This window comes from Neobacillus sp. B4I6 (assembly GCF_050434045.1).
Classification (GTDB): domain Bacteria; phylum Bacillota; class Bacilli; order Bacillales; family Cytobacillaceae; genus Neobacillus.
In genome coordinates this window covers 5618430-5722500 of record NZ_JBNPWB010000002.1, presented here as the reverse complement: position 1 = coordinate 5722500, position 104071 = coordinate 5618430, and the positions used below count along the sequence as shown (strand labels likewise).

Genomic DNA, 104071 nt, shown 5'->3' with positions numbered 1-104071 from the left:
GAGATTCTCACTCATCTTTCGCTACTCATACCGGCATTCTCACTTCTAAGCGCTCCACCAGTCCTTACGGTCTAGCTTCAACGCCCTTAGAACGCTCTCCTACCACTGACATCAGAGATGTCAATCCACAGCTTCGGTGATACGTTTAGCCCCGGTACATTTTCGGCGCAGAGTCATTCGACCAGTGAGCTATTACGCACTCTTTAAATGGTGGCTGCTTCTAAGCCAACATCCTGGTTGTCTAAACAACTCCACATCCTTTTCCACTTAACGTATACTTTGGGACCTTAGCTGGTGGTCTGGGCTGTTTCCCTTTTGACTACGGATCTTATCACTCGCAGTCTGACTCCCACGGATAAGTCTTTGGCATTCGGAGTTTGTCTGAATTCGGTAACCCGATGAGGGCCCCTAGTCCAAACAGTGCTCTACCTCCAAGACTCTTACTACGTGAGGCTAGCCCTAAAGCTATTTCGGAGAGAACCAGCTATCTCCAAGTTCGATTGGAATTTCTCCGCTACCCACACCTCATCCCCGCACTTTTCAACGTGCGTGGGTTCGGGCCTCCATCCAGTGTTACCTGGACTTCACCCTGGACATGGGTAGATCACCTGGTTTCGGGTCTACGACCACATACTCATACGCCCTATTCAGACTCGCTTTCGCTGCGGCTCCGTCTCTTCAACTTAACCTTGCATGGGATCGTAACTCGCCGGTTCATTCTACAAAAGGCACGCTATCACCCATTAACGGGCTCTAACTACTTGTAGGCACACGGTTTCAGGAACTATTTCACTCCCCTTCCGGGGTGCTTTTCACCTTTCCCTCACGGTACTGGTTCACTATCGGTCACTAGGGAGTATTTAGCCTTGGGAGATGGTCCTCCCTGCTTCCGACCGGATTTCTCGTGTCCGGCCGTACTCAGGATCCACTCAGGAGGGAACGAAGTTTCGACTACAGGGTTTTTACCTTCTATGACGGACCTTTCCAGGTCGCTTCATCTACCCCGTTCCTTTGTAACTCCATGTTGAGTGTCCTACAACCCCAAGAGGCAAGCCTCTTGGTTTGGGCTATGTCCCGTTTCGCTCGCCGCTACTCAGGGAATCGCGTTTGCTTTCTCTTCCTCCGGGTACTTAGATGTTTCAGTTCCCCGGGTATGCCTTCCATACCCTATGTATTCAGGTAAAGATACTGTTCCATTACGAACAGTGGGTTCCCCCATTCGGAAATCTCCGGATCAAAGCTTACTTACAGCTCCCCGAAGCATATCGGTGTTAGTCCCGTCCTTCATCGGCTCCTAGTGCCAAGGCATTCACCGTGCGCCCTTTCTAACTTAACCTAAAAGGTTATTCTCTTACTTACATAAGAGAGAAAACTAAAATGGCATTGACTCGGTTCTTACATTGACTTCTTCATTACGATTATCTAGTTTTCAAAGAACGAAAGTGTCTTGAGAGAATTGCACTCTCAAAACTAAACAAACAAGAAACGTCAATCAAACAAACTGTTTTGTCTGGCTCATATGTCCAGCTTTATCCTTAGAAAGGAGGTGATCCAGCCGCACCTTCCGATACGGCTACCTTGTTACGACTTCACCCCAATCATCTGTCCCACCTTAGGCGGCTGGCTCCTTACGGTTACCCCACCGACTTCGGGTGTTACAAACTCTCGTGGTGTGACGGGCGGTGTGTACAAGGCCCGGGAACGTATTCACCGCGGCATGCTGATCCGCGATTACTAGCGATTCCGGCTTCATGCAGGCGAGTTGCAGCCTGCAATCCGAACTGAGAATGGTTTTATGGGATTGGCTAAACCTCGCGGTCTTGCAGCCCTTTGTACCATCCATTGTAGCACGTGTGTAGCCCAGGTCATAAGGGGCATGATGATTTGACGTCATCCCCACCTTCCTCCGGTTTGTCACCGGCAGTCACCTTAGAGTGCCCAACTAAATGCTGGCAACTAAGATCAAGGGTTGCGCTCGTTGCGGGACTTAACCCAACATCTCACGACACGAGCTGACGACAACCATGCACCACCTGTCACTCTGTCCCCCGAAGGGGAAATTCCTATCTCTAGGAGTGTCAGAGGATGTCAAGACCTGGTAAGGTTCTTCGCGTTGCTTCGAATTAAACCACATGCTCCACCGCTTGTGCGGGCCCCCGTCAATTCCTTTGAGTTTCAGCCTTGCGGCCGTACTCCCCAGGCGGAGTGCTTAATGCGTTAGCTGCAGCACTAAGGGGCGGAAACCCCCTAACACTTAGCACTCATCGTTTACGGCGTGGACTACCAGGGTATCTAATCCTGTTTGCTCCCCACGCTTTCGCGCCTCAGCGTCAGTTACAGACCAGAAAGCCGCCTTCGCCACTGGTGTTCCTCCACATCTCTACGCATTTCACCGCTACACGTGGAATTCCGCTTTCCTCTTCTGCACTCAAGTCCCCCAGTTTCCAATGACCCTCCACGGTTGAGCCGTGGGCTTTCACATCAGACTTAAAGGACCGCCTGCGCGCGCTTTACGCCCAATAATTCCGGACAACGCTTGCCACCTACGTATTACCGCGGCTGCTGGCACGTAGTTAGCCGTGGCTTTCTGGTTAGGTACCGTCAAGGTACCGGCAGTTACTCCGGTACTTGTTCTTCCCTAACAACAGAGCTTTACGACCCGAAGGCCTTCATCGCTCACGCGGCGTTGCTCCATCAGACTTTCGTCCATTGTGGAAGATTCCCTACTGCTGCCTCCCGTAGGAGTCTGGGCCGTGTCTCAGTCCCAGTGTGGCCGATCACCCTCTCAGGTCGGCTACGCATCGTCGCCTTGGTGAGCCGTTACCTCACCAACTAGCTAATGCGCCGCGGGCCCATCTGTAAGTGTCAGCCGAAACCGACTTTCAGCTTTTCCTCATGAGAGGAAAAGGATTATCCGGTATTAGCACCGGTTTCCCGGTGTTATCCCAGTCTTACAGGCAGGTTGCCCACGTGTTACTCACCCGTCCGCCGCTAACCAACAGGAGCAAGCTCCTATTGATTCGCTCGACTTGCATGTATTAGGCACGCCGCCAGCGTTCGTCCTGAGCCAGGATCAAACTCTCCAAGAAAGTTGATTAGCTCATTTTGTTACGTTGGCTCATGTTCTCCATATTAATAGAAGAAACACGATATTTTTTGTTTGTTTGAACGTTTTTGTTTGTTTAGTTTTCAAAGAACAATCTATCATGTCAGAAGCGACATTTATTATTATATCGAATCTCAATTACTATGTCAATATAATAATATAACTTTTTTGTTTTCACTTTTAACTATTAAAACCGCCGTTAAAAGCAACTTAGCTATCATAACATCTCCAATTTACAAATGCAACAGAAAGTTTTTCTTTTTTTAGGGAAGTTCACTTCCTTAAAACTATTTCTTGAGATAACAATATCTTATCTTTTTAAATCAACAACCAAAACCCTGGCCACTTGCAGTCTTCAACAAATATCATGGCCTAACAGGCACTGGAAATAGGGTAGGATTTTAGCGTATACTAGTTTAAGTAAATATAAATATATAAAATCTAAATCTATGAATTTGATTGCTTTCTATCTGGAGATGATTATCATATGAGAATTGTAACAAAAGTTAAAAATGAAGAACTAGAAATTATAAAAATCTATATAAGCCTGGGATTTACGATCACTGTAGAAATATTCACAGTTCCAGAGGGCTACAAAAGCTTAGCGAATAATTCCTTCCCTCAACACGATGAATTATTAGGAACTGGAGTGCATGAAAATAAAAAAGAGAGTGTAAAACTAGCCATCAAAGATTTACGGGAATTGATGGAAGCGTTCGAGGAATAATACTCCGAACCATAGTCTAAAAACCATGCTGGTAAAAAGCAGCATGGTTTTTATATCTTTATCGCTCAGCGACTGGCACCTGAATTAAGAAAGCACCTTTTCATAGCTAAGCAGCAGAAATAATGCTTCAGGAAGTTTCAATGTCCTCAGCGATGGTTCCCACAACCTCCAAGAACCGACCTCGGGTCTTTATGAACTGACAAATCTCCCCCTTTTCTCCCAAGTTTCCTAACTAATCAAACGTTTGATTAAAATCGCCTAAATCCTTGATATATATCGAAGCATCCTTCCCAATTCATATAATTAATGTTGAAAAATGTAAGAAAAAAAGGGGGGGAAAATAGCGATCAAACCGCTAGCGTCACGAAACGACACTCTTTCAACTAAATACCCTATAAGCTATACTAATTAAACGTTTGATTGAAATAGCTGGAAGTACTGAAATAAAAGAATTTCCTTACAACTCTTGCATGTAGATTGTCGAGATGCGTTTGAACATTCCGCAGGAAATAACCCACCTTTCTACAAAAACAGATCAGTTTCTCCCAAACCTCCATGATTCTATGAAAATCACGGCTTTTTGATACTATCCAAACGTTTAATTAAAAGTAGCCTCAGACCGCTCCATTACTAGATTTAGTACTCCAAATGCCTGTGAAGAATGTCGAAAACTGTCCTCAACATGACACTTTTAAAAAGGAGCCATGATTAATTGCTGAACCAGGAATCGTGGCTATACCTATTACTGCGGCGGTATAAGTCACCAAAAATAGGTAGTAAATATCTTCTGCCTTAAACGAATTACCAATTTTTATCCAGCAAATGTCGTAAGTTTTATTAAATATGTAGTAAGTGTCTGTAATTATGTTGTAAGTATCCGTACAGGTGTTGTAAATTCCCCAAAATATGTAGTAAGTATCCATAATTTTGTAGTTAGTTCCTATCTGTAGGAATTTTATCTCTATTAGACGCAGAAAAACCACCTTTAAAAAATAAAATCTTTTTTAAAAGGTGGTTTGTATAAAAAAGGAACAAGCGAACCGTCCCTTCGGTTTAAAAAAGTGGCTCCGCAGGTAGGACTCGAACCTACGACCGATCGGTTAACAGCCGATAGCTCTACCACTGAGCTACTGCGGAATAATAAAATATAAATTAGTATAGTGGGCCTAAATGGACTCGAACCATCGACCTCACGCTTATCAGGCGTGCGCTCTAACCAGCTGAGCTATAGGCCCAATTTGGAGCGGGTGAAGAGAATCGAACTCTCATCATCAGCTTGGAAGGCTGAGGTTTTACCACTAAACTACACCCGCATTAAAAATTTGGAGGCAACACCCGGATTTGAACCGGGGATAAAGGTTTTGCAGACCTCTGCCTTACCACTTGGCTATGCTGCCTAACTACTATGGTGGAGGGGGACGGATTCGAACCGCCGAACCCTGAGGGAGCGGATTTACAGTCCGCCGCGTTTAGCCACTTCGCTACCCCTCCATATAAGACTAATAGAGTTCTAAATTTAACGATGGCTCAGGACGGAATCGAACCGCCGACACAAGGATTTTCAGTCCTTTGCTCTACCGACTGAGCTACTGAGCCGTAATTAGGATGGTTTCCTAAACTTAATTCTGCACGTCCTTTGCTCGAAAGAACTCACGTACTTTCTCGCAGATTGCCGCAGATGTTTTTCAGTGATGTAAACAATCTGCTCTACCGACTGAGCCTAGAATATATATTTTTCTAAAAAAAAAAAAATCTATAATAACAGTAGTTAACCTACTGGGATAAAAATGGCGGTCCGGACGGGACTCGAACCCGCGACCTCCTGCGTGACAGGCAGGCATTCTAACCAACTGAACTACCGGACCATATTGCGGGGACAGGATTTGAACCTGCGACCTTCGGGTTATGAGCCCGACGAGCTACCAGACTGCTCCACCCCGCGACAATAGAAATTATAAAGTTTTGTCCATGCTCAATTTTCCATGGACTGTATCAATCTCAGAAAGCATATGCAAGCAGCAGCTCGATTGATACAACTCGCAGATTATTCATGAAGCAATGCTCGTTGCTCCACCCCGCGACAATAGAAATCATTTATTTTAATAAAAAATATGGAGGAGGAAGAGGGATTCGAACCCCCGCGCGGTATGACCCGCCTGTCGGTTTTCAAGACCGATCCCTTCAGCCAAACTTGGGTATTCCTCCGAATAAGTGGAGCCTAGCGGGATCGAACCGCTGACCTCCTGCGTGCAAAGCAGGCGCTCTCCCAGCTGAGCTAAGGCCCCATAAAGTTATAAGTAAAGAATGGTCGGGAAGACAGGATTCGAACCTGCGACCCCTTGGTCCCAAACCAAGTGCTCTACCAAGCTGAGCTACTTCCCGTTAAAGTGCGCCCTGAGAGATTCGAACTCCCGACCTTTTGATTCGTAGTCAAACACTCTATCCAGCTGAGCTAAGGGCGCATATGAAATTAATGAACTTAAATGGTGCCGAGGACCGGAATCGAACCGGTACGGTAGTCACCTACCGCAGGATTTTAAGTCCTGTGCGTCTGCCAGTTCCGCCACCCCGGCTTAAAACAATTGGAGCGGAAGACGGGATTCGAACCCGCGACCCCCACCTTGGCAAGGTGATGTTCTACCACTGAACTACTTCCGCATATGAAAATTAAATGGTGCGGGTGAAGGGAGTCGAACCCCCACGCCTTGCGGCGCCAGATCCTAAGTCTGGTGCGTCTGCCAATTCCGCCACACCCGCATATTCATTTAAAATGGTGAGCCATGAAGGACTCGAACCTTCGACCCTCTGATTAAAAGTCAGATGCTCTACCAACTGAGCTAATGGCTCATCATAAGATGAAAGAAAAATGGTGCCGGCGAGAGGACTTGAACCCCCAACCTACTGATTACAAGTCAGTTGCTCTACCAATTGAGCTACCCCGGCGTAAAGTATGAAAGGTAAATATGGTGGAGGATGACGGGATCGAACCGCCGACCCTCTGCTTGTAAGGCAGATGCTCTCCCAGCTGAGCTAATCCTCCAAATATGGTGACCCCTACGGGACTCGAACCCGTGTTACCTCCGTGAAAGGGAGGTGTCTTAACCGCTTGACCAAGGGGCCATATTTAATGTTGGCAAAAAAATAAACCCAAAGGGTAAGCCTGGCAACGTCCTACTCTCACAGGGACGCGTGTCCCAACTACCATCGGCGCTGAGAAGCTTAACTTCCGTGTTCGGTATGGGAACGGGTGTGACCTTCTCGCCATTGCTGCCAGACTTGTTTTTTGAGGTATCATTCCCTCAAAACTAGATAATGCAGAAGAAGTTTGTAAAACGAGTGTGCCTTAAAAATATGGTTAAGTCCTCGAACGATTAGTATCAGTCAGCTCCACATGTTACCACGCTTCCACCTCTGACCTATCAACCTGATCATCTTTCAGGGTTCTTACTAGCTTGCGCTATGGGAAATCTCATCTTGAGGGGGGCTTCATGCTTAGATGCTTTCAGCACTTATCCCGTCCGCACATAGCTACCCAGCGATGCCCTTGGCAGAACAACTGGTACACCAGCGGTGCGTCCATCCCGGTCCTCTCGTACTAAGGACAGCTCCTCTCAAATTTCCTGCGCCCACGACGGATAGGGACCGAACTGTCTCACGACGTTCTGAACCCAGCTCGCGTACCGCTTTAATGGGCGAACAGCCCAACCCTTGGGACCGACTACAGCCCCAGGATGCGATGAGCCGACATCGAGGTGCCAAACCTCCCCGTCGATGTGGACTCTTGGGGGAGATAAGCCTGTTATCCCCGGGGTAGCTTTTATCCGTTGAGCGATGGCCCTTCCATGCGGAACCACCGGATCACTAAGCCCGACTTTCGTCCCTGCTCGACTTGTAGGTCTCGCAGTCAAGCTCCCTTGTGCCTTTACACTCTGCGAATGATTTCCAACCATTCTGAGGGAACCTTTGGGCGCCTCCGTTACTCTTTAGGAGGCGACCGCCCCAGTCAAACTGCCCACCTGACACTGTCTCCCACCCCGATCAGGGGTGCGGGTTAGAATTTCAATACAGCCAGGGTAGTATCCCACCGACGCCTCCACCGAAGCTAGCGCTCCGGCTTCTCAGGCTCCTACCTATCCTGTACAAGCTGTACCAAAATTCAATATCAGGCTACAGTAAAGCTCCACGGGGTCTTTCCGTCCTGTCGCGGGTAACCTGCATCTTCACAGGTACTATAATTTCACCGAGTCTCTCGTTGAGACAGTGCCCAGATCGTTACGCCTTTCGTGCGGGTCGGAACTTACCCGACAAGGAATTTCGCTACCTTAGGACCGTTATAGTTACGGCCGCCGTTTACTGGGGCTTCGATTCAGAGCTTCGCGTGAGCTAACCCCTCCTCTTAACCTTCCAGCACCGGGCAGGCGTCAGCCCCTATACTTCGCCTTGCGGCTTCGCAGAGACCTGTGTTTTTGCTAAACAGTCGCCTGGGCCTATTCACTGCGGCTCTTCGAGGCTATTCACCTCAAAAAGCACCCCTTCTCCCGAAGTTACGGGGTCATTTTGCCGAGTTCCTTAACGAGAGTTCTCTCGCTCACCTTAGGATTCTCTCCTCGCCTACCTGTGTCGGTTTGCGGTACGGGCACCTTTTATCTCGCTAGAGGCTTTTCTTGGCAGTGTGGAATCAGGAACTTCGGTACTAAATTTCCCTCGCTGTCACAGCTCAGCCTTCGCGAGAAGCGGATTTGCCTACTTCTCAGCCTAACTGCTTAGACGCGCATATCCAACAGCGCGCTTACCCTATCCTCCTGCGTCCCCCCATTGCTCAAACGATAAAGAGGTGGTACAGGAATATCAACCTGTTGTCCATCGCCTACGCCTTTCGGCCTCGGCTTAGGTCCCGACTAACCCTGAGCGGACGAGCCTTCCTCAGGAAACCTTAGGCATTCGGTGGATGAGATTCTCACTCATCTTTCGCTACTCATACCGGCATTCTCACTTCTAAGCGCTCCACCAGTCCTTACGGTCTAGCTTCAACGCCCTTAGAACGCTCTCCTACCACTGACATCTAAGATGTCAATCCACAGCTTCGGTGATACGTTTAGCCCCGGTACATTTTCGGCGCAGAGTCATTCGACCAGTGAGCTATTACGCACTCTTTAAATGGTGGCTGCTTCTAAGCCAACATCCTGGTTGTCTAAACAACTCCACATCCTTTTCCACTTAACGTATACTTTGGGACCTTAGCTGGTGGTCTGGGCTGTTTCCCTTTTGACTACGGATCTTATCACTCGCAGTCTGACTCCCACGGATAAGTCTTTGGCATTCGGAGTTTGTCTGAATTCGGTAACCCGATGAGGGCCCCTAGTCCAAACAGTGCTCTACCTCCAAGACTCTTACTACGTGAGGCTAGCCCTAAAGCTATTTCGGAGAGAACCAGCTATCTCCAAGTTCGATTGGAATTTCTCCGCTACCCACACCTCATCCCCGCACTTTTCAACGTGCGTGGGTTCGGGCCTCCATCCAGTGTTACCTGGACTTCACCCTGGACATGGGTAGATCACCTGGTTTCGGGTCTACGACCACATACTCATACGCCCTATTCAGACTCGCTTTCGCTGCGGCTCCGTCTCTTCAACTTAACCTTGCATGGGATCGTAACTCGCCGGTTCATTCTACAAAAGGCACGCTATCACCCATTAACGGGCTCTAACTACTTGTAGGCACACGGTTTCAGGAACTATTTCACTCCCCTTCCGGGGTGCTTTTCACCTTTCCCTCACGGTACTGGTTCACTATCGGTCACTAGGGAGTATTTAGCCTTGGGAGATGGTCCTCCCTGCTTCCGACCGGATTTCTCGTGTCCGGCCGTACTCAGGATCCACTCAGGAGGGAACGAAGTTTCGACTACAGGGTTTTTACCTTCTATGACGGACCTTTCCAGGTCGCTTCATCTACCCCGTTCCTTTGTAACTCCATGTTGAGTGTCCTACAACCCCAAGAGGCAAGCCTCTTGGTTTGGGCTATGTCCCGTTTCGCTCGCCGCTACTCAGGGAATCGCGTTTGCTTTCTCTTCCTCCGGGTACTTAGATGTTTCAGTTCCCCGGGTATGCCTTCCATACCCTATGTATTCAGGTAAAGATACTGTTCCATTACGAACAGTGGGTTCCCCCATTCGGAAATCTCCGGATCAAAGCTTACTTACAGCTCCCCGAAGCATATCGGTGTTAGTCCCGTCCTTCATCGGCTCCTAGTGCCAAGGCATTCACCGTGCGCCCTTTCTAACTTAACCTAAAAGGTTATTCTCTTACTTACATAAGAGAGAAAACTAAAATGGCATTGACTCGGTTCTTACATTGACTTCTTCATTACGATTATCTAGTTTTCAAAGAACGAAAGTGTCTTGAGAGAATTGCACTCTCAAAACTAAACAAACAAGAAACGTCAATCAAACAAACTGTTTTGTCTGGCTCATATGTCCAGCTTTATCCTTAGAAAGGAGGTGATCCAGCCGCACCTTCCGATACGGCTACCTTGTTACGACTTCACCCCAATCATCTGTCCCACCTTAGGCGGCTGGCTCCTTGCGGTTACCCCACCGACTTCGGGTGTTACAAACTCTCGTGGTGTGACGGGCGGTGTGTACAAGGCCCGGGAACGTATTCACCGCGGCATGCTGATCCGCGATTACTAGCGATTCCGGCTTCATGCAGGCGAGTTGCAGCCTGCAATCCGAACTGAGAATGGTTTTATGGGATTGGCTAAACCTCGCGGTCTTGCAGCCCTTTGTACCATCCATTGTAGCACGTGTGTAGCCCAGGTCATAAGGGGCATGATGATTTGACGTCATCCCCACCTTCCTCCGGTTTGTCACCGGCAGTCACCTTAGAGTGCCCAACTGAATGCTGGCAACTAAGATCAAGGGTTGCGCTCGTTGCGGGACTTAACCCAACATCTCACGACACGAGCTGACGACAACCATGCACCACCTGTCACTCTGTCCCCCGAAGGGGAAATTCCTATCTCTAGGAGTGTCAGAGGATGTCAAGACCTGGTAAGGTTCTTCGCGTTGCTTCGAATTAAACCACATGCTCCACCGCTTGTGCGGGCCCCCGTCAATTCCTTTGAGTTTCAGCCTTGCGGCCGTACTCCCCAGGCGGAGTGCTTAATGCGTTAGCTGCAGCACTAAGGGGCGGAAACCCCCTAACACTTAGCACTCATCGTTTACGGCGTGGACTACCAGGGTATCTAATCCTGTTTGCTCCCCACGCTTTCGCGCCTCAGCGTCAGTTACAGACCAGAAAGCCGCCTTCGCCACTGGTGTTCCTCCACATCTCTACGCATTTCACCGCTACACGTGGAATTCCGCTTTCCTCTTCTGCACTCAAGTCCCCCAGTTTCCAATGACCCTCCACGGTTGAGCCGTGGGCTTTCACATCAGACTTAAAGGACCGCCTGCGCGCGCTTTACGCCCAATAATTCCGGACAACGCTTGCCACCTACGTATTACCGCGGCTGCTGGCACGTAGTTAGCCGTGGCTTTCTGGTTAGGTACCGTCAAGGTACCGGCAGTTACTCCGGTACTTGTTCTTCCCTAACAACAGAGCTTTACGACCCGAAGGCCTTCATCGCTCACGCGGCGTTGCTCCATCAGACTTTCGTCCATTGTGGAAGATCCCCTACTGCTGCCTCCCGTAGGAGTCTGGGCCGTGTCTCAGTCCCAGTGTGGCCGATCACCCTCTCAGGTCGGCTACGCATCGTCGCCTTGGTGAGCCGTTACCTCACCAACTAGCTAATGCGCCGCGGGCCCATCTGTAAGTGTCAGCCGAAACCGACTTTCAGCTTTTCCTCATGAGAGGAAAAGGATTATCCGGTATTAGCACCGGTTTCCCGGTGTTATCCCAGTCTTACAGGCAGGTTGCCCACGTGTTACTCACCCGTCCGCCGCTAACCAACAGGAGCAAGCTCCTGCAGGTTCGCTCGACTTGCATGTATTAGGCACGCCGCCAGCGTTCGTCCTGAGCCAGGATCAAACTCTCCAAGAAAGTTGATTAGCTCATTTTGTTACGTTGGCTCATGTTCCTCATATTAATAGAAGAAACACGATATTTTTTGTTTGTTTGCACGTTTTTGTTTGTTTAGTTTTCAAAGAACAATCTATCATGTCAGAAGCGACATTTATTATTATATCGAATCTCTATTACTATGTCAATATAATATTTTAATTTTTTTGTTCTCACTTTCAACGAATTTGACAGCCGTTAAAAGCAACTTCCTTATAATAGCACCTTCGATTTACTTATGCAACAGAAAGTTTTTCTTTTTTTTAATGGACTGTTCATTTCCTCAAAACTTTTTTGAGATAACACCCCTTTCCTCTCAAATCATAACCAAATTCAGCCCTACGAAACGATGAGAAGAAGAAAGGAACCCGAGCGATTATCCTTGATTCCTTTCTCTAAACCCTATTTTATTTTGTCTACTTTTGGGATTGCAACGCACAGGACCTAGCCTAGCATTTTGTATTGGGCTTTTACTAGTTCATAGTAAACTCCTTGTTCTGCCATTAGTGTGTCGTGATTTCCTTGCTCAAGGATATGTCCATGGTCCAGTACAATAATTTTGTCTGCTTCTCTGATGGTTGAGAGCCTATGAGCAATCATTATGGCGGTTCTATCTTTTAATAATGTTTTTAATGCCTTTTGAATTTTTACCTCAGTCTCTGTATCAATGCTCGCTGTTGATTCATCAAGGATGAGAATTTTCGGGTCAGCCAGGAGTGCTCTTGCAAAAGAGAGAAGCTGACGTTCCCCTACCGCTGTCGTCTCACCTGCTTTAATCGTAAGAGAAACTCCATTTAACGCTTTTCGTTTTCCATCGTAAGAAAACTCTACCTCTTCAAAATCAATATGGCCTTTAATCGAGGAAAGTTTAATAGGATTTGGAGATTCTATCACACTAGGTCGTTCATCTAAAAACTCAAACACAAGCTCAGAAGAAGCCATTCCAATTAGAAGCTGGTTATAGAATTGCCCAAGACGAGAAATCGGCTCCCAGCCTTTTTCGAGTGTCACAACGGTTCGAAGCGAAATGGCAGTCATTTCATTGGCTCTTCCTGCATCTCTTTCCTTATGCCAAATGAGTTTATGACGTTCGACGTCAAGTCGCTCGTCCGCCGAAACTGGAATCGATAACGTGTGCTTAAACTCAAGGACTGTAAGCAGGGCACTTCTTTCCAATAAGGTAAATTCCGCTGGTATCCCTTTTGTTGTGATGGCGGAATAACCCTTCGCTTCCTTGAACATATATTCGTTCCCGACATCGCCTGTGTCTTCGTATATACCGAGACGCTGGAAGGCCTCACCGGTTTTTTTATCCGTTACATCATACGTGCCATCTTCATGGAACAGTAAATGCACAAATTCATTTTCCATTTCCAAGTCGTTAACAGGGGCTTTTACCTTCCAGATACCTCATTTAGTAAAACATTTACTTATATAATTTACGCTAACTTAGATATATACTCGTAATTTTTCTTTGTATATGCATATCCTTCCAAAATCACACGTGCTGTTCTTACTACCTTAATTGCGGTAATATTTCCTGCAATTAAATCAACCTTTGTTTCCATGATTCCAGCAGGATGTGCTAATCGGATAACTTCTTGTTTTACATTAATAGTATCGGATAAGATTGTATCATTTAAAAATGCACCTGCAGTTGTACAGATCGCACCTGTAATCGCAAGTGCTTGATGTGGTTTTTGCATAGACATCATTCTTATTGTACAGTCCATATTTTCAGTTTTTCTCTCCACTCCTGTTACATCAATATAATCCATAGGAGGAGCAATAATCGTTAATTTAGGAACAGCAGGTGATTTTTTTGTTGCTTCTTCTTTCGTAGCAAATTGGCACATTTCGGCTGCAATCGATCTGATTTCTTCTAATTCAGTTAGCTTTTCTGGTGTAAATTCATGAGGAAGTTCAGTCCCTTTAAGGCCAACATCATGTGCATGAATAAAAACTAATGGATTAGCAACATCGATTATCGATACATTTATCGGACCTCTAGGTGTTTGAATGACATCAATTGAGTTTCCGGTTGGAAATAGTTTTCCTGTTACTGCACCTTCAGCATTAGTGAATGATAGATAGATAGGAGAACCTGTTCCTGGAACACCTGGAATTGAACACATTCCATCTGTTTTTACTTGACCGTTCTCAACCTCTACCTCAGAAATGATTACTTTTTGAGTATTTGTATTAAAGATTCTAACAGTTGTAATTGGCTCAATTGCTGGTACTAGACCTTGTTCAATTGCATATGGACCTACCGCAGAAGAAATATTTCCGCAGTTTCCTTTGAAATCAACCAATTGATTTTCAATACTAACTTGTGCGAAGGTGTATTCTACGTCAATACCTTCAAAACCCGACTTTTTGATAATTGCTGCTTTACTCGTTAATGAATTGGCCCCACCAAGTCCGTCAATTTGTCTGCTATCTGGACTTCCCATTATATCTAACATAAATTCATCCCAAAGCGAACGATCTGATGGCATATCATCAAAATTAAAAAACACACCTTTGCTAGTTCCTCCACGCATCACAACAACAGGCACTTTCATCTAAAAAACCCCTTTTCTTATTCACTTTTCAAAAAGTATCGCTGCTTTTAAAAATATAGTAAGTTATGTGATATCATAAGTAAAATAGATATTTTATTAGAAAAATACAAAAAAAAACTTATAATCAGTTGATTGGGGATGAACTTATGGATGAAAAAGACTGGAATGCGATTCGAATTTTATATCAAGAGAAAAATATTAGCCGTGCATCAGAACGTTTATATATTTCCCAACCGGCATTAACTTACAGACTTAAAAATTTAGAAACGGAGTTTGGAACAAGATTATTTTTTAGAATAAAAGGAGGCATTGAGTTTACTTCAGAAGGCTTGCATTTAGTAGAGTATGCTGAAGAAATGATCAAAAAGCTGCAATCAACAAAAGACAATATGATCAATATGCAGGATGAGGTAAGAGGAACGTTAAGAATTGGAGTTTCAAGTAACTTTGCACAATATAAGTTACCAAGGATATTAAAAAAGTTTTCAACTAAATTCCCAAATGTACAATTTAACATCAATACAGGTTGGAGTACCGATATTTTAAATCTTCTTAATACCGATACTGTGCAATTAGGCATACTACGTGGAGATTACGAATGGTATGGAAAAAAAGCATTATTACATAAAGAAAAGCTATGTTTAATTTCTAAAAAGGAAATAAATATGGCGAATTTACCTAAACTTCCATTAATTAATTACAAAACAGATAGTTCTCTAAAATCTTCTATTAATGGCTGGTGGCATGACCGATACTCAGAACCACCGTTTATTATGATGGAAACGGACCGACTAGAAACATGTAAAGAAATGGTCAAAAACGATCTGGGTATTGCGATCGTACCTCAAATTTGTCTAGAACCTTTAGATAACCTACAAATCTACGAACTATCCTATAAGGATGGTGAACCAGTTTATAGATATACATGGTTAATGTATAATCAGGATTCATTAAAGCTTTCTACTGTAAAAAGTTTCATAGATTTTTTAAATAAACATTCAAATTCTTTAACAAAAAATAGCTAATTTAGAGAGGAATGAGAAATATTCCTCTTTTTATTATATGGATTATAAGTTTTTTTTTAGAAATTAGATAAAAATTATATATTTTACTTATTTATACGTGTGTTATATTGTAAAACTAAGAAATATTTCTTGAAACAGTTTTCTCAATATTTGCAGTAATCAAATTTTAGTTATTTGTAAGCGATTTCTTTTATAGGAGGGGATTCATATTCTTACTTTTTTAGGAATTTCAATGGTTGTCTTATTTACTTATCTGATTATGGCAAAAAAATTATCTCCAGTTACAGCACTTGTCATTGTACCAATAGTTTTTGCAGTAATTGGTGGATTTGGTTTAGAGCTCGGTGGTATGATGCTAAATGGTTTAAAAGAGGTTGCTCCTTCAGCTGCCTTACTCCTGTTTGCGATTTTATTTTTCGGAATTTTAATTGATGCAGGCTTATTTGATCCATTAATCAATAACATGATGAAATTTGTTAAGGGTGATCCAGTTAAAATCGCGATTGGAACCGCAATTATTGCTATGACAGTAGCATTAGATGGCGATGGAACGACAACTCACATGATTACCATTTCTGCTATGTTAGCGCTTTATCTTCGAATTGGTATGAATCCTCTTATTCTCGCAACTATTTCTTTACTCTCTGTCAGTATCATGAGTGGGATGACGCCTTGGGGAGGACCAGCTACAAGAGCCGTTGCTTCTTTAGGCCTTGATTCGAATGAATTTTTCCTCCCACTATTACCTACAATGTTATCAGGAATGGGATGTATTCTTTTTATCGCTTTTGTTCTTGGAAAAAAGGAAAGAGCAAGAATTGGTGTGATCAATGTTGAGGAAATTCCACAACAATCATTACAATTAAGTGAAGCAGCTGCCGCTTATGCCCTACAAGAGGATATTAAGCGCCCTAAATTAAGATGGGTAAACTTTATTTTAACAATAGCGATCATGGTAGTTTTGGTCATGGGGTTAATTTCAGCTCCAATCTTATTTCTAATTGGATTTGTACTCGCGGCCATGATTAACTATCCAAATTTTGAGCAGCAAAAAGAACGTATTTTGTCACACTCAGGAAATGCTTTAACAGTTGTTATTCTAGTGTTTGCTGCCGGTATCTTCTCAGGAATTTTTTCTGGAACAAAAATGGTAGATGCTATTTCACATGCATTAGTATCAATCATACCAGAATCTGTAGGTTCCTTCTTCCCTCTTGTCGTTGCCCTAACTAGCATGCCATTTACTTTCGTATTATCCAACGACGCTTATTACTTTGGAGTTTTACCAATTCTAGCGGAAGCAGGAGCGGCCTATGGGGTAAGTCCTTTAGAAATTGCAAGAGCATCTGTATTAGGGCAACCTGTACATTTTCTAAGCCCACTTGTAGCATCCACTCTTTTATTAGTAGGGATGGTGAAAACAGATATTGGAGAATTTCAACGTTATGCGTTTAAATGGACTCTTCTTTGTTCTTTAGTCATTATTGCTGTTGCCTTTTTAACAAGTGCAATCAGCTAATACTTCATTTCATTGTTAGATCTCCAATAGATTCGATAATAAAAATAGAGCCTCCCAAATTAGTTACGAAACCGATTCGGGAAGGCTCTATTTTTTATCAATATATGAAACAAAAAAAGATATTTTCTAACGCTCTTTATCATCATTTACCCTAATTTTAGTAATTACTTTTACAATTGTTTTTGCAAGATTCATAACCGTATATAAGCGGGTGTCATTTAAAAATTGAGAAGTTGGTAAAGGATCTATATAATTCACAAACCCAACGAAATGGTAATCTCCTACTTCTGGGAGCATCTTTTCAAGGGCTTTCCCAGGAGTTAAAGGTCCTTCTTTAAACATCACATGACCAACTTGTTCTTTAGTACCGATGGAGGCATCGATACTAATAACTAACGGCTTTTTAAATTGTTTATTGATCTCCTTCAATATTCCTTTTAAGTTAAATGCATGTACAGGTTCTTCCAATGTTCCATATACACGAAAAGGAACTTGGCGTTCTTTTAGCATCGTTCCTACTAATGGACCTAATGAATCACCCACATATCGGTCCGAACCTATGCATAAAAAGACAATATCGTGAACCTCTGGTGATGATTGGTGAATTATTTCTCTTATATTAAATGCTAATAATTCACTATCTTTTTCTTCCGTTTTTTCATTTGATTTTACATAATATGAAATGGCTTCTTCATTCTTTTTTTCTTTTTCATAATAAAAAGGACACACGACCATCACCCTTAAATTTATTTTCCGGCACATAGCTGATAAAATCATTATACCCTAAAACCTATGCGGATAGATTAGTGTGAGATTTCTTTTTGACTTCTAGGTATTTTAAAAATCGAAAAAAAGGAGGAAGGGTAATACAGACAGTGACGACCCTGAGCACTTGTACCGCTACGACAAATGTAGCGTCACCATTCAAAACGAGAGCTGTTGTTGTCATCTCTGCAATTCCACCAGGTGCGAATGCTAAACCTGCAGTCAGAAATGTTATATTAGTAAAAATTGATACAACGTACGCACAGATAAACACAGTTACAATTAAGCCGATTGTCCCTAAAAATGAAATGATCAAAGTTCGGTTTAATCCGATAAACATATTTTTATTAAAACGCGAGCCAATGCTTGCCCCAATAAAAATTTGCGATATGATGATTAAACTATGAGGCCACCAAGCTACAAGATCAAATCCAATAAGTACAGATCCAGAGGATTTAACTGCCGCAACACTAATCATCCCTCCAATCAGCCATGGAGCTGGAAACTTCAAAAATTTCCCGATATGATAGCCAATCCACGCTATAAACACAAATAAAATGGTCAAAGCAAGTTGCGCTCCTTCAAATGTTGATGATGATTCTGTCGCCGCAACTGCATGGTGATAGTCAGAATGACCGAACAAGAAAGAGATCATGACAGGGGTCGTAATGATAACTAAAAATACACGCATTGCCTGAATGATACTTACAACACCAGTATTTGCGCCAACTTCTTCTGCAATACCAGGGATTGAGGAAAGCCCGCCAGGTGCAGTAGCAAAAAAACTTGTTAACATATCCAATTTACTGAACTTCCATAAAACAATACCTGATAGTAAAGAAAAAAAGATTGATAAAAGAAGCATGATGATAATCGTTGACCAATTTTCTCTAAAAATGGATAGAACGGAAGTATTCACTTTCTGGCCTAATTCAATTCCTAAGATACATTGTCCAATGTATAACCAATATTTTGGAATTCCATTTTGAGTATATAGTAAATGCAAAAAATTCGGACGAAGTATAGAAAGAAAAGCTGCCGTGAGGAGTGTCCCAATCATCCATCCAATCGGGAGATGTGTTAACGAGAGGGAAAATCCACCTATCCCACTTACTATTACAAACCAAACAAATTGAAAAAAATGTTTATGCTTTTCCATTCAGGATCCTTCTTTCATTAAGATGAAGTGATTTTGTCATCTTTGCTTTTTAAACCAAATATAGTATAATTTTAGAAATAGTTAAAATATTAAAATATTATCATTATCCATAAATAATATTAATGGTAGAAATGGTGGTTATAAGTTTGGATGAACGAGATTGGATGGTGTTACAAACCCTCTATAAAGAAAAAAACATTACAAAGGCTGCTCAACATTTGTATATTTCTCAACCAGCTTTGACAAACCGCTTACAGCAATTAGAAAAGGAATTTGGGATAACAATTGTCAATCGAGGCAGACGTGGAGTTCAATTTACCCCACAAGGAGAGTATTTAGCGAAAAGTGCGCATGAAATGCTTCTAAACATACAAAAAATTAAGGAAAATGTTCTTAATATGGAGGACAATGTAGCAGGAACATTAAGATTAGGTGTCTCTACCTTTTTTACTGATTACATGCTTCCTAACCTATTAAAGCTATTCAAAGAACGTTATCCTACTATTGAATTCAAAGTAACGACTGGCTTTAGCAGTCACATCGCCCATTTAATTTACAATCAAGATGTCCATATTGGTATTGTTAAAGGAGATTTCAGCTGGAAAGATCACAAACATTTATTATTTGAAGAGACCATTTGTATCGCTTCTAAAGAAAAAATAGATATACATAACCTCCCTAACTTACCAAGAATCGATTATCATACTGACTCACTGTTGAAGAATTCCATCAATAATTGGTGGTCTGAACATTTCACCCAACCACCGCTTGTCAGTATAGAAGTCGATAAAGTGGATACTTGCAAAAAAATGGTTGTTAATGGATTAGGCTATGCAATCTTGCCAAGCATGATTTTAAATGATGTCAATGATGTTTATAAAACGGATATTACAACCATTGACGGCAACCCCATTGTCCGTAAGACATGGATGTTCTACCACAAAGATTCATTAGAATTAAACATTGTTAAGGCATTTGTTGAGTTTATGGAAAATGAATTTAAAGGGTAGAAGTTAATCATTAAAGTACAGTCTTTACATTTAATAGAAGCATCTGCCTGGGGCATGGCAGATGCTTTTTATTGTGATTTATGAAATACTTATCTTTTCTTTAGAATAATTGGCAGCTGATGTACCAGCTAATTTTCCAAAAACGGCTCCTGACATTAATCCTGACCCACCTGGATAATTTTTGTAGAAGATGCCACCGACCATTTCACCAGCAGCGAATAACCCAGCTATAGGTCTTCCTTCTTGGTTTAAGACCTCTCCTTCTGGATTTACATGTAATCCGCCAAAAGCAAAGGTAATACCACAAGTAACTGGATATGCATAAAAAGGAGCTTGGTCGATTCGTAATGCCCAGTTTGTTTTTGGCGGAGTAATTTCAACTGTTCCTTTTCCGTCCTTCACTGTTGGATTATAGTCTCCTTCTTGAACTGCCGCATTAAATTCTGTTATCGTTTTTAAAAATTGTTCTTTATCAACTGACATCAATTCTGCTAATTCTTCAAGACTATCAGCTTTATAATAAGTGGCTTCTTCTAGATTGTATTCCTTTCTAAGCATCGGACGTACTTGAGCATCAAAAAGTTGGAAAGCAGAATGACCAGGCTGTTTTAAGACTTCGCGACCATATTTTGCATATGTGTAGTTCCGAAAATCTGCCCCTTCGTCTACAAATCTATTTCCCTCATTATTAATCAAAAGACCAAGAGGAAATGAAGATTTTTTAAATATATCACCAGGCTTGTTAAAGTCACCAAATTTAGGAGCATTATAATCTGTTCCAATCGAGTGACAGCCATTCCACTCACCATATTTTTGCGCACCAACTGCTAAAGCCATAGTTATTCCGTCTCCAGTATTATATTCAGTCCCTCTTACAATCGCGGATTCCCATTCTTCTCCTAGATGTTCACTTCTCATTTTTTTGTTCGCTTCAAAACTACCACAAGCTAAAATTACACTAGACGTATTGATTGTAGTCACTTTCTCGATTTGTTCTATTTTAATGCCAGTAATATTTTCATTATCAGTTACTAACTCGATTGCCCGCGAATTATACCAGATATCAATCCCGATTTTTTCTGCTCTATCAAAGAGCCTTTTTATTAAACCAACGCCCTTATCTTCAGTTTTAATTGGAAGTCCACCCCAAAAATGACGTTTACCATCTTGTACGAAGGATTGATTTTCGTAATTTAATTCAAATTTAATTCCATGATTATTTATCCATGAAAGTGTTTCATAAGATTTAGCAATAAGCTGATTTGCTAGTACAGGATCACTATTTCCGTCTGTTACTCGCATTAGATCATTATAAAAGTCAGATTGAGTGTATTCAGGCATTACGATCTTTTCTGCTTCCTCATCCGTTATATCAGGTATTATTCTTCTTATGTTTTCTAACTTATTGTAAGCAACACGAATCGCTCCATCTGTAAAAAATGAATTTCCTCCGCGCTTTTCTACTGGCCCGCGCTCTAAAACAAGTACTTCAGCACCATTTTCCTTTGCCGCAATCGCTGCACACAAAGCTGCATTCCCTGCCCCAACTACAACTACATCATAATTTCGTTTATCCACGTTTACCCCTCCTATTAGTCATGTGTTTCCTTAACTAAATAGTACGGTATAAACAGCGATTAATAAAATATCGTTATTTGATTGTATTCCATAAATAATATTTATGGCTAGCCTTCAAAAGGATAAACAATCTGTGAGACGTACTTAGAGCCGCTTGAATAAGGCCCTAATCATCTAAAAACAAATTAGTTTCTCCACATAACAAAAAGAACAACCCAAAAATGAGTTGTTCTAAGATATGCCTGGCAACGTCCTACTCTCACAGGGACGCGTGTCCCAACTACCATCGGCGCTGAGAAGCTTAACTTCCGTGTTCGGTATGGGAACGGGTGTGACCTTCTCGCCATTGCTGCCAGACTATTTAATTGAGGAATCATTCCCTCAAAACTAGATAATGCAGAAGAAGTTTGTAAAAATTAGTATGCCTTATAAATTGGTTAAGTCCTCGAACGATTAGTATCAGTCAGCTCCACATGTTACCACGCTTCCACCTCTGACCTATCAACCTGATCATCTTTCAGGGTTCTTACTAGCTTGCGCTATGGGAAATCTCATCTTGAGGGGGGCTTCATGCTTAGATGCTTTCAGCACTTATCCCGTCCGCACATAGCTACCCAGCGATGCCCTTGGCAGAACAACTGGTACACCAGCGGTGCGTCCATCCCGGTCCTCTCGTACTAAGGACAGCTCCTCTCAAATTTCCTGCGCCCACGACGGATAGGGACCGAACTGTCTCACGACGTTCTGAACCCAGCTCGCGTACCGCTTTAATGGGCGAACAGCCCAACCCTTGGGACCGACTACAGCCCCAGGATGCGATGAGCCGACATCGAGGTGCCAAACCTCCCCGTCGATGTGGACTCTTGGGGGAGATAAGCCTGTTATCCCCGGGGTAGCTTTTATCCGTTGAGCGATGGCCCTTCCATGCGGAACCACCGGATCACTAAGCCCGACTTTCGTCCCTGCTCGACTTGTAGGTCTCGCAGTCAAGCTCCCTTGTGCCTTTACACTCTGCGAATGATTTCCAACCATTCTGAGGGAACCTTTGGGCGCCTCCGTTACTCTTTAGGAGGCGACCGCCCCAGTCAAACTGCCCACCTGACACTGTCTCCCACCCCGATCAGGGGTGCGGGTTAGAATTTCAATACAGCCAGGGTAGTATCCCACCGACGCCTCCACCGAAGCTAGCGCTCCGGCTTCTCAGGCTCCTACCTATCCTGTACAAGCTGTACCAAAATTCAATATCAGGCTACAGTAAAGCTCCACGGGGTCTTTCCGTCCTGTCGCGGGTAACCTGCATCTTCACAGGTACTATAATTTCACCGAGTCTCTCGTTGAGACAGTGCCCAGATCGTTACGCCTTTCGTGCGGGTCGGAACTTACCCGACAAGGAATTTCGCTACCTTAGGACCGTTATAGTTACGGCCGCCGTTTACTGGGGCTTCGATTCAGAGCTTCGCTTGCGCTAACCCCTCCTCTTAACCTTCCAGCACCGGGCAGGCGTCAGCCCCTATACTTCGCCTTGCGGCTTCGCAGAGACCTGTGTTTTTGCTAAACAGTCGCCTGGGCCTATTCACTGCGGCTCTTCGAGGCTATTCACCTCAAAAAGCACCCCTTCTCCCGAAGTTACGGGGTCATTTTTGCCGAGTTCCTTAACGAGAGTTCTCTCGCTCACCTTAGGATTCTCTCCTCGCCTACCTGTGTCGGTTTGCGGTACGGGCACCTTTTATCTCGCTAGAGGCTTTTCTTGGCAGTGTGGAATCAGGAACTTCGGTACTAAATTTCCCTCGCTATCACAGCTCAGCCTTCGCGAGAAGCGGATTTGCCTACTTCTCAGCCTAACTGCTTAGACGCGCATATCCAACAGCGCGCTTACCCTATCCTCCTGCGTCCCCCCATTGCTCAAACGATAAAGAGGTGGTACAGGAATATCAACCTGTTGTCCATCGCCTACGCCTTTCGGCCTCGGCTTAGGTCCCGACTAACCCTGAGCGGACGAGCCTTCCTCAGGAAACCTTAGGCATTCGGTGGATGAGATTCTCACTCATCTTTCGCTACTCATACCGGCATTCTCACTTCTAAGCGCTCCACCAGTCCTTACGGTCTAGCTTCAACGCCCTTAGAACGCTCTCCTACCACTGACATCAGAGATGTCAATCCACAGCTTCGGTGATACGTTTAGCCCCGGTACATTTTCGGCGCAGAGTCATTCGACCAGTGAGCTATTACGCACTCTTTAAATGGTGGCTGCTTCTAAGCCAACATCCTGGTTGTCTAAACAACTCCACATCCTTTTCCACTTAACGTATACTTTGGGACCTTAGCTGGTGGTCTGGGCTGTTTCCCTTTTGACTACGGATCTTATCACTCGCAGTCTGACTCCCACGGATAAGTCTTTGGCATTCGGAGTTTGTCTGAATTCGGTAACCCGATGAGGGCCCCTAGTCCAAACAGTGCTCTACCTCCAAGACTCTTACTACGTGAGGCTAGCCCTAAAGCTATTTCGGAGAGAACCAGCTATCTCCAAGTTCGATTGGAATTTCTCCGCTACCCACACCTCATCCCCGCACTTTTCAACGTGCGTGGGTTCGGGCCTCCATCCAGTGTTACCTGGACTTCACCCTGGACATGGGTAGATCACCTGGTTTCGGGTCTACGACCACATACTCATACGCCCTATTCAGACTCGCTTTCGCTGCGGCTCCGTCTCTTCAACTTAACCTTGCATGGGATCGTAACTCGCCGGTTCATTCTACAAAAGGCACGCTATCACCCATTAACGGGCTCTAACTACTTGTAGGCACACGGTTTCAGGAACTATTTCACTCCCCTTCCGGGGTGCTTTTCACCTTTCCCTCACGGTACTGGTTCACTATCGGTCACTAGGGAGTATTTAGCCTTGGGAGATGGTCCTCCCTGCTTCCGACCGGATTTCTCGTGTCCGGCCGTACTCAGGATCCACTCAGGAGGGAACGAAGTTTCGACTACAGGGTTTTTACCTTCTATGACGGACCTTTCCAGATCGCTTCATCTACCCCGTTCCTTTGTAACTCCATGTTGAGTGTCCTACAACCCCAAGAGGCAAGCCTCTTGGTTTGGGCTATGTCCCGTTTCGCTCGCCGCTACTCAGGGAATCGCGTTTGCTTTCTCTTCCTCCGGGTACTTAGATGTTTCAGTTCCCCGGGTATGCCTTCCATACCCTATGTATTCAGGTAAAGATACTGTTCCATTACGAACAGTGGGTTCCCCCATTCGGAAATCTCCGGATCAAAGCTTACTTACAGCTCCCCGAAGCATATCGGTGTTAGTCCCGTCCTTCATCGGCTCCTAGTGCCAAGGCATTCACCGTGCGCCCTTTCTAACTTAACCTAAAAGGTTATTCTCTTACTTACATAAGAGAGAAAACTAAAATGGCATTGACTCGGTTCTTACATTGACTTCTTCATTACGATTATCTAGTTTTCAAAGAACGAAAGTATCTTGAGAGAATTGCACTCTCAAAACTAAACAAACAAGAAACGTCTATCAAACAAACTGTTTTGTCTGGCTCATATGTCCAGCTTTATCCTTAGAAAGGAGGTGATCCAGCCGCACCTTCCGATACGGCTACCTTGTTACGACTTCACCCCAATCATCTGTCCCACCTTAGGCGGCTGGCTCCTTGCGGTTACCCCACCGACTTCGGGTGTTACAAACTCTCGTGGTGTGACGGGCGGTGTGTACAAGGCCCGGGAACGTATTCACCGCGGCATGCTGATCCGCGATTACTAGCGATTCCGGCTTCATGCAGGCGAGTTGCAGCCTGCAATCCGAACTGAGAATGGTTTTATGGGATTGGCTAAACCTCGCGGTCTTGCAGCCCTTTGTACCATCCATTGTAGCACGTGTGTAGCCCAGGTCATAAGGGGCATGATGATTTGACGTCATCCCCACCTTCCTCCGGTTTGTCACCGGCAGTCACCTTAGAGTGCCCAACTAAATGCTGGCAACTAAGATCAAGGGTTGCGCTCGTTGCGGGACTTAACCCAACATCTCACGACACGAGCTGACGACAACCATGCACCACCTGTCACTCTGTCCCCCGAAGGGGAAATTCCTATCTCTAGGAGTGTCAGAGGATGTCAAGACCTGGTAAGGTTCTTCGCGTTGCTTCGAATTAAACCACATGCTCCACCGCTTGTGCGGGCCCCCGTCAATTCCTTTGAGTTTCAGCCTTGCGGCCGTACTCCCCAGGCGGAGTGCTTAATGCGTTAGCTGCAGCACTAAGGGGCGGAAACCCCCTAACACTTAGCACTCATCGTTTACGGCGTGGACTACCAGGGTATCTAATCCTGTTTGCTCCCCACGCTTTCGCGCCTCAGCGTCAGTTACAGACCAGAAAGCCGCCTTCGCCACTGGTGTTCCTCCACATCTCTACGCATTTCACCGCTACACGTGGAATTCCGCTTTCCTCTTCTGCACTCAAGTCCCCCAGTTTCCAATGACCCTCCACGGTTGAGCCGTGGGCTTTCACATCAGACTTAAAGGACCGCCTGCGCGCGCTTTACGCCCAATAATTCCGGACAACGCTTGCCACCTACGTATTACCGCGGCTGCTGGCACGTAGTTAGCCGTGGCTTTCTGGTTAGGTACCGTCAAGGTACCGGCAGTTACTCCGGTACTTGTTCTTCCCTAACAACAGAGCTTTACGACCCGAAGGCCTTCATCGCTCACGCGGCGTTGCTCCATCAGACTTTCGTCCATTGTGGAAGATTCCCTACTGCTGCCTCCCGTAGGAGTCTGGGCCGTGTCTCAGTCCCAGTGTGGCCGATCACCCTCTCAGGTCGGCTACGCATCGTCGCCTTGGTGAGCCGTTACCTCACCAACTAGCTAATGCGCCGCGGGCCCATCTGTAAGTGTCAGCCGAAACCGACTTTCAGCTTTTCCTCATGAGAGGAAAAGGATTATCCGGTATTAGCACCGGTTTCCCGGTGTTATCCCAGTCTTACAGGCAGGTTGCCCACGTGTTACTCACCCGTCCGCCGCTAACCAACAGGAGCAAGCTCCTGCAGGTCCGCTCGACTTGCATGTATTAGGCACGCCGCCAGCGTTCGTCCTGAGCCAGGATCAAACTCTCCAAGAAAGTTGATTAGCTCATTTTGTTACGTTGGCTCATGTTCCTCATATTAATAGAAGAAACACGATATTTTTTGTTTGTTTGCACGTTTTTGTTTGTTTAGTTTTCAAAGAACAATCTATCATGTCAGAAGCGACATTTATTATTATATCGAATCTCTGTTGCTATGTCAATATAATATTTTAATTTTTTTGTTCTCACTTTCAACGAATTTGACAGCCGTTAAAAGCAACTTCCCTATCATAACACCTTCATTTTACATATGCAACAGAAAGTTTTTCTTTTTTACGGAAAGTTCATTTTCTCAAAAACTATTTATTAAGATAACAATATCTTTCTTATTAAAGTCGACAACCAAAACCTAGTCCACTGCTAGAAGTCAGAGGATGAACATACAAAAATAATCGGGAAAACCCCTTAGGTCATAAGGATGCCCCTGAAAAAGTTCCAGTAAAAAAAGGCAGACACCCTTATATTAGTGAGGGTGTCTGCCTTTTTAGATTTAAAATTGAGTTATCTAATTCGACAAAACTCGGGTGGTGACAGGCACGAGATTTACGGTGCGTGCCAGGCTCTTGGATTAATGTTTCCCTTTTCCTTTTCCTTTTCCTTTTTCTTTTCCTTTCCCTTGATGATTTTTCCATTGCTCTTTTTGTTGTTTCGCTTCTTCTTTTTGCTTCTTCCCATTCCCACCATCTTCACTAACCTGTTTTTCTTTTTTAATAGTAGGTTTTGGTGGTACTTCCGCAGAATTGACCCCTTTAATATACAGTTCATTATTTACTCGATAGACACTGTTAGGCTCTTGAAAACGCGATGAATCTGTTCCAAATGACTGCATCATGGCTTTAAACATATACTGCGAAATTTTCTGCGTATTTGCGACCATATAATTACCATTACCATTTTGTGCGTATCCGGTCCAGACCGCCATTGTGTATTGCGGGGTATATCCTGCGAACCAGCTATCATTTGTCGCGTTGGTCGGGTATCCAAATTTAGCTCTAGTCTCTGCATCAAAATTGGTTGTACCTGTCTTCCCTGCAACATCTAGGTTAATGACATTCGCTGTTGTACCTGTCCCATCATTTACGACTGTGCGTAACATATCCGTCACCATATACGCTGTGTAATCCTGCATGACACGTTTTGATTTCTCCGTAAAATTCACTACTTTTCCATTCGGAAGTACCACTTTTTGGACAAAATGCGGTTTATTGTAGTTGCCGTTATTTCCAAAAGCACTGTAGGCCCCTGCCATGGCTAAAGGACTAACAGTATTGCTTCCAATCGCATAGGATTCATATACTTGGTTATCATTAAAAGTGATGCCGAGTTTTTCTGCAAAGTTCTTTGCCTGATCCATTCCAACCTCACGCATCGTAAGAAGAGCAGGAATATTATAAGATTTTTTCAGTGCACTCCGTATCGTCAGCATTCCGTGATATTGATGGTCCCAGTTGGAAATCGGCTCGCCGGTTGAATAGGAGGTATTCTGGTCATTGATTAGATGTGCAGTGGACCATTTCAAATTTTCAATCGCAGGACCATAATCAAAAATCGGCTTAAATGTTGAGCCTGGTTGACGTTTGATATCAACTGCAAAGTTGTTACCTAGAAATTCTGCTTTATAGTCGTTTCGCCCGCTGCCGATCGCCCTGACTTCACCAGTTTTGGTATCTAAAAAGACGAAAGCTCCCTGAAAACCTGCATCTGGATAGGCAATGATTTCATTGGTGTTCAACATTTTGTCTGCATAATCCTGTGCTTTTGTATCTAGAGTAGTATAGATAGATAATCCATCCTTACTGATGTCTACATCCTTCAGTTTACCCTTTACCTCTTTTACAACTGCATCTAAAAACGCTTCGTAAGGCATACTTTGTTGCGTGCTTTTTGGTACAAGTCCCTCAGTAACTGGAACTTTTGAAGCTTCCTGCATTTGTTTCTCTGTTATATAACCATCTCTAAGCATCGAACGTAAGACAATACTACGACGCTTTGTGGCTGCTTCTTTGTTTTCTGGCTTGGTCGGATCATAGTTATTCGGACTCTGCGGCAGTCCAGCTAACATGGCTGCCTGCGCGAGCGTCAATTTTTTCAAATCATTTGCTTCAATACCATAGTAACACTTTGCTGCAGCAGCTACTCCGTAAGAGCGGTTTCCAAGGTAAATTTTGTTTAAGTACATCATTAAAATATCGTGCTTGGAATATTTCTGTTCCAACTGATAAGCCAAGTCCCATTCTTGCACTTTTCGCTTTAATGTTTTCTCTGGAGTCAAAAAGGAATTCTTAATCACTTGCTGCGTAATGGTACTACCGCCCTGTGATCCGAAATCTCCGGTTAAGTTTACAAAAATGGCCTTGGCCGTCCTTTTGATATCGATCCCTTGATGCTCATAAAAATGGGAATCTTCTGTGGCAATAAACGCTTGCTCCAGCACTTTCGGAACTTGCTCATACGCAATTTTTGTTCGCTTTTCCTTCCCGTACTCATAAATAAAGTTTCCGTTCTCATCATAGAATTTCGTAGAAAGTGGATCCACTAGCTTAGAAGCATCCAAGTTAGGCGTATCCTTAATCATTGAAGCGAACGATATAGCTCCTGCTCCTGTCGAAACAAGTCCAAGTACGAGACAGACAATGATTACTTTTTTCAACAATGATCCTTTTCTCAATAATGATCCATTTTTCTTCGGTGTTCGCTGACTTCTTTGTTGATTCTGTCTTGCGTTTTCCGCTTGTTTTCGTTCCTCACGAGATTGATAGGTCTCTTCTGGCATTCTTCTTCTCTCCCATGTCTATTTATTGTTTCGCAAAGTTGATTTTAATGGAGGTATTATAAAGGGAAATTTCACCCTTACTTAAACTAATTATATAGTTTCGAAGGTAAACTCGATTTTATGAGGGATTTTGACATAACTTTTTATTCCAATTAGAGATCACCTTCATTATTGCAGAAAAAAAAGGAGATGGCGTTATTAAACCTTTCTCCTTTTAACAGACTATTAAGTTTGAAATAATCTCTTTCTTTAGTGGACCTAATAAAATAGTACTGTTTTTACTTGGTTTTGTTTTAATGACACGGTAAAGCTATTATTTTCTACTTCCATCGAAGCAATAGGGTTTTCATTCAAGTTACCTTCTTGTACTTGTTCAACTGAACGGTTAAGGGTAAATGATGAATGTCTTCCCTCCTCTGTCGGATTAAAGAAGCGTAGAACAAATTGGTCTTCCTTTTCCGCCTTTTTCAGTGTACTAAGCACGGATGTAGGACTCGTTTCTTGCAGCAAACTAAAGCATAATGGTGTCAGTACACCAGATGGATTTAGTTTCATCGCATTATACGGTATTTTATTATAGGTCTGAATTGGTGTAGTAAATTCCTTCGCTATCCTTCCTGTGTTTGCTGCAGTAACAGGGCCTCTATGCGTTGTAATCGCAAAGTCCAGGTTCAGCTTACCTTGCATTTGTGAGTCAGGTGTAGGCAGTTTAATACCAGAAGGACGTCCTGGTCTTCTTAGCATTTCTTCTTTTCCTAACACACCAACACTCCGAAATAGGGTAATTGCAATCGTATCATCATTTTTCCCAATGATTTCGTACTCCCGTGTACTGTTGGTTAACACGCTAACACCATGTTCCTGATCTGATAAGCCAACAAAAGAGAGCATTGGAAAAATTGAATCGGGACGCTCATCCCAATTTTCTTTTTCCCAGACATCCATCGCTGAATCATATACATCACGCTTAATGAATCCAAATTGATTGTCCGAAACGGAAACAGAAGATGCAATTCCCGTTGGAATCAAAGCACGAAGACGGTGATCCTTCGCTTGATTATCGATTTCTACGTTAACCTTTAAGACAGGCTGATGATTTGGAATCATTATGTTCCAATTAACCTCTACAAATCGGTCAATTGTATTGGTTTTTCGATTTTCTAAGGTGCCAGGTACTTCAAGCTTTAACTGAATATCAATCTGGGCTTGTAAGTCATTTTGGGCCATGTTTATTTTCGCTCCGGCATGATCACTGTAAATAAGTGTTTCATTTTGTAGAGGCGAGAAGTCGTATTCGTCGCCATCATCTCCGCCGTTTTCTAACAGCAGAACATTGTTAAATTCCTTTTCAAGCTGCTTATCCCATATTTTTAACGTCCCATTAGGATTTACGGAGACGATATAATAATCGGTTTCCACCGTTTCTCTCGCAGCAAGGGAATTCCCCATAGTGTTTTCTTCATTAACAACAAAGTAAGTTTTATACCCCATTGCAGGGATAGAATCTTTCAGTTGGACTATATATTGATAGAATGGATCGTAGTTACCATAGTGAACGATTTGACGGTCAATCAAGCCGGGATCCAATTCTTCTTTTTTCAAGACCTCAAATGGAATAGTGTTTCCGTCTGAATCCTCTAATGTAAAGAAAGGCAGCTTTGTAATCACGGTCGTCGTCACGACTTCATTCCGTTCATATGGAAGCAGGTTAAATGCTATTAAACGATCTTCCGTGCGATCCGTGTCAATTGAATCAGTGATTTTACGCTTGTAGTGTTCAATCAGTTGATCGGTTTTTTCCTCCGCCAAAAAGAATCGATTCATGATTTCACGGTGAACTTTATCGGAGCAGCAGCAGCCGATACTGTCATGGGCATGATTTTTCATGATTTCTTTCCAAATTAATTCAATCAAGCCATGATGATATTCAAACCCTAGTGAATAAGCAATCGATGCTAATGGTTCAAGGATGTTCGTGATTTTATTTTCAATTCGTGTATTCGCTGCTTTAATATCCATTCGTGTAGAATAAATACTTCTGTGAACTCGCATGTATTTTCCATCTAAAAATTCGCCTTGTAACGTTGGCAAGGATTGGTTTTTCTCAATTTCAGCAAATACATTTTCATATTTGCTTAGGAAGAACTCACGATCAGGGTATAACCGCTCTAGTTTTTCAATAATGGTAAAAATATTTTTCTGAATAGGCATTTGATCGTGACCATTTGGGAGAATAATATTTTCAGTCGTCGCTCCACGGTCAAGCACTGTAAAGTACTTATCAATGCGCTCCTGCAGTTTCTCCTCATCCTCAGGCAGATATTTACCGATCGCATATCCAAGTGGGAATAGCTGAACTAAGACTTTCGATCCCTCATCACTTTCCCAGTAAAATTCTGTCTTATCTGTACCGTGACGTTCGGATGTCCCACGCCAGAAAATAGAGTATTGAATATCAAAACCATTTAAGATTTGCGGCATTTGTGAGGATTGGCCAAATGAATCGGGCAAATAGCCAATCTTCATCGGTGAACCAAATTCTTCACTATCCTTTAATCCATAGAGTAGGTTACGAACAATCGATTCTCCGCCAACTACCATTTCATCTGTTTGTGTATACCATGGACCGATGATAAGTTTGCCTGCTTGGACGAGTTTTTTGACCCGTTCCCGATTTTGTGGTTTAACCGCAAAGTAATCTTCAAGGATTGAGGTTTGACCATCTAATACGTAATAGGGATAATCCGGATTCGTTTCAAGCATTTCTAGAATTTCTTCCATATTATTAACAAGTAAAATTCGAGACTCTTCTGTTGAAAAGTACCACTCTCTGTCCCAATGCATGTGGGGTACGATATGAACTTTTTTCATGATGTCCTCCAAATTTCAATGGTACCTAGTGAGGTAATCTCTAGGTACCATATATTTTTTTAAAAATTAGGCTGCTTTTTCTGTCTCAAAGCTACTTTTTTTTCCTTATTCACTTTGCTTTTTCTTGTTAAGATTAATAAAATTGTTGAAATAACAGCTCCAATTAAGGCTGCACCAAACCAAATACTTGCGGCCATTAGTGCAGGTTGTCCTTTTAGTAAGGCTAAGGAGAAAATTCCTGCACCCGGCACATTTAAACCAATATTAAAGTAGGCAACAATTGCACCTGTTACGGCTGAACCAGCAATTAAGGATGGAATGACACGTAATGGGTCATTAATCATAAACGGAATGGCTCCTTCTGTAATCCCTGCTAGACCAAGCAGCCACGTTTGTTTACCAATTTCTTGTTCTTGTTTGTTAAAATACTTTTTCCCGATAATCGTTGCCCCTGTTACAGAAAAAGCTGAAACCATTTTTACTGAAGCAAATGCCGCGTAAGGAATAAAGTTACCACTTGCCATTGCTCCAATACAGAAGGTATAGGCTGCTTTGTTCACTGGTCCGCCTAAGTCAAACGAAACCATGGCACCAAGGATCGCTCCTAAAATAAGTGCATTTGCTCCAGAAAGACTACCAAGCCAATCGATTAAGCCTTGATTGATCCATGCAAGTGGTTTTCCAATCACGAATAACATGATGGAACCGACAACTAGTGTACCAATCACTGGGTATACCCAGAAGCTAATAAACCCTGCAAATGTTCCTTTTGGCTGCACTTTTTTCTTTAAGAATTTTATGAAGAAACCGGCAAGGAAACCACCAAGCATACCGCCAAGGAATCCACTGCCAATAAGATTGGCGGCTACACCGGCTGCAAAACCAGGTCCAAGAGCGGGCTTATCCGCAATGGCGTAGGCCATATAAGCGGCTAAAATTGGCACCATTAGTTGTCCAAGGAGGCCGCCGCCAAGTTGTCTTAATAACCAAAGCCATGAGCCTTCTTTTGCATACACATCTTGAAGATCAAACGCTTGCGAAATTAATACTGCTACGGCTAATGTCATCCCCCCAGCAACAATGACTGGAATAATATAAGAAATACCGGTTAAGATCGAGTCTTTAATTTCTGTTTTAAATGATTTTTCACCGTCGTCTTCTGATGAAGACTCTGCGGTTTGGGATGGATTGTAAGGTTTTTTTGGTGTTGCTTCTGCCTTTTCTAATGCTTCCTCTAGCAATTCCTTTGCATTTCTAAGCGGTGCTGCCACAGATGTTTTCAGCTTTGGTAAATGTGTGAATCGCTCCTCATTTTTGACGGCCACATCATTAGCAAAGATAACCGCATCTGCTTTTTTCAAAAGGGCTGTTGTATGACGATCCTCAATGCCGTTTGCTCCTTGCTTTTCAACAAATACATCGACACCTATTTCATGTCCTGCTTTTATAAGAGCTTCGGCTGCCATATACGTATGGGCAATTCCAGCTGGACATGCAGTAATGGCTAGAATGGTTTTGTTTAATTTCTTTACTGCTTTTGTTTCTTCCTGAGCGTCTGTGTTATCTAGTTGCTCGAATAATTCACTATTTGTTTTGGCTTGTAAAAGTCGATTTTTATAAGATTCGTTTGATAATCTTTTAACAAATTCAGCTAGTAAGGCAAGGTGAGTTGAACCCGCTTCGCTTTCAGGAATGGCAAGCAGGATCACGAGCTGTACTTGGTTATTGGGATCAATACTTTCCCAATCGGTTAATGGTTTTTTAAGTGTAGCCACCGCAAAAGCCGCTTCCTTAACGGCTTTAGATTTTCCATGCGGAATCGCGAGTCCGCCTTCAAAGCCTGTGGGAGATAGCCTTTCTCTATCGAATACAGATTGAAGATATTCTTTTTCAGAGTATAGTTTTCCAGCTTCACCTAGCTGTTTGACTAAATACTGAATGACATCTTTTTTGCTGCTAAAGATTCGGTCAGTACTGATTAGGCTTGGTGAGGTAAGTGCTTGAAGTTGCATATTGGTTACCTCCATCGTGAAAGTGTTTTCATTTACACATTTATCGTAACAAAAAAAAAATAAGAAGACCGATTCTTCTTATTTTTACACACTAATATTGTAATTAAGCGTTTTCATGTGTATATGTACACAATTTTAAAAGTGGTCCCAATAAAATTGCGATAATGTTTGTATTACAATCATCACCGGAGTCCGGTCGGTTATATTGTAGCCATTTTTTACTTTTTTAGGTGCAAAGCAATATAAATTAACAGCAGCCGCTTCTTGTAGAGAATTCTTAGTAAAATGAGTTAAAGAGATAATCGGAATGTCTCTTTGTTTTGCTCGTTCAGCCATCTCAAGGATTTGCTGGGTTTCACCTGAAAGGCTGATCAGAAACAGAACGTCATGTTTGTTCATTTGATCAAGCATATTAATCACTTCATGGCGATGAATATAGTGCTCGGTTCCTTTTCCGACCACGCGCAAATTCCGGACCATCATCTCGCAGAAATCAGCGGAATCACCGACTCCAAAAAATAAGACATGCTTTGCATCATGCATCATTTTAGCGGCTGCTTCGATTTGTTCCAAATCAATAAGTTCGAAGGTTTTTTGAATAAGAAAGTAGGAACTGTCCTCATCTGGAGCCTTGGACGACCCCAGTTCTTCCTTAATACTATTTTTGAGGTGAGAGAACCCCTCATATCCAAGCTTTTTCGAAAGTCTTGTAATTGTATTGGGGACAGTAAAAAGACTTGTTGCTACGGATTGAATTGATAGGTTTGTGAATTCCTCTTTATTCATTAAGATATATTCAATAATTTGGTCGTCGGTATCATTTAACTTATATTCGAATTTATGGACTCGTTCTTCAAAACGCATAGATTTCACCTCAATTTTTTTTATTATAGCAGACTATGAAACGGTTTCACTACTGGATGTCGTAAAGGCAGTAAAAAGTTGAGAGTTTGTTGCATGCGGCTTACTTATATAACTATTTGTTGGAGGGATAGACAGTGAATATCTTAGTAGCAATGGATTCTTTGAAGGGGAGCTTATCCTCAGTTGAAGCGAATAAAGCGATAGCCGAAGGATTTTTTAAGGCCAATTCGGCTTTCAAGGTTCAGACTGTGCCGATTGCTGATGGAGGAGAAGGAACGGCAGAGGCGCTCGTTCATGCAACCAATGGACAGTTAATCGAATCGGTTGTTACTGGACCATTAGGACAGCCAGTGAAGGCGAGATATGGTATTTTGGGAGATCGGACTACAGCTGTTATCGAGATTGCTGAAGCTTGTGGATTACCTTTAGTACCGGAGGCAGAACGCAATCCCCTTATCGCCACATCCTATGGTGTTGGTGAGATGATTTTGGAAGCAGTTGAAAAGGGCTGTCAATATTTTATTATCGGTCTTGGTGGAAGTGCGACCAATGATGCAGGCGTGGGGATGCTTCAGGCACTAGGGTACCGTTTTTTGAATAAACAAGGATTTGATATTGGATATGGCGGAGCAGAACTTAAGAATATAGCGAAAATTGATTCGAGTTGTGTACCTGAAAAGGTAAGGACTGCGAGATATCGTGTTGCTTGTGATGTCCATAACCCGCTATATGGGGTGAACGGTGCCGCTTATATATTCGGCCCCCAAAAAGGGGCGACAGCCGAAATGGTAAAGGAATTAGATGATGGGCTAAAATGTTTTGCAAATGTGGTGTTGGAGCAGTTCGGGGTCGAATTGCAGCATATTTCTGGGGCAGGTGCAGCAGGTGGACTTGGTGCTGCTTTTGCTGGTTTTTTACAGGTTCAGTTAGAGTCAGGTGTGGGGCTAATACTCGAAATGGCAGGTTTAGAAGAGAAACTTCAGGAGGTAGATATTGTGGTCACAGGTGAGGGAAAGCTGGATAGGCAAACCTCAATGGGGAAAGCGCCTGCGGGAATTTCTCGACTGGCAAGAAAGCATGGTTTACCAGTGATAGCCTTAGCAGGTGATATTTCCGACGGTGATTCTCCACTGCATGAGTCAGGGATCTCTGCTTATTTTACCATTGTAAGTGGACCAGTTGAGTTAGAGGCAGCCATGGACCCAGAAGCTGCTAGATCAAATTTGAAAAGAACTGCTGAACAAATAGGGAGGTTATTGTGCCTTTCTATGAAAAAAGAGCCGAGGGACGGTTCTCTTGCTTCCGAAGCATAAGAATCGTCCCCCACGCTATAGAGGAGGACATTATGTACAAAAATGAACCAATCTTTTTACAATCGGTTTTTCAAGAAAGAATTTGGGGCGGACAAAAATTAAAAACAGAATTTCATTATGATATTCCGTATGAGCAAACAGGAGAAGCATGGGTGATCTCTGCTCATTCTCATGGGCCGAGTATGATTGCAAATGGTCCACTTGCAGGGAAAACTTTAGCCGATGCCTGGAACGAGCATGGTGAGCTTTTCAATAAACAACCTGAAAATCAGGAAGAGTATCCATTACTTGTGAAAATTCTCGATGCGGCTGATGATCTGTCTGTTCAAGTACATCCAAATGACCAGTTTGCCCGTGAAGTAGAAGGTGTACCCTATGGAAAAACGGAATGCTGGTATGTGTTGAGCGCGGAAAAAGATGCGGAGCTTGTACTAGGCCATCATGCCCGTTCACATGAAGAACTAGAGCAAATGGTTGATGAAGGTGAATGGGACAAGCTTTTAAGACGCGTGAAAGTAACGGCAGGTGATTTGGTCTATGTTCCTAGTGGTACGATTCATGCCATCGGAAAAGGAATTGTCATTCTCGAAACACAACAAAGCTCGGATATCACGTATCGTGTCTATGATTATGAGCGAAGGGATTCTGCTGGTAATAAACGTGAATTACACTTAGAGCGGGCCAAACAAGTAACGACGGTTCCCCATCAGGATGCTATCGTAGTACAAACTAAAATGGTGATTGGTGATTTGGTTGAAAAGAAACTTGTAGAGGGGCAGTACTTCTCCGTATATCGTTGGAATTTGAACGGAAAAGCATCTCATAAATTAACACAAGACTTTTTACAAGTGAGCGTGATTGAGGGGAAAGCAGCGATTACCATTGCTGGTAAGTCTTTTCAAGTAGAGAAGGGCAGCCATCTTCTACTGCCTCATAGGATTGGTGAGTATTGGTTGGAAGGTCAAGCTGAATTTATTGTTTCGCATGTTTGACTCCGATTTGGTACAGGTCATGCAGAGGGACGGTTCCCTTGTTGATGAATTTTCCTAAAAATATGACATAGAAAGAGGAGCACCAACCTAGATGGTGGTGCTCCTCTCCCTTAAATTAAAATGCTGCCACTTTTTCTTTTTCATTCCTTAACTTTTCAAGTTCCTTATTGAGCTCTTCATCGCTTACATAGTTATTGTATGCCGCATCAAACTGAGCTAACGGTGCCGCAAACTGATTTCCTGCCTGTACTTCAGCTTTTATCATTAGAATTCTCTCTTCTGAACGGGCCACTCCTCTGGCAATATCATCGGTATTAAAGGAAACCGTTGCTTTCTGAATTTGTTTCATCGACTGAGCCACATTCGCCCGACAAGATTTTCTTCTGCTGCATTTGGTTATACGTTTCTTTTAGCTGGTCCAATTTTTCAATGAGGATTTGAGTTTGTCCCGTAATCGACGCTAATTGGTCCACATATGGTTGTAACGTTTTTTCTCGGCTGAGCTTTTCTTGCACCGCCAACTTTGCGATATGTACATCACCTTGTTCAATCGCTAGTTTTGCCTGGCGGGTACGCTTGTCCACCAATGATTTGGTTTCCGTGATAAATGCTGCTTGTTTTTTCTCTACAAAAATTTGTCTTGCTAATGCTTTCTGACCTTTTGCAATTTCCTGTTCCATTTCCCTAGAATACTCATTTAGCATCGCAATCGGATCTTCAATTCCATCTAATAATCCATTAATATCTGCCACTGCAATTGTCTTTAATCTTTTAAAAATACCCATTTTATTTATTCTCCTCTACTCCATGGTCACTGTTTGTTATCTTGGGGCTGATTTATCATTTATTGCTTAAAAGTTCCACCGATTGCCGACCAGATCTCATTTGTGGCAGCTAGTAGCTGATTAGGCAATTCCATATCAAAACTAAAAGGCAGACTTATAAAATTTAGTGCAAAAAAGCTCCCAGCTAATACGGTCTGACCAAACAGGATAATTCCCAAAACAACGGCTGGAACTAATTTCGTTTGAACCAGCGCCGCCTTTCTCTTCGGGTTGCTTCTCGACATAAACGCTTGTTTACACACCTGAACCGCGCTAATAATAGATTGAACAAATAGAACCGATGCTAGGAATATACTCACATGAACGAGCACCATTTCGAAGTTAATATTCACAGGTAAAACCGTTTCGTAGCGGAAATAGACGGGCAAAGCCAATAGGATAGCAATGGAAAGTCCCCAGATCACGCCAAACGCGTTGCGAATCCACAACAATAAGGCAAGAACACTAAGCCCTAAATACAGATAAATAACCAAATGATAGTGACCTCTCGATACTAAATAAAACAATCCAATTGCTGCCACCGAAGCACCCGTGTAGCCTGCATACGAAATGAGCGCTTTTTTAAAGGGGGAAGTATGATTCCCCGTTGTCTGGCCTGAACCATCTCGATTCAGATGGATTTTACTACCTTCCAGGCAAGCACTGATCACGAGATGGACCAAGTTATGGAAATGGGCTAAATAAACCCTGATAAAAGGAAGCCCGCTCCCCACCAACGCTACACCCAGGTAAATAAGAATCAGCGTTGTCATATTCAATCTAAACCCTCCGCTCTACGCTAGATAGAATGAGAAGCACCAAGCCAAAACGGTGGTGCTTCTCAAACTTGTATTATAATACCGCCACTTTTTCATACTTTAACTTTTCAATTTCCTTATTTAGCTCTTCATCGCTCACAAAGCTGCTGTTTGCTGCTTCAAACTGGGCTAATGGAGTCGCGAATTGATTGCCTGCCTGTACTTCTGCTTCCATCATTAAGATCCGCTCTCCGGCACGGGCCACACCTCTCGCAATATCATCAGTATGGAAGGAAACCGTCGCTTTCTGAATTTGCTTCATCGACTGAGCCACATTCGCACGTGAAGCTAACATGATTTTCTTTTGCTGCATTTGGTTGTACGTTTCCTTCAGCTCGTCCAACTTTCCGATGAGGATTTGGGTTTGTCCCTTAATCGACACGTATTGCTCCTCATATAGTTGTAGCTGGCGGTCATGGTTGAGCTTTTCTTGCACAGCCAATTTGGCCATGGCCTCGTCCCCTTGTTCAATCGCCAGTTTGGCTTGACGAGTACGCTTGTCCACGACCGCTTTCGTTTCCGAAATGAGAGCTGCTTGTTTTTTCTCTAGAAAAATTTGCCTAGCTAGGGCTTTCTGACCTTTGACAATTTCCTGTTCCATTTCCCTAGAATACTCATTTAACATCGCAATCGGATCTTCGATACCGTCTAAAAGTCCGTTAATTTCCGCCATTGTAATTGTCTTTAATCTTTTAAAAATACCCATGTTATTCATTCTCCTTTTTAGTTACTAAATTTTTTTCCCATTGATCTAAAACGCTAGCATTCTGGTTAGTTACCGGGATATGCGAGCCTACCACAGAGGTGTTAATAAACTGTTGCATCGAGGAAGCTTTCGACTTCTTTCTGAGCCATCTTACGAAAAGTACTAGAGCAGCTAGTCCAATAATTAGGAAGAGCCAAGGGAATCCTCCGTCATGGTGAGCGCCATTCATCATTTGGCGGCCCCCGCCAAATCCGCCACGCTGCCCCATTTCACCGGGACCATGTCCATGAGGACCTCTAGCATAAGCGCTGTTCCCTCCTAGTAGAAAGTGGAGTACGTTAATCACTAGTACCGTAGAGGCAATGATCACACCCCAGAAAACACCCTTTTTCACTTTTGTATTCATCTCTTTATCTCCTTTCGTTACCTGATGTAATGAATATTAATAGAGAATGGTGAAAACTTGGTGAAAAGAGAAAGCTAGCAAGTAAGTTTTTTATTTAGGACGGGAAATCTACCAAAATAAGTTTCAGTTTCTTACTATTAAGCTAATACTTCTAAATCCTCATAAAAACACTAAATTCGCCCATTAAAGCCCAAAATTCGCCCACAAAACTTGAAGATTCGCTCATAAAACTCAAAAATTCGCCCATTAAAGGGACAAGCCGTTTTTAAATCATAAATGTTCGTGTGGTGTCAGGCACCAAAGGTTATCAAAAAAAGGCAGAAACCCTTTTTAGTAAGAGTTTCTGCCTTTTTGATAAAAATTGAATGGTCTAACTCGACAACTTTCGAGGCGCAAGGCGTCCCTTGCTTCCCTATCACCTTAACAGATGCAAGCAAAATTCCAAATCCGCTTGTAGATGGGTTTTCATTAGCATTTCTGCTTTTTCTCCATTTCTTGCTTTAATGGCTTGGTATATTTGCTCGTGTTCGTCGATTAAATGGGGGCGGTTGTAGAATACGACTGTTTTACGGAAAAGGTAAATAATGGATGACATCCGGTCAATAATATCAATCATGACCGGGTTATTACTGGCTCCGACAATAATTTCATGAAACCGCGCATTTGCTTCCATAATTTCCTCGACTGTTCCTGTCCTCCCTATCTCCACACATTGATGTAATGATTGAAGCTCATCTTCTTTTAAATAGGATGCTGCACACTGAGCGGAATAGCCCTCAAGGAGCATTCGTACTTGAAACATATTTCGCAAATCCTTTTCGGCCGGCTTCACAACTTTTTTATTCTCAATAAGCCCTTCATGCTCCAACTTTCGAATCGATTCCCGGATGGGTGTTCTACTGACACCTAATTCAGCAGCAATTTTTTCCTCGACAATTTTGGTACCACCAGGAAGTTCTCCATTTAAGATCCTATCACGAAGGATCTCATAGGATTGGTGGGAAGCAGGACGAGAACGATTACTTTCTAACACAATGTTCACCTCTATATCTCTTCAAACCTACATTTATTTTACCAAAATTCTTGTCAAAAAAATACAATCTACATCAGTTTCACTGATTTTTGTATACAGAAAATAATTTTATGTATACAAAAATTATAAATTCGTGTACAATTACTTTTGTAAACGATATCTGAAAGCGATTGCAGTTGAACGGATCGCTTAACTTATAAGATTTCAAATAGAATGAGGAGGAATTTATCATGGCACAAAAAGTTGGTTTTATAGGTCTAGGAATTATGGGGAAACCAATGGCATTAAACCTAATCAAAGCGGGATTCACACTTACGGTTAATGATCTAAATCAAGACGCCGTTCATCAGGTCGTTGAAGCTGGAGCAGTGGCGGCTCATTCTGCGAAAGAAGTAGCAGAAAACAGTGATGTCATCATCACGATGTTACCTGCCTCAAAACATGTTGAAGAAGTCGTTTTAAGTGAAAATGGAATCTTGGCAGGGGCCAAAGCAGGTTCGGTCATTATCGATATGAGTTCAATTACACCTGAAGTCTCACGGGAACTAGCAGCAGCGGCAGCGAAAAAAGGCGTTGGCATGCTAGATGCGCCAGTCAGCGGCGGCGAACCAAAAGCGATTGATGGTACATTAGCCATTATGGTTGGCGGGAAAGAGGATGTTTTTGAAAGCGTTCTGCCGGTCCTCTATGGGATGGGGAAAGACGTTATCTTAGTTGGTGATCATGGCTGCGGTGTGACCGCAAAGCTTGCCAATCAAATTATTGTAAACCTTAACATAGCGGCGATGTCCGAGGCACTTGTCCTAGCAGCGAAGGCAGGTATTGATATTGAAAAAATGTACCAAGCAATCCGCGGCGGACTTGCTGGAAGTGCTGTTCTGGATGCCAAGGTACCATTGATTTTAGACAGAAACTTCGTGGCTGGCGGAAGTATTGCCATCAACATGAAAGATATTACGAATGTAATGGACACGGCCCATGAAATTGGCGTTCCACTTCCATTATCAAGCCAATTGCTAGAAATTTTCCATGCATTAAAGGTCGATGGAAAAATAAAAGACGATCATGGCAGCATTGTCCGTTATTATGAAAAGCTTGCCAATGTTGAAGTAAAGAAGGCGTAAATGATGACTGAAACGAACAGAATATCCGCAGCGTACCTAGAAACCGTCCCTGAGGTGGACCGCCAGGCAGTCCATCAATTAGTTACCGAAGCACTAAAAAGCTTAAACAAAAAAATCATCGTCCTCGACGATGATCCAACAGGTGTCCAAACCGTCCATGATATCTCCGTTTTCACGGATTGGTCTGAGGAAAGTATTGAGCAGGGCTTTAACGAAGAGCAGTCCATGTTTTTCATTTTGACAAATTCACGAGGCTTTACAGCGGAAGAAACCGAACAGGCTCATCGCGAGATTGCCGCTAACATTTTAACCGTAGCTTCGAAATTAAATCGAGAATTCCTCATTATCAGCCGTGGAGATTCCACACTTAGAGGACACTATCCATTAGAAACGACCGTTTTAAAGGATACACTCGAATCAGGTTCTGAGTTGAAAATAGATGGTGAGGTCATCCTGCCATTTTTCAAAGAAGGCGGTCGATTGACCATTAACAACATCCACTATGTTCAAAATGGTCAAGAGCTTGTGCCTGCAGGCGAAACCGAATTTGCAAAAGACCGGACATTTGGCTATTCCAGTTCTCATTTAGGAGAATGGATTGAAGAAAAGTCGAATGGGTTATTTCTCGCTAAAAATACATTATATATCTCACTCGAACAATTACGGGCCATGGAGATTGGCGCCATCACGGAACAGCTTCTTCAGGTAAACGATTTTAATAAAGTAGTAGTGAATGCAGTCGACGAAGTCGATGTTAAAGTATTCACGGCTGCCTTAGTACAAGCGATCAATGCCGGAAAGAACTTCCTTTTTAGAAGTGCAGCCGCTCTTCCAAAAGTCATTGGCGGAGTCAGTGATAAAGCTCTGCTAACGAGAGAAGAGTTAATAATAGAAGAAACAGGGAATGGCGGATTAATTATTATCGGCTCCCATGTGAAAAAGACAACGGAACAGCTAGAAAAATTAAAAGAATTAACCAGCATTGAATTTATCGAGTTTAATAGTCATTTAGTTTTACAACCAGAGCAATTCAAAGCGGAATGCGACCGCGTGGTAGAAACCACTGAAGCACTGATCCGATCCGGTAAAACCGTTGCCGTTTATACAAGTAGACAACGGCTCGATCTTGGCGAAAATAAAAAAGAAGAAGAGTTAAAAATGTCCGTGACGATTTCTGACGCGGTAACAAGCATTGTAACGAGATTACAGGTAAAACCGAATTTCCTTGTCGCAAAAGGTGGAATTACCTCCAGTGATGTAGGAACAAAAGGACTAAGGGTAAGAAGAGCAACCGTTGCTGGACAAATTAGACCGGGGATTCCTGTTTGGAGAACTGGGGATGAAAGTAAGTATCCAGGCATGTCCTATGTTATTTTTCCAGGCAATGTTGGAACACAAAGTGATTTAAAAGCAGTGGTAGAGATATTAAGCACGAAGTAAATTGAACTGATCGATTGGAATGCCGTTCTGGCATTCCACACTTTCAAAGGGGAAAGAGGGAGAAACATGCCAATCGTTTATATCTGTATAGGGGTTGCCCTATTGCTATTATTAATGGTCGTCTTCAAGGTAAACGCCTTCATATCATTGGTTATTGTTGGATTACTTGTAGGGGTTATGGAAGGAATGACCCCAATCGAAGCGATAACATCCGTCACATCCGGTTTGGGCGGAACCCTCGGCAATCTCGTACTGGTTATTGGTTTTGGGGGTATGCTTGGTAAACTAATGGCCGATTCTGGTGGTGCACAACGAATCTCCACCACATTGGTTAACGCATTTGGAAAAAAACGAGTACAGCTTGCAGCCGTTCTAACAGCCTTCATTGTTGGGATTGCGCTATTCTTTGAAACGGGTGTGGTTGTGTTAATTCCGTTAGTCTTCACAATCGCGGCAACAGCAGGTGTACCAATTCTTTATATTGGGATGCCTGTCATTGCCGCTTTGATCACCATGCATGGCTTTGTTCCTCCACACCCTGGACCAACAGCCGTTGCCGATGTTTACAATGCCAATATAGGTAAAACCTTATTATATGGAATTCTTATCGGTATTCCAGCAATCATTATCAGTGGACCATTATATACAAAGACGTTTAAAAAAGAAGAGTTGGAAGTTAAAATTCCAAAAGGACTTTTTAATCCTAAGCACTTCACAGAAGAAGAAATGCCTGGTTTTGGGATTAGTGTATTTACGGCCCTTATCCCCGTCATTCTGATTGCTTTCCAAGCCATCGTTGAAATCACGATGCCTGAATCATCACTTATTCAAACAGCTAAATTTTTAGGAAATCCTGGTATTGCCCTATTAATCGCTGTCATAGTCGCCATCTTTACCTTTGGTTTAAATCGAGGCAAAAAAATGCCAGAAATCATGAACTCGATCACAGAATCAATCAGCAGCATCGCCATGATTCTTTTAATCATTGGAGCAGGCGGTGCATTCAAACAAGTACTCATCGACAGTCATGTTGATAAATACGTTGCCCATCTGATGGAAGGCTCCACCATGTCGCCGTTAATCCTCGCCTGGTTAATCGCTGCGATCCTACGGGTAGTCCTAGGTTCAGCAACCGTTGCCGGATTAACAGCAGCCGGTATTGCCGCACCACTCGTTGCCTCTGCACACGTTAGCCCAGAACTCATGGTGCTAGCAACCGGTGCAGGAAGTATGACCTTCTCTCACGTAAACGATGCCGGTTTCTGGATTTATAAAGAATACTTCAACCTAAGCATCGGTAAAACCATTCGCACCTGGTCAGTAATGGTAACGATTGCATCCCTTGTCGGACTTGCTGGTGTGCTAATTATCAATATGTTCCTATAGGGAGAAGCAAAATTAAAAGACCACCCCCGAGCCGTAGCAGGCAAAAGGGTGGTCTTTTTATATTCAGGATTCTTATTACATAATTATTGGTCCTTACTACATATTTTCAGGCTCTTATTACATATTTTTTGACTCTTACTACATGTTTTCCAAAACTTACTACACATTTTCCGAAACTTACGAGATTATATGGTTTCTTTAATTGGCTCAATAAGAGTATTTACTGGCCGCTTTAATCCCAGATTCTCCCTTAATGTGTTACCTGTATATTGTTTACGGAACAATCCACGTTGTTGAAGGACGGGAATCACGAGATCAACGAAATCATCAAGACCACCAGGTAAATACGGTGGCATGACATTGAAGCCGTCCGCTGCCCCATTTTCAAACCATTCTTGCATATGATCTGCAATTTGTTCAGGTGTGCCCTTGATTTCCCGATGTCCGCGGGCACCGGCTATCCGTTGATACAGTTTGCGAATCGTCAATCCTTCACGATCTGCAAGATCCTTTAATAATTGGAAACGACTTTTCCCCCCATTTATCTGATTCAATTCAGGCAAATCTGGAAGTGGTCCATCCACCGGATATCCTGATAAATCAACACTTATCATGCCAGATAAAAGAGAGATCCCCGCTTCTTCCGGTATAAGTTCCTCGAGCAGCGCCTTATTTTCTTCCGCTTCTTCCTCCGTTCTACCAATAACAGGGAAAACTCCAGGCATAATTTTCAGCTCCTCTGGTGAGCGACCGTATTTCGCCATTCTTCCTTTTACATCCGCATAAAATGCTTGAGCTTCTTCAATCGTTTGCCAAGCAGTGAATATAACCTCGGCTGTCCGCGCCGCAAGCTCCTTCCCTGCTTCAGAAGAACCAGCCTGGATCACAACAGGATGCCCTTGCACCGGGCGGGAGATATTTAATGGACCAGCTACGGAAAACCATTCTCCTTTATGATTAATGGAGTGTATTTTGGAAGAATCCGCAAATTGGGATGACTCCTTATCAATAATTAACGCATCATCCTCCCAACTATCCCATAGCTTCGTGACCACATCGACAAACTCTTCGGCCCGCTCATACCGTTTTTCATGAAGGAGCTGCTGTTCTAAATTAAAATTTTGAGCCTCTACGTCAGTGCTTGATGTGACAACATTCCACCCTGCACGGCCGCCGCTCAAATGATCAAGAGAGGCGAACCTGCGGGCAACATTAAATGGCTCATTAAAGGTAGTTGATACCGTTCCGACAAATCCGATATGATTTGTCACAGCAGAAAGGGCGGATAAAAGGGTAAAGGGTTCAAATAACGTATTCACGGTTTGGCTAAGTACTGTTTGATTTTTCCCCCTCACCGCATAGGTATCTGCAAGAAAAACCATATCAAACTTACCACGTTCCGCTGTTTGGGCAAGCCTTTTGATAAAATCAAAACTCATGGTTTGATGGGATTCTGCTTTTGGATGCCGCCAAGCAGCGACATGATGTCCAGGGATCATAAAAAACGCGCCTAATTTCATTTCCCGTTTATGTTGAGTCATGTTTCATTCCTTCTTTCCTTTATTGTTGATTTGAATTTGTTTTCCAGCTTGAAAATTTTCTTTCTAAGGATACCAATAGATAATTTATGGCCACACCAAGCAATGAAATCGTAATAATACCTGCATACATTTGCGTAATTTGGAAGTTCTGTTGCGAATAATTAATGAGATATCCCAAACCTTCCTTAGCTCCAACCATTTCGGCAGCAATCAACACAAGAATGGATGACGATCCAGCCATACGTATTCCGGTAAAAATAGTCGGAATGGAAGCTGGCAAAATTACTTTATAAAACAGCCGGTAGGAGGGAAGAGCCATGGATTTGGCGGCCTTAATGAGTAAAGGATCTACATTTCGAACAGCATTGATCGTATTTAAAAGAATCGGAAACGTACAAGCAAAAAAGACGATTGAAACTTTAGATGTTTCTCCAATCCCAAGCAGCAAAATAAAGACAGGTAATAACGCTAAGGCAGCTGTATTACGAAACACCTCCAGCACCGGATTTAACAATTCGCTTGCCAGTGGATACCACCCAATGATAAGCCCCAAAGGAATGGAAACGAGGATCGCCAACCCAAATCCGAAAAGCGAACGGAGAATACTGGCCTGAAAGTGGGCATACAGATCACCCGAAATCACTAATCCCCACCAACTCTCTGCTACTTTTGTAAATGGCGGAAAGAATGTGGGATCCACTAACCCCATTCGGGGAGCAATCTCCCAAAGGATTAGTAAAAGCAAAATAACAATAGATTGTTTTACAAGACTTTGCACCCAATGAAAAGAAAAACGAATCCGATGGGATGTTTGCATTGGCGCTGTGAATGATTTACCAAAATCAGACATTTCCTCACCTCTTCTATAAAATAATTGAACTTTGTTAAGCTGATTGATCCTTATTCTCAACTGTTTGCGCTTTGACTACTTCTTCTCGGAGCAAATCCCAAATTTGGTGACGTGCATTTGCAAATGCTGTTGTCGAACGTAAATCCTCTTCGTGACTGGTTGAATGAAGCGGGTTTTCAATAATTTGTTTAATGGTTCCCGGTCGAGAGGTCATGACGGCCACACGCTGTCCTAAATACACCGCTTCATCAATTCCATGTGTAATGAAAACAATGGTCTTTTTCGTATGTTCCCAGATTCGAAGTAATTCTGTTTGCAAGGTTTCACGCGTCTGCGCATCGAGTGCAGCGAACGGTTCATCCATTAACAACACTTCAGGGTCAAACGCCAAACTTCGGGCAATAGCCACACGCTGCTTCATTCCACCCGAAAGTTCATGCGGATACCGATCTTCGAAACCCGATAATCCAACCAGTGACAAAAAGTAACGGGAAATCTCAGCCCGCTCCTTTTTGGGTACACCTTTTGATTCTAAGCCAAATTCAATATTTCCTTTTGCTGTCTTCCAAGGCAATAGCGCATACTGCTGAAAGACAATTCCCCGATCTAAACCGGGTCCCTCTATCGGTTTTCCATCCAATAATATCCGTCCGGAGGTTGGTTTCGTCAACCCGCCTAAAAGATCAAGCAAAGTTGATTTTCCGCATCCTGATGGGCCTACTAATGAAAGAAACTCTCCACTGTTGACCGAAAAATGTACATTTTTAATGGCTGTAAATTCTTTAAGCATTCCCTTTCCTTGCTGAGAATCCCTTACGTTAAAGACCTTGCTGACATGTTCAAACTGAATTTTTGCCGTCATCCTCTCACCTCATTAGTTTTTTTCAATTTCACCCTTATAAGGATTAAATTCATTGGTATACAAATTACTTAGTTTCACTTGGCCATCTTTGAACTCACCATTTTTCTTTAGCCAATCGACCCAAATTTTAAATTCCTTACCCTGAATAACTCCACCTTTCTCCGCAATACCTGTACTTTTCCAATATTGCACCGTGTTTGTATCTTCCTTGCGCCCCCGTTTCTTAATAATGGATTCATAACGGGCTATCACTTCTTCTCGTGAATGGGTCTGTGCCCATTCAATGGCTTTTGCTGTAGCCTCAACAAACTTTTTCACCGTATGTGGATTTTGTTTAATAAATTTATCGGTAAAGACATAGCCGCCTGCTGTAAAAGGACCCAACAAATCATAATCACTAAAAAGCTTTCTGATCCCCCCATTTTTCACAGCCAGATCCCCTAACATCCCAGTCAAAACAGCGATATCAATTTGTTTTTGTCGCAGTGCTTGCTCTGTACTTACCGGTGGCAAAACAACTAAAGTCACTTTCTTAATTTCTTCATCTGTGAGTCCATTTTGTTTTAAATATTCTTTTAAAACGAATTCAGCATGTGCTCCCATTGTATTCATACCAACTTTTTTTCCAATTAAATCCTTGGCGCTTTTTATCGGGCTGTCATTCAATACATAATAGCCGGTATATGTATCCTTATCACTGCCGTAATAACCAATGACCGATTTTATCGGTGCACCGCTCGCTATCAATTTGGCAATGGCCCCGTTAAATGCACCGCCAAAGTCGGTTTGACCGGTCGCTGCGTTTTGAATAGAGGCAGGCCCGCTTGTTTGATTTCCGATCCATTCAAGTTTAATCGGACCAAGATAGCCTAAATCCCCGGCTAACTCTGGATAAGTGACCGAACCCACCGATCCTTCATACCGGAGTTTCAGCGTTTCATAAGTGCCATTTCCTTTTGTTCCTGTAGCTCCGGTCTTTTTCTCCTGGCATCCAGCCGATAAAGCGACTGACAATACAATTAAAAATAAAAGTGCCTTGGTTCTCCAAATCTTCATAACGGGCCCCTACCTTCTCTTAAAATTAAAACCAACCGATCCATTCGAAAAATCCATTACCAGCCACGAGAAAAAAATTTTGATCCAACGTTCACCTTTCTACAGGCATGCCTTTTTCTCGATAAAAAAAACCGGAGACATCTCTTTAAAAAGAAAAGTCTCCGGTTGACCGGTTAATTAAATTCCAGATTTCCTATTGGGTTACTTGGTTTTCACTTATATTACCAATTCAATTTTCAGTCGTCAACGAAAAATTTAAAATAAAGTTAATTTTTTAAAAAAACCAAAAAATCAAAATTAGTTATTGACAGATGTTTTCCAGAAAATTAAAATCACATTAAGCCGATATGAATTATATAAATTAAATTTACAAGCAATTGAATTGCTGACCAGTCACCTGGAAGCCAGAGCTATTATGCTCTGGCTTTCTTTTGTCTTATCGGTCCATTATTATAGCTGGCTTTTACGGCTAAAAACAAGGAGGAAATAAAATGAGTAATGTCAAAGAAGTTCAAAATGAAGCAGGAATTGTAGTAAAACCAGTGGCTGGACGTATTGGAGCAGAATTATCAGGTGTGAAACTTTCCGGAGAACTAGACTCCACTACAGTTAAATCTATCCGTGAAGCGCTGTTAAAGTATAAGGTTGTTTTCTTCCGTAATCAAAATCATCTGGACGATCAAGGACAGGAAGCCTTTGCCCAACTGCTTGGTAACCCAGTTGTTCATCCAACTGTACCAGCAAAAGATGGCACAAACTATATATTAGAACTTCATTCCGAACATGGCGGCCGAGCCAATTCATGGCATACAGATGTAACATTTGAAGCAGCGTACCCAAAATTCTCCATTTTACGCGGAGTGGAGATACCACAGGCAGGAGGTGATACCGTTTGGGCAAACACAGCTACGGCCTATGAAAATCTTCCAACAGAATTACAAAATCTGGCGAATCAATTATGGGCCGTCCATACCAACGCTTATGATTATGCAGCAAAACACCAGAATGTTTCTGATGAAGCGATCAAACGCCATGACGAAATCTTTACCTCTACCCTATATGAAACTGAACACCCAGTTGTCCATGTACATCCTGAAACCGGAGAGCGCCATCTTCTACTCGGTCATTTTGTCAAAAATTTCAAAGGGCTTTCTTCCACCGATTCGGCTCATTTATTCTCCATCCTACAAGGACATGTAACACAACTCGAAAATACGGTACGTTGGAAATGGAAAGCGGGAGATGTGGTCATTTGGGATAACCGCGCCACCCAGCATTACGCAGTGAATGACTATGGTCATGCACAAAGAGTGGTCCGAAGAATAACCATTGATGGAGACGTGCCTATTAGTTTAGATGGTCGCCGCAGTGTCACAAAAACAAAAATTAGAAAAAATAAATAAGTTTCTTCTATCCTTGAAGATAAAGTAAAGGTAATCATGATCCCAAAATGGGACAGCGTGGGATCATGGAATTTCCACGGTAAAGCCCTCAGAAAAATTAAAAGCCTATAATTCTCTTTTTAAAATACGGAGAATTTAGGCTTTTTCACTTTACAACCTAATATAGAAAAGTCCCTACTGATGCCTGTTTGTTTTTTGAAAGAACTTGCGGAATATCGGGTGGTGTCAGGCACCCGATATTCCGTGGTTTTTTATATATTTACCTTGCCTTTTCAAATTCCCTTATAAAAGGGAATATCTTTTGCTGTAACCTTTGAATTTTCTGGTATAATTTCATTTTAAGAATACAATTTGAAGATAGTAAGGAGAGTTTAATTTGGAAGGTTTTATTGGATTGGTTTTAAATATAATCCTCACGATTTATTTAGTGATTGATTCTCGTAAGCATGGTAAAAGCCCCATCCTTTGGGGAATTCTCGGATTCATTTTTGGGTTGATCGCTTTAGGTATTTATCTAATAAAAACAAATCGAAAGGTCATCGGTTGGGTTATCACGATTATTAGCATAATAGGTTATTTAGCCTTACTCTTAGTCCTACTATTAGGTGCGGCCCTTATACTCGGGGGAGGATTTTCTTAAAATAAAAATGAAAGCTCCACAGGGACGGTTCAGGACCAGTGATAAGTCCTCTTTATGTGTAAAAGATACGGATCATCTGCCATATGTAGATGATCCGTATCTTTTTTCTTACTATTTACGAGTAAAACACACGTTTTTTTATTGAAGTAATTACTTTTTCAGCAGCCCCGGTCTAAGTTTCCTCATCTATGAGAAAAAAATTTAACAGAGGTAACTTTTGTATAAGCTATGAAAAATTTGTCCATCCTAATCATATAAAAGATAGGTTAGGAGAGTGGAGAACTTGATAATGATTTTTTCGATATATAGGGGTGATTTTCAATGAGCACAGAAGAATTGAATAAAATTATTACTGTTAAGAAGATGGATTTAGAGGAATGTGAGCAAGAACTTAACAGTCGTTACTACCCTTCAATAGTGAGAGTAGCAATGATGAATTACATTTTAGTCCTACAAGAACAATTAGAAAAGTTTAATCATGCAATGGAGAAATAATTACTATTTGAAATAGAAGTCCCGGTTAAGGTCTAGTGCCTGCCACTTATAAATCTATCAATCTTCGACAAAATACGGGGAGTGACAGGCACGAAATTTTATTCCACCTTAATTTTTTCTTCCATAAAAGCTAGAATCTCTTTACGTAAAGTAGGTTCCTGCAGAGCAAATTCTATGGTTGTCTTCACAAACCCACTCGTTTCTCCAACATCATACCTCTTACCCTCGAAATCATAAGCAAACACCCGTTGTATCTGATTCAACTTCTGAATCGCATCCGTCAACTGAATCTCTCCACCAGCCCCAGTTTCTTGCTGTTCCAAAAACGTGAATATCTCTGGAGTTAGTATATAACGTCCCAAAATGGCTAGATTAGAAGGGGCAGTTCCAGCCTTAGGCTTTTCAACCAAATTATTTACTTGATACCTTCTACCCACCTGATCCAAAGGTTCAACAATCCCATACCGATGTGTCTCATCATCTGGAACAGACTGCACTCCAATAACTGACGAATGCGTTTCTTCATATACATTAATAAGCTGTTTCAAGCATGGAGTCTCACTTTGAACAATATCATCTCCAAGAAGAACCGCAAACGGCTCATCCCCTATAAAGTTACGAGCACACCAAACGGCATGTCCAAGCCCCTTTGGTTCCTTCTGACGAATATAATGAATATCCGCAAGATTAGTAGCATAACGTACTTTTTCAAGTAGATCTAACTTTCCCTTTTCCAATAGATTTTGCTCTAATTCATGTGCAATATCAAAATGGTCTTCAATTGCCCGCTTCCCTTTACCAGTAACAATAATAATATCTTCGATCCCTGAAGCCACTGCTTCTTCGACAATATATTGAATCGTTGGCTTATCAATAATCGGCAACATTTCCTTAGGCATTGCCTTTGTTGCAGGTAGGAATCTTGTTCCAAGTCCAGCAGCCGGAATAATCGCCTTCCGTACTCGTTTCATACTCACTCCACCTTTTTATTATTTTTTTGTAAAAAACAGGGGGTTACAGTTCCATACTCCATTCATTCACCCATATAATCATTCTTCTACCCAGTTAGTTTAAGCATATGTTCACTACATTTATTTTAACATAGATAGCCAAAAACAAAGCTCCACAGGAACGTTTCTCATGGTATACATTTGGTTAGTCCCATTCCATTGAAAAAGGGTCAGGTCCCACTACAATAACGCTTAACGTAGTGGGGGCCTGACCCTTAATGAAGGGTATCTTCAAATATATTTAATCATTGCCCCCAGCTAATAATAGATTCACTGTAATAGAAAGCATATCTCTTAAAGCTCCGAAATATATGTGAGAAAGATTAATTGTAAATACTATTTAGAAAATTAAATTTTTTACAATCCATTCTTACATACATGTTCAAAACCGCTTGTTTATCCAGAAAGCGCAAAAAACGGTCGGCATACGATTTAATCCAAATTCAGAAAAAATGTCGACATCTGTCTTGTTTGAAGTGATTATGTAAGTTAAATAAGCTAGATGAATTCTGAATTCTTTGTTAAATTAGAGCTATCTAGTAAAACAGGGGGAGATGAAGTGAAAATAGTATTTATCGTAACTGGTATTATTTTGGCTGTTTTAATAGGCGTAAAATACGGAGGATATAAACCGGTCGACAATGAAGCCGAATCTGGAAAAAAACAAGAGAAAGTAGAAGCGAAAGCTGTTCAAGATACGGTCAATAATGAGAAAAAGGAAATAGACAAGCAGCAGACAGCCAAAATTGGCGGAGTTCAATATGATATTGGGATTGATGACAGTAGTTCACAAGATGCGGTGATCGAAGTGATGCATAAGATGACACATCAAAAAGTGAAAGCGAAAGAAAAATGGGGAGCCATTCCTATGATTCCCGATACGATTAATCAAGTCTATGATATTGTGGAGAACAGTGAGTTCGAACAAAAAGATGATTTGCTAGCCATTTTAGATAAATGGAAAAAAGGCACCTTTTCTGAAGTAGATGATGACCACAACTATTTCTGGACATACCAAGGCGGGACGATCGGTAAAGCTTATGGAATTATGAGCAAATCAGAAGAAGAAACTTTCATCCTGAATAACTTCGAAGAAGATATTGTACGTGAAGTAAGCTCCCAGCACTAATGGGGGCTTCAATATTCAGTTACAACTTCATTCTGTTATTTCTAGTTCTCTAAAAACCTATCAATCTTCGACAAAATCTGGAGAGTGACAGGCATGGAAATTTAATTTCTTGCTATTAAGCTATTGCTTCTAAATTCGCCCATAAAATGGTTAAATTCGCCCATTAAAGCCCAAAATCCGCCCATAAATCTCGAAGATTCGCTCATAAAACTCAAAAATTCGCCCATTAAAGGGTCAAGTCGTTTAATAAATCATAAATGCGCAACTATTGAAGTGTAATTTTACACAAAATATCATTTAAACGAGCTCCCTCATGAGTAATCCCCACAAAATTCAGATCCTTATTACGTAACTATTAATTCTTATTACATATTTTCCGGCTTTTATTTGCGGATTCACTGCTTTTATTTGCGGATCGTCTACGAAATCTCGAAAACTCTATTAAAATGCCCTGGGAGACGCTATCCTCTCCAGGGCATTTTTCAATTTATTTAAAATTCTCTTCTCCCTCCCCTGTCCTTTTTACCGACTTTTTTCTATATAGATGGTGAAAGGTGGTGAGAGACAATGGCACTAGCGTTATTAGAAGTAACGAAGCTTCGCATCGTATTTGAAGCGGGCATGGATGACGAGGGAAATCCTATCCTCAAAGCGAAAACGTTTAGCAATGTCACCAAGGCAGCTACTGCGGATCAATTATCGCAAGCGGCACTAGCAGTTGCAGTTCTATGCAATGACACGCTAAACAAAGTGGAGCGGAATGATAGCATCGCAATTCTAGGTTAATAGTCTAACAAAATAATAAAGTGATGGGAGGTGAAATAAATGGCAAAAACATTGGAATTGCAATTTGCCACGGAGTTTGGAAAGACGGCGAGCCTTTCCGTTGATAACCCAAAAGAGCCGATTGACGAAGAAGTCGTAAAATTATCGATGGCGCAGATTATTGCATCTGAAGTTTTCACAACTAGCAGTGGCAAGTTTGTAGCTGCAAAAGGAGCAAGAGTGATCGACCGCAATGTGACGGATTACGTGATTGCCTAATAAAAGTGAGAGGCCGGATTCATTATGAACCCAGCCTCTTTTTATAAATAGTGGAAGGAGGAGAGAAAAGTAGAACAGTTGATTCCAATTATCAGCCAGGTGGGATTCCCCATCGTTGTGACGCTTTATTTGCTTTACCGAATTGAAGCAAAGCTTGATTTGGTCGTCCAATCGATACAGACACTTCCTGAGCGGATGAGGGAGCAAATATAAAAAAAAGAAACCACCTTGCCTCTACTATCAGGCAGATCCAAGGTGGTTTCTTGTCTTTATTCTTTCATTTTCCACAATCTAAAAACCTACCAATCTTCGACAAAATCCGGGGCGTGACAGGCACTAAATTTAATCAATTTGAATCACTTCCTTGGTGAATCTTAATTGTTATATAATCGGCAGGTTTAGGCCGCCACGTCTCTACGTGTAAAAAGGAGCCAGGAAATCAGATTGAACACGAGGAAATAGACAGCGAGCACTCCGATGGAAAAGGACAATGTCATTCCCTCTTGGAAAGGACGTCCGGTCAGGTACTGGGTGAGATCGGTGTTGGCGAACAACAGGTACTTGCTCCAATCGAACCGCTGCAGTGCCTCCAGAACAATATTACCCGCAAACAAGGCGCCGATGGAAAACCCGATAGCCATCGCGCTGCTTTGGAAGGCGGACGAGATCATAAAGCCCATGGTTACGTACATGACCGTGGATACACCGCCCAGCATATACGTTTTCCACAGATTGAGGACCATATTCCTTTCGACGATTTGCCCTTCCGCATTCATGCTGATCAACGGTAGATCCATGTATCCAAAGCCGTATAAAATTCCGTTGACCGCGACGGATAGGACAAACAGAGTGAGTAACAACAGCATGCTAAACAACAGAAAAGAGATATACTTGGACACGAGGATCTTGACCCGATTGGCTGGACGGATGAGCAGCAGCTTGATGGTGCCGGATGAAAATTCGCCCGCCAGACTGTCTCCCGCAATGATGATGGTGAAAATGGTAATCACGATCATCAGATTGGCCGAACCGTTCACACCATCCCACATCGTGCCGTCCGTCGAGCGAATATTCTGCTCCAAGTGATAGTCGTTGACGGCAATCTGCTCCAGGTAGAACATTCGATCCTCTTCATCCAGCTTGGGCTGCTTCAGAATTTCGCTCCATTGCTGCTTCTCCTGCAGCAGTTCTGCCCGCCAGCCTTCCCCTTGCGCCTTTTTTCCATCGGAATGCCATTCAATGATGTTGACAAAAAGCACAAACGCAGCCATAAGTCCGACCAGAATCCACGTTCGCACCCGTCGGTAAATCTTCATATTTTCATTGAGTACTAGATTAACCAATTTGTCCACCCCCCGTTATTTCCAAGAATCGATCTTCTAGAGACTGGGAAACCATTTGCACGCCATAGATACGAATATGGTTCTGCATCAGCCCTGCAAGAATGTCCGGGATGTGTTCCCGCTCGGTGGTGACCTCGATGATCCCCTTCTGAGCGAGCTTGACCTCCTGAACCCCATCCATCTGCCTCATGGTCACCAATGCCTGTTCCGCTGGCTGTGCTTGGATTAGATACGTTTGAGCTTGATCGTTCCCTTGGGTAAAATGCTGAACCGGCATCACATGGACTAGCTTGCCCTGCTGGAGGATGGCGACCCGGTCGCACATGAGCTCCATCTCGGACAACAGATGGCTGGAGACGATAACGGTGATTCCTTCCGTACGGGTCAAATGCCGCAAATAATCGCGCAGTTCGCGAATCCCCGCCGGGTCAAGACCGTTCGTCGGTTCATCGAGAATCAGCAGGGACGGCCGATTCAGCAGTGCCTGAGCGACTCCCAGACGCTGGCGCATGCCGAGCGAGTACTTTTTGACTTTGTCATGGATGCGGTTTTCCAGCTTGACCAGCGACACCACTTCGTCAATCCGTTCCTTAGTTACCCCAGGCACCATGCGGGCGTAGTGAACGAGGTTATGGTACCCGCTCAGATACTTGTACATTTCTGGACTTTCCACGATGGCGCCAACGTGCCGGATCGCTTGCTCGAATTCGGTTTTGATATTTTTCCCCTTAATCAGTATCTGTCCCTTAGTGATCGACATCAGTCCGACGATCATCCGGATTGTGGTTGTTTTACCAGCCCCGTAAAGAATAATTGAATAAAATGTTTAGATTAGGGGATTCTAAGAACACTATTCAGATAACAAAAGGAGACTTCATATGGTAAAACTCGTTTTATGGTCTTTCTTTTTAATACCTTGGATTTCCTTATTCTTTTTAAATAATTTAAATAAATCTGCTCTTCGTAGATTTATGCCTGTTGCCTTGTTTGCAACTGTGATAAACACAATAATGTATCAAGTTGCTTGGACATATGACTGGTGGAAGTACAAAGAAACTCTATTTGCATGGGATAAAGTAGCCCAAATACATACTGTATATGGAGTTTTTCTAATTGGAACTATTTGGATATTTTATCTTACGTTTGATAAGTTTTGGGTTTATTTAATTGTTAATTTGATTGTAGATTGTATCTATTCGTTTGGTTTTAGAACTTTATGGAAAAAACTCAAAATTACAACTGCTGGAGGAAACTTATCGCCACTTGAAGGGATTTTAATAATGACAATAATAGCTATTATTCTTTATGGTTATCAAAAGTGGCAAGAAGGACAAATTGGTGGAGAAAATAAAATTAGAGAGGAATGAACGTACTCCCAGGTTAAAACGTAAAAAGCTAAATTATGTACCTGATGACTATATAAACAACCTCACCCTTTACGGGCCTGAGGATGTTTATATGGTCATTTTTATATGATTATTTTACGTTTCACGTAAGATAGGAAGGGTACAACAACGGAAGGAGCCACCAGATTTAATAATTTCTGTGATATCCACTTCAATCACTTGAAAACCTCGGTTACGAAGCTGCTTGTTTACCTTCTCGTTGACCGGCAGACTTAATACCCGTTTGTTCCCGATACTCAATACATTTGTACCCAATTGAAATTGTTCTTCTTCCGAAACTTCAATTAATTCATAGCGTGAAGCAAAAAGCTCGATGTCCTTTTTCGTTAAGGCATTGGGGTAAATAAGGGCCACATCCGGAGAAACGACATTAAATATACAATCCAGATGCAGGTATTTTGCTTTAAAATGGATGGGAATGACATTGAATTGATTCAAAAGACGCTGTAATTGATCAGCAGCTTTTTGGTCCGTTCGATTGCTGAGCCCCACGTAAATTCTTTCCCGATCAATCACAACATCTCCGCCCTCAATTCGTTCCTCGGCTAAATTATAATAAGAGATTTCTTCATCCTCCAGCCATTGTTTTAAAACGTTTTCCTCCCCTGCGCGAACATCCGTTGCCATATTAGCAACAAAGATTGTTTCCCCTAGAGTAAAACCAATATCCCGGGTAAAGACCTGTTCAGGATATTTTTTATGATAAGGCAATAAAATAACTTCGATGCCATTCTGCTTTAGCGTTTTGACAAAATTACTGTGCTGCTCAAGCGCACGTTCAATATGGATACCTTCATTCTTAAAATGCTCTTGCGTTTCATTAATTACTTCGCGGATCGTCATATATTGAGGCTGACAAAGGATTACTCGTTTTAATACATCGTATTCACTCATACAAAAAGTCTTGTTGTTTATCTTTGGGATTTCTGCCATTTTGCTTCCCTCCGGAATTCTCTTTTTAAAATAGGTTTTCCTAATCTTAAGTTAATATTTACAAACAGAGACAATAGGAAATCTCTTTGCATCATAGGGTCTTTAATGAGGGAATTATCAGAGGATAAAATTACCAAAATGTGCATATTTTTGTTTTTTTAAAACATAATAAAAAAACAATGTTGGTACATTAGGAGATTGTTGTAGATGCGTAGTAAGTGGAGAAAGCCTAAAAAAATTCAATCATTATTTCAAAATCAAACATCTACTGACTCTAAAGAAAATAAAGCTCCATCACCAAAACCAGAAGATGTTCTATTAGATGATTTGAATGAAAATATTACTAATCTAAATTCCATTTATGAGAATTGTCCCGATGTTATTTTTCACTCCTTCTTAATAGGAGGAAAAGAGAAAGCAGTGTTAATTTACATTGAAGGCTTAACGGATGCAGAAGGGATTAACGATACGATCCTTTCCCCACTTTTGAAGGAATCTGGAGTGCAAAATTCTGAAAATACTTCCTCTAATCTGAAACAAAAGATTTCTAACTCTAATATTAGTACAGTAGAAACATATACAGATGTGATTGATCAAATTTCATCAGGAAACCCTGTCATTCTTATAGACCAAAAAGGTGAGGGATTTTCTGTCGGTTTAGCAAAATGGGAAAAAAGGGCAATTGAGGAACCATCTGCTGAATCAGTAATACGGGGACCGCGCGAAGGATTCATCGAATCCATAGGGGTTAATATTGCTCTCCTTCGACGTAAAATCAAAAGTCCAAAGTTTAAAATAAAAAAAATGACAATAGGTAGATTAACCAAAACAAGTGTAGCAGTTGCTTATATCGATGAAGTAGTAGATCAGAATCTCATCACGGAGGTTGAAAATCGCCTAAATCGAATTGATGTGGATGGGATATTGGAAAGCGAGTATATTGAGGAATTTATTGAGGATAATCCGTATTCTCCTTTTCCCCAAGTATTAAATTCGGAACGGGTGGATGTTATTTCATCCTATTTATTGGAAGGACATGTTGCGATTATAACAGATGGCACTCCTTTTGTACTGGTTGCTCCAACCACGTTCTATTCTCTGATGCAAGCTTCAGAAGATTATTATCAACGTCCAATTATAAGTACATTTATCCGCTGGCTTCGTTTTTTATTTATCGTCATTTCGCTTTTGCTCCCTTCTTTATATGTAGCCGTTTTATCGTATCATCATGAAATGGTTCCAACTGCACTTTTAATCAGTATGGCAGCGTCCCGTGAACCCATCCCATTTCCCGCCTTAATCGAAGCAATTTCGATGGAGATTATGTTTGAGATTTTAAGAGAAGCTGGAATTCGCTTGCCCAAACAGATGGGGGCAGCTGTAAGTATTGTCGGAGCACTAGTGATTGGACAGGCAGCAGTTGAAGCAGGAATTGTTTCTGCCCCTATGGTAATGGTTGTTGCTGTAACAGGAATCGCTTCGTTTGGCATCCCTAGATATAATGCTGGAATGGCTCTTAGATTGCTGCGCTTTCCCATGCTTATCCTAGCAGGAACGTTAGGATTATTGGGAATTATGCTGGGGGTCATTATGATTGTTACCCACTTATGCACATTACGTTCTTTTGGGGTACCGTATTTGTCTCCCATTGCACCGATGAAAGGAAGCGAAATGAAAGATGTATTTTTTAGACTTCCAAGGTGGGCTTATTCTTCCCGCCCTCATTTGACAGGGGATTATAACAAGTACCGTCAAGCTCCTGATCAAAAACCAGGTCCAACTCATGGGGGTGAATAAATGATTGAAAAAGGGAAAATTTCATCTTTTCAACTGGCCATCATGATGCATCCTACCATCTTGGCTACCGCTCTACTGATCCTTCCTTCGATTACAGCAGCCAAAGCAGAGCGTGATATGTGGATATCCCCTGTTTGGGGTTCCTTCTTTGGTTTTTTGGCTGTATGGATTGCTTATGAATTACATAAACACTATCCAAGAGAAACGATTATTGAATATAGTAAACGTATTATTGGAAATATCCCTGGAAAGATCATTGGTTTTTTATATCTATTTTTATACTTACATATAAATGGCATTGTGATAAGAGAATATGGAGAGTTTATCTCGGGTAACTTTTTGTTTCAGACCCCTCAGATGGTCATTTTAGGAAGTATGACACTCGTTTGCGCTTTTGCTGTCCGCGGCGGATTAGAAACGATTGCTAGAGCGGCGCAGCATTTTGTCCCTATTGTGATATTACTCTGGTTGACGCTTGTCCTTTTCCTAATCAAGGATTTGGATTTAACCAATATGCTCCCTATACTGGAAAAAGGTCTCAAGCCTTCCTTTTTAGGAGCAGCCTCCCCAGCATCCTGGTTTAGCGAATATATTCTTATCGCCTTTTTTCTACCTTATTTATCGGATCAGAGAAAAGGATTATTATGGGGAAACCTTTCCGTACTCAGCGTAGTATTTATTATGGTTCTAACCAATTTGACAGCCCTTTGTATATTTGGTGAAATAACTGCCGATTTAAGTTATCCGGTAATGAATGCAGGAAAATACGTTAGTATAGCGAAATTTTTTCAACACTTGGAATCGATTGTAATGGCACTATGGGTATTAGGAACTTTTATAAAAATTTCTGTATTTTATTATGCTTTGGCACTAGGCACCGCTCAATGGCTAAAGCTTTCCAATTACAAACCCATTGTATTTCCACTTGGCTTCCTTTTAATTTTATTCGCTCGGTGGTCTGCCCCTAATCTGACAGAATTAAAGAGTTTTCTTGGAACTACTAGTGTCTTTTACTTGCTATCGCTGCAAATACTCCTTCCTGCCCTTTTGTTATTCATTACTCTAGTACGTAAAAGAGTGGAACAAAGGAAGGGATTGAAAGATGAACTCAAGGGTTAATCAAACGATTTGTAAAACCTTCGTGATGGTATTGATGTGGCATACACTTTTTTTCCTTACCGGATGTTGGGATCGCCGTGAAGTTAATGATGTGGCGATTGTCCTAAGCACAGGAATTGATTACTATAATGAAAATGAAATTGAGCTTTCCGTAGAAATAGTTATACCAGAGACTATGAGTGCGGCAATAAAGGAAGGTGGAGGAGCTCCAGGTTCACGAACATCGTTTGTTGAATCTGCAACTGGTGAGACAATGGCTGCAGCTAGATCGAAGCTGCAGCAAAAAATTGCTCGCCACTTGTTTTGGGGGCATGGTTCCGCAACCGTAGTTGGAGAAGAACTAGCGGAAAAAGGAATCCGAGAGCATATGGACTTCTTTTCACGATTACCAGAAGCTCGATTAAGAAACAATGTTTTCGTATGTGAAGGAATGGCTAAGGATCTTATTTCAAGCCTGCCCCATTTAGAAAAAAGTTCCTCAGAGACCCTTACTGAATTAGCCCAGTTTCAGATAGGAATGGATATTACGATGAGTGAACTGCTGCAAATGTTTGCAAGTGAAACAGGTGGAGCGGCATTGCCTATGGTTACAAGTATTTCCTCCAAAAAGGATGAAGGAAAAATGAAGGATAAAACGCAATTGATGCTAAGTGGTACCGCCGTGTTTAAAGGAGATAAAATGATTGGGACCTTAGATGATTCAGTCACAAGGGGATTATTATGGGTAAGAAATGAAATTAAATCTGCGACCATCACGGTTGATGTAGAAGAGGGGGAAGGCAAGGTCACAGGTGAAATGATTCGTTCCTATACGAAGCTGATTCCGCGAATTGAAAATGAAACATGGAAAATAACGATTAATTGCAAAGTAGAGGATGATGTGATTCAAAATGCCAGCACCTTAGACTTAAGAAATCCTGAAAGTATGAGGATGCTTGAAAGGAAAATTGAAGAAAGGATAGAAGGAAGAATAAAGGAAGCGGTTGAAGAGGTACAACAAGAAATGAGAGTAGACATCTTTAACTTTCATAGAAGTTTTCAGCGTAAATACACGAAAGAGTGGCAATCAGCTAAAGTAAATTGGGATGAAATTTTTCCAACTGTTGAAATAGAGTATGATATTGATGTTAAAATTCTACGACCAGGCCTTTCTACTGATCCACCTGCAGTACCGAAAAGTGAGGTGGAAGATATATGAAATGGGCGATTGTTTTTGCGTTTACAATCGTTTTAGCTCTCATGTTTTTATACGAGTGGCCAAAAATAAAGTCAAAGGAAAAAAAAGAGAAAATTGTTTTTGTATGCCTGCTGGCAATGGGGTGGGTTCTTAGTTTCATTCTTCTCTATTACCCAGATACGCCCGGACCTTCCGATTTGGTAGATAGCATCTACAAGCCATTGGGGAAATTACTTGAATAGGCACAACAAAAGGAGAAGAGAAATTGTCTGATGATGATTTCTCTTCTCCTTTTGTTGTTTGTTTTGTTATTTAAAAAGATAAATTATTTTTATTATTATTTGTTATAAGGGGATGATTAATGCCCTATTCAAATGATATAGGAGATAGAAATCTTCCAAACCACTTTTGTCACTAATCGACAGCATTTCGACTAAATTCTATATAGGCTATACTATTCAAACGTTTGGTTAAAACAGCTACAAGTACTGATTAATAAGAACCTTCTCTGCCAAACAAGTATGAAAATTGTCGAAAACTGGAAGTGTATTTCGCAGGAAATAACCCAACATTCCACAAAATCAGATAGGTTTCTATTAAACTTACATAATTCTATTAATTGCCTGTCTTTTCCCTACTACACAAACGTTTAATTAATAGTGGCCTCAGCACGCACCACTCCTGGCTTTATCCCCTCTAACATCTGAAAAGCTTGTCGAGAGATGTCTTCACCAATCCTAGTTATAGGCAACAGCACTTTAAAAATTTCTTCTTCCTCCCCTGTCCTTTTTACCGACCTTTTCCTATATAAAAGGAGAAAGGTGGTGAGAGACAATGGCACAAGCATTACTAGAAGTAACGAAGCTTCGCATCGTATTTGAAGCGGGCATGGATGACGAGGGAAATCCCATCCTCAAAGCGAAAACGTTTAGCAATGTCACCAAGGCAGCTACTGCGGATCAATTATCGCAAGCTGCACTAGCAGTTGCAGTTCTATGCAATGACACGCTAAACAAAGTGGAGCGGAATGATAGCATCGCAATTCTAGGTTAATAGTCTAGTAAAAAAGAAGGGATAGGAGGTGAAAGAAATGGCAAAAACATTGGAATTGCAATTTACCACGGAGTTTGGAAAAACGGCGAGCCTTTCCGTTGATAACCCAAAAGAGCCAATCGATGAAGAAGTTGTAAAATTATCGATGGCGCAGATTATTGCATCTGAAGTTTTCACAACTAGCAGCGGGAAGTTTGTTGCTGCAAAAGGAGCAAGAGTGATCGACCGCAATGTGACGGATTACGTAATTGCCTAATAAGGAAAAGAGGCTGGATTCATGATGAACCAGCCTCTTTTTATCAATAATGGAAGGAGAGGAGAAAAGTGGAGCAGTTGATTCCAATTATCAGCCAAGTGGGCTTCCCCATCGTTGTGACTCTTTATTTGCTTTACCGAATTGAAGCAAAGCTTGATTTAGTCGTCCAGTCGATACAGACACTTCCTGAGCGGATGAGGGAGCGAACATAAAAAAGAGAAACCACCTAGGATCAATTATCAAGAAGATCCTAGGTGGTTTTTTTGTCTTTAGCAATTTCCACAGGCATGCTAATTTAAGAGGCGACTTTTCCCAATTGATCTATTGGTTCTTTTACACGTTCAACTTTGCCAACTAAGAAGATATAAGACAATGCTCCCGTTAGGGTTACACACGCAATGAAGGTTAGTGCAGGGGCAAAGTTACCGCCTTTAACCAAGAATCCAATAACGATGGGAATAATGATAGAGGCCGTACCACCGATGAAGTTAAATACCCCTCCAGCTATACCAATTAATCGTTTAGGAGCCAAAAGCGAAACGAATACCCAAGTAATCGAGGCGAAACCGTTACCAAAAAAGGCAATAGACATAAACATCACGATTAATCCAGGACTATCAACATAATTCGCACCGATAATTGAGGTTGATAATAATAAACCAGTGATAATTGGTGCTTTTCTTGCTTTATCTTTCGAAACACCCTTTTTCACAAGGAAATCAGAAAGAAAACCGGCTGATAAAACACCCACGAACGCAGCGAGAAACGGCAATGACGATAAAAATCCTGTTTTAATAAAACTTAATCCTCTATATTCCACTAGATAGGTAGGGAACCATGTCAAAAAGAACCAAAGCGTGGAGTTCACTGCAAATTGTCCAATAAAAATGCCCCACAATTTTCTACTACTCAAAATTAAACGGAAATCCTTTGCTCCAATTTTAACCTTTTCTCCCTTTTCGGACCCTTCAATAAATCCGTCTCCTTCGCGGATATAATCAAGTTCCGCTTGATTGACCTTTTTACTTTTATTTGGATCGCGATAGAAAATATACCAAAGGACTGACCAAGCAAGACCAACGATACCGGCAATGATGAACAATCCCCGCCAGCCAAAGGATTGCTGTAGGAAAATAAGGGTTGGTGTTAAAAAGGCTAGTCCAATAAATTGACCTGAAGTGTAAATGGAAATCGCTCTAGCTCGTTCATTTTCTGGAAACCAACTAGCTGCTACCTTACTGTTAGTTGGAAAAGCAGGGGCTTCAAACACACCCAAACCTACACGTAATAAAAACAACCCAGAGAAACCGCTTGCAAACCCTTGCAATAAAGTCATAATAGAAAATCCTGCAATACCAATGGCGTGCGTACTTCGGTTTCCTAACTTATCTAAAACCCAGCCGCCAGGAATTTGCAAGGCACAATAGGTCCAGCCAAAAGCAGAGAAAATTAAGCCCATTGTAACCGAGTCTATTCCTAATTCCTTTGTTATAAAAGGAGCTGCGATGGAGATGTTGCTTCGGTCCATATAGTTGACAATTACGGTAAAGAACAACATAAACACAACAGCATAACGAACCTTCGTCGCTTTATTATTCATTTTTCTCATCCCCTTGTATGTAATTTTTTTCATCCTTTTAACGTTCAATCAATCCATCTTTCGACATGCGCTTAGAGGACTTACCTTTGCCTTATTACCCCTGTGTTCAAAGGTAAGCCCAAGCACATTTCACCATTTCAAAAAAGGATTACCACTCTGCTACACTGCCATCACGATGGCGCCAAACTGGATTTTGCCATTGGTGACCTTCTTTTGCCATTTTACGAACAAACTCTTCATTCACTTCAATACCAAGACCTGGTCCTTGTGGAATTTTCACATAACCGTTTTCATAATCAAAAACAGTTGGATCCTTTAGATAGTCTAATAAATCACTGCCCTGGTTATAGTGAATTCCCAAGCTTTGTTCTTGGATAAACGCATTATGTGCAGTGGCATCTACTTGTAAGCACGCAGCTAAAGCGATCGGTCCTAATGGGCAATGCGGAGCAGCGGCAACATCATATGCCTCAGCCATGCTAATAATTTTTTTACATTCGGTAATACCGCCTGCATGGGATAAGTCAGGTTGGATAATATCAACGTATCCACCTTGTAATAACGGTTTAAAATCCCATCTTGAGAACATACGCTCACCCGTTGCAATCGGAATCGAAGTTAACGAAGCAATTTCCTTTAGTGCTTCGTTATTCTCTGGTAAGACGGGTTCTTCAATAAACATAGGATTAAACTCTTCAAGGGCTCTAGCCAATACTTTTGCCATTGGTTTATGTACACGGCCATGAAAATCAATACCAATTCCAATATTTCTTCCAACAGCCTCACGAACAGCAGCCACGTTTTCTAGTACTCTATCAATCTTGTCATAGGAATCAATGTATTGTAATTCTTCGGTTCCATTCATTTTAACCGCTTGAAACCCTCGTTCTACACATTCCTTCGCAGCCCGGGCTGTATCACTTGGGCGATCTCCGCCAATCCATGAATACACCTTGATCGAATCGCGGCAGGCTCCTCCTAGTAACTGGTAAACTGGTGCATTGAAATATTTACCTTTAATATCCCAGAGAGCTTGGTCAATACCAGCAATCGCACTCATTAAAATAGCGCCGCCTCGGTAAAAGGCACCTCGGTACATAACATTCCAATGATCTTCAATTCTTAAAGGATCTTTACCTACTAAATAAGTCATCATTTCATCAACTGCAGCTTTTACGGTTGCCGCTTTACCTTCGATGACCGGCTCTCCCCAACCAACAATACCTTCATCTGTCTCAATTTTTAAGAATAACCAGCGTGGTTGGACTGTGAATAATTCATAACCTGTTATTTTCATAATGAACACTCTCCATTTAATAGTAGTATTAGTTTTTGGCTGCTAATGTAAATTGCTTTGCTTTTTCCGTTAAACGCACTAAATACTCCTCTGTTATTTCCTCTTTTGTATTCACAAGAGAACTACCAATTCCGAGTCCTGCAGCACCGGCAGCAAGATAGTCCTTGATATTATTTAAGCCCACACCGCCTGTAGGCAATAAAGGAATTTGCGGCAGTGGTCCCCCCATATCCTTGATAAACTTAGGGCCTAAAGTCGTTGCCGGAAAAACTTTAATAATATCTCCGCCTTGTTCATAACCCTCTAAAATTTCAGTCGGAGTGTAAGCGGCAGGAATACTCACCGCACCATATCTTTTGGTCATCCGAATTGTTTCAGGCTTCAACGTCGGAGATAGAATAAATTGGGCACCTGCAAGAAGGGCACTTCGAGCAGATTCTGGATCCAAAACCGTTCCTGCACCTACGGCCATTTCTTTACCAAATTTATCAGCGACCATCTCAATTGCAGATAGCGCTTTCGGGGAATTCATCGTGATTTCAACGACTCTTATCCCCCCTTCATATAAGGATCGAACAATATTTAATGTATCCTCAGGGTTTGCTCCGCGTATAATAGCGATTAATCTGTGATCTAAGATTTTTTGCAGTGTACTCATTAGACATTCCCTTCCTTCTTAAAAACTAACGATTGACTTCATCCTTTAAGTTTGATTGAGTAAATTGCTTCAATTCAATCCTGTCCGGTAGTCCTTCTATATCACCGTTTATGGTAGCAACCATAGCACCGATCACGCTGCCTCGTTTCACGGCCTCTCCAATAGATAGGCCATCGAGAAATCCAGAAAGTACTCCTGCAGCAAAACCATCTCCTGCTCCGACTGGATCGGCTACGTTTTTAACTGTAAAACTATCAATATATCCTTTTTCAGCTGCAGTAGAATAATAAGCCCCTTTTTCGCCAAGCTTGACGACAACGGTCTCTGCACCTAAAGCAAGTAAGGAACGAGCTGCCTTTTCACAATCCCTTGTACCAAACAAAAATTCACATTCACCAATCCCAGGTAAGACAATGTCTGATTTCCCTGCAATTTCTAAGATGGTTGCCCTTGCCTCGTCATCTTCCCACAGCTTCCTGCGAATATTCGGGTCAAACACAACCTTTACTCCGTTGTCATTCGCAATTTCAATCGCATGAAAGATAGATTCCCTGCAAGATGGACTAAGAGCCGGCGTAATCCCCGATATATATAAGAATTTCGCCTGAGCAATATACTCCTGATCAAGATCAGCAGGAGTGAGCTGACTCGCTGCTGAATTTTTTCGATAATAGTAAATATTAACCCGATCTTGATTGATAATTTCTTTAAAAAATACACCTGTTGGGGCATTCTCGTCTAAAGCTACTCGACTAATATCTACACCTTCTCCGCGAACGGCAGTTAAGATTTGAGCTCCAAATTCGTCTCTCCCTAACCGGCTAATCCACCCCGCCTTATGGCCAAGTTTAGCTAGCCCAATAAGCGTATTCGTTTCTGCACCAGCTATCTTCGAGGTAAATTGATTGGAATAACGCATTTTTCCAGGCGTATTGGGGGTTAGTAAAACCATCGTTTCCCCAATGCTTATAACATCCATGTACTCACCTTGTTTCTTATAAAATACATCCCATACTTTCAGATATTTTCTTTGATGTCCAAAGGACGCGCTCCACTACCTCTGCTTTTTGAGCTAGCATTCGTTCTTTTGGACCTGCCACACTAATAGCAGCTTGAATCCTTCGATCCGCACCAAAAATAGGAGCTGCCACACAATATAATCCTTCTTCATTTTCTTCATCATCAATGGTGTAGCCAATTAATGAATACTGATAAAGTTCCTTCTCTAGCTCTTCCCTGTTGGTGATGGTTTTCGCGGTGATCGGTACTAAGTCAACCCGATCTAAGATGCTTTTTCTTTCCTCATCTGCCATATTCGCTAAAAAGGTTTTACCTAACCCCGTACAATAAAGCGGTTTACTGTATCCCGTTTGAGCGGTTGTTCGAATCGATCGATTGCTGTTTATTTTAGTAAGATAGACCAGATCTTCCCCCGACAGCGTTGCCATAAATACCGTTTCCTGAACACTTTGCATTAATTTTTCAAGATATGGCTTCGCTTGAAGAGAAATATCTAAGTTCTCCATAGCCATGGTGCCAATGTGAACTAACTTTGCTCCAAGCTTATATTTCTTCATGTTGTCTAAACTTAAATACCCTTGTTTTAAAAGAGTGCCAATAAGGTTCGATGTGCTGCTCTGCGGAAATGAAAGTTTTTCACTAATCTCTTTAATCGATAACCCATCAGGATTATGGGCTAGTAATTCAAATACCTGGAGAACGCGTTCAGCCGATTTTACCGACATACTCTCCCTCCTTCTTCACAAATCACATATGTGATGTCAAATCCTATATGTGATTATTACAGACACATAATAGCACCACTCCATCCCTCCGTCAACCGGTTAATGCAACCGTTCACAAAAAATAATGACTCCACAGGTCGGTTTCATTTCGGGGACAATCGGGAGTTTTGCACACAAAAATGCAGCCATTCGACTAAATACCAAATGGGTTATACTAATCAAACGTTTGGTTGAAACAGCTGCAAGTACTGACCTATATGGGTTTTCCCAGCTAATGAAGAAAGAAGATTGTCGAGAACCGTTTGGAAATTTCGCAGGAAATAACACAACTTTCCACAAAATCATAGGGGGTTCACTAAAACTTACAACTTTCTATTAATTTCCCGCCATTTCCCCACTACACAAACGATTGGTTAAAACTCGCCTCAGTACCCACCATGACTGGACTTACCGCTTCAAATACCTGAAAAGAATGTCGATAGCTGTCTCCAACAATGCCTATTTTAAAAAGGATCCCTGTTGGGTAGCTGAATTAGGGTTTCTCCCAATTCAAATATGTGGCTTGTTACTGAATGTTCTCTAGTAAACCCAGTTAACAGAATCAATATAGAAGGTTATTAAAAATGAGGAATAACGAACTAACACCCTTGCCGGGGTTTAAAATCTGGCAATATCGAAGAATTAGAGCAGAATTCAAATGATTGGCTATCAGAAAAGAAATCACTGACTAAAATATTGTTTTATCACATGAAAAAAGAAAAAAATACGAGGTTAGAAAACTATTCTCCTAACTTGGAATGGGATGATTATACTTAGGATTTCGATTGGGATATACAAGGTAAAAATAGAGTTAATGAACATATTAAAACTTTTATGATTTATTAAAAAAAGGTCTATACATTTTTCCCTTTTTTGTTTATACTGTATTATAACAATAGAAATAATAACAAACTGTATTAATAAAGGGGAGATTTAAATGTTAATTAGTCCGGTTGAATTTTTCCGTAATTTGCCAAAAAAGAAATGCCCTGAATGCGGGCAGCATATGCAAGAGCAAGCAGAAAGTTATTTGATAGATTGTGACCGTTGTTTATCCAAAAAAGAAGAGTAAAGTTTGTTAACTCTCCAGCATTGCTGGGGGGTTTTTAATTTCATAACAATAAATTACCGTTTATGTGAGAACTGAGCTATTGAATTGAAGTAATAAAGACCTAGAGGAGCCACTACCCTTAATGGGGTACTTTTTTTTGTCCTCCCTGTCTTCTGTTTAATTAGTAAATATTACTCTCGTTTGTTGACGAAATTTTTCTCTTTTTATAAATTAAAAAATTGGTGGATCAACAATATGTTATATTGTGAAGGTTTGCACTTAAACTAACGGAACAGGTTAGTGGAAGAAGAAATAGTAATAATTGGGTTTATTGAGAGGAATATTAAAAAAGATTGTTATAGATGCGAGGGATATATGTATATCGGTCAGTTTTTAAATTAAAAGAGGAGGAGAGTAATGGACAGGTTTCAAAAAATAGAAAAGACCTATAACTACCTCCGAAAGTTGTGGTTCGATTACTGGACTCAAGATGTGGTTTTTACATATCAGTGGTGGTTTGAAATTTTTGTTGTTATTTTTCCATTGTTTTTATGGTGGAGATTTGTCGATAAAACTCGGTTAAAAGAAATAAGTCTGGTTGGGCTGATTACAGCAGGAATTGCTTTCATTTTGGACCAAATTGGTACATCTCTAGGTTTTTGGATATATCCATATACTTTAACGCCATTAGAAAGAGATGAGTTTACCCCTGCTGATTTATCTATTGTTCCCTTTATTTACTCGATGATTTATCAGAGATTTCCTACTTGGAAAAAATATATATTAGCAATTATAACCTATGCGTCTTTTGCTTCATATATAGGAGAAAATATCTTTCAATGGCTTGGGATATACAAAATCATTAAATGGAATCACTTATACTCTGTCCCTTTTTATATATTAATTGGAATATTTGTAAAAGTGGTTCTTCAAAAAGTTAATTCAATTGAGTCACATTCCAAAGGCAAAGAATAATTATTACTTCCTTCACTAACGGGTGCGATGCTTCAACAACGAAGGATCGCTTTTCTTCTTCAAGTAACGGGGCAGGTTAGTTCAATAAAAATAAACGCCCAAGGATTCCATTGGCGTTTATTTTATTGAAGACTCACTAATTTCTTTGATCTAGTGTTCCTAAGTTTCCTCGGCATCATATATAAATTGCAAAAGTGTATATCTCAAAAAAAATCCAATCAGTATTCCGATGGGTAAAGACAACATTGGTAGCCAAATTGGTCCGAGTAATATTCCTTTTACTTTAAATGTTGCTGAGTAAATAAGCCCTAATGTAACTAAATAAGCGGAAAACACAAACGGAAGAAACGCTAAGGATGCTTTTTTACCGTTTGCATCACTGTAAGCATCCCAAATCGCAAAAAAATAAAGACAAGGATAAAACATCAACCATTGGTAATTCGTTTGTCCAATGGCTTTTTCAATTTCCCCATTAAAACTCAGAATAATTACATCATTAAAGTTGGATTGGACATTAATCAATATTTCTAATCCAATGAAAAGTAATCCCTTAAAAAATTTCTTGTTCAGAATTTGAGCAAACCCAGGTAAAGCAATACTCCAAAGTATTTTTTCAAGCTCATCTTTTGTTATCATTGATATTCACTTCTATCACTTTTCTTTTACTATTCGTATTTATTTGGAGATGGGGTGGTTCTTCCATCCCTCCATCAAAATTTCCTCCAATTTTCTTCTTCGAATTTTTCAAGCAAATTTATTTTCCTTAATACAGTATTGAAATATTGTGAGCGTCAAGTAGAAATGAACAATTTTGCTGATTATTTTTGAACACTTTCTTCATTAAAGATCCTTTGTCTGTTTCTCATTCTGTGGCTATCTTCATTGAAGCTCACAATCTCTGCACGATGAATCAGACGGTCTAATATGGCTGTAGCTACACCCACATCCCCAAGCAATTCTGTCCACTCCTTCGGAGATCGGTTGGACGTAAGGATGATTGATGAATGGTTATATAAATCATTGACTAGCTGAAAGAAAAGGTTGGCTTCTCTTGGGTCCATAGCTGCGTACATTAAGTCGTCAATGATGACTAGATGAGAGTCCTTAATTCTTTTTATCCTAGTTTGTGATTTCCTCGTGATGTCCAGAGTTTTTAACGTGTGGACCAATTCTCCCATTGATATAAATGAAACCTTATAGCCCTTTTGTATAGCTTCAAGTCCTAGTCCAACTGCCAAGTGGGTCTTACCGACTCCTGGAGGCCCCAATAGGATTAGGTTAAAGAGCTGCTCCACCCATGCCAATTCCTTTAATTGATTAAATTCCTTTTGGCTCATCGATTCCTGTTCCTCTAAATTAAAATCATCCAAAGGGGCTATACATGGAAAAGAGGCAAGTTTAAGCCTTTTTTCCATGTTCTTTTCATCTCTTTTGTTTCGTTCGTACTCTACCAGATTATTTAAGAAAGAAAGGTAGCTAACTTGATCTTTCTCAGCTTTGGCCAGAATAGCGGGAAGCTCTTTTGAAGCTTCCGAGAGTCGGAGAGATACGAGGGCATCCTGAAGTTTCTGGATCTGTCTCATTTAACTCCCTCCATGATTGCGACATATTGATCAAATGGACGCTGCTTAGCTTCTTCGTTAAGTAACGGCAATTCCTCTATATCGGCAGATGTTGGTTTAGTTTCAGCGATAGCGTTTAGACTGTTCAAGTTAACTTGGCGCTGGCGTTTCAATAACTGGACCACATCCTGAAAATCGTTAGCGCTAAAAAGTTGTCTTTCCATACATAACGCAAGTGAATCATCAAGTACTTCGACAGAACTTACATCAATACACTTTTTTATGATACTCAACTGATCACGGAGATATCTTGGATATCTTTTTCGTAACTCCTGAAAATACATCTGGGCCATCTCACCGTTTGTAAAGTGGCTACCCACAGCCTCCATTAATTCATTAAGTCCTCTAGAGCGGTCACGCTGATGGGATGTATTACGAATCAGTTGACCTTTATCGGGGCTGATTGAATGACTTGCCAATACTTCTCCTGTCTCTTTGACATAAATGATTAGTTTATTTTCTTTATTTCTCATTATCTGAACTTCTGGGTGTTTCTGATAGGTGCCGAGAGGCACCGTATAACGGTTCGAAAGGAATAATACCGTGTTGTCCTTCCGTACACTTCTTGTTATACTATTATTACTATTATGATTTAATAGGCTGACCTGCCTCATGTGTTGCTTTTCCAGGAGAAACACATCGGCGGGTCTTCTTTTTGTCCCATTGTGGATTTTACCGTTTCCTGTTCTGCCCAGCCAGTGCTGGCACTGCTCATTCCAGGAATCAATATTGTTAAAAACTCTATGTAGTACAAAGTTTTTCTTGATGAACCCCACGGCGTTCTCGACCCTTCCTTTGCTTTCAGGATCTGCCTTCCGGCATAAAACCACCTTAAACTTTACTTCGTTGACAAACTGCTGAAATTCCTCAGTCAGTAGGAGATCGCCTTCATTTTCGGAGACCACCAACAAACGATCCTGATCATATAGAATTTCCTTAGAGACTCCACCAAAAGCAACAAACGCTTTTTTATGGGCTTCAACTACATCCTTGGTAGTAAAGGGACGATTTTGAAACCAAACATATTTGTATCTCGAGTGAGCAAGCACAAATACGATAAACATGAGTTTGACCGGCTTTCCAACTTTATTTCTTACGGTGACAAATCCAAAGTCAGCCTGTATTTGTTCACCCATTGGAGGATCAGGTATTGCCTCATAGTTTCGTTTCTGAGCCTCTTTAGGGATAGAAAACTCCTCTCGAAGTTCCTTCACATAATTCCGTACGGTACTTTCACCAACTTTGAAGGTGGGGAATTTATCTTTCAGCCAATCATTTACCTGTGCTGCGGAAATGTCCGGGTATTCCCTTAGCCATTTCAAGATCAATTCTTTATGTATATCTAATTTTCTTCGTTCTGATCATAGTTGATGCCGTCCATTCTGCCATTTCATCTGGTGACTTCTTAAGGTACTTATATACTGTATTTCTTGATAGCTCTAACTTTCTCGCGATAGCTGAAACGCTGTAGCGCTGATTAACCAGTCCTCTAATCTGTATGTACATTTCAAACTTATCCACCTTCCAAATCCTCCTGCCTTTATCTTAGAACCTAAAAATCTATGATAAAGGCAATAGGTATTCTAGTAAATAAGTGTTCATATTTATTTGGCGTAAACTGTTCACTTTATTCTAGCAGTCACAAATATTCTAGCTAAAGGAAAAAATATTATTTTCTATAATTCAATTAACGAGGTAAAGTAGGTAAATTTTTAGGATATTGTATTATTTGTAGAGCAAAATAAAGAAGAAAAAATATAGGAGGAATTCCAGTATGCCTGAGAAACCTGCAATAACGTCATCCGAACTTGGAGTTCTATGGATTACATACCAAGAGAAAACGATGATTTTGCGAATGCTAGAATACTTTATTGAAAAAGCTGATGACAAAAAAGCCAAAAAAATCATGACTGATTTATACAATGAAATAGACATTTATGTTGGCAAAATAACACATATTTTTAAAAGTGAAGGGGCTGCAATCCCAGTCGGATTTTCTTCTCAAGATGTCAATAAAGATGTTCCAAAGCTATATGAGAATGGTTTTGATATCCTGTTTGTACGGTTACTACAAGAAATTAGTATGGGGTTGCATACTCTAAATATAAACATGGCTTATCGTGAAGACATTATCATGCTTTTTAAGGAGCTTACCGCCATTACCCAAGAGTATTATAATTCTTGCACACAATATTTGATTGAAATAGGAATGATTGCTCGCTCTCCTTATGTTTCTATGCCCAACTCGACTGAGTTTGTAAAAGACAAAGACTATTTGGCTGGAATGAATCCATTTACTAAACTTGGTAAAAAACGAACATTAAACACGATAGAAGTTGCTTATATTTATCATGGCATTGAATCAAATGTTACTGGTTTACAAATGATTATTGGTTTTGCTCAATGTGCAAATAGTACAGAAGTAAAGAAATTTTTTGCAAAAGGAGCAGAACTCTCCAAAAGTGTTATTAAAGAAATGAGTGAAACATTTCTCGAAGATGGTATTCAAATACCTGCTACTTCGGGCGGAAATGCAACACGTTCAACAGTTGCTCCGTTTTCTGATAAGCTCATGATGTATTGTACCAGTATGTTTTGCAGTTTTTCTATGGGGGGCAATGCTGTAGGAACTGCTTTTAGTTTACGGAATGACTTGGCAGCAAAAAATACTGCTTTTACTAAAGATATTTTCGAATATGCCCATGAAGGTGCAAAGATTATGATTAATAACGGATGGATGGAAGAACCGCCTCAAATGGTAGAACGAAAAGAAATAATTAAAAAATAAAAAGTTATGGAAAAGTCACGAATTGCTCATGACCTTCATGCAAATAGTTAATAAGAACAAGCATTAGGTAGTGCGTATTGCAAATAACATCTGAGTTTCTTCTTCAACTAAAGGGTGCGATGCTCTGACAAGGCATCGCCTATTTTGGTTTGATTAACGAAGCAGATTGTGAAGTGTTGTACTTAAAGTAACGGGTGCGTTAGTAGAAGAAGCTTTGAAATAAAACTTTGAAGTAGCTCGGTTCAAAATAGGATTGGGCTATTTATTTTCACAATCAAAAAGCACCGCAAATGCGGTGCCATACACCAGATAGATACAAATGAAACAAACTTCGCCCATTTCCCTCAAGTTTCCCTTTCAATCAATCGTTTGATTAGAATGGCTGCACTCCTTGATAAATATGAATCAGCCTTCCCCAAGACATAAATAAATTGTTGAAAAATGGTCTTAAAATTGGGGAAAGAAACGGTCCAAACCACTTTTGTCACTAATCGAAAGCCGTTCAATTAATTTCTATTTAAGCTATACTACTCAAACGTTTAGTTAAAAAATCTACAAGTACTGATTTATAAGAGCCTCTCCTGCCAGGCAAGAATGAAAATTGTCGAGAACCGGAAGTAAATTCCGCAGGAAATATCTCAACTTTCCACAAAATCAGATAGGTTTCAAATAAACTTTCATAATTCTATTAATTTCCCGCCTTTTCCCCACTACACAAACGATTGGTTAAAACTCTCCTCAGTACCCACCATGACTTGACTTACCGCTTCAAATACCTGAAAATAATGTCGATAACTGTCTCCAACAATGCCTTTTTTAAAAAGGAACCCAGTTGGGCAGCTGAATTAGGATTTCTCCCAATTCAAATAAGGGTCAGGCCCCACTACAATAATGCTTAACGTAGTGGGGGCCTGACCCTTTTTTAACTTTATAATCTGGATTGGAGACGGAAAACCAATGCTAAAGTAACCTCTCCTAAAACTTAATTCTTCTTTACAAAGCTGGAATGTGAACAAGAACTTAACAGTCGTTATGGTTGTTCTAATGCCGCAAACTTCCTTACAATCTAACTGACGGTGCCTGCCACTTATTAATCTATCAATCTTCAAAAAAATCCGAGGTGTGACAGGCAACGCGATTATGTAATCCGATTTTCAAAAAAATGTAACCTAATATTCAAAAAGATGTAAAGTAATTATGGGATAATGACTACTTTAAGGGTTTATTTAAAAAGATCGAAACTCCTTCTTTTTCTGTTTAACCCTTTCAGAAACTGAAGAAGCGTCCATAATCTAATAGATACATAGAATATCGTGTAAATTAATTCAGCCTAGGTGGTGCAAAGTTTGGTACGAACGAGAAAGAAAAGAAAAAGAGTAAGATGGGGTAGAGTATTTAAAGCCCTTCTTCTCATAGGTATCTTTTTGGTTGGTCTTTTTACTGTATTTCAGTACATAGAAGGAACTATAAAAGAGCTGAACCAACCACTTAAAAAAGTTGAAGCAAAACATTCCTTTCAAGGGGAGAAAAATAAAAATGATGCAGTAAATGTTCTTTTATTAGGAAGTGACTCCCGTGGAGAAAAACAAGCTCGAACTGATACGATCATGATTGCACATTATGATCAACACACTCATCAGGTGAAACTTATTTCCCTAATGCGTGATATGTATGTCTCTATACCTGGACATAACCCACAAAAATTAAATGCAGCTTATACATATGGGGGTCCAGAATTACTGAAGGAAACCATTAAAGAAAATTTCGGGCTAGATATTCATTATTATGCGATAGTCGACTTTAAAGGATTCGAAAAAGCTGTCGATCTCCTCGTTCCAAATGGAATTGAAGTAGACGTACCCTATGAGATGTCTTCTGGCATAGGAATGAAGTTAGAAAAAGGAAAGCAACAACTGCATGGTAAAGAGCTGTTAGGATATGTCCGTTTTCGTCATGATCGTTTAAGTGACTTCGGACGGGTACAAAGACAGCAAGAAGTGATCTCAAAATTAAAAGAAAAAGCTGTAAGTCCACATATTGTGGTGAAACTTCCTAAGTTATTAGGTCTTCTAAAAACATACATCGATACAAATATTGATACTTACACACTTTTGACGATCGGAAAAGACATTTTGACTAAGAAAAGTGGAGACATAGAAACCATTCGAATCCCTGAAGATGGCAGTTTTCAAAATAAACGTTATGAAGAGATTGGTGAAGTATTAGAAGTGGACTTTCATCAAAATAAAGAAGCTCTTAAAAAATTTTTAGGAGGAAAATAAGGCAATCGTGTTTGGTCAAAAGAGATTGCTAAAAAGGGGTCAGTCCTCACTACTTTAAAGTAGTGGAGGACTGACCCCTTAATTGGTATTATAAATTCCCAAAAAGCACTTAAATTTGTTGTTTTTTAGTGGTGTCCATTAATTAGGGGCTAGACCACAGGCACCGGAATTTAGCTTCCCTACTATTTTTGTCCCATGAGCTTCATCGATATTTAATTTACTTGCGATATAATTTAGGTTCTTGTCAGTGATTCCCCCACCAGGCAGAATAATAATTCTGTCTTTCGCAAAATCCACATATTCCTTCAACCTAATAAGGTTATTTTCGATCGGTGAAGAACTCGGACCTCCGTGAGTTAAGATCCGATTCACATGTTGTTTCACTAGCCAATCAATTGCTTCAAACTGATAGTCGTGCTTTATCTGGTCAAAAGCCATATGAAATGTGATTTCCATCCCTTTTGCATATTCTAGCAAAGTAAGCATGGCTCCCTCATCAATCCAACCCGAGTCAGTTAAACAGCCAATTACAACTCCATCGGTCCCCAACTGTTTAAAATGGGCAATATCTTTTTGCATTATCTCTATTTCTTCTTTATTATAAATAAAGTTTCCACCCCTGGGTCTAACAATGGTCATTACCTTAATATTTTTGTTATGACAATATTGAATGGTTTTGGCAGCTACCCCGTGACTCACTGTGGTGCCTCCAACTGATAGATTATCACAAAGCTCAATCCGACTAGCACCACTTGCTATAGCCGCAGGAACCATTGTAAAATTCTCCACACAAACTTCCTTTAGCATAAACACCCACCTAGCATACTCAATTAAGTTGCGGAACCACCAACTCGTATTAAATCTCCTGATTTTTTACAGGTTCCTCATGAGTTCCGATAAGCAAAAACCGCTCATTAACCGTCCCAACTTCAGCCCCTGCATCATTCTTAATAATGGATGGTTTTAAATCTCTTAAACTAGTAATCGTTTCTTTATTTTTGTAACCAATTTGTTCAAGGATAGCGGCTACAATTGTTGGCCAAACATCTTCAGAACCATTTAACACTTTTAAGGCAAATCCAAGTCTTTCATTTTTCAAGCCAAAGCAATATACCCCCTGTGCTCCGCCCTTTGCCACGATATTTTGATCCTGTAGCAATACGGAACAAATAAATTGCTCTGAAGCAATCATAATGGGATGCTCATTCATAATGCTAGTCATTTGTGTAACTGCTTTTTGCAATAATGGGTCCTTAATTAAATCTGGACAGGCTAATTTTAGATAAGTCATGGCCATATTCTTTAATGGAACCGCAAAAACAGGGACTCCGCAACCGTCTTTTCCAATTTTTATATCTGAAATGGGTACTTCAGAAAATGTCGCTAGAATATTCAATAGTTGTTGTTGGAGTGGGTGATCTACTTCCCAGTATCCTTCAACTGGATATCCAAGTTCACGGCAAACCGTGATAAAACCCATATGTTTCCCAGAGCAGTTATGATAAATCCTTCTTTTTTCCTTGTTTTTTCTTACCATTTCCTCTCTCGGCTTCACATTTAGCGGATAGGAACAAGGACAAAATAATTCGTCTTCATTGACAGGTAATTTTTTTACCATGGATTCAAGAGCGGCAATATGATAGGTTTCTCCCCTATGAGAAGCTGTAAACAGAGAAGCTTCTTCCCTCGTTAAACCGTATTTAGTTACAACATTTGATAAAAATACAGGAATAGCTTGAATTGGCTTTGCTGCAGACCGATAGAATGTGTAATGCTCCTGATCCCCAACATGGTAAGTGGTTTCCAGCTTATCATTTACACCACTAATCATCCCGATATGAACATTTTCAAGCAATCCAGCTCTCTTTTCTTCCACTAACGTATCCGTATTCATATTATACTCCTCTCATGAGCAAAAATAGCTACTCCAAATCCAACAGGGTATTTTGCGCCTGAATCGCTGAACCAAGCACAACCCCTCGATCACCTAACTGCGAATATACAATTTTCACTTTCTCTTTTAATGGTTCCCAAATATATAACTCAGATTTTTGTTCAATGGGTCCTTTTATTTCAGGAAGATTTTCGATGGTATTTCCGCTTAGAATAATGACCTCTGGATTGTACAGACATAATATATTACTAATCGCAAGAGCTATATAAGTCGTTGTTCGATCCATAATATTGATGGCCCACGATTCTCCATTGCGGTAGGAGTCGAATACCTCATCGATTGAATCAATCTCCTTTACTTTCCTGCTATCAGCGATAAGAGCCCCTTCGGATATATAGGTTGCAAGGCAGCCGATTTTTCCGCAATTGCAGACATTTCCAGTCGGATTAATAACCGTATGACCAATTTCCCCTGCATTATTGGATTCTCCTCGATAGATTTCTCCATTAAGAATGATAGCGGCACCGATACCTGATCCAATACCAACTAGAACGGCATTTTGGGAATCCTTTGCCATTCCCTTAAAATTCTCTGCTTCTATTTTCATTTTTAATTCATTATCAATAATGACAGCAAAATGGGTAAGTTGATGGAGGTCTTCCGCCAGGTTTACGTTCTTCCATTTTAATTGGTCCGAAACCGTAACGACTCCATTTTTATAATCTATGGATCCAGGTAATCCTACTCCAATAGCAATAATCCTTTCCGAAGGGATCCGATTTTTATCAATTAAGCCCTTCACATTCCTATTTACTTTTTCCAGCGTTTCATTGTAGCCTTCAGTTGCTTCTCTCGGTATACTCTGCCATGCTACAATTTCTCCGACATAATTGACGATGCCTATTTTGATCATTAATGTATCTATTTCAACTCCGATTGTATAAAGAACATCACCACATACATCAAGTAATGCTGCCTTTCTTCCTACTCCTGAAGTGACTAATTCCGTTTCTCTCACAAATCCTTGTAATTGTAACTCATGAATAATCCTTGTAATGGAAGTTGGGCTCATTCCAGTCACTTTCGCAATTTCCATTCTTGAAATAGGAGAGTGGTTTTTGACAATGTCGAGGACTAAATTTTTGTTTTGCTTTTTCATTAAGAGTTGATCATGTTTTTCCATTTATTTACATCCCATTTCCGAAAAATTCCTTTAAAAAATCATGGTAATTCTCTATTTAGAAAGAACTAACATCATTTTTCAAAAGCAACATGCTTGAGAGAATTAGATTCTCTCATAAGATTTGCTAGCAGGTGCAGTTCTTCCTATTTGAATGTTTTAATATATTCAATCGCCTCAGAGATATCTTTGACTGGGTTCGTGTTAACTTCCCGCTCAATAGTTAAATAACCACTATAACGGATTTCTTGTAAGGCCGCAAAGTATCGGGGAAAATCTACCGCTCCCTTGCCTAGCGGTAATTCTCTAAAATACTCACCGGAGGCAACCATTTTGGAAATTTTTTCATGATCCGTACCACTTCCATAGCCAAGGGCCCCATAGACATCACGAGGGTCTACTGGTTTTAACCGGATCCCATCCTTCACATGGGTGTGGACGATATAATCTCTTAGAAGCTTCACACCTTCCACGGGATCATCACCCGTTACCATCACCATATTGGCCGGGTCAAAATTGACGGAAACTCCATTGGTCGTTAAGCTATCCAAGAAGGATTTTAATCTGGCAGCAGTTTCCGGACCTGTTTCAATCGCAAAGTAGGAATTCATACTTTTGGCATAAGCCCCCAATTCCTCACAAGACATTTGCATGGCTTCATAAATAGGACTGTCCTTTTCTTCAGGGATTATACCGATATGTGTCGTTACGATACTGGCCCCTAGTTCTACTGCAAGATCCAAAATCCGTTTTGATTTTTCGATTTTCGCTCGATTTTGCTGGCGGTCTTGGAACCCATGACCACCTAAATCACCACAAAGTGCCGAGATTTTTAATCCTATTGACTCGATATACCTTTTTAACTCGTTACGTGAAGTGGAGCTTAAATTTTCCGGCGCCATTTCACCTTCAACTGCATAAATTTGAACACCATCTGCTCCCATTTCTTTGGCTGCCTTTAATCCTTCCCGAAGCGGCAAGCGAAGACTATCAACAATCACACCAATTTTGTTGGTTACTCTTACATGATTCATGGGGTTAAAATGTCACCTCGCATTTCTTTTCTGAGGCTTCATAGATACCAGCTAAAATTTTCATGATTTCAACACCATCTTCAACACATGCAACTGGTTTTGTATCGAATAAGCAGCATGTCACAAATGAATCAATTTCATTTTGAAACGCATTTGAGAAATCAAAAGTGAGTTGATCAATCTGGGGGTGAACATTCACAATGGTGTCATTTTCCTCACTAATTAAAACTAACTCTGGTTCTAATTCAGCTCCTCCTTTTGTCCCGAATAATTTTACCTGTATTTCATCTTTCTGTGCGTGTAAAGTATAAGAAACATCTACAAACAAGGAAGCACCGTTCTCAAATGTAATGAGGGCGTTTGCCAAATCTTCCACTGTATTTTTTCCTTTATCATAGTCCGCTGCTTTATAAAAACCTAAATTCTCTACATTTCCACGATTTCCAAGTTGACGATAGGTGTTCCCAGAGATGGATTTCACTTTGGGGCGCCCCATTAAATACCAACAAATATCAATGATATGTACACCAAGATCTATTAAAGGTCCGCCTCCAGAGCGTTCTTTATCAGCAAACCATCCGCCGGGATTCCCTAAACGGCGTAAACACGAGGCTTTGGCATAATAAATTTCTCCTAATTTCCCCTGGTCAATAAAGGATTTCAATACTCTTGTGTTCGTAGCGAATCTCCTCACAAAACCAACCTGTAAGGTTTTATTATATTTACGGACCGCTTCCTCCACCTTTAATGCTTCTTCTACCGTCATGGAGAGGGGCTTTTCTACTAAAACGTGTTTCCCGCTTTTTAAGGCATTAATGGAAATTTCGGCATGGCTATTATTCCAGGTGCAAATACTGACCGCATCTATATGAGGATCATGATATACTTTCTCTAAAGAGTCATATACAGTTCCAATTCCATACTTCTTTGCCTTTTCTTCCGCTCTCTCCTTTGAATAGTCATATACGCCGTATAAAACGGCATTTGGATTGTTCGCATAAGAGGCTAAATGCATATCAGAAATCGAACCAGTCCCGATCACACAAACCCGTAAAAGCTCCAAATGTATCCATCCCTTCTATCGATTACTAAACTTCATTCCATAATCTTCTTACATTATCCATCCCAATTTTCGAACCGATTTTACAATCCTCCATTCCCTCAAACTCTACCGTTAAATAGCCATCATATCCTGAGTTTTTAACAAGTTTCATAATTTCACGAATGTTTAAATCTCCATGACCGACAATGGCTCCCCGCAAATAGTTTTCATTGACCGTTCGAAACCAAACTCCATCGCCAGGGTTTTCATAATAAGGACGAATATAGAAATCTTTAAAATGGACAGTGGCAGCATAGTTAATATTTTTCTTCACCCCTACAAGCGGATCTTCATCAATGCAAAGGAAATTCCCAACATCAAGTGTTGTTTTAAAATTCTCACGGTTCACGGCATGAATAACTCGTTGGACACGATCGCTCGTTTGGACATTAAACCCATGATTTTCAATAGTGGTGGTAATGCCGAACTGGGCTGCATAATCAGCCACCAGTTGACTGCCTTTTACGAATTTCGAAAAATGCTTTTCAAAGTAATGAATCGTCATTTCTTCGGGCAGTAAAGTAAAGGCCGTTACATCATGACGCATAATCTTTATCCCTAAACGATTGACAATGTCCACATGTGCTTTTAGACGCTCCACTTCTTCATGAAAAGCTTCTTCAGTCTCTTGGACAAAGTTTGCAGGCAATGAATAGGCCGACAGTTCAATCCCTAAGGATGCCGCTTTTTCGTTAATTTGATCGGCCAATTCAGGATTGTCTACAACTGAGAAACCATAAGGGACAATTTCCATATGTTCTCCGCCATGATCAGCAATCCATTGAATAACATCTAATACCGTCATCGTTTCTTCCCTTAGCTCTCGAACTAAACTATACGTACTTAAACCTACTTTCATTTATCTTCACTCCCATTTTTTTAAAAATCTACTATTCTACTAAATGGCATGCCACGAAATGATCAGGGGTTTCCCCTTCTCTAACGGAAGGTTCCCTTACCTTACAAATATCCATAGCAGCCGGACAACGTGTATGAAATCTGCAACCTGTTGGCGGATCAACTGGGCTCGGCAAATCACCCTGCAGGATAATTCTTTCTCTCCGCAATCGCGGATCAGGAATCGGGATAGACGACAATAATGCTTTTGTATAAGGGTGCTGCGGATTAGAGAAAATAACCTCTTTCGGTCCTGACTCCACAATGGTTCCTAAGTACATGACCCCGATATGATCACTTATGTGCTCCACAACACTTAAGTCATGTGAAATAAATAAATAGGTTAAATGGAATTCAGCTTGTAAATCCTTCAATAGGTTAAGGATTTGGGATTGGATCGACACATCTAAGGCCGATACGGGTTCATCCGCAATAATCAACTTGGGTTTCATAATGAGTGCCCTTGCGATTCCAATCCGCTGCCGCTGGCCTCCACTGAACTCATGTGCATATCGATGGGAATGGTATTCACTTAAACCTACGATTTCTAAAATTTCAGAAACCCGTTTATACCGTTCTGCCTTAGATAGATTGGTATGAATCGCAAGCGGTTCTGCTACAATATCCCTAACCTTCATTCTAGAATTGAGCGAGGCATAGGGATCCTGGAAAATCATTTGCACTTTTTTTCTCATTGCTTTTAATTGAGACTCTTTTCTTTGAGAAATTTCTTCCCCATCAATCCAGATTTCTCCCTCACTCGGTTCAATCAGCCGGGAAATCAGTCTCCCTGTCGTGGATTTCCCACAGCCGCTTTCACCAACAAGACTAAACGTCTTCCCCTCCGGAACCATAAACGACACATCGTGGACAGCTTTTAACGTATTCTTTTTTCCAAACATACCGGCAGGAATAGAAAATGACTTTTTAAGCCCGGTTACTTTTAAAAGAGTATTAGACACCGATTTCCCTCCTCCCCTCTTTGTATAACCAACAGCTGCAGGACCTTCCATTTTCCAATTTCATTTCTGGAGGCTCTTCGCTATAACAGAGAGGCATCACATCATCGCATCTTGGGGCGAATTTACATCCCTTTGGCAAATTACTTGGATCCGGGACATTTCCTTTAATAGAATCCAGTTTTTCCTTTTTCTGCCCTAGCTTAGGTATCGAGCCTATGAGTCCTTTCGTGTAAGGATGTTTTGGACTTTCAAATAGTTCGAATACATCTGCCTCTTCAACCACTCTTCCCGCATACATAACAACAACCCGGTCGCACATCTCTGCTACAACACCTAAATCATGGGTAATCAATAAAACAGACATTTTTTCTTTCTCTTGCAGCTGTTTCATTAAATCAAGTATTTGAGCTTGGATGGTAACGTCAAGTGCGGTTGTCGGCTCATCAGCAATTAACAGCTGAGGATGACAAGAAATCGCCATCGCAATCATGATTCTTTGCCGCATACCGCCAGATAATTGATGTGGAAACTCATTCATGATGTCTTCCGATCTCGGGATGCCTACCTTTTTTAAAATAGAAACCGCATGTTCCCTCGCCTTTTTCTCTCCTAATCCTAAATGAAGGCGAATGGGCTCCAGCAGCTGTTCCCCAATTTTCATCACAGGATTTAATGAAGTCATTGGTTCTTGAAAAATCATCGCGATTTGTTTTCCGCGAATCTTCCTCATTTCACTTTCTGATTTTTTCGTTAGATCCTGATTATTAAATTGAATTCTGCCGCTCGTTATTTCTCCACTCGTCCCTTTAAATAGTTTCATGACTGATAGTGATGTTAAGCTTTTTCCACTCCCGGATTCACCGACAAGACCGAGAACCTCCCCCTTATGAATGTCGAAGTTAACACCGTGTAAGATTTTGATTTTTTGCTTATCCTTGGTGAATTCAGTTTCAAGATTTTCAACTTGCAGAAGCTTCTCCATCCTCTTCAAACTCCTTATTCATTCTTTGTTTTAGGGTCAAGCACATCACGCAAACCATCTCCAACTAAGTTGAAAGCCAAAACAGTTAAAAAGATGGCAATACCGGGCATCATGACTACATGTGTGGAGGTACCTAAATAATCACGCCCAAGACTAAGCATCGCTCCCCAATCCGGCGTCTCCGGGCTTGCACCTAAACCAAGGAAGCTTAAACTAGATGCAGCCAAAATCGCTGTTCCGATTCTCATCGAAATAAATACGATTAAACTACCAAGGGTTTCAGGAAGAATATGCTGAAACATTATCCTAAAATGGGAGGCTCCCATGGATTTGGCTGCCTCTACAAAGACCGTTTCTTTTGCCTCAAGCGTTGCTCCTCTTACAAGTCTTGCAAAGGATGGGACACTAAAAATGGCTACCGCTATCACCACATTGTTTAAGCCAGGCCCTAGGATGGCAACAATGGCAATCGCTAATAAGATATCTGGAAAAGCAAACATGACATCACTTGATCGCATGATAAGGCGATCTAACCAGCCGCCAAAATATCCACTGATAAGTCCTAAAAGAGTTCCTCCGATGGCTCCCAAAAATACAGAAAGAAAACTAACCGTCAGCGAAATTCTTGCACCTGCCAGCAATCGGCTAAAAATGTCCCGGCCATATTCATCCGTTCCAGCTATGTGTTCCTTGCTAGGGCCTTGCAGCATGACATTATAGTCAGGTTTATAAGGATCATAGGGTGCCATGTAAGGTCCAATAGCAGCTATGATAATTAACAAGAGAATAAATAGGCTTGCCCAGAACGCGGTCTTTTGTCTTTTCCAATTCTTCCAAAAATCTTTAAGAGGTGAATACTTTTTTTCTATGATTCTAGTATTGGTCTGATTGACTGCCTTCGATATTTCCATGACCGCCCTCCTTTAAGCTGCGTATCGAATTTTAGGATTGAGATAACTGTATAAAATATCAACAATTAAATTGACGAGAATAAATTCAACAGAGAATAATAATAATTCTGCCTGAATGACGGGATAATCCCTAAAGGCAATAGAATCAATTAATAAACGACCCATTCCTGGAAAACTAAAAACCGTTTCTACCACTACAGATCCACCTAATAAAAATCCAAACTGCAGCCCTGCAATGGTAACAACCGGAATTAACGAGTTTCTGAGCGCATGTTTAGGAATCACAACAGACTCCTTTAGCCCCTTCGCACGTCCCGTTCGGATAAAATCAGCTTTGAGCGTTTCGAGTAATGAGGACCTCGTAAAACGAGCAAGCATCGACATAATCCCTGCGCCTAGCGTTAATGAAGGTAAAATATAGCTTTTCCATCCTTCTGCACCGCCTGTTGGAAACCATCCCAGCTGTACGGAGAAAATTTGAATGAGGATTAATCCTAACCAAAAACCTGGTAACGAGATTCCAGAAACTGCCGCAACCATCCCTAGATAATCCGGCCATTTATTTTTAAAAACAGCTGATAACGTTCCAATCAATAAACCGATTACTAAAGCCCATACCATGCTCGCTACTGTTAAAAAAATAGACGGCATAAAACGGTCGACAAACATATCAGATACGGGTAGTTTTGTATTTAGTGATGTTCCTAAATTACCTTGAAATAAATGACTCATATAGGTAACATATTGCTCCCATAAGGGTTGATTGAGTCCAAGTTCTGCTTGAATCCTGGTTACCTCTTCTAATGAGGCATCTTTTCCTGCAACTAAACGTGCAGGGTCTCCCGGAATTAAGTGGGTAAAAAGGAAGATTAATATCGAAACGATAAATAGGATTGGAATCATTTCAAGAATTCTTTTAACAATATATTGGAGCATAATTGATTACCCCTTTCTAACAAAATCCAATAGTCAAATCTCCCTGCTGGAAAAGGCTTTTCTTCCGAAGGTTATTTGTTCTTGATGGCCCTAAAAAAGAAGGAAGAAGCTTCGGGAACCAACCCTCCGCCTCTTTAATTACGAGAAATTTCTACTTAATATTTGCATTAGTAACGTCAATTCCACCATCCGGCGTAATGTTCACACCTTCAACATTTGCTCTCTTACCATCTAGAATTTCATCCACACCTAGGAAAATCCATGGAGCATCTTTATAGATGGTCGATTGAATATTACTATAGATTTCTGCCAGTTTCGTGGTATCTCCCGTTTTATTCACTTCCTCAATCCATTTGTCTACTTGGTCATTTTTATAATAAGCAGTATTAGCACCATCCGGAGGGAAGGAGCCGCCATAAAATAGCGGTTTCGTTGCATTAGTGGTATCGGATGGGTATGCTGACCAACTTACGTACCACATCTGCAGCTTTGCATCCTCAGGTTTTTGTGCTCTGAAAATTTCGTCTGATAGGGTACCTTCTTCCATTGATTTAATTTGTAAATCTACACCAATCGCTTTTAATTGCTGCTGGATAAACTGCATCCCTTTCATCGTATCGGAATTGGTATTCCCCCAAATTTCTGCTTTAAAGCCCTTTTTATACCCTGCGTCTTTTAGCAACTGTTTTGCTTTTTCAATATTTTGTTTATATTCTTCCTGTTTTGTGTAATAAAGTGTTTTACTAGGAATAATCGAGTCTAATGGCAATCCCAATCCTGCGTTCACTACATTAATAAAAGCATCCTTATCTACTGCATAGTTTAATGCTTGGCGGACACGAGGATCATTAAACGGTTTTTTCATGGTATTAATCGATACATAACGAGCAATGGTAGAAGGGATTTTTTCGACTTTAACAGCATCATTGCTCTCTAATTCTTTTAAGTTTTGACTTGGTAACGGATAGATTACTTGAGCTTCCCCTGTTTTTAACATGGCTACCCGTGAACCGTTTTCCGGAACCGGCTTATAAGTGATTTTCTTGACACGGTCGGCTTTTTCCCAATAACCATCAAATCGTTCTACTGTTAAATGGTCTCCCTGAACCCATTCCACAAACTTAAATGGTCCTGTACCGACTGGATTTTTACCGATTTTATCTTTTCCCTCAGCCAGCAGCTTCGGGCTAAGAATCTTTGCGGATACAAATCGTGTTAACATCCCAGCATAAGGATCTTTTAGAGTAATTTTTATTTCATAATCATTGATAGTCTGGATGTTTGTGATAAGGTTAAACCCACGGCTATTTAAACGCAGGCTATCGTCCTTCATGATTCGTTCAAAGTTCGCTTTTACTGCCGCTGCATTAAATTGTTCCCCATCGTGGAACTTTACACCTTTTCGCAATTTAAACGTGTATTCCAACGCATTGTCACTGACACTATACGCTTCAGCTAATTTTGGGGTAATTTTTCCATCTGCATCAAATCCTAAAAGACCTTCGAGCATAGCTGATTGTACGGAGTTAGAATTGGTATCACCTGTATTATGCGGATCCATTGAAATGAAATTTTCATTTACAGCGATCACCATTTCTTTGTCTTCTTTTTTACTGCCTTCTTTCTTTACCCCGCTACTTTCTTTACTAGAACATCCAACAACCAACACTGCCGAGATTACAACTACCAGCAGCATTTTCCAAAAATGTGCCTTTCTCAATTGATTTCCCCCTTTGATTATTTTTCCAGGTATTTCGGTCTTGTTGTGATATTCTCAGCTATACCCTTGATAGAATATGATTTTGATTCCTTCTATCTTCTTCTTGGTAGTACAGAACAATGGATATAATTAATCTTTAATCCGAGTGAATAGTTTTTTTCACGATGTTTGTAATTAGCATAAAATTCACTGCTAATCTTGCTTTTTTTACTTATTTTTATAATTAATTTCTCCAGTGGTGAAATTAATATGATAAAAAATTTTAAACCTATTAAATTTCCTTTTATGTAACGTTATTACTAAATAGATATTTTAAAGCTTCACTGCTAGGTTGAGTTTATTATATCTTTCGTCAGAAACATTTTCAATACATTTTCCCAAAAATTAAAATTTTAAAAATGTTCTAAATACGTATATTCATTATTCAATAAGATTGAACAGAAATTATAGGAAACCTCGTATTTAACCTAAGCTCCCTTCAACAGCTGAGCCGCTTTCCAATTTCCCAATGATGGCAAACCGGGTCGACTACGCGCCCTACACGCCAGCCGTAGCCTTCACTTACAGGCTCAAAGCGAAAACGTTTAGCAATGTCACAAAGGCTGCTACCGCAGATCAATTATCGCAAGCGGCACTAGCGGTTGCAGTTTTATGCAATGACACTCTAAACAAAATGGAAGGAGGAGAGAAAAGTGGAGCAGTTGATTCCAATCATCAGCCAGGTGGGATTCCCCATCGTCGTGACGCTCTATTTGCTTTACCGAATTGAAGCAAAGCTTGATTTCGTCGTCCAGTCGATACAGACACTTCCTGAGCGGATGAGGGAGCGGGCATAAAAAAGAGAAACCACCTTGGATCTACTATCAAGTAGATCCAAGGTGGTTTCTTGTTTTTAATCTTTCACTTTCGACAATCTAAAAACCTATCAATCTTCGACAAATTTCGAGGCGTGACAGGCACTGGAATCTAAAAAATGGGAAAGGAGCATCAGCTCCTTTCCCATTTTAATAAACCTTTACCGTTCTTGTTGCACTAATTAAACCTTTTGAATCCTTTGCCGTTACAAGTAACTTGGTTCCAGCTTTTTGTTTTGGAATGGTTACTTTAAAGTTCCCATAGATATTTGCTTTCGATGTATAAACTTTGGTGCCGATTTTTACTGCGACAACTGCATACTTTTCGGTTTTTCCGGTAACGGAGGTTGAGTAATATCTTACAGCATTCACAAGCGGTATATTCGGTGCGACTCGATTAACCGTTAAGGATCGTGCATTACTAACCTTACCAGCTACGGTTGAATTTACTTTGATTGAAGTCCCGCTGATTTGAATCGGGATGGCCACTTTAAAATTGCCGACACTGTCTGCTTTAGTGCCGTAAGACTTTGTGCCAATAAAAACTGATACAACAGCATACTTTTCGGTTTTTCCTGTAACCGTTGCCGCTTTATTGCTAACTACGTTAACAACAGGGACATTCGGAGCAACCCTAGTAACCTGCATTTTCTTCGGTGAGCTGATGTTTCCTGCTGCATCCTTCGCCGTGATGCTCAATTCCACGCCGCTGTTTTGAGTAGGTATCTTGACTGTGAATTTTCCATAAGAGTCAGTAATGCCGCTATATGATAACGTCCCTGCTTTCACGATAACCGTGGCTGCTTTTTCGGTTACCCCTGTTACTGTGGTCGATTTGTTTGTTACCGTATTAACCACCGGAATATTTGGAGCAATTCTAGTAACTACCACCTTTTTGGACTGACTTTGGTTCTGTGCGAGATCGGTTGAAGTAACGGAAATCGCCGTTCCACTAATTTGAACCGGGATTATTATTTTAAAAATTCCATTCAGATCAGCAGTGGCGCGGTAAGGTTTACTACCTATAACGGCGTTAACAATTGCTCCAGCTTCCGTTTTCCCCGTGATTTCGGCTGCTTTATTGGTAACCGGATTAACTGATGGTTCTGACGGTGGAGTTCGATCCACCACGGTTACAATCGTAGCTTCGCTAATATTTCCGGACTTATCTATTGCGTTCACAAGTACTTCTGTATCCGCCTTTAATTTTTCAATCGTTATTGAAAAGTTACCATTTTCATCTGCTACATCCGTACCAAGTGATTCACATTTACCATCGACCATTACTTTAACGGTTGATAATGGCTCTCGCTGTTCCGGTGATTTCTACTGAGCTATCAGTCACTTCATTTACGACAGGGGCTTCTGGTGATGTTTCATCCACCGGAGGAACCGTATCGACCTGTTTCTCGATATAAGCCGATGAAACATATCCAACGTAAAGTCCATCGACTGTTTTCACTGGGAACCAGACAAATTGATTTCTACTCGTTTCAGTCTCATCAAATTCAAATGGACCCTCAATGAGTAATGGTGTATTGATTGGCAATACCTTTTCAACACACGGTGCACCTGGTCCTTTTCGTAAGTTAACCTTATCCTTTGTTGTAATCACTCGGTCTCCTTCAGTTAATCGGATCGTTGTCTCATGAACACCCTGTACGATATATTCGGGCTGTAGAAATTCAATAAACTTATCAACGTATTTGAAATCCTTCACTTCAAATGGATACCTTGCTAAGACGGTATCCCCCATGTAACTTTCTTTTTCGATTTTTACGAAAGCTAATTCTTGATAGGCTTCATGATTAATTTCTCCCGTTTCTTGGAATAGAGGACTATTCACTTGCACGACCCCATTGTACGCCATGACAGGAAAATACCAATTTTCAATAATGTCTCTTCCTGCTCCTTTGATGTGCGGAAGCGTAGTCAAACTGGCCTTGTAATTAAGAATACGTACGCCTGTTTCGATATTGTAAAGAATATCATTCTTTAAGCGCTCTTGCTGTTCATCTGGTAATGTTTTATCTGTGATTTGCATAATCCCTATTCCATTGTCATTCGAGATGAACGGCTTACCATCGACGAATTGTCTCCAGTCGGATTCTTTTGTGGCAATCCCTTTTACGACTTCAGGCGGAATATCCGCTTGGATTGCAGCGTTTGTCAACAAACAATTGATATGTTGGTAAGTTGGGTTTTCATTTGGTTTAATGGCACCATATTTTGCACAATTCAATGACCATTCTGTTTCCGATTCTGCTGCCGCTTTCCCATGAAACAAACTGACCATACATGCCGTTAGTAACACTGATTTTACTAAAAAAGATTTCATGACTCCTTTTCCCCAATCTATTTATTTATGTAGTTATCAATCTATTTAACCTTACTTGTCGGTATCTTAGCAATACAACCATTCACGCTACACTTTTGGTATTTGCTATCTGTTATTTTCGATAAACTTTCCTTTCAATAATTATATGATGAATACCCTCTTTTACAGGCACCGCAGGAACATATTAGCCAATTACAAGATGGACACATGCAATCTGTAAAAGAATTTAATGAAGAAGCACAATTCCAGCAACCAATAAAAGGAATAAGTATATACCATTTTCAAAATCTCTCTATTGTTTCTTTGTTCTTTTTTTATTCAATTAATCCCCTCCAAAACTAGCAAATACATCAATCATAATCATTTTCATTTCAGCTAACACTTTCATTCTACCATTTTCCACCAATAAGCACTCTACATATTCAACAAATGACGATAGAATTCTTCCTAATTAAACGTTTGATTAAAAGTGCCACCAACCCTTTTGAAAAAGGAACCTTAGCCTCGATTCAAGAGATTTTCTTGTCGAGGAAAAGTTCTGCTTTCTTCTCAAATACTACAAAGCTAGCCAATAAAAATGACTTTCTACAATCTTCGACGGGTTCTTCCAAGTTGGCATGTTAATCAAACGATTGTGTAAAAATAGGATAAATCCCGTTGTTTAAAGCTTTCCCTCTTAATTCAGGTAAAATAATTGTCGGTGATTCGACTAGATATTAATAGATTATTCCTCCAGATTAGCAATAATGATCTTTTTCGTCTAAATACTACATTCTTTGGCAAATACCTTGTTTTTCACCTTTTACACAAACGATTGATTAAAACTCACCTCAGTTCCCACCATGACTGGACTTATCGCTTCTAATACCTGAAAAGAATGTCGATAGCTGTCTCCAACAATGCCTTTTTGAAAAATGGAACCCAAATGGGCATCTGAATTAGGATTTATCCCCATTCAGATATGTGGCCTTTTACTGAGCGTCCTCTAGTAAACCTAGTTACAGAATAAATATAGGTAGTTATCAAAAGGAGAGAAAAGAGGGAGTTTCTTTGCGCAAGTTAGGATTTTTTTTTGCGAAACTATACGATTTGTTTGCGAAACCGAGCCATTTGTTTGAATAAATCCATACGTTAGTTATTAATCATTTCTCGGACAATCTAAAGTATCATCATTTCGTATAGGTTTTATCTACCTTCATTATTGTAATTAGCAATTGAACTGTAATGATTGACATTAAAATCAAAATTACAGCGCTCATATAGTATTGAATATTAGGTCTATATCCATATTTACTGAATAGAAAAAAAGATAAGATAAACAAAAAAGATAAAAACAGCTCAAAAATTAATGTAATAATAAAAAATAGTACATAAGGAATAACAATCTCTTTGTGAGAAACGTGTTTTAAAGTTAATCCCTCCCAACATAAGTCTGCTAATTTATTTATTTTTCTCATTGGTACCACTCCTATTAATCCCAACTCAAATCAATTGCGTCAATTAAAGAATATTTAAATATGTCCAATTATTTCCTTATCATTGGAAAAATAAACTATTATTTTTCATTTATTGTATTTGCGTTGGTTTTATGGTGGTACCTCTAATTTAAAAATAGGTATTAATACTGATCAATATTTTTATTGCATTTAATAAACACTTCTTAATTATCAAAAAGAAAGGGGGAAAGGGAGCTAACAATAATATGGTCAAGGACTTCAATTCACATGATTTTTCCAGCTTCGACAAGCCGCTTTGTTACTTCTAAAACACTAGCACCATTACGCATTTTTGTATTGCTCTAAAGGAACCTTAAGCATAACAAAAAGGCTTCACGGGGAGCGAAACCTTTTTTGTTAACAGAGTTATATTATTCTAATCTTGATGTAAATTAAATATTCTAGCCTACTTTACTTTCTTCTATGGCATGTTGCCAACTTGGGTAGTAATACAAAGCACTCCGCATTAAATCAGGATAAAGTTGTTTTACCTCTTTTTTACGTAAAGAATCACCTTGGTTCTGTAACTTCTGGATCTGAGTAATGACTTCCTTTGATGTAAATGGAACATCCATTTTTCATTCCTCCCTTTCCAAGTTATCCTTACTATCTTTCCCTTTGGCTAACAATATAAAACCCGAAAACAAAACTTTGCACCAAAAACTCCTTTTGTGTTCATAAAATATTGCTTTTTTTAGTGAGTTCAAGGAATCCTTATATTTCTTATTTTGCTTCATTCAGCAATTGTTGTCTTTTTTGTATACCTTGCTCCATTTTATCATTGAGCTGGGTAATGATCGAATCAATGGTTTTTTGATCTTTTTTGTTGATTGCTTCTTGCAGTTGCTGCTCCCAGTCCGTCTGTTTTTCTTTTATTTACATTCCTCCTTTATGTAGAAATGGCATTACCACTTCCCTATCTAATTTATCCACTTGGTGTGTACTTTCAGTGAAGAAAATATGAAAAAATTATGAAATGTTATCCTTATGCAGATTGTATTGGGGCAAAAATATCGAAAGTTATTAAAATGGGATTGGAAATACTATTGTAATATAAACGCCACGGACGTAAAGGATTTAACATCTCCCTGTTCTTTGTTTCAGAAAAATCCATGTTACGATTATAAAAACTTAGCAACCAAAGAACGTGGAGGGTAAAAGAATGCTTAAAAAAATTATTTCAATTATAGCAGTTGCTGTACTCTCAGTAACTGTAAGTGCTAATGTACAAGCTGCAACAGTAACAGTACAAAAAGGGGATACCCTTTGGGATCTATCACGCGAAAATAATACATCTTTAGAAAATATACAAAAGTTGAATCATCTTACGACGGACCTTATTCACCCTGGAGATGAACTAACCATTGCACCGGAAAAACATTATGCTGTTAAACAAGGTGACACACTATGGGAAATAGCCCTGGATTATCAGGTAACTGTTTCGCAACTTAAAGAATGGAACAAATTAACTACCGATCTCATCCATCCTGGATTAAATCTATTAATCTATGAAGGTTTAAATACGACTAATACTACTGTAACAGAAAAACAAACGAAGCCTGCTGCACATACAGCATCAGCAAAGCCTGCAGCGCAAGCACCAAGGGAAAGTGAACCCGCGGTAGAAGCTGCATCAACTACTAATACAAGTTCAAGGGAAATTACTGTGAAGGCTACAGCCTATACGGCTTCATGTGAGGGATGTTCCGGTACTACCGCTACTGGTATTAACCTTAAAGCAAACCCAAATGCAAAGGTCATCGCAGTTGACCCATCCGTTATTCCGCTTGGCAGTAAAGTTTATGTAGAAGGCTATGGAAATGCAATCGCTGGAGATACTGGCGGAGCCATTAAAGGAAATCGAATTGATATCTTTATTCCTTCTAATCAAGATGCGATCAATTTTGGAGTAAAACAATTAAAGGTAACAATATTAAACTAACATGCCAAAAACCAGACAATCCTGAGGATCTCTATTTACAAAAAACACTGCAACTCCCTTTATTTATCAAGGGGTTGCAGTGCTTTTTTAATTACCTTTATGTTTTATTTTTGGAGTAATAGACTATCCAGGCACACTTTCCTGGATTTACCTTGTTTATCCTAAGAATAACATATTTAGGGATTTTCTGTTGTTAATTTATCCAGTAATTATTGGTTTGTAGGAGAAGAAGTTCACTCCAGCACCAATCGATGAAATTACAAACTTCGACCATTTCCCTCAAGTTTTCCTTTCAATTAAACGTTTGATTAGAATGGCTGCATTCCTTGATAAATATGAATCAGCCTTCTCCAAGGCATAAATAAATTGTTGAAAAATGGTCTTAAAATTGGAGAAAGAAACGGTCCAAACCACTTTTGTCATTAATCGACACCGTTCGATTAAATTCTATTTAGGCTATACTATTCAAACGTTTAGTTAAAAAAGCTACAAGTACTGAATTATAAGTACTTCCCCTGCGAAGCAAGAATGAAATTTGTTGAGAACCGGAAGTAAATTCCGCAGGAAATAACCCAACTTTCCACAAAAATTGATAGATTTCTATTAAACTTACATAATTCCATTAATTGCCCGTCTTTTCCCTACTACACAAACGATTAATTAATAATGGCCTCAGCACGCACCACTCCTGACTTAACCCCTTCAAACACCTAAATAGTTTGTCGAGAGATGTCTTCATTTATGACTCTTTTAAAAAGGAACCTCAGCTAACTGCTGAACTAGAAATTTGTGCCTATACCCAGCATTGCTGCGATTGGCTAGTTTTCACTAGTGTCTTAGTTTTCGGCATGAATGTAAAAAATTAAGTAAGCGAAGAACGGCAATCCTTTCAAAAGCCGGTACCCTTTTAATTTCTCTGTAGTAAGTTCATCCATGTCAATATCACCGAAAAATCGTAATAAGAGATTATATTGAAAACAATATGTTTTTAATGGGTTGTGGCACCTGCATTTTCCTGAATGTATCCCAAATTATTTTTCATAAAGGAACATACCATGCGATTTAAAGACAAGTTTAGTATTTTTAGGGAAACCGAAAGTAACATAATAACCTTTATGTTTCATCAATATATTTGTCCAAGCCAATTGTGTGGGTAAAACATAATTTAAATACAAGAGAGAGAATCTAAAACTCTTTCAGACTCTTAACGAATTTTTAATTATTTTATATAAAAGGAGAGAAATAAAATTTGGCCAATGAATGTAATCAAAATCCAATTGGAGCTTGTTCAGAAGCGGAAGGGATAAATACGATCGCCAACGGGACAGCTTCTCATGCGGAAGGGGTAAATACAATCACCAATGGGACAGCCTCCCATGCCGAAGGAAGCGCAACAACAGCGGGGGGGAATGCTTCCCACACAGAAGGTTATCTTTCCAACACCACCGGTGATACGGCACACGCCGAAGGGACCTCTACCACAGCCAATGGAGTAGCTTCCCACGCAGAAGGATATGCCACGCAGGCCGGTGGAGCACATGCTCACGCAGAGGGAAACCATACAATTGCTAGTGGTCAGGAGTCTCACAGTGAGGGACGGTTCACATTAGCAAATAATCTAGCTGCCCATGCTGAAGGAATCCAAACTACAGCAAGTGGAGTTGCCTCCCATGCCGAAGGAGAAGGGAATACAGCAAGTGGAAGAGCTTCTCATGCGGAAGGTGGTAGCGTTGATCAAAATGGTAATCTAGCATTTTCATTAGCTAGTGGATCTAGTTCTCATGCGGAAGGCGTTGGAACAACTGCCAGTGGGTTTGCTTCTCACGTAGAAGGGGGAACTCCAGATATTACTTCATTTCCAGCTCCGCGGGCGCTTGGGGATTTTTCTCATGCCGAAGGAGTAGGAAGTACAGCAAGTGGGGTAGCTTCCCATGCGGAGGGCTTCCAGACCAGCGCCATTGGAATCGTATCTCATGCGGAAGGGATCTCTACAACCGCGAGTGGAGACAATGGTTCACACGCAGAAGGAGTTTCTACCACTGCGAGTAGATTTGCCTCTCATGCTGAAGGGTTAAGTACAACCGCAAGTGGGGATTCTTCTCATGCTGAAGGAGAGGGTTCAGTCGCTAGTGGGATGCGTTCTCACGCAGAAGGGCAAAGTACAACCGCAAGTGGACAAGCCTCCCATGCTGAAGGGAACACCACTCTCGCTCAAGCAGATAACTCCCATGCTGAAGGATTTCAGACTACAGCAAGTGGATTTGCCTCCCATGCCGAAGGTAATACAACTTTAGCACAAGGTGATAGTGCTCATGCGGAAGGATCTTCTACTACAGCAAGCGGAATAGTCTCTCATGCAGAAGGAATTAGAACAATTGCCAGCGGGGATGCCTCCCATGCCGAAGGATTTCAGACTACGGCAAGTGGATTTTCTTCCCATGCCGAAGGCCAGTCAAGAGCTTTGGGACCGACATCTCATGCGGAAGGCGTCTCGCTAGCCAATGGAGGATTTTCTCATAGCGAAGGTTCGTTTACAACTGCCAATGGGGATTCTTCTCATGCGGAGGGGAACAATACAACAGCAAACGGAGCTAATTCGCATACCGAAGGAATGAATACTCAAACGACGGTCACCGGTATTAATGCCCATGCCGAAGGAAATGGTACAACCGCAAGTGGCAATTCTTCCCATGCAGAGGGAGATAGTACAGAAGCAAGTGGAAGTGCTTCCCACGCTGAAGGTGGCAATACAACTGCAAGTGGATCTAATTCACATGCAGAAGGTAGCCTCACAACGGCAAGTGGCAATTCTTCACACGCCGAAGGATCAGGTACAATTGCCAGTGGGGAGTTATCTCATACTGAAGGTCTCCTTACCTCAACAAATGGTTTTGAAGGAGCCCATATTATGGGCAGAAATGGCGCTGTTAACAACGTAGATGGAGACCCAACTTATTCGTGGAATGTAGCTTTCGGAGCAGTTCCGTATGATGTTACAGGCCTAGTTGGAAAACTTCTGAATAACGGTAATATGTTCGTAGACGGAGCGTATTTAACTCCGGCGGGTGATTATGCAGAGATGTTTGAAACAGCCGATGGAGACTCGATTGATGTTGGCTATTTTGTTACTGTATCGAAAGAGGACAAGATTCGAAAAGCAACTTCAAACGATTCATTTATTTTGGGAATAACAAGTGCAACACCAAGTCTACTTGGAAATAGTGGTGGCTTGCGGTGGCAAGGAAAATACCTGACCGATGAATGGGGACGGAGAAAATATCATGAAGTCACCATTCCAGCTCAAAAAGACGGAGAAGGAAATGTAATTACTCCAGAAAGAAAAATAATGCAGCCTATGCTTAATCCAGAATGGAATCCTTATGAAGAGTATATATCTCGTGTAAATCGTCCGGAATGGGTAGCTGTCGGATTAATCGGTCAAGTACTGGTTCGAGATGATGGGACTTGTGAAACTCATGGATATTGCTGGTCGAATGATGATGGAATTGCAACAAAAGCAGAGAAAGGATACTTTGTATTAAAACGTACAGGACCAAATCAAATCTTGATTTTGGCTAAGTAATGAGTCGAATAAACTAAGAAAAACGATAATATGAGTAAAAGGCGAACTGAAGATACTAGTTTGCCTTTTTTATATAACTGTCCTTTTCGAAATTGTCTTCTAATAAAAAACCGAATTCAAATGTAATTTAACATCCATTATGTTACATTTGTTTTTTCTTCTGAATCTATAAAAAAAGCTGCTAATGCAGCCTATTGCTTATTCAACTCAAGCACCAGTTACTTTAAAAAGCATTAGTTTTTTTGTATTTTTCATCAAGATATTGAAATCCATATAAGAAATAAGCCTTGGAAAAGAAGTGTTTTATTAGTGTCCCCGAACTATGTGTCAGTTCAAAACACGTTAGGAAGTTTCTTCTTTTCCTTTTACTGCATTTTTCATTCTAAGTAAAGCTTCAGTTAGAACCTCACGCGAACATGCAATATTTATACGTTCAAAACCATATCCACCTTTACCGAACTTCATTCCTTCATCGAGGCGAACTCTTACATTTTCTAAGAAGAACGTATGCAATTCTTCGTGTGGAATTCCTAGTTCACGACAATCTAGCCAAATCAAATGGGTTGCTTCTGGTTTCACTACTCTAATTGAAGGAATATATTCTTTTAGAAACGAACAAACATATTGAAGATTCCCTTCTAAATAACTCTTTACTTCTTGAAGCCAAGGTAATCCTCTATAGTAGGCAGCAATCGTCCCTTCCACTGCAAAGGCATTTGGCCGCATTAATCCGTATCCTGTTAAAAGCGCTTCATACTTTTCTTTAACATCTTTATTCGGAATAATAAATATAGAGCTTTGCATTCCCGCAATGTTAAATGTTTTACTCGGTGCAGCACATGTAATAGAAAACTTTAAATGGTTTGGATGAACCGTTGCAAATGGTGTATGTTTATAACCTGAGTAAGTTAAATCCCCATGCATTTCATCCGAAATAACAAAGACACCATGTTCATCACAAATTTCTCCAATTTTTTGTAATTCTTCCCGAGTCCACACTCTACCTACTGGATTGTGAGGGCTACACAAAATAAATACTTTCGTATTGGGATGTGATGCTTTTTCCTCAAAGTCTTCAAAATTCATTTCATATGAACCATTCGAATAAACAAGTGAATTGTTTAAAATGGTACAACCTTGTGTTTCAATCGTAGAAAAGAACGGATAATATACAGGATCTTGCACGATAACCGCATCACCTGGTTGTGTTAATGCATTTAACAATAAATTAATTCCAGGAATGATTCCCGGGCTAAAAGAAATCCACTCTCGTTTTAACTCCCAATCGTATTGTGTTTTCCACCAATACTGAACAGCATCATAATAACGCTCGCAAAACGTACTATAGCCGTAAATTCCGTGCGTTGCTTTTTGACTTATGGCATTTACTATTTCTTCTGAAACTTGAAAATCCATATCGGCAATACATAATGGAATAATATCTTGATCTTCTATGTACCATTTAACCGAATGTGTTTTTCTTCGATTAATAAATTTTTCAAGTTGCATGGCATTCTCTCCTGTCTTTCATCACCTATTGATAGTCTATCCATATTATACAGGAAATTGAAGTATAGTTATCCGTGTGACTTTGGCCTTCTTTTGAAAAAGTCTGTTATTAACTTCGCAGTCTCGTCCATTTGATTTTATATAACACATATCCCATATCAAAAAATGTTGTAGTCTTTTAGAATAATACAGTAAATCAGTCTGCCTAACCAGAGGCAAAGTTATCGGGGCGTGACAGGCACTAAATTTTAGTAAGCTTTAGTTTCTTACAAGAAACTAGCAAGACAACTGTTCTTAGCACACTGAAAAAGGCAGAAAAAGAAGATCGCTTCGTTCTCCGCTTCTTTAACCCAACAGAAGCAGAAACACAGGGAGCATTTACTGTTAACCGTTCCATTGAACATGTACAGGAAGGTAACCTAAACGAACGTCCAATAGCTCCACTGAAATTAGAAGATAATCACTTTAACGTTCCGATCAAACAGAACCAAGTTAAAACGGTATTATTTTAATTACTTGGAATTACCAACAAAAAGCCTAATCCTCAATTGATTAGGCTTTTTGTTATTATTTCAAAAATTTATGAACCGCTCTTACTCGACCGACATAGCAAAATTTTTGGGCTGATAGGCATTATGAATGGCTCTTATCGACCACCATGGCATTTTTCTTTCTATGACGGGCTTTAAGAGCTCTTTTATCATTTTACAACCCCTCCACCTTCGTTTGCCTAGGTCCATAATTTGGTGTCAGCCATCACACCACATCAAGCATTTTGTATTGGGCTTTCACTAATTCATAATAAACTCCTTGTTTAGCCATCAGAGTGTCATGGTTTCCCTGCTCAAGAATTTTTCCATGATCAAGCACCAAGATTTTGTCGGCTTCCCTGATCGTCGATAACCTGTGCGCAATCATAATCGCTGTTCTTCCTTTTAATAACGTTCTTAATGCCTTTTGAATCTTGACCTCTGTTTCCGTGTCAATACTTGCGGTGGCTTCATCCAAAATGAGAATTTTCGGCCTAGCGAGAAGGGCTCTGGCGAAAGAAAGTAGCTGGCGCTCACCCACAGACAAGATATTGCCCCGCTCTTCCACCTCCGTTTGGTAGCCATTGGCAAGCTGGTTAATAAACGAATCGGCTCCTACTACCTTCGCTGCAGCAATCACTTCCTCGTCACTTGCTTTCGGATTTCCAAAACGAATATTTTCCAAAATCGTTCCTGAAAAGATAAACGTTTCCTGCAGGACCACACCAATTTGCGAACGAAGGCTGGCAATCGACAATTCGTGAATGGGATGATCATCGATTTTTACAACACCTGAGGTAGCATCATAAAAGCGGCTGATCAAGTTGGCAATGGTCGTTTTCCCGGAGCCCGTATGTCCCACAAGCGCGACCGTCTCCCCCGATTTTATGGAAAAAGAAATACCGTTTAACGCCCTCCGCGAGGCATCATAGGAAAACTCCACATCCTCAAAATCAATCTGCCCTTTAATAGAAGGGAGAACCAACGGGTTTGAAGCCTCCGCCACAATCGGCCTTTCATCTAAAAACTCAAAAATCCGCTCCGAAGACGCCATCCCGATCAGCAGCTGATTATACAGCTGACCAAGACGTGAAATCGGCTCCCAGAACATCCCTAAATAAAAGGCAAAGGATACAAACTCCCCGATTGTACTTTCACCGCCCGCGACAAGAAAAGCCCCGTACCAAATGAGAATGGCCGTCCCGATAGCATTGGTGATCTCGACAAACGGTCCAAACATGGCATTTTTATGGACAGCTTGTTTCCAAGTTTCAAAGTTTTCCTGGTTGACTCCCTTAAAAAATTGAATGTTTTCTTTTTCTTGGGTAAAGGCCTGTGTGACGCGAATTCCTTGAATACTTTCATTTAAATGGGAATTGAGCTTCGACTGGACGAGCCGAACCGATTGCCACTGCAGCCGGATCTTTTTTCGCAGGCTGGTGGAGATGAAAAACATAATCGGCAAAATCACCATAATCGCAACCGTTAATTTTGCATTCAAAGAAAATAAGATAATAATCGTCGCAAGCAATAGGAGAAAATCGGTTAATAGATTAATAACACCACTTGTAAACAACTCCTGCAATGAATTAATATCATTCATAATCCGTACAAGAATCGACCCGCCCGAACGCTGGTCGAAGAACCTGTGCGATAGGGACTGCACATGTGTAAACAAATGCTTCCGCAAATCATAAATGACATTTTGCCCAAGCTTGTTCATCCAACGGATTCTTAGCAAATTGACAAAATAGGATAAAACATACAGCCCTGGAATGATGAAAATCAGCTGGAGTAATAAGGTTGTATCTTTTTCAACAAGCGCCT

The 104071-nt window shown here is 40.9% G+C and carries 78 protein-coding genes, 19 tRNA genes, 8 rRNA genes and 3 pseudogenes (2 of these 108 only partly in view); 32 read left to right on the top strand and 76 right to left on the bottom strand.

Annotation, left to right across the window (positions count from 1 at the left end; translation table 11 throughout):
* Positions 1–1336, bottom strand: a 23S ribosomal RNA gene (locus tag QF028_RS30470) (it extends 1599 nt beyond the left edge of the window).
* A 203-nt stretch (positions 1337–1539) separates the two neighbouring features.
* A 16S ribosomal RNA gene (locus tag QF028_RS30465) occupies positions 1540–3089 on the bottom strand.
* Together the 16S and 23S rRNA genes form the textbook arrangement of a ribosomal RNA operon.
* A 504-nt stretch (positions 3090–3593) precedes the next feature.
* On the opposite strand from QF028_RS30465, the gene QF028_RS30460 reads away from it, so the two are divergent.
* Entirely contained in the window at positions 3594–3833 is a 240-nt protein-coding gene (locus tag QF028_RS30460) for a hypothetical protein (protein WP_429471300.1), read from the top strand.
* Between the two features lie 1062 nt (positions 3834–4895).
* Here the strand turns inward: QF028_RS30460 and QF028_RS30455 are convergent.
* The 24 genes and pseudogenes from QF028_RS30455 to QF028_RS30340 form a co-directional block, all read right to left on the bottom strand.
* Positions 4896–4970 (bottom strand) — tRNA-Asn (locus QF028_RS30455).
* Between the two features lie 24 nt (positions 4971–4994).
* A tRNA-Ile gene (locus QF028_RS30450) sits at positions 4995–5068 on the bottom strand.
* A 4-nt stretch (positions 5069–5072) separates the two neighbouring features.
* Positions 5073–5146, bottom strand: a tRNA-Gly gene (locus QF028_RS30445).
* Positions 5147–5156: 10 nt separating this feature from the next.
* Positions 5157–5230 (bottom strand) — tRNA-Cys (locus QF028_RS30440).
* A gap of 9 nt (positions 5231–5239) precedes the next feature.
* Positions 5240–5324 (bottom strand) — tRNA-Tyr (locus QF028_RS30435).
* A 32-nt stretch (positions 5325–5356) separates the two neighbouring features.
* Positions 5357–5429: transfer RNA gene (locus QF028_RS30430), tRNA-Phe, on the bottom strand.
* 192 nt (positions 5430–5621) lie between these two features.
* Positions 5622–5698: transfer RNA gene (locus tag QF028_RS30425), tRNA-Asp, on the bottom strand.
* A gap of 3 nt (positions 5699–5701) precedes the next feature.
* Positions 5702–5775: transfer RNA gene (locus tag QF028_RS30420), tRNA-Met, on the bottom strand.
* Positions 5776–5945: 170 nt separating this feature from the next.
* Positions 5946–6038, bottom strand: a tRNA-Ser gene (locus QF028_RS30415).
* Between the two features lie 7 nt (positions 6039–6045).
* Positions 6046–6118, bottom strand: a tRNA-Ala gene (locus QF028_RS30410).
* 20 nt (positions 6119–6138) lie between these two features.
* A tRNA-Pro gene (locus QF028_RS30405) sits at positions 6139–6215 on the bottom strand.
* A gap of 6 nt (positions 6216–6221) precedes the next feature.
* Positions 6222–6295 (bottom strand) — tRNA-Arg (locus tag QF028_RS30400).
* 22 nt (positions 6296–6317) lie between these two features.
* A tRNA-Leu gene (locus tag QF028_RS30395) sits at positions 6318–6406 on the bottom strand.
* A gap of 10 nt (positions 6407–6416) precedes the next feature.
* Positions 6417–6491 (bottom strand) — tRNA-Gly (locus QF028_RS30390).
* 14 nt (positions 6492–6505) lie between these two features.
* Positions 6506–6590, bottom strand: a tRNA-Leu gene (locus QF028_RS30385).
* A gap of 14 nt (positions 6591–6604) precedes the next feature.
* Positions 6605–6680 (bottom strand) — tRNA-Lys (locus tag QF028_RS30380).
* A 20-nt stretch (positions 6681–6700) separates the two neighbouring features.
* Positions 6701–6776, bottom strand: a tRNA-Thr gene (locus QF028_RS30375).
* A 21-nt stretch (positions 6777–6797) separates the two neighbouring features.
* Positions 6798–6873, bottom strand: a tRNA-Val gene (locus QF028_RS30370).
* Between the two features lie 5 nt (positions 6874–6878).
* Positions 6879–6953 (bottom strand) — tRNA-Glu (locus tag QF028_RS30365).
* Positions 6954–6991: 38 nt separating this feature from the next.
* Positions 6992–7108, bottom strand: a 5S ribosomal RNA gene (gene rrf, locus QF028_RS30360).
* 76 nt (positions 7109–7184) lie between these two features.
* Positions 7185–10119 (bottom strand): 23S ribosomal RNA (locus QF028_RS30355).
* Between the two features lie 203 nt (positions 10120–10322).
* Positions 10323–11872 (bottom strand): 16S ribosomal RNA (locus tag QF028_RS30350).
* Positions 11873–12334: 462 nt separating this feature from the next.
* Positions 12335–12883, bottom strand: a pseudogene (locus tag QF028_RS30345) (hypothetical protein); the annotation flags it as partial.
* A 446-nt stretch (positions 12884–13329) separates the two neighbouring features.
* Positions 13330–14457 (bottom strand): 2-methylaconitate cis-trans isomerase PrpF family protein, encoded by a 1128-nt coding sequence (locus QF028_RS30340; RefSeq protein ID WP_215006336.1) that lies wholly within the window; start codon positions 14455–14457, stop codon positions 13330–13332.
* A 146-nt stretch (positions 14458–14603) separates the two neighbouring features.
* Here QF028_RS30340 and QF028_RS30335 point away from each other — a divergent pair, with 146 nt between their 5' ends.
* Complete coding sequence (locus QF028_RS30335; protein WP_429471298.1) at positions 14604–15482, top strand: LysR family transcriptional regulator; 879 nt, start codon at positions 14604–14606, stop codon at positions 15480–15482.
* Between the two features lie 208 nt (positions 15483–15690).
* A complete protein-coding gene (locus tag QF028_RS30330) occupies positions 15691–17001 on the top strand; it encodes a CitMHS family transporter (RefSeq protein WP_429472618.1) in 1311 nt (436 codons plus the stop codon).
* A gap of 126 nt (positions 17002–17127) precedes the next feature.
* On the opposite strand, the gene yyaC is transcribed toward QF028_RS30330, so the two are convergent.
* Both yyaC and QF028_RS30320 read right to left on the bottom strand, forming a co-directional pair.
* Positions 17128–17730 (bottom strand): spore protease YyaC, encoded by a 603-nt coding sequence (yyaC, locus tag QF028_RS30325; protein ID WP_429471296.1) that lies wholly within the window; start codon positions 17728–17730, stop codon positions 17128–17130.
* 61 nt (positions 17731–17791) lie between these two features.
* On the bottom strand, positions 17792–18925 hold the full coding sequence (locus QF028_RS30320; RefSeq protein ID WP_429471294.1) for an AbrB family transcriptional regulator: 1134 nt from the start codon (positions 18923–18925) through the stop codon (positions 17792–17794).
* A gap of 146 nt (positions 18926–19071) precedes the next feature.
* On the opposite strand from QF028_RS30320, the gene QF028_RS30315 reads away from it, so the two are divergent.
* Positions 19072–19935: a LysR family transcriptional regulator gene (locus tag QF028_RS30315; protein ID WP_369449332.1), complete on the top strand. Its 864-nt coding sequence runs from the start codon at positions 19072–19074 to the stop codon at positions 19933–19935.
* 78 nt (positions 19936–20013) lie between these two features.
* Here the strand turns inward: QF028_RS30315 and tcuA are convergent, their stop codons facing one another.
* The 8 genes and pseudogenes from tcuA to QF028_RS30275 all read right to left on the bottom strand — a co-directional run bounded on the left by tcuA (position 20014) and on the right by QF028_RS30275 (position 35161).
* Positions 20014–21528, bottom strand: a complete 1515-nt coding sequence (tcuA, locus tag QF028_RS30310) for an FAD-dependent tricarballylate dehydrogenase TcuA (RefSeq protein WP_429472616.1) — start codon at positions 21526–21528, stop codon at positions 20014–20016.
* A 225-nt stretch (positions 21529–21753) separates the two neighbouring features.
* Positions 21754–21870, bottom strand: a 5S ribosomal RNA gene (gene rrf, locus QF028_RS30305).
* A 76-nt stretch (positions 21871–21946) separates the two neighbouring features.
* Positions 21947–24882 (bottom strand): 23S ribosomal RNA (locus QF028_RS30300).
* Between the two features lie 203 nt (positions 24883–25085).
* Positions 25086–26635, bottom strand: a 16S ribosomal RNA gene (locus tag QF028_RS30295).
* A gap of 679 nt (positions 26636–27314) precedes the next feature.
* Positions 27315–29414: pseudogene (locus tag QF028_RS30290) on the bottom strand (transglycosylase domain-containing protein); the annotation flags it as partial.
* Positions 29415–29672: 258 nt separating this feature from the next.
* Positions 29673–32285, bottom strand: a complete 2613-nt coding sequence (mngB, locus tag QF028_RS30285; RefSeq protein WP_429471291.1) for a mannosylglycerate hydrolase — start codon at positions 32283–32285, stop codon at positions 29673–29675.
* A 59-nt stretch (positions 32286–32344) separates the two neighbouring features.
* Positions 32345–34297, bottom strand: coding sequence for a PTS 2-O-a-mannosyl-D-glycerate transporter subunit IIABC (mngA, locus tag QF028_RS30280; protein ID WP_429471289.1), 1953 nt, complete (start codon positions 34295–34297; stop codon positions 32345–32347).
* A 135-nt stretch (positions 34298–34432) separates the two neighbouring features.
* Positions 34433–35161 carry a MurR/RpiR family transcriptional regulator gene (locus tag QF028_RS30275; protein WP_429471287.1) on the bottom strand — a complete coding sequence of 243 codons (729 nt, stop codon included), beginning with the start codon at positions 35159–35161 and terminating at the stop codon, positions 34433–34435.
* 134 nt (positions 35162–35295) lie between these two features.
* Here QF028_RS30275 and QF028_RS30270 point away from each other — a divergent pair, with 134 nt between their 5' ends.
* Both QF028_RS30270 and manA read left to right on the top strand, forming a co-directional pair.
* Complete coding sequence (locus QF028_RS30270) at positions 35296–36474, top strand: glycerate kinase family protein (protein WP_429471285.1); 1179 nt, start codon at positions 35296–35298, stop codon at positions 36472–36474.
* A gap of 32 nt (positions 36475–36506) precedes the next feature.
* The gene (gene manA, locus QF028_RS30265; protein WP_429471283.1) at positions 36507–37466 is read left to right on the top strand and encodes a mannose-6-phosphate isomerase, class I; all 960 of its coding nucleotides are present in this window, start codon (positions 36507–36509) and stop codon (positions 37464–37466) included.
* A gap of 115 nt (positions 37467–37581) precedes the next feature.
* Here manA and QF028_RS30260 read toward each other — a convergent pair whose 3' ends face one another.
* From QF028_RS30260 to QF028_RS30235, 6 genes are all read right to left on the bottom strand, one after another.
* The gene (locus QF028_RS30260; protein ID WP_429471281.1) at positions 37582–37815 is read right to left on the bottom strand and encodes a hypothetical protein; all 234 of its coding nucleotides are present in this window, start codon (positions 37813–37815) and stop codon (positions 37582–37584) included.
* On the bottom strand, positions 37781–38251 hold the full coding sequence (locus QF028_RS30255) for a PspA/IM30 family protein (RefSeq protein ID WP_429471279.1): 471 nt from the start codon (positions 38249–38251) through the stop codon (positions 37781–37783). The genes QF028_RS30260 and QF028_RS30255 overlap by 35 nt, the downstream gene beginning before the upstream one ends.
* Positions 38252–38310: 59 nt before the next feature.
* Complete coding sequence (locus tag QF028_RS30250; protein ID WP_429472614.1) at positions 38311–39063, bottom strand: M50 family metallopeptidase; 753 nt, start codon at positions 39061–39063, stop codon at positions 38311–38313.
* Between the two features lie 79 nt (positions 39064–39142).
* Positions 39143–39814, bottom strand: a complete 672-nt coding sequence (locus QF028_RS30245; RefSeq protein WP_429471277.1) for a PspA/IM30 family protein — start codon at positions 39812–39814, stop codon at positions 39143–39145.
* Between the two features lies 1 nt (position 39815).
* Positions 39816–40220, bottom strand: a complete 405-nt coding sequence (locus QF028_RS30240) for a hypothetical protein (protein ID WP_429471275.1) — start codon at positions 40218–40220, stop codon at positions 39816–39818.
* A 415-nt stretch (positions 40221–40635) separates the two neighbouring features.
* Entirely contained in the window at positions 40636–41262 is a 627-nt protein-coding gene (locus QF028_RS30235) for a GntR family transcriptional regulator (protein ID WP_410887711.1), read from the bottom strand.
* A 221-nt stretch (positions 41263–41483) separates the two neighbouring features.
* Between QF028_RS30235 and garR the strand changes: the two genes are divergently transcribed.
* From garR to QF028_RS30220, 3 genes are all read left to right on the top strand, one after another.
* Positions 41484–42377, top strand: a complete 894-nt coding sequence (garR, locus tag QF028_RS30230) for a 2-hydroxy-3-oxopropionate reductase (RefSeq protein ID WP_429471272.1) — start codon at positions 41484–41486, stop codon at positions 42375–42377.
* Positions 42378–42380: 3 nt separating this feature from the next.
* The gene (locus QF028_RS30225) at positions 42381–43817 is read left to right on the top strand and encodes a four-carbon acid sugar kinase family protein (protein ID WP_429472612.1); all 1437 of its coding nucleotides are present in this window, start codon (positions 42381–42383) and stop codon (positions 43815–43817) included.
* A 66-nt stretch (positions 43818–43883) separates the two neighbouring features.
* Positions 43884–45203, top strand: a complete 1320-nt coding sequence (locus tag QF028_RS30220) for a gluconate:H+ symporter (RefSeq protein WP_214713054.1) — start codon at positions 43884–43886, stop codon at positions 45201–45203.
* 185 nt (positions 45204–45388) lie between these two features.
* Here QF028_RS30220 and QF028_RS30215 read toward each other — a convergent pair whose 3' ends face one another.
* The 4 genes from QF028_RS30215 to QF028_RS30200 are packed head-to-tail and all read right to left on the bottom strand — an operon-like array spanning position 45389 to position 49512.
* Positions 45389–46744, bottom strand: a complete 1356-nt coding sequence (locus QF028_RS30215; protein ID WP_429471270.1) for an LLM class flavin-dependent oxidoreductase — start codon at positions 46742–46744, stop codon at positions 45389–45391.
* A gap of 19 nt (positions 46745–46763) precedes the next feature.
* On the bottom strand, positions 46764–47594 hold the full coding sequence (locus QF028_RS30210) for an ABC transporter permease (protein ID WP_214998005.1): 831 nt from the start codon (positions 47592–47594) through the stop codon (positions 46764–46766).
* A 34-nt stretch (positions 47595–47628) separates the two neighbouring features.
* A complete protein-coding gene (locus QF028_RS30205) occupies positions 47629–48456 on the bottom strand; it encodes an ABC transporter ATP-binding protein (protein WP_429471267.1) in 828 nt (275 codons plus the stop codon).
* Between the two features lie 12 nt (positions 48457–48468).
* Positions 48469–49512, bottom strand: coding sequence for an ABC transporter substrate-binding protein (locus QF028_RS30200; RefSeq protein WP_429471265.1), 1044 nt, complete (start codon positions 49510–49512; stop codon positions 48469–48471).
* 491 nt (positions 49513–50003) lie between these two features.
* On the opposite strand from QF028_RS30200, the gene QF028_RS30195 reads away from it, so the two are divergent.
* The 3 genes from QF028_RS30195 to QF028_RS30185 all read left to right on the top strand — a co-directional run bounded on the left by QF028_RS30195 (position 50004) and on the right by QF028_RS30185 (position 52050).
* The gene (locus QF028_RS30195; protein ID WP_429471263.1) at positions 50004–50915 is read left to right on the top strand and encodes a TauD/TfdA dioxygenase family protein; all 912 of its coding nucleotides are present in this window, start codon (positions 50004–50006) and stop codon (positions 50913–50915) included.
* A 376-nt stretch (positions 50916–51291) separates the two neighbouring features.
* Positions 51292–51555 carry a hypothetical protein gene (locus QF028_RS30190; RefSeq protein WP_429471261.1) on the top strand — a complete coding sequence of 88 codons (264 nt, stop codon included), beginning with the start codon at positions 51292–51294 and terminating at the stop codon, positions 51553–51555.
* A gap of 321 nt (positions 51556–51876) precedes the next feature.
* Positions 51877–52050 (top strand): hypothetical protein, encoded by a 174-nt coding sequence (locus tag QF028_RS30185; protein ID WP_214998009.1) that lies wholly within the window; start codon positions 51877–51879, stop codon positions 52048–52050.
* Between the two features lie 98 nt (positions 52051–52148).
* On the opposite strand, the gene galU is transcribed toward QF028_RS30185, so the two are convergent.
* Positions 52149–53021, bottom strand: a complete 873-nt coding sequence (gene galU, locus QF028_RS30180) for a UTP--glucose-1-phosphate uridylyltransferase GalU (protein WP_410887692.1) — start codon at positions 53019–53021, stop codon at positions 52149–52151.
* A gap of 598 nt (positions 53022–53619) precedes the next feature.
* Here galU and QF028_RS30175 point away from each other — a divergent pair.
* The 4 genes from QF028_RS30175 to QF028_RS30160 all read left to right on the top strand — a co-directional run bounded on the left by QF028_RS30175 (position 53620) and on the right by QF028_RS30160 (position 55446).
* Positions 53620–54189, top strand: a complete 570-nt coding sequence (locus tag QF028_RS30175) for a DUF6241 domain-containing protein (RefSeq protein ID WP_429471259.1) — start codon at positions 53620–53622, stop codon at positions 54187–54189.
* 567 nt (positions 54190–54756) lie between these two features.
* A complete protein-coding gene (locus tag QF028_RS30170) occupies positions 54757–54975 on the top strand; it encodes a DUF1659 domain-containing protein (RefSeq protein WP_214713082.1) in 219 nt (72 codons plus the stop codon).
* Positions 54976–55014: 39 nt separating this feature from the next.
* Positions 55015–55233 (top strand): DUF2922 domain-containing protein, encoded by a 219-nt coding sequence (locus QF028_RS30165; RefSeq protein ID WP_214730988.1) that lies wholly within the window; start codon positions 55015–55017, stop codon positions 55231–55233.
* A gap of 78 nt (positions 55234–55311) precedes the next feature.
* Positions 55312–55446: a YvrJ family protein gene (locus QF028_RS30160; RefSeq protein WP_429471256.1), complete on the top strand. Its 135-nt coding sequence runs from the start codon at positions 55312–55314 to the stop codon at positions 55444–55446.
* A 185-nt stretch (positions 55447–55631) separates the two neighbouring features.
* On the opposite strand, the gene QF028_RS30155 is transcribed toward QF028_RS30160, so the two are convergent.
* The gene (locus tag QF028_RS30155; RefSeq protein WP_429471254.1) at positions 55632–56576 is read right to left on the bottom strand and encodes an ABC transporter permease; all 945 of its coding nucleotides are present in this window, start codon (positions 56574–56576) and stop codon (positions 55632–55634) included.
* Positions 56569–57378, bottom strand: a pseudogene (locus tag QF028_RS30150) (ABC transporter ATP-binding protein); the annotation flags it as partial. The pseudogene QF028_RS30150 and the gene QF028_RS30155, both read right to left, overlap by 8 nt.
* Before the next feature lie 76 nt (positions 57379–57454).
* Here QF028_RS30150 and QF028_RS30145 point away from each other — a divergent pair.
* Positions 57455–57943: a hypothetical protein gene (locus tag QF028_RS30145; RefSeq protein WP_214998017.1), complete on the top strand. Its 489-nt coding sequence runs from the start codon at positions 57455–57457 to the stop codon at positions 57941–57943.
* Between the two features lie 114 nt (positions 57944–58057).
* Here the strand turns inward: QF028_RS30145 and QF028_RS30140 are convergent, their stop codons facing one another.
* Positions 58058–58915 (bottom strand): dimethylarginine dimethylaminohydrolase family protein, encoded by an 858-nt coding sequence (locus tag QF028_RS30140; protein WP_429471252.1) that lies wholly within the window; start codon positions 58913–58915, stop codon positions 58058–58060.
* 207 nt (positions 58916–59122) lie between these two features.
* On the opposite strand from QF028_RS30140, the gene QF028_RS30135 reads away from it, so the two are divergent.
* The 7 genes from QF028_RS30135 to QF028_RS30105 all read left to right on the top strand — a co-directional run bounded on the left by QF028_RS30135 (position 59123) and on the right by QF028_RS30105 (position 64529).
* Positions 59123–60712 (top strand): spore germination protein, encoded by a 1590-nt coding sequence (locus tag QF028_RS30135; protein WP_429471250.1) that lies wholly within the window; start codon positions 59123–59125, stop codon positions 60710–60712.
* Complete coding sequence (locus tag QF028_RS30130) at positions 60713–61831, top strand: GerAB/ArcD/ProY family transporter (protein ID WP_429471248.1); 1119 nt, start codon at positions 60713–60715, stop codon at positions 61829–61831.
* Positions 61815–63029 (top strand): Ger(x)C family spore germination protein, encoded by a 1215-nt coding sequence (locus QF028_RS30125; protein WP_429471246.1) that lies wholly within the window; start codon positions 61815–61817, stop codon positions 63027–63029. Before QF028_RS30130 ends, QF028_RS30125 begins: the two co-directional genes overlap by 17 nt.
* Positions 63026–63250 (top strand): hypothetical protein, encoded by a 225-nt coding sequence (locus tag QF028_RS30120; RefSeq protein ID WP_429471244.1) that lies wholly within the window; start codon positions 63026–63028, stop codon positions 63248–63250. The genes QF028_RS30125 and QF028_RS30120 overlap by 4 nt, the downstream gene beginning before the upstream one ends.
* 592 nt (positions 63251–63842) lie before the next feature.
* Positions 63843–64061 carry a DUF1659 domain-containing protein gene (locus tag QF028_RS30115; protein WP_429471242.1) on the top strand — a complete coding sequence of 73 codons (219 nt, stop codon included), beginning with the start codon at positions 63843–63845 and terminating at the stop codon, positions 64059–64061.
* 37 nt (positions 64062–64098) lie between these two features.
* Positions 64099–64317: a DUF2922 domain-containing protein gene (locus QF028_RS30110; protein ID WP_098932548.1), complete on the top strand. Its 219-nt coding sequence runs from the start codon at positions 64099–64101 to the stop codon at positions 64315–64317.
* A 68-nt stretch (positions 64318–64385) separates the two neighbouring features.
* Positions 64386–64529 carry a YvrJ family protein gene (locus tag QF028_RS30105; RefSeq protein WP_066248207.1) on the top strand — a complete coding sequence of 48 codons (144 nt, stop codon included), beginning with the start codon at positions 64386–64388 and terminating at the stop codon, positions 64527–64529.
* Between the two features lie 83 nt (positions 64530–64612).
* Here QF028_RS30105 and QF028_RS30100 read toward each other — a convergent pair whose 3' ends face one another.
* From QF028_RS30100 to QF028_RS30080, 5 genes are all read right to left on the bottom strand, one after another.
* A complete protein-coding gene (locus tag QF028_RS30100; protein ID WP_429471240.1) occupies positions 64613–65917 on the bottom strand; it encodes an MFS transporter in 1305 nt (434 codons plus the stop codon).
* Between the two features lie 148 nt (positions 65918–66065).
* The gene (dgoD, locus tag QF028_RS30095) at positions 66066–67214 is read right to left on the bottom strand and encodes a galactonate dehydratase (protein ID WP_088090027.1); all 1149 of its coding nucleotides are present in this window, start codon (positions 67212–67214) and stop codon (positions 66066–66068) included.
* Between the two features lie 28 nt (positions 67215–67242).
* The gene (locus QF028_RS30090; RefSeq protein ID WP_429471237.1) at positions 67243–67872 is read right to left on the bottom strand and encodes a bifunctional 4-hydroxy-2-oxoglutarate aldolase/2-dehydro-3-deoxy-phosphogluconate aldolase; all 630 of its coding nucleotides are present in this window, start codon (positions 67870–67872) and stop codon (positions 67243–67245) included.
* Between the two features lie 25 nt (positions 67873–67897).
* Complete coding sequence (locus QF028_RS30085) at positions 67898–68851, bottom strand: sugar kinase (protein WP_429471235.1); 954 nt, start codon at positions 68849–68851, stop codon at positions 67898–67900.
* A gap of 16 nt (positions 68852–68867) precedes the next feature.
* The gene (locus QF028_RS30080; RefSeq protein ID WP_410887637.1) at positions 68868–69617 is read right to left on the bottom strand and encodes an IclR family transcriptional regulator; all 750 of its coding nucleotides are present in this window, start codon (positions 69615–69617) and stop codon (positions 68868–68870) included.
* 976 nt (positions 69618–70593) lie between these two features.
* Between QF028_RS30080 and yhfH the strand changes: the two genes are divergently transcribed.
* Positions 70594–70728: a protein YhfH gene (gene yhfH / locus QF028_RS30075; RefSeq protein ID WP_429471233.1), complete on the top strand. Its 135-nt coding sequence runs from the start codon at positions 70594–70596 to the stop codon at positions 70726–70728.
* Between the two features lie 396 nt (positions 70729–71124).
* Positions 71125–71682, top strand: a complete 558-nt coding sequence (locus QF028_RS30070) for a CBO0543 family protein (protein WP_429471231.1) — start codon at positions 71125–71127, stop codon at positions 71680–71682.
* A gap of 159 nt (positions 71683–71841) precedes the next feature.
* Here the strand turns inward: QF028_RS30070 and QF028_RS30065 are convergent, their stop codons facing one another.
* The 4 genes from QF028_RS30065 to QF028_RS30050 form a co-directional block, all read right to left on the bottom strand.
* A complete protein-coding gene (locus QF028_RS30065; RefSeq protein WP_429471229.1) occupies positions 71842–72318 on the bottom strand; it encodes a hypothetical protein in 477 nt (158 codons plus the stop codon).
* Between the two features lie 182 nt (positions 72319–72500).
* Positions 72501–73265: an IS21-like element helper ATPase IstB gene (gene istB / locus QF028_RS30060; RefSeq protein WP_429465747.1), complete on the bottom strand. Its 765-nt coding sequence runs from the start codon at positions 73263–73265 to the stop codon at positions 72501–72503.
* Positions 73262–74626 carry an IS21/IS408/IS1162 family transposase gene (locus tag QF028_RS30055; RefSeq protein ID WP_429471227.1) on the bottom strand — a complete coding sequence of 455 codons (1365 nt, stop codon included), beginning with the start codon at positions 74624–74626 and terminating at the stop codon, positions 73262–73264. Before QF028_RS30055 ends, istB begins: the two co-directional genes overlap by 4 nt.
* Before the next feature lie 10 nt (positions 74627–74636).
* Positions 74637–74810, bottom strand: coding sequence for a helix-turn-helix domain-containing protein (locus QF028_RS30050; protein WP_429471225.1), 174 nt, complete (start codon positions 74808–74810; stop codon positions 74637–74639).
* A 268-nt stretch (positions 74811–75078) separates the two neighbouring features.
* On the opposite strand from QF028_RS30050, the gene QF028_RS30045 reads away from it, so the two are divergent.
* A complete protein-coding gene (locus QF028_RS30045) occupies positions 75079–76092 on the top strand; it encodes a DUF3231 family protein (RefSeq protein WP_429471223.1) in 1014 nt (337 codons plus the stop codon).
* A 1337-nt stretch (positions 76093–77429) separates the two neighbouring features.
* The gene (locus tag QF028_RS30040; protein ID WP_429471221.1) at positions 77430–78374 is read left to right on the top strand and encodes an LCP family protein; all 945 of its coding nucleotides are present in this window, start codon (positions 77430–77432) and stop codon (positions 78372–78374) included.
* 138 nt (positions 78375–78512) lie between these two features.
* On the opposite strand, the gene QF028_RS30035 is transcribed toward QF028_RS30040, so the two are convergent.
* From QF028_RS30035 to QF028_RS29985, 11 genes are all read right to left on the bottom strand, one after another.
* Complete coding sequence (locus QF028_RS30035) at positions 78513–79181, bottom strand: copper homeostasis protein CutC (protein WP_429471219.1); 669 nt, start codon at positions 79179–79181, stop codon at positions 78513–78515.
* A 49-nt stretch (positions 79182–79230) separates the two neighbouring features.
* Positions 79231–80268: an asparaginase gene (locus QF028_RS30030; protein WP_429471217.1), complete on the bottom strand. Its 1038-nt coding sequence runs from the start codon at positions 80266–80268 to the stop codon at positions 79231–79233.
* A gap of 28 nt (positions 80269–80296) precedes the next feature.
* Positions 80297–81451, bottom strand: coding sequence for an ROK family transcriptional regulator (locus QF028_RS30025; RefSeq protein ID WP_429471215.1), 1155 nt, complete (start codon positions 81449–81451; stop codon positions 80297–80299).
* Between the two features lie 143 nt (positions 81452–81594).
* Positions 81595–82482: a sugar phosphate isomerase/epimerase family protein gene (locus QF028_RS30020; RefSeq protein WP_429471213.1), complete on the bottom strand. Its 888-nt coding sequence runs from the start codon at positions 82480–82482 to the stop codon at positions 81595–81597.
* Positions 82483–82486: 4 nt separating this feature from the next.
* The gene (locus tag QF028_RS30015) at positions 82487–83545 is read right to left on the bottom strand and encodes a Gfo/Idh/MocA family protein (RefSeq protein WP_429471211.1); all 1059 of its coding nucleotides are present in this window, start codon (positions 83543–83545) and stop codon (positions 82487–82489) included.
* A gap of 25 nt (positions 83546–83570) precedes the next feature.
* Positions 83571–84443 (bottom strand): sugar phosphate isomerase/epimerase family protein, encoded by an 873-nt coding sequence (locus tag QF028_RS30010; RefSeq protein ID WP_429471209.1) that lies wholly within the window; start codon positions 84441–84443, stop codon positions 83571–83573.
* 31 nt (positions 84444–84474) lie between these two features.
* Positions 84475–85443, bottom strand: coding sequence for an ABC transporter ATP-binding protein (locus tag QF028_RS30005; RefSeq protein ID WP_429471207.1), 969 nt, complete (start codon positions 85441–85443; stop codon positions 84475–84477).
* Positions 85436–86425 carry an ABC transporter ATP-binding protein gene (locus tag QF028_RS30000; protein WP_429471205.1) on the bottom strand — a complete coding sequence of 330 codons (990 nt, stop codon included), beginning with the start codon at positions 86423–86425 and terminating at the stop codon, positions 85436–85438. The genes QF028_RS30005 and QF028_RS30000 overlap by 8 nt, the downstream gene beginning before the upstream one ends.
* A gap of 14 nt (positions 86426–86439) precedes the next feature.
* Positions 86440–87336, bottom strand: coding sequence for an ABC transporter permease (locus tag QF028_RS29995; RefSeq protein WP_410887616.1), 897 nt, complete (start codon positions 87334–87336; stop codon positions 86440–86442).
* 12 nt (positions 87337–87348) lie between these two features.
* Entirely contained in the window at positions 87349–88272 is a 924-nt protein-coding gene (gsiC, locus tag QF028_RS29990) for a glutathione ABC transporter permease GsiC (protein WP_429471203.1), read from the bottom strand.
* A gap of 151 nt (positions 88273–88423) precedes the next feature.
* Entirely contained in the window at positions 88424–89968 is a 1545-nt protein-coding gene (locus QF028_RS29985; protein ID WP_429472610.1) for a glutathione ABC transporter substrate-binding protein, read from the bottom strand.
* Positions 89969–90684: 716 nt separating this feature from the next.
* On the opposite strand from QF028_RS29985, the gene QF028_RS29980 reads away from it, so the two are divergent.
* Positions 90685–90828 carry a YvrJ family protein gene (locus QF028_RS29980; RefSeq protein ID WP_429471201.1) on the top strand — a complete coding sequence of 48 codons (144 nt, stop codon included), beginning with the start codon at positions 90685–90687 and terminating at the stop codon, positions 90826–90828.
* 168 nt (positions 90829–90996) lie between these two features.
* On the opposite strand, the gene QF028_RS29975 is transcribed toward QF028_RS29980, so the two are convergent.
* From QF028_RS29975 to QF028_RS29960, 4 genes are all read right to left on the bottom strand, one after another.
* Entirely contained in the window at positions 90997–92130 is a 1134-nt protein-coding gene (locus QF028_RS29975) for an Ig-like domain-containing protein (protein WP_429471199.1), read from the bottom strand.
* Between the two features lie 4 nt (positions 92131–92134).
* On the bottom strand, positions 92135–93184 hold the full coding sequence (locus tag QF028_RS29970) for a transglycosylase SLT domain-containing protein (protein WP_429471197.1): 1050 nt from the start codon (positions 93182–93184) through the stop codon (positions 92135–92137).
* A gap of 1169 nt (positions 93185–94353) precedes the next feature.
* The gene (locus QF028_RS29965) at positions 94354–94641 is read right to left on the bottom strand and encodes a hypothetical protein (RefSeq protein ID WP_429471195.1); all 288 of its coding nucleotides are present in this window, start codon (positions 94639–94641) and stop codon (positions 94354–94356) included.
* Positions 94642–95081: 440 nt separating this feature from the next.
* Positions 95082–95255: a hypothetical protein gene (locus QF028_RS29960; protein WP_168241086.1), complete on the bottom strand. Its 174-nt coding sequence runs from the start codon at positions 95253–95255 to the stop codon at positions 95082–95084.
* Between the two features lie 587 nt (positions 95256–95842).
* Here QF028_RS29960 and QF028_RS29955 point away from each other — a divergent pair.
* Positions 95843–96622 (top strand): LysM peptidoglycan-binding domain-containing protein, encoded by a 780-nt coding sequence (locus tag QF028_RS29955; RefSeq protein ID WP_429471193.1) that lies wholly within the window; start codon positions 95843–95845, stop codon positions 96620–96622.
* Between the two features lie 1249 nt (positions 96623–97871).
* On the top strand, positions 97872–100205 hold the full coding sequence (locus tag QF028_RS29950) for a peptidase G2 autoproteolytic cleavage domain-containing protein (protein WP_429471191.1): 2334 nt from the start codon (positions 97872–97874) through the stop codon (positions 100203–100205).
* Positions 100206–100547: 342 nt separating this feature from the next.
* On the opposite strand, the gene QF028_RS29945 is transcribed toward QF028_RS29950, so the two are convergent.
* Positions 100548–101714, bottom strand: a complete 1167-nt coding sequence (locus QF028_RS29945; RefSeq protein ID WP_429471189.1) for a MalY/PatB family protein — start codon at positions 101712–101714, stop codon at positions 100548–100550.
* Positions 101715–101959: 245 nt separating this feature from the next.
* Here QF028_RS29945 and QF028_RS29940 point away from each other — a divergent pair, with 245 nt between their 5' ends.
* Entirely contained in the window at positions 101960–102226 is a 267-nt protein-coding gene (locus tag QF028_RS29940) for a glycosyl hydrolase-related protein (RefSeq protein ID WP_429472609.1), read from the top strand.
* 244 nt (positions 102227–102470) lie between these two features.
* On the opposite strand, the gene QF028_RS29935 is transcribed toward QF028_RS29940, so the two are convergent.
* On the bottom strand, positions 102471–104071 hold the 3' portion of the coding sequence (locus QF028_RS29935; RefSeq protein ID WP_429471187.1) for an ABC transporter ATP-binding protein. The gene runs 220 nt beyond the window's last position; 1601 of the gene's 1821 nt are visible here — the last part of the coding sequence; its start codon lies off the right edge, out of view; it ends in the stop codon at positions 102471–102473.

What these genes read in the sequence shown, in the direction of transcription:
- QF028_RS30460 (WP_429471300.1), top strand. Translation starts at nt 3,594, where the DNA reads ATGAGAATTGTAACAAAAGTTAAAAATGAAGAACTAGAAATTATAAAA.
- QF028_RS30340 (WP_215006336.1), bottom strand. Translation starts at nt 14,457, where the DNA reads ATGAAAGTGCCTGTTGTTGTGATGCGTGGAGGAACTAGCAAAGGTGTG.
- QF028_RS30335 (WP_429471298.1), top strand. Translation starts at nt 14,604, where the DNA reads ATGGATGAAAAAGACTGGAATGCGATTCGAATTTTATATCAAGAGAAA.
- QF028_RS30320 (WP_429471294.1), bottom strand. Translation starts at nt 18,925, where the DNA reads ATGGAAAAGCATAAACATTTTTTTCAATTTGTTTGGTTTGTAATAGTA.
- mngB (WP_429471291.1), bottom strand. Translation starts at nt 32,285, where the DNA reads ATGAAAAAAGTTCATATCGTACCCCACATGCATTGGGACAGAGAGTGG.
- mngA (WP_429471289.1), bottom strand. Translation starts at nt 34,297, where the DNA reads ATGCAACTTCAAGCACTTACCTCACCAAGCCTAATCAGTACTGACCGA.
- QF028_RS30275 (WP_429471287.1), bottom strand. Translation starts at nt 35,161, where the DNA reads ATGCGTTTTGAAGAACGAGTCCATAAATTCGAATATAAGTTAAATGAT.
- manA (WP_429471283.1), top strand. Translation starts at nt 36,507, where the DNA reads ATGTACAAAAATGAACCAATCTTTTTACAATCGGTTTTTCAAGAAAGA.
- QF028_RS30260 (WP_429471281.1), bottom strand. Translation starts at nt 37,815, where the DNA reads ATGAAACAAATTCAGAAAGCAACGGTTTCCTTTAATACCGATGATATT.
- QF028_RS30255 (WP_429471279.1), bottom strand. Translation starts at nt 38,251, where the DNA reads ATGGGTATTTTTAAAAGATTAAAGACAATTGCAGTGGCAGATATTAAT.
- QF028_RS30250 (WP_429472614.1), bottom strand. Translation starts at nt 39,063, where the DNA reads ATGACAACGCTGATTCTTATTTACCTGGGTGTAGCGTTGGTGGGGAGC.
- QF028_RS30245 (WP_429471277.1), bottom strand. Translation starts at nt 39,814, where the DNA reads ATGGGTATTTTTAAAAGATTAAAGACAATTACAATGGCGGAAATTAAC.
- QF028_RS30240 (WP_429471275.1), bottom strand. Translation starts at nt 40,220, where the DNA reads ATGAATACAAAAGTGAAAAAGGGTGTTTTCTGGGGTGTGATCATTGCC.
- garR (WP_429471272.1), top strand. Translation starts at nt 41,484, where the DNA reads ATGGCACAAAAAGTTGGTTTTATAGGTCTAGGAATTATGGGGAAACCA.
- QF028_RS30225 (WP_429472612.1), top strand. Translation starts at nt 42,381, where the DNA reads ATGACTGAAACGAACAGAATATCCGCAGCGTACCTAGAAACCGTCCCT.
- QF028_RS30220 (WP_214713054.1), top strand. Translation starts at nt 43,884, where the DNA reads ATGCCAATCGTTTATATCTGTATAGGGGTTGCCCTATTGCTATTATTA.
- QF028_RS30215 (WP_429471270.1), bottom strand. Translation starts at nt 46,744, where the DNA reads ATGACTCAACATAAACGGGAAATGAAATTAGGCGCGTTTTTTATGATC.
- QF028_RS30210 (WP_214998005.1), bottom strand. Translation starts at nt 47,594, where the DNA reads ATGTCTGATTTTGGTAAATCATTCACAGCGCCAATGCAAACATCCCAT.
- QF028_RS30205 (WP_429471267.1), bottom strand. Translation starts at nt 48,456, where the DNA reads ATGACGGCAAAAATTCAGTTTGAACATGTCAGCAAGGTCTTTAACGTA.
- QF028_RS30200 (WP_429471265.1), bottom strand. Translation starts at nt 49,512, where the DNA reads ATGAAGATTTGGAGAACCAAGGCACTTTTATTTTTAATTGTATTGTCA.
- QF028_RS30195 (WP_429471263.1), top strand. Translation starts at nt 50,004, where the DNA reads ATGAGTAATGTCAAAGAAGTTCAAAATGAAGCAGGAATTGTAGTAAAA.
- QF028_RS30185 (WP_214998009.1), top strand. Translation starts at nt 51,877, where the DNA reads ATGAGCACAGAAGAATTGAATAAAATTATTACTGTTAAGAAGATGGAT.
- galU (WP_410887692.1), bottom strand. Translation starts at nt 53,021, where the DNA reads ATGAAACGAGTACGGAAGGCGATTATTCCGGCTGCTGGACTTGGAACA.
- QF028_RS30170 (WP_214713082.1), top strand. Translation starts at nt 54,757, where the DNA reads ATGGCACTAGCGTTATTAGAAGTAACGAAGCTTCGCATCGTATTTGAA.
- QF028_RS30165 (WP_214730988.1), top strand. Translation starts at nt 55,015, where the DNA reads ATGGCAAAAACATTGGAATTGCAATTTGCCACGGAGTTTGGAAAGACG.
- QF028_RS30145 (WP_214998017.1), top strand. Translation starts at nt 57,455, where the DNA reads ATGGTAAAACTCGTTTTATGGTCTTTCTTTTTAATACCTTGGATTTCC.
- QF028_RS30140 (WP_429471252.1), bottom strand. Translation starts at nt 58,915, where the DNA reads ATGGCAGAAATCCCAAAGATAAACAACAAGACTTTTTGTATGAGTGAA.
- QF028_RS30135 (WP_429471250.1), top strand. Translation starts at nt 59,123, where the DNA reads ATGCGTAGTAAGTGGAGAAAGCCTAAAAAAATTCAATCATTATTTCAA.
- QF028_RS30130 (WP_429471248.1), top strand. Translation starts at nt 60,713, where the DNA reads ATGATTGAAAAAGGGAAAATTTCATCTTTTCAACTGGCCATCATGATG.
- QF028_RS30125 (WP_429471246.1), top strand. Translation starts at nt 61,815, where the DNA reads ATGAACTCAAGGGTTAATCAAACGATTTGTAAAACCTTCGTGATGGTA.
- QF028_RS30120 (WP_429471244.1), top strand. Translation starts at nt 63,026, where the DNA reads ATGAAATGGGCGATTGTTTTTGCGTTTACAATCGTTTTAGCTCTCATG.
- QF028_RS30115 (WP_429471242.1), top strand. Translation starts at nt 63,843, where the DNA reads ATGGCACAAGCATTACTAGAAGTAACGAAGCTTCGCATCGTATTTGAA.
- QF028_RS30110 (WP_098932548.1), top strand. Translation starts at nt 64,099, where the DNA reads ATGGCAAAAACATTGGAATTGCAATTTACCACGGAGTTTGGAAAAACG.
- QF028_RS30100 (WP_429471240.1), bottom strand. Translation starts at nt 65,917, where the DNA reads ATGAATAATAAAGCGACGAAGGTTCGTTATGCTGTTGTGTTTATGTTG.
- dgoD (WP_088090027.1), bottom strand. Translation starts at nt 67,214, where the DNA reads ATGAAAATAACAGGTTATGAATTATTCACAGTCCAACCACGCTGGTTA.
- QF028_RS30090 (WP_429471237.1), bottom strand. Translation starts at nt 67,872, where the DNA reads ATGAGTACACTGCAAAAAATCTTAGATCACAGATTAATCGCTATTATA.
- QF028_RS30085 (WP_429471235.1), bottom strand. Translation starts at nt 68,851, where the DNA reads ATGGATGTTATAAGCATTGGGGAAACGATGGTTTTACTAACCCCCAAT.
- QF028_RS30080 (WP_410887637.1), bottom strand. Translation starts at nt 69,617, where the DNA reads ATGTCGGTAAAATCGGCTGAACGCGTTCTCCAGGTATTTGAATTACTA.
- yhfH (WP_429471233.1), top strand. Translation starts at nt 70,594, where the DNA reads ATGTTAATTAGTCCGGTTGAATTTTTCCGTAATTTGCCAAAAAAGAAA.
- QF028_RS30070 (WP_429471231.1), top strand. Translation starts at nt 71,125, where the DNA reads ATGGACAGGTTTCAAAAAATAGAAAAGACCTATAACTACCTCCGAAAG.
- QF028_RS30065 (WP_429471229.1), bottom strand. Translation starts at nt 72,318, where the DNA reads ATGATAACAAAAGATGAGCTTGAAAAAATACTTTGGAGTATTGCTTTA.
- istB (WP_429465747.1), bottom strand. Translation starts at nt 73,265, where the DNA reads ATGAGACAGATCCAGAAACTTCAGGATGCCCTCGTATCTCTCCGACTC.
- QF028_RS30050 (WP_429471225.1), bottom strand. Translation starts at nt 74,810, where the DNA reads ATGTACATACAGATTAGAGGACTGGTTAATCAGCGCTACAGCGTTTCA.
- QF028_RS30045 (WP_429471223.1), top strand. Translation starts at nt 75,079, where the DNA reads ATGCCTGAGAAACCTGCAATAACGTCATCCGAACTTGGAGTTCTATGG.
- QF028_RS30035 (WP_429471219.1), bottom strand. Translation starts at nt 79,181, where the DNA reads ATGCTAAAGGAAGTTTGTGTGGAGAATTTTACAATGGTTCCTGCGGCT.
- QF028_RS30030 (WP_429471217.1), bottom strand. Translation starts at nt 80,268, where the DNA reads ATGAATACGGATACGTTAGTGGAAGAAAAGAGAGCTGGATTGCTTGAA.
- QF028_RS30025 (WP_429471215.1), bottom strand. Translation starts at nt 81,451, where the DNA reads ATGGAAAAACATGATCAACTCTTAATGAAAAAGCAAAACAAAAATTTA.
- QF028_RS30020 (WP_429471213.1), bottom strand. Translation starts at nt 82,482, where the DNA reads ATGAATCATGTAAGAGTAACCAACAAAATTGGTGTGATTGTTGATAGT.
- QF028_RS30010 (WP_429471209.1), bottom strand. Translation starts at nt 84,443, where the DNA reads ATGAAAGTAGGTTTAAGTACGTATAGTTTAGTTCGAGAGCTAAGGGAA.
- QF028_RS30000 (WP_429471205.1), bottom strand. Translation starts at nt 86,425, where the DNA reads ATGGAGAAGCTTCTGCAAGTTGAAAATCTTGAAACTGAATTCACCAAG.
- QF028_RS29995 (WP_410887616.1), bottom strand. Translation starts at nt 87,336, where the DNA reads ATGGAAATATCGAAGGCAGTCAATCAGACCAATACTAGAATCATAGAA.
- gsiC (WP_429471203.1), bottom strand. Translation starts at nt 88,272, where the DNA reads ATGCTCCAATATATTGTTAAAAGAATTCTTGAAATGATTCCAATCCTA.
- QF028_RS29985 (WP_429472610.1), bottom strand. Translation starts at nt 89,968, where the DNA reads ATGCTGCTGGTAGTTGTAATCTCGGCAGTGTTGGTTGTTGGATGTTCT.
- QF028_RS29975 (WP_429471199.1), bottom strand. Translation starts at nt 92,130, where the DNA reads ATGGTCGATGGTAAATGTGAATCACTTGGTACGGATGTAGCAGATGAA.
- QF028_RS29970 (WP_429471197.1), bottom strand. Translation starts at nt 93,184, where the DNA reads ATGAAATCTTTTTTAGTAAAATCAGTGTTACTAACGGCATGTATGGTC.
- QF028_RS29965 (WP_429471195.1), bottom strand. Translation starts at nt 94,641, where the DNA reads ATGAGAAAAATAAATAAATTAGCAGACTTATGTTGGGAGGGATTAACT.
- QF028_RS29960 (WP_168241086.1), bottom strand. Translation starts at nt 95,255, where the DNA reads ATGGATGTTCCATTTACATCAAAGGAAGTCATTACTCAGATCCAGAAG.
- QF028_RS29955 (WP_429471193.1), top strand. Translation starts at nt 95,843, where the DNA reads ATGCTTAAAAAAATTATTTCAATTATAGCAGTTGCTGTACTCTCAGTA.
- QF028_RS29945 (WP_429471189.1), bottom strand. Translation starts at nt 101,714, where the DNA reads ATGCAACTTGAAAAATTTATTAATCGAAGAAAAACACATTCGGTTAAA.